Annotated in this window: 102 protein-coding genes and 1 tRNA gene (1 of these 103 only partly in view); 54 read left to right on the top strand and 49 right to left on the bottom strand. The window is 65.4% G+C overall.

Annotated elements, in window-relative coordinates:
• The 9 genes from B5X78_RS03420 to B5X78_RS03380 form a co-directional block, all read left to right on the top strand.
• A protein-coding gene (locus B5X78_RS03420) for a phage tail tube protein (RefSeq protein WP_079723063.1) crosses the window boundary here: on the top strand, window positions 1-452 show its 3' portion. It extends 19 nt beyond the left edge of the window; 452 of the gene's 471 nt are visible here — the last part of the coding sequence; its start codon lies beyond the left edge, outside the window; it ends in the stop codon at window positions 450-452.
• Between the two features lie 99 nt (window positions 453-551).
• Window positions 552-881, top strand: a complete 330-nt coding sequence (locus tag B5X78_RS03415) for a hypothetical protein (protein WP_079723062.1) — start codon at window positions 552-554, stop codon at window positions 879-881.
• Between the two features lie 14 nt (window positions 882-895).
• Window positions 896-1,174 carry a hypothetical protein gene (locus B5X78_RS03410; protein WP_139381371.1) on the top strand — a complete coding sequence of 93 codons (279 nt, stop codon included), beginning with the start codon at window positions 896-898 and terminating at the stop codon, window positions 1,172-1,174.
• Window positions 1,175-1,255: 81 nt separating this feature from the next.
• Window positions 1,256-5,083 (top strand): phage tail protein, encoded by a 3,828-nt coding sequence (locus B5X78_RS03405; RefSeq protein ID WP_139381370.1) that lies wholly within the window; start codon window positions 1,256-1,258, stop codon window positions 5,081-5,083.
• A gap of 11 nt (window positions 5,084-5,094) precedes the next feature.
• Window positions 5,095-7,938, top strand: coding sequence for a hypothetical protein (locus B5X78_RS03400; RefSeq protein ID WP_139381369.1), 2,844 nt, complete (start codon window positions 5,095-5,097; stop codon window positions 7,936-7,938).
• Window positions 7,935-8,390 carry a hypothetical protein gene (locus B5X78_RS03395; protein ID WP_079723058.1) on the top strand — a complete coding sequence of 152 codons (456 nt, stop codon included), beginning with the start codon at window positions 7,935-7,937 and terminating at the stop codon, window positions 8,388-8,390. Before B5X78_RS03400 ends, B5X78_RS03395 begins: the two co-directional genes overlap by 4 nt.
• The gene (locus tag B5X78_RS03390) at window positions 8,390-10,354 is read left to right on the top strand and encodes a hypothetical protein (protein ID WP_079723057.1); all 1,965 of its coding nucleotides are present in this window, start codon (window positions 8,390-8,392) and stop codon (window positions 10,352-10,354) included. The genes B5X78_RS03395 and B5X78_RS03390 overlap by 1 nt, the downstream gene beginning before the upstream one ends.
• 93 nt (window positions 10,355-10,447) lie before the next feature.
• Window positions 10,448-11,230: a hypothetical protein gene (locus B5X78_RS03385; RefSeq protein WP_188444713.1), complete on the top strand. Its 783-nt coding sequence runs from the start codon at window positions 10,448-10,450 to the stop codon at window positions 11,228-11,230.
• Between the two features lie 77 nt (window positions 11,231-11,307).
• A complete protein-coding gene (locus tag B5X78_RS03380) occupies window positions 11,308-12,420 on the top strand; it encodes a sensor histidine kinase (protein WP_079723055.1) in 1,113 nt (370 codons plus the stop codon).
• Window positions 12,421-13,078: 658 nt separating this feature from the next.
• On the opposite strand, the gene B5X78_RS03370 is transcribed toward B5X78_RS03380, so the two are convergent.
• On the bottom strand, window positions 13,079-13,738 hold the full coding sequence (locus B5X78_RS03370; protein ID WP_079723053.1) for a DUF6766 family protein: 660 nt from the start codon (window positions 13,736-13,738) through the stop codon (window positions 13,079-13,081).
• 93 nt (window positions 13,739-13,831) lie between these two features.
• Window positions 13,832-14,380 carry a hemerythrin domain-containing protein gene (locus tag B5X78_RS03365; protein ID WP_079723052.1) on the bottom strand — a complete coding sequence of 183 codons (549 nt, stop codon included), beginning with the start codon at window positions 14,378-14,380 and terminating at the stop codon, window positions 13,832-13,834.
• Between the two features lie 397 nt (window positions 14,381-14,777).
• Here B5X78_RS03365 and B5X78_RS18840 point away from each other — a divergent pair, with 397 nt between their 5' ends.
• A complete protein-coding gene (locus tag B5X78_RS18840; RefSeq protein ID WP_308933140.1) occupies window positions 14,778-15,077 on the top strand; it encodes a DUF3606 domain-containing protein in 300 nt (99 codons plus the stop codon).
• Between the two features lie 140 nt (window positions 15,078-15,217).
• Window positions 15,218-15,517 carry a hypothetical protein gene (locus tag B5X78_RS03355; RefSeq protein WP_079723050.1) on the top strand — a complete coding sequence of 100 codons (300 nt, stop codon included), beginning with the start codon at window positions 15,218-15,220 and terminating at the stop codon, window positions 15,515-15,517.
• Between the two features lie 486 nt (window positions 15,518-16,003).
• Here the strand turns inward: B5X78_RS03355 and B5X78_RS03345 are convergent.
• Window positions 16,004-16,079: transfer RNA gene (locus tag B5X78_RS03345), tRNA-Phe, on the bottom strand.
• Between the two features lie 177 nt (window positions 16,080-16,256).
• Here B5X78_RS03345 and B5X78_RS03340 point away from each other — a divergent pair.
• Complete coding sequence (locus B5X78_RS03340) at window positions 16,257-16,724, top strand: DUF6491 family protein (protein ID WP_079723048.1); 468 nt, start codon at window positions 16,257-16,259, stop codon at window positions 16,722-16,724.
• 55 nt (window positions 16,725-16,779) lie between these two features.
• Here the strand turns inward: B5X78_RS03340 and B5X78_RS03335 are convergent, their stop codons facing one another.
• From B5X78_RS03335 to ftsY, 3 genes are all read right to left on the bottom strand, one after another.
• A complete protein-coding gene (locus B5X78_RS03335) occupies window positions 16,780-17,049 on the bottom strand; it encodes an oxidative damage protection protein (protein WP_079723047.1) in 270 nt (89 codons plus the stop codon).
• 74 nt (window positions 17,050-17,123) lie between these two features.
• Window positions 17,124-18,188 (bottom strand): A/G-specific adenine glycosylase, encoded by a 1,065-nt coding sequence (gene mutY, locus B5X78_RS03330; RefSeq protein WP_079723046.1) that lies wholly within the window; start codon window positions 18,186-18,188, stop codon window positions 17,124-17,126.
• Window positions 18,173-19,306 carry a signal recognition particle-docking protein FtsY gene (ftsY, locus tag B5X78_RS03325; protein ID WP_079723045.1) on the bottom strand — a complete coding sequence of 378 codons (1,134 nt, stop codon included), beginning with the start codon at window positions 19,304-19,306 and terminating at the stop codon, window positions 18,173-18,175. Before ftsY ends, mutY begins: the two co-directional genes overlap by 16 nt.
• A gap of 57 nt (window positions 19,307-19,363) precedes the next feature.
• Between ftsY and rsmD the strand changes: the two genes are divergently transcribed.
• The 9 genes from rsmD to B5X78_RS03280 all read left to right on the top strand — a co-directional run bounded on the left by rsmD (window position 19,364) and on the right by B5X78_RS03280 (window position 28,984).
• Window positions 19,364-20,011, top strand: a complete 648-nt coding sequence (gene rsmD / locus B5X78_RS03320; protein WP_079723044.1) for a 16S rRNA (guanine(966)-N(2))-methyltransferase RsmD — start codon at window positions 19,364-19,366, stop codon at window positions 20,009-20,011.
• A complete protein-coding gene (coaD, locus tag B5X78_RS03315) occupies window positions 20,008-20,505 on the top strand; it encodes a pantetheine-phosphate adenylyltransferase (protein ID WP_079723043.1) in 498 nt (165 codons plus the stop codon). Before rsmD ends, coaD begins: the two co-directional genes overlap by 4 nt.
• Before the next feature lie 58 nt (window positions 20,506-20,563).
• Window positions 20,564-21,055, top strand: coding sequence for a hypothetical protein (locus B5X78_RS03310; RefSeq protein ID WP_425478710.1), 492 nt, complete (start codon window positions 20,564-20,566; stop codon window positions 21,053-21,055).
• 175 nt (window positions 21,056-21,230) lie between these two features.
• Entirely contained in the window at window positions 21,231-21,482 is a 252-nt protein-coding gene (locus tag B5X78_RS03305) for a YfhL family 4Fe-4S dicluster ferredoxin (protein ID WP_079723041.1), read from the top strand.
• A 445-nt stretch (window positions 21,483-21,927) separates the two neighbouring features.
• Window positions 21,928-25,104 (top strand): autotransporter domain-containing protein, encoded by a 3,177-nt coding sequence (locus B5X78_RS03300; RefSeq protein WP_079723040.1) that lies wholly within the window; start codon window positions 21,928-21,930, stop codon window positions 25,102-25,104.
• A 4-nt stretch (window positions 25,105-25,108) separates the two neighbouring features.
• Window positions 25,109-25,501, top strand: coding sequence for a hypothetical protein (locus B5X78_RS03295; RefSeq protein ID WP_079723039.1), 393 nt, complete (start codon window positions 25,109-25,111; stop codon window positions 25,499-25,501).
• A 183-nt stretch (window positions 25,502-25,684) separates the two neighbouring features.
• Entirely contained in the window at window positions 25,685-27,409 is a 1,725-nt protein-coding gene (ggt, locus tag B5X78_RS03290) for a gamma-glutamyltransferase (RefSeq protein WP_425478709.1), read from the top strand.
• Between the two features lie 34 nt (window positions 27,410-27,443).
• Window positions 27,444-28,328, top strand: a complete 885-nt coding sequence (locus B5X78_RS03285; protein ID WP_079723037.1) for an MBL fold metallo-hydrolase — start codon at window positions 27,444-27,446, stop codon at window positions 28,326-28,328.
• A gap of 197 nt (window positions 28,329-28,525) precedes the next feature.
• The gene (locus B5X78_RS03280; RefSeq protein WP_176140765.1) at window positions 28,526-28,984 is read left to right on the top strand and encodes an REP-associated tyrosine transposase; all 459 of its coding nucleotides are present in this window, start codon (window positions 28,526-28,528) and stop codon (window positions 28,982-28,984) included.
• A 163-nt stretch (window positions 28,985-29,147) separates the two neighbouring features.
• On the opposite strand, the gene upp is transcribed toward B5X78_RS03280, so the two are convergent.
• Both upp and B5X78_RS03270 read right to left on the bottom strand, forming a co-directional pair.
• Complete coding sequence (gene upp / locus B5X78_RS03275) at window positions 29,148-29,780, bottom strand: uracil phosphoribosyltransferase (protein WP_079723035.1); 633 nt, start codon at window positions 29,778-29,780, stop codon at window positions 29,148-29,150.
• Window positions 29,781-29,874: 94 nt separating this feature from the next.
• Window positions 29,875-32,202: a TonB-dependent receptor plug domain-containing protein gene (locus B5X78_RS03270; RefSeq protein ID WP_079723034.1), complete on the bottom strand. Its 2,328-nt coding sequence runs from the start codon at window positions 32,200-32,202 to the stop codon at window positions 29,875-29,877.
• Window positions 32,203-32,433: 231 nt separating this feature from the next.
• On the opposite strand from B5X78_RS03270, the gene B5X78_RS03265 reads away from it, so the two are divergent.
• On the top strand, window positions 32,434-33,060 hold the full coding sequence (locus tag B5X78_RS03265; protein ID WP_079723033.1) for an inorganic diphosphatase: 627 nt from the start codon (window positions 32,434-32,436) through the stop codon (window positions 33,058-33,060).
• A gap of 45 nt (window positions 33,061-33,105) precedes the next feature.
• Here B5X78_RS03265 and B5X78_RS03260 read toward each other — a convergent pair whose 3' ends face one another.
• Window positions 33,106-34,602, bottom strand: coding sequence for an aminotransferase class III-fold pyridoxal phosphate-dependent enzyme (locus tag B5X78_RS03260; protein WP_079723032.1), 1,497 nt, complete (start codon window positions 34,600-34,602; stop codon window positions 33,106-33,108).
• A 117-nt stretch (window positions 34,603-34,719) separates the two neighbouring features.
• On the opposite strand from B5X78_RS03260, the gene B5X78_RS03255 reads away from it, so the two are divergent.
• The 6 genes from B5X78_RS03255 to secF all read left to right on the top strand — a co-directional run bounded on the left by B5X78_RS03255 (window position 34,720) and on the right by secF (window position 40,875).
• The gene (locus tag B5X78_RS03255) at window positions 34,720-35,151 is read left to right on the top strand and encodes an Lrp/AsnC family transcriptional regulator (RefSeq protein ID WP_079723031.1); all 432 of its coding nucleotides are present in this window, start codon (window positions 34,720-34,722) and stop codon (window positions 35,149-35,151) included.
• An 82-nt stretch (window positions 35,152-35,233) separates the two neighbouring features.
• Window positions 35,234-36,265 carry a tRNA preQ1(34) S-adenosylmethionine ribosyltransferase-isomerase QueA gene (gene queA, locus B5X78_RS03250; protein ID WP_229731024.1) on the top strand — a complete coding sequence of 344 codons (1,032 nt, stop codon included), beginning with the start codon at window positions 35,234-35,236 and terminating at the stop codon, window positions 36,263-36,265.
• 13 nt (window positions 36,266-36,278) lie between these two features.
• Window positions 36,279-37,406, top strand: coding sequence for a tRNA guanosine(34) transglycosylase Tgt (gene tgt / locus B5X78_RS03245; RefSeq protein WP_079723029.1), 1,128 nt, complete (start codon window positions 36,279-36,281; stop codon window positions 37,404-37,406).
• Window positions 37,407-37,571: 165 nt separating this feature from the next.
• Window positions 37,572-37,916, top strand: a complete 345-nt coding sequence (gene yajC / locus B5X78_RS03240; protein ID WP_079723028.1) for a preprotein translocase subunit YajC — start codon at window positions 37,572-37,574, stop codon at window positions 37,914-37,916.
• A 53-nt stretch (window positions 37,917-37,969) separates the two neighbouring features.
• Entirely contained in the window at window positions 37,970-39,865 is a 1,896-nt protein-coding gene (gene secD / locus B5X78_RS03235) for a protein translocase subunit SecD (protein ID WP_079723027.1), read from the top strand.
• Between the two features lie 11 nt (window positions 39,866-39,876).
• Entirely contained in the window at window positions 39,877-40,875 is a 999-nt protein-coding gene (gene secF, locus B5X78_RS03230) for a protein translocase subunit SecF (RefSeq protein ID WP_079723026.1), read from the top strand.
• 137 nt (window positions 40,876-41,012) lie between these two features.
• Here secF and B5X78_RS03225 read toward each other — a convergent pair whose 3' ends face one another.
• Window positions 41,013-41,843 (bottom strand): inositol monophosphatase family protein, encoded by an 831-nt coding sequence (locus tag B5X78_RS03225; protein ID WP_079723025.1) that lies wholly within the window; start codon window positions 41,841-41,843, stop codon window positions 41,013-41,015.
• Between the two features lie 94 nt (window positions 41,844-41,937).
• Here B5X78_RS03225 and B5X78_RS03220 point away from each other — a divergent pair, with 94 nt between their 5' ends.
• The 3 genes from B5X78_RS03220 (at window position 41,938) to B5X78_RS03210 (ending at window position 45,839) form a co-directional block, all read left to right on the top strand.
• A complete protein-coding gene (locus B5X78_RS03220; RefSeq protein WP_139381368.1) occupies window positions 41,938-42,720 on the top strand; it encodes an RNA methyltransferase in 783 nt (260 codons plus the stop codon).
• A gap of 186 nt (window positions 42,721-42,906) precedes the next feature.
• Entirely contained in the window at window positions 42,907-43,722 is an 816-nt protein-coding gene (locus tag B5X78_RS03215) for a phosphate/phosphite/phosphonate ABC transporter substrate-binding protein (RefSeq protein ID WP_079724406.1), read from the top strand.
• Window positions 43,719-45,839, top strand: coding sequence for a putative bifunctional diguanylate cyclase/phosphodiesterase (locus tag B5X78_RS03210; RefSeq protein WP_079723023.1), 2,121 nt, complete (start codon window positions 43,719-43,721; stop codon window positions 45,837-45,839). The genes B5X78_RS03215 and B5X78_RS03210 overlap by 4 nt, the downstream gene beginning before the upstream one ends.
• On the opposite strand, the gene B5X78_RS03205 is transcribed toward B5X78_RS03210, so the two are convergent.
• Together B5X78_RS03205 and B5X78_RS03200 are read right to left on the bottom strand one after the other, a co-directional pair.
• Window positions 45,840-46,487 carry an exopolysaccharide biosynthesis protein gene (locus B5X78_RS03205; RefSeq protein WP_079723022.1) on the bottom strand — a complete coding sequence of 216 codons (648 nt, stop codon included), beginning with the start codon at window positions 46,485-46,487 and terminating at the stop codon, window positions 45,840-45,842.
• Window positions 46,474-47,781: a hemolysin family protein gene (locus tag B5X78_RS03200; RefSeq protein WP_079723021.1), complete on the bottom strand. Its 1,308-nt coding sequence runs from the start codon at window positions 47,779-47,781 to the stop codon at window positions 46,474-46,476. Before B5X78_RS03200 ends, B5X78_RS03205 begins: the two co-directional genes overlap by 14 nt.
• Window positions 47,782-48,085: 304 nt before the next feature.
• Between B5X78_RS03200 and B5X78_RS03195 the strand changes: the two genes are divergently transcribed.
• Entirely contained in the window at window positions 48,086-48,712 is a 627-nt protein-coding gene (locus tag B5X78_RS03195; protein ID WP_079723020.1) for a DUF47 domain-containing protein, read from the top strand.
• 10 nt (window positions 48,713-48,722) lie between these two features.
• Window positions 48,723-49,844, top strand: a complete 1,122-nt coding sequence (locus tag B5X78_RS03190; protein WP_079723019.1) for an inorganic phosphate transporter — start codon at window positions 48,723-48,725, stop codon at window positions 49,842-49,844.
• Between the two features lie 125 nt (window positions 49,845-49,969).
• Here B5X78_RS03190 and B5X78_RS03185 read toward each other — a convergent pair whose 3' ends face one another.
• On the bottom strand, window positions 49,970-50,380 hold the full coding sequence (locus tag B5X78_RS03185) for a hypothetical protein (protein WP_079723018.1): 411 nt from the start codon (window positions 50,378-50,380) through the stop codon (window positions 49,970-49,972).
• A gap of 105 nt (window positions 50,381-50,485) precedes the next feature.
• On the opposite strand from B5X78_RS03185, the gene B5X78_RS03180 reads away from it, so the two are divergent.
• Window positions 50,486-50,821, top strand: coding sequence for an MGMT family protein (locus B5X78_RS03180; RefSeq protein ID WP_079723017.1), 336 nt, complete (start codon window positions 50,486-50,488; stop codon window positions 50,819-50,821).
• A 40-nt stretch (window positions 50,822-50,861) separates the two neighbouring features.
• The gene (locus tag B5X78_RS03175; protein WP_079723016.1) at window positions 50,862-51,509 is read left to right on the top strand and encodes a rhomboid family intramembrane serine protease; all 648 of its coding nucleotides are present in this window, start codon (window positions 50,862-50,864) and stop codon (window positions 51,507-51,509) included.
• Window positions 51,510-51,573: 64 nt separating this feature from the next.
• Here B5X78_RS03175 and B5X78_RS03170 read toward each other — a convergent pair whose 3' ends face one another.
• The 3 genes from B5X78_RS03170 to B5X78_RS03160 form a co-directional block, all read right to left on the bottom strand.
• Window positions 51,574-53,568 (bottom strand): M13 family metallopeptidase, encoded by a 1,995-nt coding sequence (locus B5X78_RS03170; protein ID WP_079723015.1) that lies wholly within the window; start codon window positions 53,566-53,568, stop codon window positions 51,574-51,576.
• 148 nt (window positions 53,569-53,716) lie between these two features.
• Window positions 53,717-55,825, bottom strand: coding sequence for a M13 family metallopeptidase (locus B5X78_RS03165; protein ID WP_079723014.1), 2,109 nt, complete (start codon window positions 55,823-55,825; stop codon window positions 53,717-53,719).
• Window positions 55,826-55,969: 144 nt separating this feature from the next.
• Window positions 55,970-57,634 (bottom strand): CHASE2 domain-containing protein, encoded by a 1,665-nt coding sequence (locus B5X78_RS03160; RefSeq protein ID WP_176140764.1) that lies wholly within the window; start codon window positions 57,632-57,634, stop codon window positions 55,970-55,972.
• Window positions 57,635-57,988: 354 nt separating this feature from the next.
• On the opposite strand from B5X78_RS03160, the gene B5X78_RS03155 reads away from it, so the two are divergent.
• Window positions 57,989-59,584, top strand: a complete 1,596-nt coding sequence (locus B5X78_RS03155; protein WP_079724405.1) for a phytoene desaturase family protein — start codon at window positions 57,989-57,991, stop codon at window positions 59,582-59,584.
• A 1-nt stretch (window position 59,585) separates the two neighbouring features.
• Here the strand turns inward: B5X78_RS03155 and B5X78_RS03150 are convergent, their stop codons facing one another.
• From B5X78_RS03150 to trxA, 6 genes are all read right to left on the bottom strand, one after another.
• Window positions 59,586-60,665 carry a serine hydrolase domain-containing protein gene (locus B5X78_RS03150; RefSeq protein WP_079723012.1) on the bottom strand — a complete coding sequence of 360 codons (1,080 nt, stop codon included), beginning with the start codon at window positions 60,663-60,665 and terminating at the stop codon, window positions 59,586-59,588.
• 57 nt (window positions 60,666-60,722) lie between these two features.
• Window positions 60,723-61,499 (bottom strand): queuosine precursor transporter, encoded by a 777-nt coding sequence (locus tag B5X78_RS03145; protein ID WP_079723011.1) that lies wholly within the window; start codon window positions 61,497-61,499, stop codon window positions 60,723-60,725.
• 3 nt (window positions 61,500-61,502) lie between these two features.
• Window positions 61,503-61,916: a hypothetical protein gene (locus B5X78_RS03140; protein WP_139381366.1), complete on the bottom strand. Its 414-nt coding sequence runs from the start codon at window positions 61,914-61,916 to the stop codon at window positions 61,503-61,505.
• A gap of 97 nt (window positions 61,917-62,013) precedes the next feature.
• The gene (locus B5X78_RS03135; RefSeq protein ID WP_079723009.1) at window positions 62,014-62,679 is read right to left on the bottom strand and encodes a DUF502 domain-containing protein; all 666 of its coding nucleotides are present in this window, start codon (window positions 62,677-62,679) and stop codon (window positions 62,014-62,016) included.
• 80 nt (window positions 62,680-62,759) lie between these two features.
• Window positions 62,760-63,227: a DUF4442 domain-containing protein gene (locus tag B5X78_RS03130; RefSeq protein ID WP_079723008.1), complete on the bottom strand. Its 468-nt coding sequence runs from the start codon at window positions 63,225-63,227 to the stop codon at window positions 62,760-62,762.
• 64 nt (window positions 63,228-63,291) lie between these two features.
• Window positions 63,292-64,149: a thioredoxin gene (gene trxA / locus B5X78_RS03125; protein ID WP_079723007.1), complete on the bottom strand. Its 858-nt coding sequence runs from the start codon at window positions 64,147-64,149 to the stop codon at window positions 63,292-63,294.
• Window positions 64,150-64,284: 135 nt separating this feature from the next.
• Here trxA and B5X78_RS03120 point away from each other — a divergent pair, with 135 nt between their 5' ends.
• From B5X78_RS03120 to rsfS, 8 genes are all read left to right on the top strand, one after another.
• A complete protein-coding gene (locus tag B5X78_RS03120; RefSeq protein ID WP_079723006.1) occupies window positions 64,285-64,902 on the top strand; it encodes a hypothetical protein in 618 nt (205 codons plus the stop codon).
• The gene (locus B5X78_RS03115; RefSeq protein WP_079723005.1) at window positions 64,899-65,111 is read left to right on the top strand and encodes a helix-turn-helix transcriptional regulator; all 213 of its coding nucleotides are present in this window, start codon (window positions 64,899-64,901) and stop codon (window positions 65,109-65,111) included. The genes B5X78_RS03120 and B5X78_RS03115 overlap by 4 nt, the downstream gene beginning before the upstream one ends.
• Entirely contained in the window at window positions 65,108-65,728 is a 621-nt protein-coding gene (locus tag B5X78_RS03110) for a DUF998 domain-containing protein (protein ID WP_079723004.1), read from the top strand. Before B5X78_RS03115 ends, B5X78_RS03110 begins: the two co-directional genes overlap by 4 nt.
• A gap of 120 nt (window positions 65,729-65,848) precedes the next feature.
• A complete protein-coding gene (gene leuS, locus B5X78_RS03105) occupies window positions 65,849-68,479 on the top strand; it encodes a leucine--tRNA ligase (protein ID WP_079723003.1) in 2,631 nt (876 codons plus the stop codon).
• Between the two features lie 80 nt (window positions 68,480-68,559).
• Window positions 68,560-69,228 carry an LPS-assembly lipoprotein LptE gene (locus B5X78_RS03100; RefSeq protein ID WP_079723002.1) on the top strand — a complete coding sequence of 223 codons (669 nt, stop codon included), beginning with the start codon at window positions 68,560-68,562 and terminating at the stop codon, window positions 69,226-69,228.
• On the top strand, window positions 69,218-70,249 hold the full coding sequence (holA, locus tag B5X78_RS03095; protein WP_079723001.1) for a DNA polymerase III subunit delta: 1,032 nt from the start codon (window positions 69,218-69,220) through the stop codon (window positions 70,247-70,249). Before B5X78_RS03100 ends, holA begins: the two co-directional genes overlap by 11 nt.
• 4 nt (window positions 70,250-70,253) lie before the next feature.
• A complete protein-coding gene (gene nadD, locus B5X78_RS03090) occupies window positions 70,254-70,931 on the top strand; it encodes a nicotinate-nucleotide adenylyltransferase (RefSeq protein ID WP_229731021.1) in 678 nt (225 codons plus the stop codon).
• A gap of 33 nt (window positions 70,932-70,964) precedes the next feature.
• Window positions 70,965-71,387: a ribosome silencing factor gene (gene rsfS / locus B5X78_RS03085; protein ID WP_079722999.1), complete on the top strand. Its 423-nt coding sequence runs from the start codon at window positions 70,965-70,967 to the stop codon at window positions 71,385-71,387.
• A gap of 68 nt (window positions 71,388-71,455) precedes the next feature.
• On the opposite strand, the gene B5X78_RS03080 is transcribed toward rsfS, so the two are convergent.
• Window positions 71,456-72,991, bottom strand: a complete 1,536-nt coding sequence (locus B5X78_RS03080) for an alkaline phosphatase PhoX (protein WP_079722998.1) — start codon at window positions 72,989-72,991, stop codon at window positions 71,456-71,458.
• A gap of 120 nt (window positions 72,992-73,111) precedes the next feature.
• On the opposite strand from B5X78_RS03080, the gene rlmH reads away from it, so the two are divergent.
• Window positions 73,112-73,582, top strand: a complete 471-nt coding sequence (gene rlmH / locus B5X78_RS03075; RefSeq protein WP_079722997.1) for a 23S rRNA (pseudouridine(1915)-N(3))-methyltransferase RlmH — start codon at window positions 73,112-73,114, stop codon at window positions 73,580-73,582.
• A 100-nt stretch (window positions 73,583-73,682) separates the two neighbouring features.
• Here rlmH and B5X78_RS03070 read toward each other — a convergent pair whose 3' ends face one another.
• A complete protein-coding gene (locus B5X78_RS03070) occupies window positions 73,683-74,342 on the bottom strand; it encodes an energy transducer TonB (RefSeq protein ID WP_079722996.1) in 660 nt (219 codons plus the stop codon).
• 229 nt (window positions 74,343-74,571) lie between these two features.
• Window positions 74,572-75,315, bottom strand: coding sequence for an SIMPL domain-containing protein (locus B5X78_RS03065; protein ID WP_079722995.1), 744 nt, complete (start codon window positions 75,313-75,315; stop codon window positions 74,572-74,574).
• 148 nt (window positions 75,316-75,463) lie between these two features.
• On the opposite strand from B5X78_RS03065, the gene B5X78_RS03060 reads away from it, so the two are divergent.
• The 4 genes from B5X78_RS03060 to tldD all read left to right on the top strand — a co-directional run bounded on the left by B5X78_RS03060 (window position 75,464) and on the right by tldD (window position 83,013).
• Complete coding sequence (locus B5X78_RS03060) at window positions 75,464-76,057, top strand: Maf family protein (protein ID WP_079722994.1); 594 nt, start codon at window positions 75,464-75,466, stop codon at window positions 76,055-76,057.
• Between the two features lie 3 nt (window positions 76,058-76,060).
• Window positions 76,061-77,548, top strand: a complete 1,488-nt coding sequence (gene rng, locus B5X78_RS03055) for a ribonuclease G (protein ID WP_079722993.1) — start codon at window positions 76,061-76,063, stop codon at window positions 77,546-77,548.
• Between the two features lie 50 nt (window positions 77,549-77,598).
• On the top strand, window positions 77,599-81,465 hold the full coding sequence (locus B5X78_RS03050) for a YhdP family protein (RefSeq protein WP_079722992.1): 3,867 nt from the start codon (window positions 77,599-77,601) through the stop codon (window positions 81,463-81,465).
• 102 nt (window positions 81,466-81,567) lie between these two features.
• Window positions 81,568-83,013 carry a metalloprotease TldD gene (tldD, locus tag B5X78_RS03045; protein WP_079722991.1) on the top strand — a complete coding sequence of 482 codons (1,446 nt, stop codon included), beginning with the start codon at window positions 81,568-81,570 and terminating at the stop codon, window positions 83,011-83,013.
• 121 nt (window positions 83,014-83,134) lie between these two features.
• Here the strand turns inward: tldD and yjgA are convergent, their stop codons facing one another.
• Complete coding sequence (gene yjgA / locus B5X78_RS03040) at window positions 83,135-83,689, bottom strand: ribosome biogenesis factor YjgA (RefSeq protein WP_079722990.1); 555 nt, start codon at window positions 83,687-83,689, stop codon at window positions 83,135-83,137.
• A 68-nt stretch (window positions 83,690-83,757) separates the two neighbouring features.
• On the opposite strand from yjgA, the gene pmbA reads away from it, so the two are divergent.
• On the top strand, window positions 83,758-85,119 hold the full coding sequence (gene pmbA, locus B5X78_RS03035) for a metalloprotease PmbA (protein WP_079722989.1): 1,362 nt from the start codon (window positions 83,758-83,760) through the stop codon (window positions 85,117-85,119).
• A 98-nt stretch (window positions 85,120-85,217) separates the two neighbouring features.
• Window positions 85,218-85,598, top strand: coding sequence for a DUF4870 domain-containing protein (locus B5X78_RS03030; RefSeq protein WP_079722988.1), 381 nt, complete (start codon window positions 85,218-85,220; stop codon window positions 85,596-85,598).
• Between the two features lie 136 nt (window positions 85,599-85,734).
• Here B5X78_RS03030 and B5X78_RS03025 read toward each other — a convergent pair whose 3' ends face one another.
• From B5X78_RS03025 to pyrH, 20 genes are all read right to left on the bottom strand, one after another.
• Window positions 85,735-86,658, bottom strand: coding sequence for a polyprenyl synthetase family protein (locus tag B5X78_RS03025; RefSeq protein WP_079722987.1), 924 nt, complete (start codon window positions 86,656-86,658; stop codon window positions 85,735-85,737).
• Window positions 86,648-86,908: an exodeoxyribonuclease VII small subunit gene (locus B5X78_RS03020; protein WP_079722986.1), complete on the bottom strand. Its 261-nt coding sequence runs from the start codon at window positions 86,906-86,908 to the stop codon at window positions 86,648-86,650. The genes B5X78_RS03025 and B5X78_RS03020 overlap by 11 nt, the downstream gene beginning before the upstream one ends.
• Before the next feature lie 31 nt (window positions 86,909-86,939).
• Complete coding sequence (gene tilS / locus B5X78_RS03015) at window positions 86,940-88,241, bottom strand: tRNA lysidine(34) synthetase TilS (protein WP_079722985.1); 1,302 nt, start codon at window positions 88,239-88,241, stop codon at window positions 86,940-86,942.
• Between the two features lie 34 nt (window positions 88,242-88,275).
• Entirely contained in the window at window positions 88,276-88,461 is a 186-nt protein-coding gene (locus tag B5X78_RS03010) for a hypothetical protein (protein WP_079722984.1), read from the bottom strand.
• A gap of 142 nt (window positions 88,462-88,603) precedes the next feature.
• Window positions 88,604-89,563, bottom strand: coding sequence for an acetyl-CoA carboxylase carboxyltransferase subunit alpha (locus tag B5X78_RS03005; RefSeq protein ID WP_079722983.1), 960 nt, complete (start codon window positions 89,561-89,563; stop codon window positions 88,604-88,606).
• A gap of 80 nt (window positions 89,564-89,643) precedes the next feature.
• Complete coding sequence (dnaE, locus tag B5X78_RS03000) at window positions 89,644-93,207, bottom strand: DNA polymerase III subunit alpha (protein WP_079722982.1); 3,564 nt, start codon at window positions 93,205-93,207, stop codon at window positions 89,644-89,646.
• Between the two features lie 108 nt (window positions 93,208-93,315).
• Entirely contained in the window at window positions 93,316-93,519 is a 204-nt protein-coding gene (locus tag B5X78_RS02995; protein ID WP_079722981.1) for a hypothetical protein, read from the bottom strand.
• 260 nt (window positions 93,520-93,779) lie between these two features.
• Window positions 93,780-94,430, bottom strand: coding sequence for a ribonuclease HII (rnhB, locus tag B5X78_RS02990; protein ID WP_079724404.1), 651 nt, complete (start codon window positions 94,428-94,430; stop codon window positions 93,780-93,782).
• A 53-nt stretch (window positions 94,431-94,483) separates the two neighbouring features.
• Window positions 94,484-95,665, bottom strand: a complete 1,182-nt coding sequence (lpxB, locus tag B5X78_RS02985) for a lipid-A-disaccharide synthase (RefSeq protein ID WP_079722980.1) — start codon at window positions 95,663-95,665, stop codon at window positions 94,484-94,486.
• The gene (gene lpxA, locus B5X78_RS02980; protein WP_079722979.1) at window positions 95,665-96,447 is read right to left on the bottom strand and encodes an acyl-ACP--UDP-N-acetylglucosamine O-acyltransferase; all 783 of its coding nucleotides are present in this window, start codon (window positions 96,445-96,447) and stop codon (window positions 95,665-95,667) included. The genes lpxB and lpxA overlap by 1 nt, the downstream gene beginning before the upstream one ends.
• Window positions 96,444-96,908: a 3-hydroxyacyl-ACP dehydratase FabZ gene (fabZ, locus tag B5X78_RS02975; RefSeq protein ID WP_079722978.1), complete on the bottom strand. Its 465-nt coding sequence runs from the start codon at window positions 96,906-96,908 to the stop codon at window positions 96,444-96,446. Before fabZ ends, lpxA begins: the two co-directional genes overlap by 4 nt.
• A 2-nt stretch (window positions 96,909-96,910) precedes the next feature.
• Window positions 96,911-97,927, bottom strand: coding sequence for a UDP-3-O-(3-hydroxymyristoyl)glucosamine N-acyltransferase (gene lpxD, locus B5X78_RS02970; RefSeq protein WP_079722977.1), 1,017 nt, complete (start codon window positions 97,925-97,927; stop codon window positions 96,911-96,913).
• A 236-nt stretch (window positions 97,928-98,163) separates the two neighbouring features.
• Window positions 98,164-100,641: an outer membrane protein assembly factor BamA gene (gene bamA, locus B5X78_RS02965; RefSeq protein ID WP_079724403.1), complete on the bottom strand. Its 2,478-nt coding sequence runs from the start codon at window positions 100,639-100,641 to the stop codon at window positions 98,164-98,166.
• 107 nt (window positions 100,642-100,748) lie between these two features.
• Complete coding sequence (rseP, locus tag B5X78_RS02960) at window positions 100,749-102,107, bottom strand: RIP metalloprotease RseP (RefSeq protein ID WP_079722976.1); 1,359 nt, start codon at window positions 102,105-102,107, stop codon at window positions 100,749-100,751.
• A gap of 30 nt (window positions 102,108-102,137) precedes the next feature.
• The gene (locus B5X78_RS02955; RefSeq protein ID WP_176140763.1) at window positions 102,138-103,325 is read right to left on the bottom strand and encodes a 1-deoxy-D-xylulose-5-phosphate reductoisomerase; all 1,188 of its coding nucleotides are present in this window, start codon (window positions 103,323-103,325) and stop codon (window positions 102,138-102,140) included.
• Between the two features lie 2 nt (window positions 103,326-103,327).
• Complete coding sequence (locus B5X78_RS02950; RefSeq protein ID WP_079722974.1) at window positions 103,328-104,173, bottom strand: phosphatidate cytidylyltransferase; 846 nt, start codon at window positions 104,171-104,173, stop codon at window positions 103,328-103,330.
• Window positions 104,170-104,925, bottom strand: a complete 756-nt coding sequence (gene uppS / locus B5X78_RS02945; protein ID WP_079722973.1) for a polyprenyl diphosphate synthase — start codon at window positions 104,923-104,925, stop codon at window positions 104,170-104,172. Before uppS ends, B5X78_RS02950 begins: the two co-directional genes overlap by 4 nt.
• An 8-nt stretch (window positions 104,926-104,933) precedes the next feature.
• Complete coding sequence (gene frr, locus B5X78_RS02940) at window positions 104,934-105,491, bottom strand: ribosome recycling factor (RefSeq protein WP_079722972.1); 558 nt, start codon at window positions 105,489-105,491, stop codon at window positions 104,934-104,936.
• Between the two features lie 84 nt (window positions 105,492-105,575).
• The gene (locus B5X78_RS02935) at window positions 105,576-106,493 is read right to left on the bottom strand and encodes a cation diffusion facilitator family transporter (RefSeq protein ID WP_079722971.1); all 918 of its coding nucleotides are present in this window, start codon (window positions 106,491-106,493) and stop codon (window positions 105,576-105,578) included.
• A 49-nt stretch (window positions 106,494-106,542) separates the two neighbouring features.
• Window positions 106,543-107,271: a UMP kinase gene (pyrH, locus tag B5X78_RS02930; RefSeq protein WP_079722970.1), complete on the bottom strand. Its 729-nt coding sequence runs from the start codon at window positions 107,269-107,271 to the stop codon at window positions 106,543-106,545.
• Between the two features lie 140 nt (window positions 107,272-107,411).
• Here pyrH and B5X78_RS02925 point away from each other — a divergent pair, with 140 nt between their 5' ends.
• Together B5X78_RS02925 and bla are read left to right on the top strand one after the other, a co-directional pair.
• Window positions 107,412-108,104 (top strand): AIM24 family protein, encoded by a 693-nt coding sequence (locus B5X78_RS02925; RefSeq protein WP_079722969.1) that lies wholly within the window; start codon window positions 107,412-107,414, stop codon window positions 108,102-108,104.
• Between the two features lie 73 nt (window positions 108,105-108,177).
• Complete coding sequence (gene bla, locus B5X78_RS02920; RefSeq protein ID WP_079722968.1) at window positions 108,178-109,095, top strand: subclass B3 metallo-beta-lactamase; 918 nt, start codon at window positions 108,178-108,180, stop codon at window positions 109,093-109,095.
• Window positions 109,096-109,107: 12 nt separating this feature from the next.
• Here bla and B5X78_RS02915 read toward each other — a convergent pair whose 3' ends face one another.
• The 3 genes from B5X78_RS02915 to rpsB all read right to left on the bottom strand — a co-directional run bounded on the left by B5X78_RS02915 (window position 109,108) and on the right by rpsB (window position 112,546).
• Window positions 109,108-110,598: a sensor domain-containing diguanylate cyclase gene (locus B5X78_RS02915; protein ID WP_079722967.1), complete on the bottom strand. Its 1,491-nt coding sequence runs from the start codon at window positions 110,596-110,598 to the stop codon at window positions 109,108-109,110.
• 172 nt (window positions 110,599-110,770) lie between these two features.
• Window positions 110,771-111,649, bottom strand: coding sequence for a translation elongation factor Ts (tsf, locus tag B5X78_RS02910; protein WP_079722966.1), 879 nt, complete (start codon window positions 111,647-111,649; stop codon window positions 110,771-110,773).
• A gap of 93 nt (window positions 111,650-111,742) precedes the next feature.
• A complete protein-coding gene (rpsB, locus tag B5X78_RS02905) occupies window positions 111,743-112,546 on the bottom strand; it encodes a 30S ribosomal protein S2 (protein ID WP_079722965.1) in 804 nt (267 codons plus the stop codon).
• 305 nt (window positions 112,547-112,851) lie between these two features.
• Here rpsB and map point away from each other — a divergent pair, with 305 nt between their 5' ends.
• A complete protein-coding gene (gene map / locus B5X78_RS02900) occupies window positions 112,852-113,646 on the top strand; it encodes a type I methionyl aminopeptidase (RefSeq protein WP_079722964.1) in 795 nt (264 codons plus the stop codon).
• Window positions 113,647-113,651 lie beyond the last annotated feature (5 nt).

The raw sequence follows: 113,651 nt of genomic DNA, 5'->3' as shown, positions 1-113,651 counted from the left end.
AACACACCACCATTTACGTCGCCACCGCGGCGGCCGTTGCGACGAAGATCGTCGGCGTCCGCCAGGCCGGCGTCCCCGACGGCCAAGCCTCGCAGATCGACATTTCCAGCTGGGATGATGACTTCGATCAGTTCGTGTCGGGCCGCAAGAGCACCGGCAGCACCACGATCGAGGTGATCTTCGACGCTGCCGCCCACGAAACGCTGGAAGCGAAGTACCAGTCCGGCGAGGTCATGGAATTCCTGGTGCTGGCGCCGGCCAGTGACTCCGCCGCTGCTGTGGCGCCGACCGTCACCGCCAGCGCATTCGCCGCGGTCACCGCTGTCGACAACATCAAGTTCAAGGGCTACATCTCGAACTTTGCCGTTGCCATGGCTGACAACGATGTGTGGCGCGGGACCATCACCATCCAGGGCACTGGCCCGCGCACCATCACCAAGAAATCTCCGTAAGGGGCGCAACGGCGACCAAACCACATGCTCGGGCGCGCGGGGTCACCCGCGTGTTCGCCGTGCGCGTCTCGTGCGCCCGGGCACCTATGGAAAACGGCGATGAACCTGATTGAAACCCTCCAGAGCGGTGGCGCATTCGCGTCGACCGAAGCCCAGAAGCGCCAGATCAAGCTGGCAAAGAACAAGACCGCTGACGTGCTCGTGCGTGAGCTCCCCGATGCGGAATTTCGCAAGAAGGTCGGTGCGCCTTATGACCGCTCCAACCTGATCGCTGCCTGTGTGGTCGGCGAAGACGGCAAGCCGCTGATGTCCGCGGAACAGGCCGCGCAACTGAAGGTCAGCGTCGCTCGCGACTTGGAACGCATCTGTTTTGAGGTCAACGGCGCCGGCGATCAGACCGAATCGGACGAGCAGGCGGGAAAGTCCTAAGCCGAAAGGGCGAGGTGTGGTTCTGGCATGTGCTGGCGCTGCACCTTGGCTGCACTGTCGCGGAACTCCGCAAGCGGATGACCCGGGCGGAGTTCCGCCGCTGGTGGCAATTCCACCAGCGCAACCCGATCGACCCAATCGGCATGCACATACGGCCGGCCGCGCTCGGGTCGTACTACACCGCTAAGTATGGGTTCGCGAAGACGAGCGAATCCTTTGACGACGTTTTCCAGCTTCTGGTGCCAACGCACCCAGACGACGAAGCCTGGGACGTGTTCAACGCATTTCTCTGATCCATCCCCCGCTTCGGCGGGGGATTTTCCTTTTCTGGTGCCCCTATGTCCGTGCGCTCGCTAGGCCAGCTGACTATCGACATGCTGCTCAAGATGGGCGCGTTCGAGACCGACATGGCGCGAGCCGCTCGCGCTGCGGAAAAGAACGCGAAGCAGATCCAGCGGTCGATGCAGAACGCCGCGATCGGCGTCGCCAAAGAACTTGCAACCGTCGCGGGCCTTTCCTACAGCATCGCCCAAGCCTGGCAGGGGTTCCAAGGCGCGATCGACGCGGCCGACAAAGTAGATGAACTGAACGCGCGCCTGGGAATTAGCACCGAGAAGCTCTCGGAGTACCGCTATGCCGCGCGGCTGACCGGATCGGATATTGACTCTCTGGCTGGCTCGCTCGGCAAGTTCTCGAAGAACCTGGCTGAAGCACAGGACCCGAACAGCAAGCAGGCCAAGCTGTTCAAGACGCTCGGAATCCAGGTGCAGGATGCGACCGGGCGTCTGCGCCAAGCTCAGGACGTGCTGCCGGAGGTGATGGATCGCTTCAAGGCGCTCACCAATGACACGCTCGAATCCGCGACGGCGATGGAGCTGTTCGGCAAGAGCGGAGCCGAGCTGCTGGAGTTCCTCAACCTGGGCTCAGGCGGCCTGCAGAAGATGGGCGACCGCGCCCGCGAGCTGGGCGGAATCATTGACGGGGACACCGCCGCGGCCGCTGCCAAGTTCCGGGACCGCACGGACGACATGACCCTGGCGATGGAGGGGCTCTATCTCCAGGTGGCGGCCCACCTGCTTCCCCAGATGACCCAGCTTACCGAGACGTTCACCGACTACGTGACCGACGGCGAGCGCGTGGCGGAGGTGTCGAACGACGTCGCGAACCTCTTCCAGATCATGGGGGCAGCGCTGGACTTCGTAGTCCCGTTCTTCAAGGCGATCGACGACGTCATCCAAGGCACGGCCATGAGCATGGTCGGCCTGGCGGAAGCAGCGAAGGGCGTGATCAATCTGGACTGGGACCAGGTGAAGCGCGGCTGGGAGGTCGCTGATCAGGGCGGATACCTGGCCTACTACGGCGAAGAGATTGCCGCCCAGAAGTTGCCAGGTGCATTCGGCAGCACCAGCACTCCCAAGCCTGATGGCCGCCCCGTCAACCAGCCACGTCGGTCGGGCAGTTCCCGCCGCGGTGGCGCGCCCATGAACATGACCGCCGGGCCTGAGCAGAGCGACTACGAGCGCGCGCTGCAGAAGTACTACGCGGATGAAGAGGCACGCAACGAGAAGGCGCGCAAAGCTGCCTCCGACCGGGCGAAGGAGGCCGCAAAGGAGGCCAAGCAACGGGCCGAAGCTCTGGAGCGGAATTCCAACCTGGCGCGGCAGGCGGCCGCCGACCTCGAGGGGCCGTACGCCAGCGCGGTCGAGAAAGCGCGCCAGCAGGACGAGGCGTGGCGCAAAGAGCTCGACGCTGGGAACATGACTCAGGCCAACTACGCCGCTCTGGTGAAGCAGCAGACCGCACAGCTGGCCGAGCGTCGCGTCGAGATGGAGAAGCAGCAGGCGGCCCCGCAGGCTCTTCTGGACACGATGACGGGCGAGATCCAACTGCTCGGCATGGTTGGCCCTGCGCGCGAGCGTTACCAGCGCCAACTGCAGAACGAAAACGACATGCGCCGCGCGATTGCCGATGCCATCGAGGCCGGTAACACCGCCTTGCGCGACTCGCCTGACATGCAGGCAAAGCTGATCGCAGAGGCGCGCGCCTACGCCGATTGGTCGATGCAGGTCGAAGAAGCCGCAGCAATGGCTGAGCAGTGGGCCGGCATTGTGGTTGGCGGAGTCGGTGATGCCTCCAGCGCGTTCGCCGACTTTGTCGCTAACGGCGCCGACGATTTTGGCGACTTCTGGGATGACCTGAAGAACATCGCCAAGCGCGGAATCGCCGACTTGATCCGTCAGCTGCTCCAGCAGAAGATCGTTATTCCGATCCAGACCCAGATCCAGAACGGAATGAACGGCCAGGCCGGCGGCGGGATCTGGAACACGCTTGCTGGCCTGTTCAATGGGAACGGCTTCAGCGGAGCAGGCCAAGGGGCCGGCAATTGGGCGAGCATGCTCGGCAGCGGCAACGGCGGAGCCTTCTCCTCGCTCGCCGGCCTGTTCGGCGGTGGTTCCACCACCGCAAGCGCGGGGAGCCTCTGGGCGGCCCAGGCATCAAGCGGCGCTGGTAGCTTGGCCAACTTCGGCAACAACGTGTCCAGCCTGTGGGGTGCCGGCGCAAGCGGTGGTGCGAGCGCAGGCGCCGGCGCGGGAGCCAGCAGCATGGCATCCGCCGTGCCGATCATCGGCTGGATCATCGCCGGCATGATGAAGAATGCCGAGTTGTTCGACCAGGGCTGGGATATCGCCAACGGGGAAAGCTGGGCAGGCAAGGCGGCGACGTTGGGTGCGGTCTCGCATGCGGACAAGGTGTTTCGCTCGCTGGGCTTCAGCGACAAGATCTCGTCGATCCTCTCCGGCTCCTCCATCCACGCCAAGCTGTTCGGTCGCAAGAAGCCACAGATCATGGGCCAAGGCATCACCGGCAACTACGGCTTTGAAGGCTTCAGCGGCTCAAGCTACGCCGACGTTTACCAGAAGGGCGGACTGTTCCGCAGCTCGAAGCGGTGGACGCAGTACGGTTCTCTGGATAGTGACGTCGACAAGTACATCGATCAGGCCATTCAGTCGGTTCGCACAGGAACCGAGCAACTGGCTACGCAACTTGGCGTCGATATCAGCAAGCAGCTGTCCGGCGTGCGCGTCAATCTAGGGAAGGTGCAGCTTGACGCAGATCCAGCAAAGGCACAGCAGCAGATCGAGGCGCTGATCGCCAAAATGGTTGGGGACCTTTCCACTCAGAGCATTCGCATCCTCGGCTTCGGCGATCTGCTGAACAAAGGATTTGAGTCCGGCGATGTCATGAGTGCGCTGGCCGCAAGCATTTCGCTGGTCACGGGATCTGCGGAGGGGCTGGGACGCGCGCTGCAAAATTGGGAGCTAAGCAACATCACCAAGGGCGTCGAGTTCTTCATGGACCTCGCCCAGAAGAACGGAACGACCCTCGAGGAAGAGGTCAGCCGGGTCTCAGGGGTGCTGAGCAACTACGGCGCCCTGATGACCGACGTGCAGGGCCAGCTGATGACGGCAGGCCTCAGTGACTACCAGCGTGCTGCCCTCGGTATCGAGACCACGTATCGCCAACAAGTGCAGGCCGCCAACGACTATGCGAAGGCTCTAGGCCTGAGCGGCGCCCGCGCGGAAGACCTCGCGAAGATCGAAGAGTTGCGCGCAGTGAACATGGCAGCCCTGCAGCGCCAGATCGAGCAGGAACGCGAAAGCATCCTGGGCGGCCTGGCCCTGTCAGACCTTTCGCCCCTGTCTGACCAGGAGAAGCTTGCAGAGGGCATGGCCCAGCTGCGCGAAGCCGTTGCCGCCGGAGATTTGTCGTCCGCATCTGCCCTGTCTCAATCCGTGCTCGGGCTTGGCCGCAACCTGTTCGCTTCAGGCAAGGATTACAACGCCCTCTACGACCAGGTAATCGGCATGATCGGCAGCATCGGTCTTCCCGACCTTGAAATGGATGACGGGACGACGATGGGCGATCTGGCTGGAATCCTGACGGACCTCCCCCAGAACATCGCCCGCGCATTGTTCGCCGTCGCAAGCGGCGCGCAGGCCCCGCTTCCCTCGGGCGGCACCGCGGGCACGCCTACCGGCGGCAATGGCCAAGTGAACGGCGGCATGGGGAGCAATGGCAATGCGCAGTCGGACACTGGTTTGCTGACGCAGATTCGGGATCTGCTTTCCGACATCGCGGGCGCCAGTGGGAAGGTGAACGTTGACCGTGCTATGGAGCGGCTCGAGGCGATGAACCGATGAGCCGGCCAATCTTGCTTGTCGACATCGGCGCTGGCGAACTCCCGGCGGCCACGCCTGTGACGCCGCCGCTGGGCTCCTGGTTCCCGCAGCCCTACGCAGCGCCGCCACCCCCGACCCCGACGGGCCTGGTCAATACGCCGCGCGTTGGCGGTGTGCGCCTTGCTTGGAATGCACTGGCGCTCGCCATTGCTCGATATGAGCTCGAGCGTGCTCCCGATGCCGGCGGAGCGCCAGGGACGAGTCAAAGCGTCTACACCGGCACCGATCGCACCTTCAACAGCAATGAGTCGGGGCCAACGTGGTGGCGTGTCCGCTCGATCGTTCGGGGTTCCGTCTCGGCCTGGTCGAGCTGGGTGGAAGGGATTCCGATCTATCCGAACTACAACCTGCTGGTGAACCCAACGGGCGCCAACGGATACGCCGGGTGGGATCCCGGCTGGGTCAGTGGCACGCAGGGCACGATGTCCACGGCGCTGAAGGATGACGGGCCGGCGTTCGTGTATACGCCGAGCCTATCCGCAACCGATCGCGGCAAGGGGCAGCACGTAATCATTGCTGCGGGCGGCGGCGACTACACGTTGAGCGCAGGCATGCTCTCCGACGTGATGCTTACCGGGTCGCATTTCATTCAAATGCGGTTTCGCGATATCAGCGATGCGGAGATTGACACCTCGAACCGGCCTACGGCCTACAGCGTCACCTCACGCACGAAGGTCACCCGGTACAGCTGCACAGGGACCGCGCCGTCGAACACCTACGCAATCGAAGTGATCATCCGCAACACGGGCACGGGCAATCCCGGTGAAGTGGTGTGGGAGAAGCTGAAGCTCGAGCGCGGAAGCACGGCGACCCCGTTTACCGATGACGCCAGCGTCAAGCAATCCGTCGATGCGTCTACTTCGGCTGCGGCGCTGGCGTCTGCTGCTGCGGCCGATGCCGCGAGTTCTTTGGCTCAACTTGGCGAGATTGCGAACGATGGCAAGCTGACCGCCAACGAAAAGACCCAGGCTAAGCGCGAGTACAACGAGATCACTGCCGAGCAATCCGGCATCGACGCGTTGGCCGACGGCTATGGCCTCGCGACTGACAAGGCCACCTACGACAGCGCGATGACCGCGCTCAAGACCTACCTTCGCACCACTGTTGGCGTGCTGGACGCGAGCTTCGTCTGGACTAACGTGACGGGCACGACCGACATCAACCGGACTGTCTGGAACAACACCTGGACGACGCTCTACAACGGTCGCCAGGCGCTGCTTAATGCCATTTCGGGCAAGGCGCGTGCACTGGCGGCCGTGATGGCGGCGGGTGCCAACCTAGTGCCCAATCCGACCTTCGTTTCCAATGTGATCGGCACGCCGCTCAACTCCGCGTTGGCGACCAACGCAAGCTGCAGCGACAACTGGACCGTCTGGCGCGGCGAGCCAAGCTACAGTCAAGCCTACGTGATCCTGTTCCCGGGGGCGGGCGTAGGCGTTCGCTGCCATGTCGGCAACAACCCAATTGCGAACGGACAGCTGGTAGCGCCGCAGTTTCGTACGATTCAGCCGATTGCTGTGGAAGCCGGGCAGGCTTACGTGCTGTCGCCAGAATGGGTGCTCAACTTCAACGGCACGCTGGGCGGCGGAATCACGGCGAAGTCGCGATGCTTCGTCCAGTGGCTGGACTCGGCCGGCGCGCAAATCGGTGGCCTGGATGTTCTCGAGCGACTCCGAGGGGCTGCAGATCCCGGCCCGAAGCGAATCACCGCGCCCGCAGGCGCCCGCAGCTGTCACGTGTTCGGTGACACTTACGTCGAGAACACGTCTGGCGCCTCTTACACTCACGGCGCTAGCGTCATCCTACTGACAGAATTCCGCTCCATCTCCCTGATCCGTGCGTACTCGCTGGACACGGATTTGACCGATGGTGCGCAGTACGTCCGCTACGCCACTGAAGATGCGTACTTCACGGGCGGGAAGTATCGCAATGGACTCCGCTTCAATGCTTCGGGGCACCAGGTTTCGGGCGCCTACAACTTCCCGCCCGGCGGCTTTGCCAACATGGGCGCAATCTGGCTTTCGGGCGCGACGCTGACCTACACAGCTACTGCGGGCTCGCCTGCTTCTGCCACGATCTCCTGCAGTGCAATGACTCTGCGATCGATGGGGAGCGACAAGGCTTATAGCGCCAGCAGCGGTAGCGTGACAGGGACCAACGGCTCGACCGTAACCTACCACCTGTACTACGACGACGACACATGGGCCGGTGGCAGCCGCACGCTGGGAATTACAACCGACATCAACGTGACCCAGAACTCGCGCTCTCGCTTGTACATCGGTTCGCTGAAGGTGACCTATCCGACCAGTGGAAGCGGCGGCGGTGGTGGCCTTCCGAATTGCGTGGTTGAAACCTCTTTTGTCTCCGGCGGTCGCCGCGCCGGTAGCTTGCGGGCGGGCGTGCCACTGCTTCTGGCTAACGCCAGCACGTTTACCGAGCGTGATGGGGTGGTGAGCGCTCATCAGCGCGCCCTGGTGAATTGTGTCCGACTGCGCATGACCAACGGCGTGGAGTTGGATTGTTCGTTCACCGCACCTATTCCCACCGTCGAGCGGGGCCTAGTGGCGGCCAGCGACGTGGCCGGTCTGCGCGTGGCCACCAAGCGCCTCCGTCTCTGGATGCGTTGGTGCCCGGTTCGACTGGTGGAGCGCCGGCACTGGGCGTGGATTCGCGAGCACAGCGCGGTGGCAAGCGTCGAGGTGCTTGGCATGCGTTGGGTGTCGCACATCACCGTTGAGAACGATTGCTTCTGGGCAGGCCGCTCTCGACACGCATTCGTTTTGCACCACAACATCAAGATGGATCCTCTGTCATGAGCTACACAAAACGCCCTGAACTTGTGATTGAAGGGGGGCTCGTCGTCGAGCTGGACTCCGGTGAACTTGTATTCGTTCAGCAGCAGGTGAAGACGCTTACGGAGTCGCTGTGTCCTAGCATCTTCGTTTCGGCCACTTGGATTGACGAGCAGCTGCAGTCAGTGGTCGACAATCAGGGGCGGCACCGGGCGCGCGTGGAGTTCAGGCACGCAGCCAGCCAGTACGAACAAGACGTGCTGGGCTTGCCTGCGCTCGTACGTGAGTGCCTTTGGCTCGTCCTCGGAGAGCCGCTTTCGCTGGCAGCACTGCCAGATCCTCCGTCTGAGAATCCCCAGCTCAATGCAACCACGCTGATTCCCTGGGCGAGCGAGCTAGTGCGGTCCGTGGACATTCGCCGTGCCATCGCTATCGCCAAGCAGGGCGTGGAATTCGATTTGGATCAGGTGCTCTGATGGCGCGCAATTTCGGTCGGTTTGCATCTGTTCCCATTGGCCCGCAGCTGGCGGTGCAAGGCGCGGGCTTGGTGCTGACCACAAATGCAGTCGCGGTAGGTCAGGCGCGGCAGGGGCGCAGTGATATCGCAATTTCGACCGGCACCAGAGGGGCAGAGTTCGCCTTCTGGGGAGATGACGCGGTGTCTGCGATCGTGGGCGTGGTGCCAGGTGTCTCGGCGGTCAACCAGAGCCCCACTGCGGCGGGTGTGGGTTGGCGTTTGGCGACGGGAGAGGTCGGGTCACCCTCTGGCAATCTCGCCACCGGCCTCCCCGCTGTGGTCGCAGGGGACATCGTTGGTGTTCGGGTGGCGGTTGGCAGTCCAAGCACGATCACGTTCTATCGAAATGGCATCCAGGTGTGGAGCGGTACTTATGCCCTTGGAGTCGGCCTGGTGTTCGCTGTGTCCCTTACCGCGACGAAAGCCGGTGGTTTGAACTGTGCGGTGAATTCCGGCCAGTGGCAGGCCCAGTCACCCGCTGCACAAGCCGGGTGGTATAGCGACGCCGCCGGCCTAGCGCCGGTACGCGTGGCAGACTATGACTTTCTGAGCGCCTCCAGCGATTCGCCTGCACACGCTCGTTATGAGGGCCTGATTGCTGACGGTCTGCTCGTAGCGGCAGAAATTGGCTTCTGGCCGTGGGGCGGCGAGATGCCGGCGAATAGCGCCAGCGCCTCCTGCAGCATCGTCGATGGCGACGGGATGCTTGATGCAATTGCGGCGCAGGATTTCGGCGGTGTCGCAGTGGCGGTTCGTAGCGGCACCGTCGATGGCACTGTGGCAGCTGCGGCCACAGTTGCCCGCTTCGTTCTGGATCGGATCGATATCACTGGAGAGGGTGCGAAATCGATCGTGCTCCGTGACGCGCACGATGACCTCGATCAGACGCTCGCGCGCGGTGTCTTCCTGCCAAACATCCCGACGCTCGCCTGGAGCCCGCTGCCCGTGGTGATCGGCGCCGTCGCAAGCGTGCCCGGCCTGCCAGTGAATACAGATGGCACGGCCATCTATTTGAGCAGTCGAGCACTCGCGAGCGTCGACGTCGTCATGGACCGGGGCGACATCATGGAGGGAGGCACCTTCGCCGTCTCGCCGGATCAGCAGCAGCTTGAAATGTATAGCCCGCCCGTTGGACCGGTGGTGGCCGATGTTTCGACTATCGGCGCCGGCCCTGCGCCGGCGACCCTGCTGCAGGCGCTGACCGCGATCTTCTCGGCGATCGGCAAAGCTTCATGGTCGAGCGCCGATGCTGCGGCAATCGACGCAGCCACGGGTTATGCCGGTGTGGGCTACTACAACTCGGACGGCGCGACGGTGCGTGAAGCCTTGGCGGCCATTCTCCCGAGCTATGGGGCATGGTGGTGGCAGGATGCAGACGGCACGCTGCGGTTCGCTCGCGTGGTTCCGCCCGAGGCCTACAGCGGAACCCTGGCGTTTGACCTGGATCGCTCGGACGCGGTTGATGATGTTGTTTCGACACCCGATCGCGCACCGAACCTCACCCGGCGAATGGCATACAGGCCGAATGCCCAGGCGCTTGGGGCATCCGACTTAGTCACTGACCTGGTCGACGTACCTCAAAGCCGGCGCGATCAGCTGACGGCCCTGTGGCGCGGCCAGGCCTACGCCGCGGGGCCGCTCGCTGCGCAGTACACCCACGCTGATAGCGCGGACCCATTCGTTTCCTGTTTCTGGCGCGAGCAAGACGCGCAGGCTGAGATAGATCGGGTGGTCGACTTGTACAAGGTGCCGCGCGCGCTGTACGTCTGGCGTATTGCCGATCCGGCCTTGGCCCCAAAGCCCGGGCAGATCGGCCGGATCACCCACCCGCGGTTCGGCTTGGCCGCCGGCAAGAAGGTGCTGGTTCGCGCGGTGACCCGTAACCCTGCCACCGGCGATTGCACGCTGACTTTCTGGGGATAGACGATGTTGATTGGATACGGCATGCCGCAAGTGTCTACGCCGACCCTCACCGGCACCGGCGCGGATTGGCTCTCTGCTGACGGTGGGACGGCCATGTTTGACGGCAAGCCGGCGCGGCGCACGCGCATCCGCTGGCTGTCATCCGGCTCGCCCGCGATCGGGCAAGCGTTGATGATCGCCGCGCCTCTTGCGGCTGCCACGCGCCCGCGGGTGATCGGTTTGCTGGGCCTGAAGAATGTTCCGGAGGGTGTCTCGGTGATGGTCGCCGGCAAGCGGACCGGTGACAGCTCCCACGTTTACACGCTTGGCGGCGGCAACACAGGTGTCACTCGCCGCATGGCGGACGGTTCGATCGGGTGCTGGTTGGTGGTGGGCGAGGGTATCGATCCGATCGTCAGTCTGGCGGTGAGCATCTACAACAACCTGGGCGGCGCCACCTGGGCCACAGCAGCGACGGAGTTCGAAATCGGCGAGATCTTGCTCATGCCGGCGGTGACCGTCCGACTGGCCGAAGGATGGGGAATAGCTAGGCTTGACCCCAGCGTTCACACGCGGACGCGCGGCAGCCAGGTTTCGACGGTGCAGGCGACGAGCTTCCGGCGCTTCACGGGCTCGCTGGCCGGCGCACCGACGGCAGATGCGCGCGGCGGCGGCCTTGCCAACGGGGACGACTGGGAGACGATCGCGGCAATGCTTACGGGCGGTCGCAGGTGTGTGGTGATCCCTCAGTACCGCACGCTGCCCGGCAGCGTGTTCGACGCCGCGCTGTGCAACCGCACGGCGGTGTACGGCATCGCCATCGAGTTCCCCGGTCCGCAGAACATCCAGCGGCAGTACTTCAGCGGCACCATCACCGTAGAGGAGATCCCTCCTTAGGCGCTGGGTGCTAGCGCTAGCCCATCCCGAGAACCATCACATGGAGTATTGTCTGCGGGCCCCGGAGGAGAAATCTTATGCGCCTAGCCGACTTCATAGAGCAGCGTCGCGCCCAGATCCTCGACGGTGCGGAAGAGTTTGCCAGAACGCAGGCACCTCTCGGGCTAGAACTCGATGCAGCCGCGCTACGAAACCACCTTCCACAGGTCTTGGACGCGATCGTAATTGATCTTCGTTCTCGACAATCTTCGGTAGAGCAGAAGGCGAAATCCGAAGGACTTGCACCCAAGTCGTCCGGTCCTGAAAGTGCCGCTACCAGTCATGGGAGAACGCGCGCGCAGGGCGGGTTCGACGTGAACAGCATGGTGGCTGAGTATCGGGCCTTGCGTGCTGCTGTAATTCGCTTGTGGTCGGCAGACGCAGCTCTGGTCGCGGCTTCGTTGGACGATATGATTCGCTTCAATGAAGCAATGGATCAGGCGGTGGCCGAGTCGCTTGCAGAGTTCTCGCGCGAAGTGGAGATGTGGCGGCATGTGTTCTTAGGAGCACTGGGCCACGACTTGCGTGGTCCCCTAAGCGTAGTGATGTTCACCGCCGACCAGCTTGCCCTATCAACACAGGGAACGCAGAGCGCCAAGAAAGTATCACGCCTGGTGAGTGGCGCTGCGCATATGCGAAAGCTGCTCGACGAGTTGCTGGACTACAGCAAGTCGGAACTAGGAATAGCGATGACCCTGCATCGCTCTCCATGCGACCTTGCGACCGAAATCAGGGAAGAGGTGAGTTCACTCAGCACAATAATCCCTAACATGGCAGTTCGATTCACGGACAACGGTCCTTGTGAAGGACACTTCGACTGCGTAAGGATGAGGGAAGCTATCCACAACTTGGTCGCCAATGCAGCAAAGTATGGTGACGAAGCATCGACGATCCTTGTCTCCGTGACGAGTGACGTCGAGGAAGTACAGGTTGCCGTAACGAACTCGGGCGAATCAATCCCAGAATCCGTTCTCGGTTCTATGTTTGATCCGCTGCGAAGGGGAGTGAAGAAAGCGAGCAACGGTGAGAATTCAAGTTTGGGCTTGGGCCTTTTCATTGTGCGGGAGATCGTGCAGGCACATGGAGGGGAGGTAAGCGCTACCTCGATTGAACGCCAGACGCAGTTCGTAATTACCCTGCCGCGCAGTTAGATCCCGTGGCGGCTGGGTAATCTTGCGCGTCGCAAGCGATGAGAGCGAGTCGCATAAGATCGAACCGAGGTGATTACGGTGGGTGATCTGCAATTTCGCTGGACATGGCTCGGCGCCGACGTTGGGGGCGCGAAGTGGTCTATCTGCTGGGTATCACGCATGTCGCGCGGCTAATTGATCGGGTTGACGGCACGTGGTTCGCGCGGCTCGATGCTCATCTCCCCAATACGCAAGCAACTCGAAGCTGCACGAGCTACCAGACCGGCCGGCGCGGTGTTGAACTTTGGGCTGAGCGACACGCAACCCGCTTGCGCGCAGAGGTGACCGCGAAGCACGAAGCGTGGCTAAGCAAGCAAGCGTGGCGGCCAAGAGTTGCGAATGTCGGCGCAACCGGTGAGATTTGCTCTATTCAGAATGCCCGCCATGTCGAGCCGGCGACCCCGATACAGCACGAAGGCGGAATGGGCCGCAGCCCAAGCAAACGATATGCGCGCGCGCGCCGCCGAACTTCGCTTTGAGCCATCCGGCGGGTCGGTGTCGCGGGCACGGAGGAAGTTCGATCAGATCGAAGGCTTGCACAGGGCGGCTATCCATTTCGACAGCATGGCGCGGCGATTTAAGGTTATAGGTGTCTAACAATAACCTGACTCAATGCCGCTCAAGTCCCTGTCTGAGAGTGGGGCGCCTTCAAGGGCTTTGATTCTGGAGAACCGTCCTGGCGAAGAAATATAGAAAGGAGCACTATTGCCAAGACGGCGAGAAATTCGCTTTGCCAGTTTTGGAATGACTCAAACCAAAACTGAGAGCCGCTCAGATGGCTGAGAAAAGACAGTGTCGGCTCATGCGCTGCAACCCGCTCATCGTTCTCATGCAGCCAACTACCGTAGCCATGTAGGGCGAACGACGCTAAGAAGAGCAAGAAGAACGCCAGCGCAAGTGAATGCGAGTACAGAACTCGCACCATTCCACCGGCCCGAACTGGCCACGGCGTAGGGCCGGGTCGAATCGTTTCCTCCTCTTCTGCGGGGTCCAGAGGCCTTGACTCAGCCGATCCGCGCTGTCGCAACCAGACGGTTAGCAGGACGTACATACCCATCTGCAAGAACTCGCTTTCCCAGTTCTCGAAGGTTGCGGAGATGAAGTGTCCGCTGGAAAGATACAGGGCGAAAGTCGCTGGCGGACGATGCTCGCGAACTCTATCTTCGTTCCAAGCTGCGTGGCCCGAGATCACTTGAGCCAGCAGGAATAGCACGAACAGGAAAGCTAGCGTCAAGGACAGGCCATTCCGGCGCCATAGAGAGTACCGTGGTTCACTCATTCCCGTCCGCCTACTTCATCTGCAATCGAAAGTTCGCCAGGTCCAAGTCGCAGTCCCCCTGTAGCTCTCAACAACGTAGCAGGGCCAGTGTGGTCACTGGCCCTGCTCGTTCACCGTCGTTTGGCTTCCTTTGGATGCTGCAGCTGCTTTTCGTTGCGCATTAGTCTTTTCTTGCGCAACTTGTTGTTGAGCGTCGTCCGATGCCTTCCACACCTCGTAGTCTTCGTCCAGCTGGGCGCGCTCCTCGGCTGAGAAGAGCTCACGTGCCATTTTGAACATTGTGTTCTCTTCTTCCTTGGCATGGTGATCAATAAGCTCGCCGAAGACCTTCGTGCGTCCAGCGAACTCGGGCGTACCCGGATCTGCGGAATGAACCTCGGGGATGACAGAGTTTTCAACCGCATGGTGTTCCGCTAGCGCTTCTGCGTGAGTTTGGAGGCCATCCCGATCCGCACGTTCCTTGAAAGCCGGGTAGAAGACCTGTTCCTCCCACTTAGCGTGGGGAATTAAGGAGTTCTCGATTGTTTCAAGCAAGCTCTGGCGTGTCTTGACACCTCGGTCAGTCGTTTCCTTGAGTTGGTCAAATAGCGACCGCAGCTCATCGTGCTCGTCCTTTAGCGTTTTCAGAATATCTCGTTTCATTTTTCCGCCTGCCTACTTGTTGGGTGGGTTGGGTCAGGTACAAAGACTGGCACCACCGCGGTGTAGGCAACGTGCAAATAGGGGATTTCGATAGCGCGTTAGCGCACTGAACAACAGGTTGCAATTCACGCTATGACCGCGCGACCTGTTGTAAAAGTTGTCTGTCGGATGCGAGCGAGAAGCGAATGCCTACCTACGTGCCCACCACCCTTCCCGACGCCTTTCAGTGGATTGAGTGTGAGGAAGAGAGAGTTCTTCATTACAAAGGCATTGAAGTAGTGCGCGTGGCCCCCCAAAAGCAGGGTTGGTTCGTTGAGGTACTTGTGCCCGACCTAGGGAAGCCTCGTCCGCGACTACTTACGCGCTCGCGCCAAGTTGGAATGTGCTGGGGTTCCAAATGGGCGAAGGAGAGAGTTATCCACTTCGAGCAGCTTGCTTTCCCAACCAACTCCACATCAGAGCTCGCAGCTGGCTAGTAGAAGTCCACAGGTGTCTCTATTTGAAGGAGCATAGGATGTCAGATGATCTAAACAACCGGGGTGAACCGGATCGCAGCCGAATCGCGTTAGGAGAGGAGCATGAGGTCCGGTACTGGACGGGGAGGTTTGGAATCAGTGAAGAGAAGCTTCGCAGCGCCGTCAAAGAAGCGGGCAACTCTGCCGAAGCTGTCGAACGCTGGATAGCTAAGCACCAGTGACCGCCATAGGTCGTCTCTAGGAAACCTACGCACAAGGTCTGGAGAAGGCGTGCTGCGTTCAATCGGCAGCTCCTCGTCTTTCTCTTGCTTCAAATGTGGATAGGGAGGATGCTTTCGCCGTTCGCCTGTGAGGACTGCAAATGGCAAGCTCTCCCAATAGGCCTGACGGTCAGAAGCTTGAGCACGTAAAGAGCCTTGAGGCGCGTGTAGAGGCGCTCGAGTTCATCGTGCTGGGTCTATTGAGGGGTAGTCGGGATAATCCGACCTGCAAGCGTTCAGTCATCGCGACTTTCGAACTTTTAGACAAGGTGCTTGAGGCGCCGGAAATGCGTCAGAAGAAGGCCTATCGCGATGCATGTCGCATGGCGTTCTCGGAAGCAATCATGCTCGCCTGGGGAGGAATTGAGCCCGACTTGGACTCGCAGAGCAGGAAGCATTAGGGGCCACTCTCATCCGGTGATCACTATGACTGCGCAAGCTCGCTTCGTTTTTCGGGCTGGACCCGCCTATCAGGTTCATCCTTGCCATGGTGTTTGGGGCGGACCGAATCCACACGGCTTCCTCGAGGTGAGCTTTTATATGGACTCACCAGTGCTACCGGATGAGATTTGGATGCAGGAGTCCGCAGAGTTGCCCGGCCTATTCCTGCAGCAGGCACGCCGCAGCCAGCTTAAGGGCGATGCGAGCGAGCCAACGTTCATTAGACGGTTTAACACGGCCATTGTGCTGTCGCCGGCAGATGCGCTGGCTGTAGGGGAATGGCTCACCGAGCATGCCACCGCCTTGCTCCGAGATCGGACAGCGAACCGAGCCCACGAATAGCCGAAACCCACGCGCTGGAGGCGCGAAAGGCGAGAGTTTTTAGCAATCGAGGGAATTTTTAGCAGAAGTGGTTTCGCGAAATGCTCGGAAACCGTTGCCACCAATGGTGGCCGGGGAGGGAATCGAACCCCCGACACAGGGATTTTCAATCCCTTGCTCTACCAACTGAGCTACCCGGCCAGGTTTTTCGCGATACGGCCGTGCGGCCAGTGCGAGCCGCGCATGATACGGGAGCCAGGGCCGGGCTGGCAAGCCGGATGACGGCTGAACACGCTGCAGTCGATCCCGGGCCGGAGGCGGCGTCCGCGTGCATCATCGGGAAAACGCGCATGCGCCGTGGCCAAAGGGAGTTCCGACATGAAGGCTTTTTTCCAACTGTGTGCCCTCGCAGGGGTGGCCCTTCTGGCGGCCTGCGCCAGCAGTCCCAAGCTGTCCGATGCGCAAAAGCTCGCGCTCTACCAGGCCAATGCCGGTGCGCCGGTCAAGGATTTCACCTACCTGGGCAATCTCACGGGCTGGCAGCCCATCGGCGATTCCGCTTTGGCTGTCTGGACCAAACCCAAGGAAGCCTATCTGCTTGATCTGGGCGGTCCTTGCCGGGATCTCGACTACGCGCCGGCGATCAACATCACCAACATGATGGGGCGTGTTTCCACGCTCGATCGGGTGCGGGTGTTGGGAGGGTCCGGTGGCGTGGGCCGGGTCTCGTGCCGCATCGTCAGTATCCGGCCACTGGATGTCAGCAAATTGAAGGCCGCCGAAGCCGAGCTGCGCAAGGCCGACGTGGAAGCCCGCCAGGAAGAATCGGCCGCACCGGCCAACTGACTCTCGGCGTCAGGACGCACCTGCCCGGCGGGTGTCTTTGCCTGGCACGTGCGGCTCAGGCTTCGGGGACAAACCCGGCAGGCTTGTCGGCGCCTTCGCCGAACAGGAACTTCTCCAGCTCCGCTTCCAGGAAGGCGCGATGCTTGGGATCGCGTGGCGAAAGCCTGTTTTCGTTGATCAACATGGTCTGGTGCGCCAACCAGCTGACCCAGGCCGGCTTGCCGATGCTGGCGAAGATGCGCTTGCCCAGCTCGCCGGGGTAGGGCACGAAATCCAGGCCTTCAACTTCGCGCTTTTCGTACAGGCAGAAGACGGTGCGGGACATGCGGGGGACTCAGTGGCGGACAACCGCGCAAGGATAGCGCCCCCGACCGTCGCACGACATCCGACAGACGCCGCTCAAAGCGATTGCAGCATGCGACGAATGGGCGCGGGCAGACCCAACTGCGGCAGTTCGGCTGCGCTGACCCAACGCAGATCCGCATTGTCGTTCACCGCCGCGCGAGCCTGCAGGTCGCGCCAGCGCAGCGGATGCATGCGCAGTTTGTAGTGGCTGAAAACATGGGGGACCTCCACCAGCGCCTCTGCCCGGTCGTACTCGCCGGCCAGGTGGCGTTCGAACCATGCGCGCGCGCTGTCGTGATCGGCCGCTTCCGGCAGTGACCACAGCGAGGCCCAGATACTGCTGGGCGGACGCCGTTGCAGCAACACCTGGCCTGCGGCGTTCGCGGCCAGCAGTACCAGCGCCGTGCGTTCCGGCAACGCCTTGCCCGGCTTGGAGGTGGGCAACTCGTCCACGCGCCCATCGCGCAAGGCAACGCAGCCCGATTGCACGGGACAGAGCATGCAGGCCGGGTCGCTGCGCGTGCACAGGGTCGCGCCCAGATCCATCTGCGCCTGGGTGTAGTCAGCCATGCGTGCTTCGGGCAGGTGCGCTCCCGCCAGCGACCACATCTGTTTTTCCACCGCCGGCAAACCGGGCCAGCCGGCGATGCCGTGATAGCGGGCGAGGACGCGCTTGACGTTGCCGTCGAGGATCGGAAAGCGATCACCCCAAGCTTGCGACAGGATCGCACCGGCGGTGCTGCGGCCAATGCCGGGCAGGGCGATCAATGCATCCAGATCCCGTGGCAGGTCACCGCCGTGCCGTTCGACACACGCCCTGGCGGTGGCGTGCAGATTGCGCGCGCGGGCGTAGTAGCCCAGCCCCGACCACTGCGCCAGTACGTCATCGAGCGATGCCGCCGCCAGGTCCGGCAGCGTTGGAAACGCCTGCAGGAATCGCGCGAAGTAGGGAATGACGGTCTTGACCTGGGTCTGCTGCAGCATGATTTCCGACAGCCACACCCGATAGGGCGTGCGCGGGTGCAGCCAGGGCAGATCGTGGCGACCGGCGTGATCGAACCAGTCCAGCAGCTGTGCGGCGAACGAGTCGACGAGGGTCGTCGTCACTGACCCAGGGATTCCGGCAGCAAGGCATCGACAAAGGCTTCAGCGTCGAACACGCGCAAATCTTCGGGTCGCTCGCCAATCCCTGCAAACCGGATCGGGATGCCGAACTCGCGCGCCAGTGCAAACACCACGCCACCTTTGGCCGTGCCATCCAGCTTGGTCACCACCAGGCCGGTGATGTTCACCGCGGCGTGGAACTGGCGCAGCTGCGAAAGCGCGTTCTGCCCGGTGGTGCCATCGATGACCAGCAACACCTCGTGCGGCGCGCTGGCATCGACTTTCTGCAGCACGCGCTTGATCTTTCCCAACTCGGCCATCAGACCTTGCTGGGTATGCAGGCGACCGGCAGTGTCGGCGATCAGCACTTCGGTGCCACGCGCCTTCGCCGCCTGCAATGCATCGAAAGCCACCGATGCGGCGTCGGCGTTCTGGCCCTGCGCCACCACTTGCACGCCGTTGCGATCGCCCCAGGCCTGCAATTGCGCGACCGCAGCAGCGCGGAAAGTATCGCCCGCGGCCAGCATCAAGCTGTGGCCCTCGTCCTTGAAGCGGCGCGCAAGCTTGCCGATGGTCGTGGTCTTGCCCACGCCATTGACGCCCACCGTCAACAATACGAAGGGCTTGATCCGGGGATCGATCTGCAAAGGCTTGGCGACCGGCGCCAGCAGGGCGATCAGGTCCGCGCGCAGCGCGGCCAGCAGCGCCTGCGCATCGCCAAACTCACGCGCCTTCATGCGCTTGCGCAGGTCTTCGATGAGGGCGGTGGTGGCGGGCACGCCGACATCGGCCGTGAGCAGGGCGGTTTCAAGTTCGTCCAGCAGGTCATCGTCCAGGCGCGGGTGGCGCGAGAACAGGCCACTCAGGCCCAGCGCGGCACTGCTCTTGCGCAGGCGCTCGCGCCAACCCACCTTGCCGGCCGCCGCGGGGGCCGCTTGCGATGCATCAGCAGGCGGATCGGCCTGCAGCGGTGCAATCGGGGCCGGTTCGATGACGGTCGCCGGCACTGCCGACGGACTGACGTCGACGGCTGCGGCCACATCGTTGGAAGTATCGGAGGAGGTCGCCGGGCGCTGCGTCTCGGGCAGGCTCGCGGGCGCGTCAGGCTTCTTGCGTCGGAACCAGCTGACCATGGGACAGGCAATCGCGGAGAATAGGCGCATGGTATCACCCACCCCCACGGCGTCCCGATGAAGCCGCCCCGCGCTCCTCGTTCCGGCGCACCCTCCGCAGCGGTCAGCGGGCATGTGCGCATCATTGGTGGCCGCTGGCGTGGCAGCAAGTTGCCGGTGACGGATCTGGCCGGACTGCGCCCCAGCGCTGATCGCGTGCGCGAAACCCTGTTCAATTGGCTCATGCCGCATCTGCCGGGCGCCGTGGTGCTGGATGCCTTTGCCGGCAGTGGCGCGCTGGGCCTGGAAGCGGTTTCGCGCGGCGCCGCACGCGCCGTGCTGGTGGAGCGCGATTCGCAGGCGGTCCGGGCTTTGCAGGCCAGCGCGGCGCGGCTGGACACTGACGGCCAGGTCCGGGTCATCGCCGATGACGTGCTGCGCTGGCTGGCCACTGCCCACGCCGAGTCGTTCGATCTGGTATTCCTGGACCCGCCGTTTGCCGCTTCTGCCTGGGATCACGCGTTGGCCGCGCTGGCGCCACGCCTGGCTCCCGGCGCCTGGGTCTACCTGGAGTCCCCGGTCACGCTGGAACCGGCCGTGCCGCAGGGCTGGGTCCTGCATCGCGAAGGCCGCACGCGTGATGTCCGTTACGCCCTGTACCGCGCGTCAGCCGGGCAGGGCGCTGATACACTGCGCGACGACTCCAACGAGCCAGCCTCCGCATGAGCGTGTCCCGTCACCGTACCGCGGTCTATCCCGGCACGTTCGACCCGATCACCAACGGCCACATCGATTTGATCGACCGCGCCGCGCCGCTGTTCGAGCGCCTGATCATCGGCGTGGCGGAAAGCCCGGGCAAAGGGCCGGCGTTGCCGCTGGCGCTGCGGGTGGACCTGACCCGCAAGGCCGTGGCCCACCATGCGCATGTGGAAGTGTTGGGCTTCGACGGCCTGCTGGCGCATTTTGTCGAGGAAGTCGGCGGCGGCGTGCTGCTGCGCGGGCTGCGCGCGGTCTCGGATTTCGAGTACGAATTCCAGCTGGCCAGCATGAACCGTCATCTGATTCCGGAAGTGGAAACCCTGTTCCTGACCCCCGCAGAGCAGTACGGATTCATCTCTTCGTCGCTGGTCCGCGAGATTTCGCGGCTGGGCGGAGACGTCTCGGGTTTCGTCACTGCCGATGTGGCGGCTGCCCTGAAGACGCAGTGGCAACGCGCTTAAATTCGTGCTTTGTGGCACGATCATTCTTACTACGACTCACCGGAGGGGGACACCCATGATCAAAATCGCAACCCGACTGCTGTTGATTGCCTGCCTGGTGGTGCCGTTCGCGGCCTGCAAGAAGCAGGAAGCCGCGCCCGCCGACGCCGCCGAGGTGGCCCTGGTCGCTCCGGCCAAGGATGACGACGCCGCATGGCGCACCTATCTGCAGGAAGTGGTGGGCCGCAACATGGGCACCATCACCAACAGCCCCTTCCTGTACTACCTGCCGCCGGAATCGGATCCGGAGTTCCAGGCCAAGTACGAGCGTTCGCTGGAACAGGCCAAGAACGCCATTGCCCGCGGCATCGTCGGCGGCAACATGCTGGCCTTCGGTTCTTCCGCTTCGGCGCGCATGGCCGATCTGGTCGTCGCCTCGTTCGACGGCGTGCAGCCGGACACCATGAAGGGTGTGCGCGTACTGTTCATCGGCGACGCGGCGGATGGCGAGCGCGTCAAGGCCGCCGTGGCTCCGGCTGGCGTGGATTTCGTGTTCGTCGAAGCGAAATGATGTACCGGTGCGTGGCCGCAATGCGGCCACGCACGGCAACACCGCAGGAGCGGCTTCAGCCGCGAGCTTTTGGAGCGCTCCTCATGGGCGCCCAATCGAAAAGCTCGCGGCTGAAGCCGCTCCTGGCTTTTTGTGGTCCCGTCCCTGCCCGCAGGGCGTACCATATGCCCCTGCCATGTCCCTCAAGATCAACGAACTCTGCGTCAATTGCGATGTCTGCGAGCCGGCCTGCCCCAACCAGGCCATCTCGATGGGCGAGGCGATTTACGTCATCGACCCGGCACGTTGCACCGAATGTGTGGGTCATTTCGACGAACCTCAATGCGTGGTCGTCTGCCCGGTCGAATGCATCGACGCGGACCCCGCCTTTCCCGAAAGCCACGACGACCTGCTGGCCAAACTGCGCAGCCTCCAGAGCGCAGGCTGATTTGCGCGCCTGGCTGACGGCCTCGGCGCAAGGTGTGGATTCCGACGCTCCGTATGGCGGCACGGGGCTGCCACGGACGGATTCCACGCGTTGCGCAATAGCGATTCGCGCGGCGCCATATGCGGGTGAAATCTCACGCGCGCATTGCTCACAAATTTGAAAAGAAAAATTACGCAAATCCACTACAGATCTGCGGCATAGGGCCGATGCGCGCGAAGTGCATGACCATCATGCCGTGAGTTCGATGTGGGTGATGCATTGTCGCCGGCCAGAAGCAGCCATTAAGTTCGCATGGGAGCTGCGCCCACATACGGCGCACTTCTGCTTCACCTACCGCATGATCCTCATGCGGCCCCGAGTCTGTTGTGCAGGCATGGATGCCGTGGTCATCGCGCGTGGATGGAGTTGATCAACAACTTCCCAGCCTTTCCTTGCGAGACCTCCCATGTCAAAAGCAACTCCCTCCCGGGGCGCGCAACCGCGTCTCCGCAAGCTCACCCGCGCCATCCTGCTGGCCACGCTGGCTTCCACGCCCGCCCTGGTGCTGGCGCAGGCCAGCTCATACACCGAGACCGGCAAGATAGGTGATGCCAGGAGCTGGCAAACCGAAGAATTCAAGATTGATTGGGGACTGGGAGCAGTCGGCGCCGACGAAGCGTATGCCCGCGGCCTCAGCGGCAAGGGCGTCAAGGTGGGCGTATACGATGACGGCTTCCCTGCCTGGCACCCGGACTTGGAAGGTATCACCCCGCTGAGCTTCGGCGACCCCGGCTGCGAATCCGGCGACGACATCAGTCAAAACGGCTGCTTCCACACGGAGAGCGGCACCACGGTCACTTACACCGCCGCCCCCACGGCTGCGCAGGACGCCATCATCAAGGATGCCATCGCGGCCGGCACGATTACGCAGCGACAGTACGACGCCCTCCAGACGGGCTTTGTCTACGGCACCCATGGTTCGCATGTGGCCGGCATTGCAGGCGGGCGCCGTGACGGCAGCGGCATGCATGGCGTTGCCTTCAATGCCGGTCTGGTCGGCGCCGCGTCCACCTCCAACATCTATATGGATGCGCTGTCCGCGCTGGGCCTGCCGGACGGCAGCAGACTCAACCAGGGGCCCGGGTTGGAAGCCGAGGCCGCGATGCGCGAGTTGATGAACAAGGCTGGCGTGCGCGTGGTCAACAACTCCTGGGGCCTGGGCACCGAACCCAAGACCGCCGCCGAGATGGACGCCAAGGCGGCCAGTGACTACAAGGTCTACCTGGACGCCCTGGCCGCCGACACCCGCAAGTACGGCATGTTGCAGGTCTTCGCGGCCGGCAATGACAGCGGCCAGATCGCTGGCATCTGGGCCACGTTGCCGCGTTACTACGCCGACGTGGCGCCCTACTGGGTGAGTGTGGCCAATGCACAGCAGGACGGTACGCTGCATGCTTCCTCCAGCATCTGCGGCCTGAGCAAGGACTGGTGCATCACCGCGCCGGGCGCCGCGATCATCTCGACCGTCCCGGCGGGCAACATCACCGGCGAGCTGCTGGTTGACGATGCTGACGTCGTGACCGGGGTCAATGTCACCGCCGAGGAGAAGCTTGCGGGCTATGCCGAAATGACCGGCACCTCCATGGCCAGCCCGCATGTCACCGGCGGCCTGGCGCTGCTGATGGAACGCTACCCCTACCTGACCAATCCGCAGGTGCGCGACGTGCTGTTGACCACCGCGCGCGATCTGGGTGAGGCCGGCGTGGACGAAATCTACGGCTGGGGCATGATGGATCTGAAGAAGGCCATCGATGGCCCCGGCATGCTGCGGGTGGATACCGATGTACTGATGGACCAGCACGCCGGTGGCGCCAAGGTGTGGGAAGGCGAAGCCTGGGATGACTGGCGCAACGACATCAGCGGCCCGGGCAAGCTCAGCAAGTCCGGTGAGGGCTGGCTGCGCCTGAGCGGCCGCAATACCTTTGCTGGTGCCACGGTCAAGCAGGGCACGCTGGAACTGGCAGCCGAAAACCAACTGGGCGGCAGCGTGCAAGTGGCTGGCGGCACCTTGCTGTTGAACGGTGCGCTGGTTGATACGCGGCTGGAAGTGGAGTCTGGTGTGGCGCGAGTCAATGGTCTGGTGCGCGGTGGCGAAACCGTCGTGGCCATGGGCGGCCGCCTGGAAGGCACCGGCACTCTGTCCAACACGGTGGTCGGCGGCACGATTTCGCCGGATGGCCGTGGCACCATCGGCACGCTGACCGTCAACGGCAACTACACGCAGCAAGCCGGTTCGGTCTACGAAGTGGACGTCCAGGCACCGACCAGCTCGGACCTGGTGCAGGTCACTGGCAGCGCCGTTCTGGAAGGTGGCACGATTCAGGTGGACGCGGCGGCCGTGGAGTTGGGCCAGTCGTACACGATCCTGCGAGCCGCGGACATCACCGGTTCCTTCGGCGGCGTGGGCTTTGCCAGTGCCACGCCGTTCATGACGATGGCTTGGAGCCAAACCTCCACGGCGCTGGCGTTGAACGCGGTGCGTGGTCAGGCGTTGACCTCCGCCGCGTACACCGACAATCAGATGGCCGTGGCGGGTGCGGCTGACGCAGCGAGCGATTCCGATCCGTTCCTGAGCCGACTGGTACATATGAACGCTGCACAGGCCACTGCCGCCTTTGACCAGCTCAGTGGCGAAGCCTATGCCAGCCAGACCTCGGTGCTGCTGGATCAGGGCCAGCGGATGAACGAGTTGGTGGTGGATCGTACGCGCACCTCGCAGACCCGCTTCGCCCAGCAGGGCGACGATGGCCGCGGCAATAATTTGTGGGTGGATGTGCAGAGCCACGGCGGGGACATCGACAGCAACGACAATGCCGCGCGCACTCGTTACCACGCCAATGGCTTGACCTTGGGCTACGACTACATCTTCGGTGACCAGTGGCAGGTGGGTGCCGTGGCGTCGGCGCAGAAGGGCGACATGAATGTGCGTCAGCGTGGCAGCAAGCACGACTACGACACCAATTTCTACGGTGTGTACGGCGGCAAGGCGTGGGGCAACTTCGGCTTGCGTGCGGGTTACTTGATCTCCCGTTCGAAGATCAGCGCAGAGCGCACCGCCAGCTATGGCAGCTTCAGCGACCTCAATCGCGCCGACTACCACAGTGACGGTCGCCAGGGTTATGTGGAAGGCGGCTACACCTTCCGCATGGGCGAGCGCTTCGAGATGGAGCCCTACGCCCAGTGGGCGCGTGTGGAAGCCAAGACCGATGGCTTTACCGAAACCGGCGGCAGGAGCGCGCTGCAAGTTGCACGCCACAAGGACCAGGTGGACTTCACCACCGGCGGACTTCGCTTCGCGGCTGACCTGAGCCCCGGTGCCGGCCAGACCTGGCTGAGCCTGGGCGGCTCGCTGGGTTACCGGCATGCCACGGGCGACATCGAACCCAGCCTGACAGCAGCCTGGGTGGGCGGTGGCTACTTCAACGCCTGGGGTTCGCCGATTGCCAAGAACGCCACCTTGCTCAATCTGAATCTGGCGGCGCGCCTGAGTCCGAACACCCTGCTGGAACTGGGTTACGACGGCCAGTACGCCAGCGATGCACGTGACCATGCGGTCAACGCACGCGCCACCTGGCGCTTCTGAGTGCTTGAGTGATGGCGATGGCGGCGGCTTTGGCCGCCGCCATCCGCTGCCGCCATCGACCCGTTGGACGACGACTTTGAGTACCGTACTTTTGCTGGCGCTGGCCGTTTCCACGGCCGCGCAACCGGTCGCACAGGCCGCCGCCCATCCCGCACCCGGCAATGAAAAGGCCGTCCGCGTTTCGGCCATGCCAGCCCGCGCAAAAGCCTGCCAATGGCTTCCTGGGCAGGCGCACGCGGGTGCGCGTGTACTGTTCCGGGGCAAGCCGGTCGCGCTGGACAATCATCATGCCTTCCGCATCTTTGTTCCTTGCCACGCCAAGGATTTCATCCAGGTCCATGTGACCCGCTCCAACGGCAGCACCATCGTGCACCGGGTCATGATCGACCCGGTCTGAGAGCCAGGCCAAGCGGCGCGCGACACTGTGTCCGGTCACGGCCATGGGCCGCATCCTGTCAATCCATCGTATGCTGCTGGCAATCCGTTGTAAGGGTGGCCCTGCCGAGGCGCATGCGCTGGGGGCAGGGTCACATCCGCCGCCCCAGGAGACGCCGTGAGCTTGCCCCGATTTGCCGTCGCACTGTCGCTTTTCCTTTTGCTCTCCCCGGCCTTGCGCGCCGCCGAACGCGATGCCGACGCTCCAGCCCCGCATCCTCCCGGCGCTGCCATCGCCAGCGCGCACAAGCTGGCGACCGAGGCCGGATTCGAGATCCTGCATGCCGGTGGCAACGCGTTTGATGCAGCCGTGGCCGTGTCTTCGGTGCTGTCGGTGGTGGAACCGATCAGTTCCGGCCTGGGTGGCGGTGGATTCTTCCTGCTGCACGATCAACGCAGCGGCAAGGACGTCTTCATCGATGCACGCGAAACCGCGCCCGCCGCCGCCACGCCGCAGGCCTACCTGCTGGCCAATGGCGACTTCAACCGCGACCGCGCCGAGAACGGTCCCTGGGCGGCGGGCATTCCCGGCTTGCCCGCCGCGCTCGTCCATCTGGCGAAGAACTACGGCAAGCTGCCGCTGAAAACTTCGTTGGGTCCGGCCATCCGCATCGCGCGCGACGGCTTTCCGGTCTACGGTCGCCTTGTCCGCGGCTATGCCTCACGGCGCGATGTGATGGATCGCTATCCCGGCACCCGCGCGGTGTTCCAGGTCAATGGCCAGGCGCTGAAGGAAGGCGATCTGTTCAAGCAGCCCGACCTGGCGCGCACGCTGCAGCTGCTGGCGGAACGCGGTCATGACGGCTTCTACCAGGGCGAGGTGGCGAAGAAGCTAATCGCCGGGGTCAAGGCCGAAGGCGGGCAGTGGACGGCGAAGGAACTGGCCGGCTACCAGGTGCGTGAGCGCGAGCCGCTCAGGTTCAAGTACCGCGACTGGCAGATCACCACCGCACCGCCGCCGTCCTCCGGTGGTGTGGCGGTGGCGCAGATGCTGCAGATTCTGGAGGCCTGGGATCTGGCCAAGCTCGATGAGGTACATCGCACCCACCTGACCGTGGAAGCCATGCGGCGCGCCTTTCGCGACCGCACGTTCTATCTGGGCGATCCGGACTTCGTCGACATTCCCATGAAGACGCTGATGAGCCGCGACTATGCCGCTGGCCTGCGCGCCACCATCAATCCGGAAAAGGCCACGCCCAGCGACATCTTCTCCGGTCAGCCCACGCCGCTGGAAGACGACGAAACGACCCACTTCAGCATCATCGACGGCGATGGCAATCGCGTGGCCGCCACCCAGACGGTCAACCTGCTGTTCGGCTCGGGCCTGATTCCCCCCGGCACCGGCGTGCTGCTCAACAACGAGATGGATGACTTCGCGCTCAAGCCCGGCACGCCCAACGCGTTCGGCGTGATGGGCTTTGAAGCCAATGCGCCCAAGCCGGGCAAGCGCATGTTGAGCTCGATGACGCCCAGCTTCATGGAGTCGGCGGATGAAGTGGCGGTACTCGGCACGCCCGGCGGCAGCCGCATCATCACCATGGTCCTGCTCGGCATGCTTGGCTATGACCAGGGTCTGGGCGCGCAGGAAGTTGCGGCACTGCCGCGCTTCCACCACCAGTGGTATCCCGACGTCATCTCCGCCGAAAGCGGCGCGTTCAGTCCGCAGGTGGCCGATGCCCTGCGCAAGATGGGCCATACCGTGGACTTGCCGGGCGACACCGCCAGCGGAGGTCGCGGCTCCAGCCATGTCTGGGGCAACCTGCAGACCGTTTCCTGGAATCGCCGCAGCAACACGCTGACCGGCGGCGCCGACCCGCGCAACCCGGTCGGCGAGGCCAAGGTGGAACTGAGCCAGCCCGCAGCCCCGTAAGTGTCGAGCTTCATGGCGGGAGTACAATCCCGCCATGAAACTCTGGTCCATTCTGGGAAATTCGCAGAAGCTCGACGGTGGCGCCATGTTCGGCAACGCGCCGCGGGCGATGTGGTCGCAATGGCTGGCGCCTGACGAGCAGAACCGGGTGCCGTTGGCCTGTCGCGCCCTGCTGGCATCGCCGCTCAACGGCAAGACGGTGTTGTTCGAAACCGGCATCGGCGCATTCTTTGAACCGAAGATGCGCGAGCGCTTCGGGGTGCAGGAAGAGCGCCATGTCCTGCTGGACTCGCTGGCCGAGGCCGGCTACTCGCACGAAGACATCGACGTGGTCGTGCTCAGTCACCTGCACTTCGATCATGCCGGTGGCCTGCTGGCGCCGTGGGAAGACGGCCAGCCGCCGCGCCTGCTGTTCCCCAATGCGGTTTTCGTGGTGGGGCGCGCGCACTGGCAGCGTGCGCTCGAGCCGCATCCGCGCGATCGCGCCAGCTTCATTCCCGAACTGCAAGACCTGCTCGAAGCCAGCGGTCGCCTGGAACTGGTGGAGGGCGAGGTCACGCCTGCGCTCGGTGAGAGCGTGCGCTTCAGTTTCAGTGACGGCCATACACCCGGCCTGATGCTGGCGGAAATCCAGGGACCCGAGCTTGTGCAGGGCCAGGCGCATGGCGGCGTGGTGTTCTGCGCGGATCTGATTCCCGGCCGTTCGTGGGTGCATGTGCCGATCACCATGGGCTACGACCGTAATGCGGAACTGCTGATTGACGAGAAGCGCGTGTTCCTCGACGACAAGCTCGCCCGCAATGTCCATCTGTTCTTCACCCACGATCCCGATTGCGCGCTGGCCAAGCTGACGCGCGATGACAAGGGCCGCTTTGGCGTGACTCACGTCCAGCCGCAGCTGCACGCACGCGCGCTCTGAGCGCGCGGCGCGGGCCAGTACCGGGCCGGCCCGGTAGCAGGGTTTTCCGACCCGGCAGCAGAATTCCCTGAGGCCGGACCAGGTACTTTTCCCAGCACACGACGCGGGGTCCGCCGACAGACTGCGGACGATGCGATGGCGATGATGACGCCATGATCAGTACCTGCCATTGACATACCCTGCTTCAACTCCCCGAGGTGGGGGTACTCATCACCGCCGTCACTACCTACAAGCGCTGCTGCCTGGACGATCCCCGCAGTGCCCATTGCGTGACCAGCGAGATTGCCTATTGCGAAGCGCGCGGCTGGGTCCACTCGCTGGCCTGGGTGGTGATGCCGGATCACGTGCATTGGTTGCTGCAGCTGAAAGAGGGCAGCCTCAATGCCTGCATGGCGGTGTTCAAGGCGCGCAGCGAGCGGGCCATCCAGCATGCGGTGGATCGGGCTGAGCGTGTCTGGCAGGCCGGCTACTACGAGCGCCGTGTGCGCGGCAGCGAGAGCCTGCTGGGCATGGCGCGCACGATCCTCGCCAATCCGCTGCGGCGCGGCCTGGTGGAACGAATCGATCACTACCCGTATCAGTTCAGCGCCTGGAAGGAACCGGTCTCCACCGTCAATTCCGGCGGACGCGCTGCTGCCGGGCGCCATCCGCCGTAGCCGCCACGCAAGTCGCGAACCGGAGCTCGTTGATCCTGGACGCCTTGTCTCGCGCAGCGCGGAAGGCTTCTCCCATTCCTGCCTTTCTGCGTTGCGGAGTTCCCTGATTCCGCGAGCAGGGGTCCAGGCAGGCGAACCGGTTCGCGACTTGCGTGACGGCTGCTCAATCCAGGCGCGTGCCGAAGATGCGATCGCCCGCATCTCCCAGGCCGGGCAGGATGTAGCCCTTTTGGTTGAGCCGCTCGTCGATGGCGGCCGTGTAGATGGCTACGTCTGCATGGGCGGCGCGCACTTTCTCGATGCCTTCCGGCGCGGCAACCAGGAAGATGCCACGAATGCGGCGACAACCGGCGCGCTTGAGCATGTCGATGGTGGCGATCAAGGTGCCGCCCGTGGCCAGCATCGGGTCCAGGATCAGCGCGTCGCGCTCGTCCAGGCGACCGGTCAGGCGTTCGAAGTAGGGCACCGGCTGCAGGGTTTCTTCATCGCGCTGCAAGCCGACCACGCTGACTTTGGCCGCCGGAATCAGCGCCAGCACGCCGGGCAGCATGCCCAGCCCGGCACGCAGGATGGGCACCAGGGTGATCTTGGCGCCGGCAATCCTGCGCACCTGCACCTCACCCGCCCATCCGGCCTGGGTCGCGGCTTCGGTTTCCAGATCGCGCGTGGCCTCGTAGGCGAGCAGGGTGCCCAGCTCGGTGACCAGCTCGCGGAAGCCCTTGGTACTGAGCGAGGCGTCGCGCAGCAGGCCGATCTTGTGCTGGACGAGCGGATGGGACACTTCGACGACGGACATGACGCAACTCCTGGAGGGCTGCGCGAAGTCTGCTACAAAAAAGAACAGCCGGCACAGGGCCGGCTGTTCTGTCACACGGGCGGGGGCGCCTGGATCAGAACGCCCAGCGCATCACCAGCTGGTAGCTGGGGCCGGCTTCTTCGGTCTCCAACTCGTACTCGTCGAAGTCGCGGTCGATCTGGTCGGCTTCGTTGTCGAACTTGTTGAAGAACTCATCCTTCGACGCATCCAGCAGGTTGGCGGCGGTCAGGCGCAGCGAGATGGTCGTGCCGAAGCGCTTTTCCACGAACACTTCCAGATCGTCGCCGTACTTGACCGTCACTTCCTCGCCCAGGATGCGGCTGAACGCATCGCCCTGCTTGCGGTAGGTGGCGCCGAAACTCGCCCCCACCGACGGCAGATCCTGGATGAAGCCGACGTTGTACACGTTCTTGGCCTGGTCGTTGAAACGACGCTCGCCGAGGAAGTCGGTGACCTTGCTGTCGAGGTAGGAGTAGTTGAGGAACACGCCGGTATTGGGCAGGCCGAACGAGGTCAGCGGGGTGGAGAGGTCGAATTCCACGCCATAGACCTTGCCGTCGCCGACGTTGGCCGAGGTGAACAGCCAGCTTTCCGGATTGAACTCGAAGTCGTCGGCGGTCGAGCCGGGATTCTCTTCCAGGAATTCTTCCAGGTCTTCCTCGTACGTATCCTGCGCGTCCTCGCTCCACTCACCGGTATTGGCCAACTCAATGAGGTTCTTGACGTCGCGGTAGAAGAAGTTCACGCCCACCACGCCGTGCTTGCCGAGGCGACGCTCGAAGCCCAGGTCGATGCCATTGGCCGTCTCCGGCTCCAGCAGTGGATTGCCGATGTAGTCGTTGTCGCCGAACTCGCCATCCAGCACCGCCGGAATCAGCTCGTTGAAGTTGGGGCGCTTGATGCTCTTGGCCAGCGACAGGCTGATGCGGGTATCGGCGCTGACGTCCCACTTCAGGTGCACGGACGGCAGCAGTTCGTTGTAGTCCTTGCTCTCCGAACCATCGACTTCGCCATCTTCGCCATAGCGGATGTCGGACTGGGTCATTTCGTAGCGCAAGCCGGCTTCCCACGAGAACTTTCCGCCGCGCCCCGACAGCATCACGTATGGATCCACCCGGGTCTCTTCGATCAGCGACTCGATGGTGCCGTCCAGTTCGTACACCACGGCGTCGCCTTCGTTCTCGGCTTCCCAGACGAAGTTGGTGTAGGCGATGTCGCGCTTCTTGCGGCGGTAGTCCACGCCGAGCTCCAGTTCGGCATTGCCGACCGGCCGCTTGTGCGCAAGCTTGAAGCTGGTCTCGGCGTCATCGGCGCGGACCGCCTGAGCCTCCGCTTCGGATGCGTCCCATTCGCCGTTCACGTACTCATGCTTTTCTTCGCTCTCGGCGCTGTCGTCCTCGAAGCGGGCGTAGTCAAGATCCAGCTCGGTGGTGCCGCCGGCCATGTCGAAGCGATACTCCGCGCCCACGCCCCAGTTTTTCTGGTCAATCGGATTCAGGCCGGGGACGCGCGATTCGATCACGTCCTCGTCGTCGTATTCCACTTCATGCGAGACCTCGGTGACATCGCGATCGGTCTTGACGTAGAAGGCGTCCAGACTGAAGCGGCTGGTGTCGCCGATATCGGCGGTGTACGACACGTTGCCGGAGTAGTCACGGCCGTCCTTCACTTCCTCCTGGTCTTCCCAGCTCACCCGTTCGGCCATCGACGGATCGGTGAATCGATCCGAGCGTTTGGTCTTGGCGCGGTAGCGATCCTGCACGTTGATGCCGGCCAGGAAGCGCCCACCCAATGCCGCGCCGCTGGTCACGGCGCCGAAGGTCGGGTTGATCTCGCCGTCATCCCAGCGGTTGACGCCGATGCGCAGGTAGCTGCCGTCGAACACGTAGGCGTCGCGCAGCACGATGTTGATCGTGCCGGCGATGGCGTCGCCGCTGCGGTTGGCGCTGTTGCTGCGGAGGATTTCAATGTGATCGACCATTTCGGCCGGGATGCGGTCGACCCAGAACGAACGGTCGTCGCCGGCGCCGGGCACCTTCTTGCCGTTGATCAGCACCTGGGTGTAACCGGCGGCCATGCCGCGCATCATCGCGCCGTCGAATTCCATGATGTCCGAGCCGACGAAGGTCACGCCGGGCACGCGCTTGAGCATATCGCCGACGGTGTTGGGCTCGAAGCGCTGGAAGTATTCCAGGTCGTAGGCCAGCACCGGTGCAATGTCATCGGTGCGGTTGCGATAGGTGATCTCGCCCTGGACCACGATCGTTTCCAGTTGCTTGGGTTCGGCGGCGGCGGCGCCATCGGGCGACTGCTCCTGCGCCGTCGCGACAAGACTTGCAGGCAGCACGGTCAGGCAGAACATTGCTTTCGCAAGACTCATCGCCAAGGCGTTGCGTTTCATTTGTTGCTTCCCCGTGAAAAGTGAACGCGCCTTTTTAAGCAGGACTCATGGCGGAAACATGACAAGGGGATGCAGCCTGTGTGACAGCCGCGCCAATACGGGCGTGCGCCGCCACCGCTGACACGAAAGCGTCACCGGGCTGGCGTAGAACGTGGTGGTTTGGAGCAACGTGGGGCTGCGGCCCAAGTGCTACGGTCGCGCGACAGGCGCCGACCCACAACAAGGAGTCTTATGTTCAGACACTATCGGGCAGGGCTGTTCGCCCTGCTGCTGGTCGGCGTGGTGGCCAGCGCCGCCGAGTTGCACATCCGCCATCCTTTCCTCGCCGCGCAGGCGAAGAAGGCGCCGGAAGAAGCCATCCTGGCGGTGGAGATTCCCGCCGGCAGCTTCACCAAGTACGAGATCAACGGGGAAGGTCTGCTGTTCGTCGACCGTTTCCAGTCCATGCCGGTGGCCTATCCGGCCAACTACGGCTCGATGCCGCGTACGCTGGCCGGCGATGGCGATCCGCTGGATGCGCTGGTGCTGACCCGCGAGCCGTTGCATCCGGGCGTGTTGATCACGTTCCGCCCGATTGGCGTGTTGCGCATGCGCGATGCCGGGCAGGGCGATGAGAAGATCATCGGCGTGCCGACCGACAAGGTCGATCCGACCTACAGCGGCATCCGTGATCTGAAGGATCTGCCGGCCGTCGAACGCGATCGCATCGAGGCGTTCTTCCGCGTCTACAAGGATTTGCCGAAGGGCCGCAATCCGGTCGAGTTGAGCGGCTATGGCGACGCGGTCGAGGCGAAGGAACTGATCCGCGCGTCCATGCAACGCTTCGACGCCAAACATCCGGCGGGCCAGCCTGGATGAAGCCAACCCCCTCTCCCGTTGCGGGAGAGGGAGGCATAGCCGCCTTTACGCAGCGGCGGCCTGGCTGGCGCGCGGGCCTTCGCGCAAGGCTTTGCCGACCATCGCCACCAGCAGATCCAGTTCTTCCGAATCCATGGCGAAGTGCGGGGTGAAGCGCAGCGAGTTGGCGCCGCCATGGATCACGTTCAGACCTTGCTGGCGCAGCCATTCTTCGGTGGAACCGGTGCCGTAGCACTTGAACTGCGGCGCCAGTTCGCACGAGAACAGCAAGCCCGTGCCCTGCACCTGGGTGATCAATCCGCCCAATTCGGCCTTCAGTTTTTCCAGCTTCTCCAGCGCCTCGCGGCCGCGCTGGCGGATGTTGTCGCGAATCTGCGGGGTCAGCTGCGACAGCGTGGCGCAGGCCACATCCAGGGCGCGCGGATTGGCGGTCATGGTGTTGCCGTACACGCCCTTGCGATAGAGATTGGCGGCGCGCTCGTTCACGGCCAGCACCGACAGCGGGTACTGGGCGGCATTGAGCGCCTTGGAAAAGGTTTCCATGTCGGGCGCTTCCAGGCCTTCGAAGCCGGGATAATCCACGATCGACAACACGCCATGGGCGCGCAGGCCGGCCTGGATCGAATCGACCAGGAACAGGCTGCCGTGGCCGCGGGTCAACTCGCGTGCGGCCGCGTAGAAGGCCGGCGGCACCGAGCGACCCGGATCGCCTTCGCCCATCACCGGCTCCAGGAACACCGCTTCGATGAACCAGTTCTGGGTCTGCGCGTCGGCAAAGACCTGCTTCAGCGCGTCCACGTCATACGGTTCGATGGCGATGACCGAGTCTTCGCCGCGATAGCTGGCCAGATGCTGCTGGTAGGCCTTGCGCGAGGAGTCCGAATACAGCGCCGGACGTTCGGTGCGGCCGTGGAAGCTGCCCTTGACCACCACGCGCTTGATGGTGCGGCCGGCATGCGGCGCGCCCGGATCGGTTTGCAGCTTGGAATTGATGTCGGCGATGCGCGCGGCCAGGCCCACCGATTCGGAACCGGAGTTCAGACACAGGAAACGGGCATACGGACAACCGCCGCGGCTATGACCGATTTCCTGGCGCAGGGCGCGGTCAAAGCGTAGCTGCGAGAGGCTGGGGGTCATGATGTTAGCCATCACCTGCGGCTTGGACATCGCCGCCAGCACGGCTTCGGGCGTGTGGCCGAAGCCGAGCATGCCGTACCCGCCGGCGTCGTACAGCACCGCGCCCTTGAGGGTAATCACCCAGGGGCCGCGTGCGGCCAGGGCGACATAGGGATTGACCGCATCGTCGGCATAGAAATTCACGTAGCCGGCCTGCACCGCGTGCAGTTGGGCGGCTTCGTCCAGGTTCAGCAGGTCGGCAAACTCGTCCTTGACCCGGTCGTATTCGTGGGCGGCCGCTTCGATGGCGGCGCCCAGATCCGGGTGACCCGCGGCCAGGCGGCGCACGGTGTCATCGTCCAGGCCCGTGGTGACGCGGCGACCGGAATGGGCGCGCAGGTGGGCAAGCAGCTCGATACGGGCCATGGAAGTTCTCCAGATAGACGGCAATTCCGTATTATGTGGATAAATTCGTCTAATGACAGTTATGATTCGAGGAATTGCTGCCCAAAGTTCGTCAAATCGACGAACGGCCGAGTCCGAATGAAGATATCCGCCACTGATGAACTGCTGCTCTCGCTGCTGCGCGAGAACGCCCGAGCCTCCACCGCGCAGATTGCCCGGCGCCTGAACCTGTCCCGCACCACCGTGCAGAGCCGCATCGAGCGGCTGGAACGCGAGGGCGTGATCAGCGGCTACACCGTGCGTGTGCGCGACGAATTCGAACGTGGCCACATCCGCGCGCACATCATGATCACCGTGCATCCCAAGCAGATGACCTCGGTGGTGGCCGCCTTGCGCGCCATGCCGGAGCTGCGCCTGTTGCATTCGGTCAGCGGCGCCTATGACCTGATTGCGGTCGGCGTGGTGCCCTCGGTGGATGCGATGGATCAGCTCACCGACCGCATTGGCGCGATGGAAGGCGTGGAGCGCACCACTTCTTCGATCGTCCTGTCGACCAAGTTCGAACGCTGACGCAGCCGTCCGGCACGATGCCGGCGGCGTGCTCACGTACAATGCGCCTCCCTGCCAGGCGAGTGCGCAGCCGCGTTTTCCCGTGAAAAAATCAGATTTCCACTTCGACCTGCCCGACGAACTGATCGCCCAGGCCCCGTTGGCCGAGCGATCGGCCAGCCGCCTGCTGGTGGTGCCGGCGGGCGAGGGTGAGTTTGTCGATCGCCATGTGCGCGATCTCGACGAATGGCTGCGTCCGGGTGATCTGCTGGTGTTCAACGACACCCGGGTGATTCCGGCCCGCTTGTTCGGCCAGAAGAGTACGGGCGGGCGCGTGGAGATCCTGATCGAGCGCCTGCTGCCGGACAACGTGGCGCGGGCGCAGATCGGCGCCAGCAAGTCGCCCAAACCGGGCGGGCGCATTCAATTGGATGAAGGCGGCGAAGCCGAAGTGCTGGATCGCGAGGGCGAGTTCTACACTCTGCGCTTCCACGTGCCGGGCGCGCTGGAAAGCTGGTTGCTGCAGGCGGGGCGTCTGCCGTTGCCGCCGTACATCCAGCGCGAGGCGGGGCGTGATGACGACGAGCGCTACCAGACGGTGTTCGCACGCGAACTGGGCGCCGTCGCCGCACCCACTGCCGGTCTGCATTTCGATGAGGCGCTGCTGCAGGCCTTGCGCGAACGCGGCATCGAGTTCGGCCACGTCACCCTGCACGTAGGCGCAGGTACCTTCCAGCCCGTGCGCGTGGATGACGTGCGCGAGCATCACATGCACAGCGAATGGCTGAATGTGGGCGCCGCGCTGATCGAACAAATCCATGCCACGCGGGCACGCGGCGGCCGGGTCATCGCCGTGGGCACGACGGTCGTGCGCGCGCTGGAATCGGCCATGCGCGATGGCCAGTTGCAGCCCTTCGCGGGCGAGACGCAGATCTTCATTTTCCCGGGTTATCGCATCCGCAGTGTCGATGCGCTGATCACCAATTTCCATTTGCCGGAAAGCACGCTGTTGATGCTGGTATCGGCGTTCGCCGGCAAGGATCGCGTGTTTGCCGCGTATCGCCATGCGGTGGAGCAGCGCTATCGCTTCTTCTCGTACGGCGATGCGATGTTGTTGTTTCCTTCCCTCTCCTGAGCAGCCACGCCTCATGTCGCGACTCCAGTTCCACCTGCAAACCACGGACGGCCAGGCGCGTCGTGGCCGTCTCGAATTCCCGCGCGGCACGGTGCAGACGCCGGCCTTCATGCCGGTGGGTACCTATGGCTCGGTCAAGGGCATCTTCCCGGATCAGGTCGAGGCGCTGGGTGCGGAAATCATCCTGGGCAACACCTTCCATCTGTATCTGCGACCGGGCCTGGAGGTCATCGAACAACATGGCGGCCTGCATGGCTTTGCGCGCTGGAACAAGCCGATCCTCACCGACTCCGGCGGCTTCCAGGTGTTCTCGCTGGCGCACCGCCGCAAGCTGACCGAGCAGGGCGTCACCTTTGCCTCGCCGGTCGATGGCAGCAAGGTGTTCCTGGGTCCGGAAGAGAGCATGCGCATCCAGAAGGTGCTGGATTCGGACATCGTGATGCAGCTGGACGAATGCACGCCATACCCGGCGAGCGAGGACGTGGCGCGCAAATCGATGGAACTGAGCCTGCGCTGGGCCGAGCGCAGCAAGCGCGCGCATGAAGGCAATGACGCGGCGTTGTTCGGCATTGTCCAGGGCGGCGTGCACGAAGGGCTGCGCGCGCGCTCGGCGCAGGGCCTGCAAGCGCTGGGCTTCGATGGTTACGCCATTGGCGGCCTGGCCGTGGGCGAGCCCGAGGCAGAACGCAACCACACCCTGGACGTAACCGCGCCCCTGCTGCCGGCGGATCGTCCGCGCTACCTGATGGGCGTGGGGCGGCCCGAGGATCTGGTGGAAGCGGTGGCGCGCGGGGTCGACATGTTCGATTGCGTCATGCCCACCCGCAACGCCCGCAACGGCCACTACTTCACCAGTTTCGGCACGGTCCGCATCCGCAACGCGAAGTACGAGAAGGATTTGCAGCCGATCGAGCCGGGCTGCGGCTGTTATGCCTGCCGCAATGAGTTCACCCGCTCCTACCTGCGCCACCTGGATCGCTGCAACGAAATGCTGGCGCCGATGCTGGGGACGATGCACAACCTCTGGTACTACGAAAAGCTGATGGCCGATATCCGCCAGGCCATCGAGCAGGGCGACTTCAAGGATTTCCGCGCCGGCTTCTATGCCGCGCGCGGCGCGGATGCTCCCGCGCTGGCGTGATCCGGCCGATTCGACCGGTGCGGAACCTTTCCGGCCCGGGGCGGTCTTCACACCGCCCCCCGCCCTCACGGTAAGGCGGGAACCCCATCGGGGCGGCGGTCCGCACGGGAACGGGCCGTGCGTGGCATAATTCCCGGCTGTTTTCGTACCAGGACGGATAAATATATGAATCTGCTCGACTTTCTGATTGCCCCGGCGCAGGCGCAAGCCGCCGGTGCTGCTCCCGGTCCGCTGGGTGGCCTGGGTGGCTTTGCGCTGCCGCTGATCCTCATCGGCGTCATGTACTTCCTGATGATCCGCCCGCAGATGAAGCGCGCCAAGGAACACCGCGCCATGCTCGACAAGCTCTCGCGCGGCGACGAAGTCATCACCAACGGCGGCATCGCCGGCACGGTGACCGACATCAGCGACAGCTTCATCACCGTGGAAGTTGCCGACAACGTCCGCGTGCGCGTGCAGAAGACCGCCATCGGCAACGTGCTTCCCAAGGGCACGCTCAAGTCCGCCTGATTTTTCCTCCATGTTGAGCGTGCGCCCGGGGAGGGCGCGCGCGGGTTGCCTCAATGCTCGAATTCCCTCGCTGGAAATACATCGTCATCGTCCTGGTCGTGGCGCTCAGCGTGCTGTACGCGCTGCCCAACCTGTACCCGAAGGATCCCTCCGTCCAGGTCACCGCCAATCGTGGCAGCGTCCTGGATGAGTCCGTGGTCTCGCGGGTCAAGGACAGCCTGAAGTCCGAGGGCATCGCCTGGAAGGCCGTGGATTTGGAGGACAAGAGCGTGCTGGTGCGCCTGCCCAATCCGGATTTGCAGACCCGCGCCGCCGACCACCTGCGCACCGCGCTGGGTGACGGCTATCCGGTCGCGCTCAACCTGGCGCCGACCGTTCCGGCGTGGATGGAAAAGCTCTATGCCCGACCGATGTCGCTGGGCCTGGACTTGCAGGGCGGCGTGCACTTCGTGATGAAGGTCGACCAGAAGGCGGCGCTGGACAAGCGCATCGACAACTACGTCGACAACATCCGCACCAACCTGCGCGAGCAGCATGTGCGCTACACCGCAGTGAACCGCCAGGCCGACAACAGCATCCTGATCAACCTGCCCAAGGCTGACGAGATCGAGAAGGCCCAGGAAGTGCTGGGCAAGACGCTGACCATCACCAACAGCAGCGGCATCACCACCGCCGGCCTGGCGGCCGGTTTCCGCTTCGAGCCCGCGGGCAACACGGTGCGCGTGGTCCTGCCGGAATCGGAACTGCAGAACATCTCCGCCAGCGCCATCCAGCAGAACCGCGACGTCATCGCCAATCGCATCAATTCGCTGGGCGTGGCCGAACCGCTGCTGCAACAGCAGGGCAATGATCGCCTGGTGGTCGAACTGCCCGGCCTGCAGGACACCGCGGAAGCCAAGCGCCTGATCGGCGCCACCGCGACGCTGGAATTCCGCGCCGTGACCGGTGATGAATCCGCCGCCGCCGCGGCCCTGGCCGACGGCAACATCCCGGCTGATTCGCGCATCTACTACAACGACAACAAGGTGCCGCTGCTGCTGTCCAAGCGCGTGCTGGTGTCCGGCGACCAGCTGGTCAACGCCACCCCGCAGATGGATCAGCGCACCGGTTCGCCCAGCGTCAGCATCACCCTCAACAGCGCCGGCGGCCAGCGCATGCTGGACCACACGCTGGAAAACGTCGGCAAGCGCCTGGGCATCGTCTACATCGAGCGCATCCCGACCGTGAGCATCGACGCAAACGGCCAGGAAGTGCGTTCGGCCCGCATCGATGAGCGCTGGATCAGCGCCTCGACCATCCAGGGCGTGTTCGGCAAGGACTTCCAGACCACCGGCTTGTCGCAGGAAGAAGCACAGAGCCTGGCCAAGCAGTTGAAGGCCGGCGCGCTGGCCGCGCCGATGGACTTCATCGAAGAACGCGTGGTCGGCCCCAGCCTGGGCGCCGAGAACGTCGCCCGCGGTACCCAGGCGGTGGTCTACTCGTTCCTGTTCGCGCTGGCGTTCTTCATGATCTACTACCGCGTGTTCGGCCTGATCACCTGCGTGGCGCTGCTGCTCAACCTGGTGATGGTGGTGGCGGTGATGTCGGTGTTCGGCGCCACCATGACCTTGCCCGGCTTCGCCGGCCTGGCCTTGTCGATTGGCATGTCGGTGGACGCCAACGTGCTGATCAACGAGCGCATACGCGAGGAATTGCGAGCGGGGGTGCCGCCGCAAACGGCGATCGCCACCGGTTATGACAAGGCCTCGGGCACCATCTTCGACTCCAACATGACCGCGTTGCTGGCGGGTGTGGCGCTGTACGCGTTCGGCACCGGTCCGCTGAAGGGCTTCGCCATCACCATGGTGGTGGGCATCCTGACGTCGGTGTTCACGGCCGTGACCGTTTCCCGCGCCCTGGCGACCCTGATTTACGGCGGTCGTCGCAAGCTCAAGTCGCTGGCCATCTGAGTGCAATTGCCATGAAAATTTTCCCGTTGCACCTGGTTCCCAACGACACCAACTTCGACTTCATGCGCCTGCGCTGGGTCTCGCTGGCCATCGCGGTACTGCTGGCCATCGTCTCCGTGGCGTCCATGGCCTACAACTCGGCCACCAAGGGCGCCGCATTCAACTACGCGCTGGATTTCACCGGCGGCACCGTGGTCGAACTGCGCTTTGAAAAGCCCATCGACATCGAAGGCGTACGCGAACGCCTGACCAGCGCCGGCTACACCAGCGCCCAGGTGCAGACCTTCGGCACCGGCCAGGATTTGCTGGTGCGCCTGCAGCCGCGCGAAGGCGACGGCGAGAAGGCGGCGGAGGCCTCGACCACCGACAGCAAGACCGTGCAGGAAGTGGTTCGCCTGTCCTCGGCCGAAGGCAATCCGGCCAAGATGGTGCGCAACGAGTTCGTGGGCCCGCAGGTGGGCGCCGAACTGGCCGAGCGCGCGCTGTATGCGCTGATCTTCGTGGTGGTGGGCTTCCTGGGGTACATCGCGCTGCGCTTCGAGAAGAAGTTCGCGGTGGCGGCCATCCTCACGACCCTGCACGACGTGTTGATCTGCGCGGGCTTCTTCGCCCTGACCGGTCGCGAGTTCGACCTGACCGTGCTGGCCGGCCTGCTGTCGGTGATGGGTTTCTCGATCAACGACACCATCGTGGTGTTCGACCGCGTCCGCGAGAATTTCCGCTCGCTGCGTGTGGAGCCGGTGGAGATTCTCAACCGCTCGATCAACCAGACCCTGTCGCGCACCATCATCACCTCGTTCGTGGCCTTCCTGACCGTGCTGGCGCTGTATATCTACGGCGGCGGTTCGCTGGAAAACATGGCCATCTCGCAGATGATCGGCATCGTGATCGGCACCATCTCCTCGATCTTCATCGCCTGTCCGTTGCTGACGATGGGCTTCCTGACGGTCACCAAGCAGGATCTGCTGCCCAAGGCCAAGGACGACGCCATCCTGGCGCGCCGTCCCTGATGACACGTCCCTTCCCCCGCTTGCGGGGGAAGGTGCCCGTAGGGCGGATGGGGGCAAGGCCGCCAGTAGCGTTTCCGCAAGACAAAAAAAAGGCCGCGCAATGCGCGGCCTTTTTTGTTGCCAGCTCGGCCGGCGAATTACGCCGCCGGCGGATTGAAGCTCGCCGCATAACCCGACGACACGATGACCTTCTGCAGCGCGTCGGTCACCTTGAGGTTGGCGGCGATGATCTGGCGGGTCTGCGGACCCCGGCCATCGAGGCGCGCGGTCGGCGCACCCTTGAAGTCGCAGATGCGGCCACCGGCCTCGCGCACCAGCAGCACGCCAGCGGCCACGTCCCAGTCCTTCACACCCGCTTCGAAATAGGCATCCAGACGGCCGCAGGCCACGTAGGCCAGGTCCAGCGCGGCCGAGCCGGTGCGGCGCACGTCCTCGGCCGTGGCCAGCAACTCGTTGACGCATTTGAGCTGGGCGGTAGCGCGGGCGCGTTCGCGCGGCGGGAAGCCGGTGCAGATCATCGTTCCGGACAGATCCTTGCGATCGGCCACGCGGATGCGACGCTCATTGAGCTGGGCGCCGGCGCCCTTGCTGGCGGTGAACAGGTCATTGCGCAGCGGATCGAAGATCACCGCGTCGGTCGGCTCGCCGTTGTCCACCAGCGCAATCGACACGCAGTAGTGCGGGAAGCCGCGCAGGTAGTTGCTGGTGCCGTCGAGCGGGTCGATGACCCAGGTGAAGCGTCCCTTGCCCTGGCTGCCGCCTTCCTCGCCGACCACAGCGTAGTCGGGGTAGGCACGGCGCAGTTCCTTGATGACGACCTTTTCGGCGTCGGCGTCCACCTCGCTGGCATAGTCCATGCGGTCCTTCTCGACCACATTGAGCGCATCCAGCTTGTTGATGCTGCGCAACAGCACATTGCCTGCCAGGCGGGCGGCTTTGACCATGACGGTAACGGCGGGTTTCTGCATGGTTTCGAACCTCGGAACAGGCAAGCGGGGGATGGACGGTGGAAAAGAGCGGCACGGCGCTATGACCGGCGCGCACAGTTTAACATCCGCACCCATGAACACTGCTGATTTTCCACTCTCGAACGTCGTTTCCCGCTTGCGAATCGTCCTGGTGGGCACGCAACACCCCGGCAACATCGGGGCTGCGGCCCGCGCCCTGAAGACCATGGGTCTGTCCCGGCTGGTCCTGGTGGCCCCGGAGCAGTACCCCTCGGACGAGGCGTTCCGTCGCGCCGCCGGCGCCGACGACCTGCTGGCGCAGGCCGTGGTGGTGGCGGATCTGGCCCAGGCGGTATCGGATTGCCACGCCGTGCTGGGCTGTACCGCCCGCAGCCGACGCGTGCAATTGCCCGAATACGAGCCGCGTGAAGCCGCTGCGCGCGCGGTCGCGTTGGCCGGGGAGGGCGAGGTGGCGCTGGTCTTTGGCCGCGAACGCACCGGCCTGACCAACGAGGAACTGCAACTCTGCCATGCCGCCGTGCATATCCCGGCCAACCCGGATTACAGCTCCCTCAACCTGGCCGCCGCCGTGCAGGTCCTGAGCTACGAGTTGCGCCTGGCCTTGCGACAGGGTACTGCGCCGACCGCCAGCATCGCCGCGCCGCACGCCGACGAGCTGGCTGCTGACCACGCCCAGCTGGAAGGCTTCTACGGGCAGCTCGGGCAGACCCTGGACGACATCGATTTCCACAAGGGGCGCAGCCCGGATTCGGCGTTGCGCAAGCTGCGCCGTGTGTTCAATCGCAGCCAGCTGACAACCCAGGAAGTCCGCCTGCTCCGCGGCATCCTGGCCGATGCGCAACGGATGGCCCGCTTGGCGCGTGAAAGCGGCCACTGACAGGGTCGCGCATCTGTCCCGCCAACGTGATTTCAGCTAGTCTCGCACCACCTTTTCGATGGACTCCGCCGTTTGCCTAGGTTCCGGTTCGCAATCGCCCTGGCGCTGATCGGCGCGGCCGTGTGTTTCGGATCCTTGGCCCCGGCCCGGGCCGCCGGCGACGACCACGTGCTGGTCCTGGGACGGATGAGCGACGACCCCCGCGCGCACTACGAGCAGCTCAAACCGCTGCTGGATTACGTGGTGCCGCGGATGAAGGACGTGGGGATCACCGAGGGCCGAATCCTGATGGCTCGGGACGTGCAGCAGATGAACAGCTATCTGCGCCGCGGCCGGGTCGATTGGGTCACTGAAACCGCCGGCACTGCCATGCGCCTGCAGGAGCGCGCAGGGGCCAAGCCGCTGCTGCTGACCGAGCGCGGTGGGGTCAGCCGTTACCACGGCATTTTCTTCGTGCGCCGCGATTCGGGCCTGGAGAAGCTCTCGGATCTGGAAGGCCGCACGGTCGCCTTCCAGAACACCGCCTCGACCAGCGCCTACTTCGCCCCGGCCGTGGAGTTGCTGGATGCCGGCCAGCGCATGGAAGTGCTGCTGTCGCCGATGGATCGCCCCGGTGCCGATTCGGTCGGCTATGTCTTTGCCCGGACCGAACTCAACATTGCCGTCTGGGTGCACAAGCGACTGGTGGATGCCGGCGTGGTCAGCAGCCTGGACTGGGACGATGAGCGTCGCATCCCGCCCGCCTTCCGCAGCGACTTCCGCATCATCCACGAGACACCGGACTACCCGCGTGCGCTGGAAATGGTGCGCGGCGACCTCGACCCCAAGGTCGAAGCGCGCCTGCGCGAAGTGCTGCTGCAGGCCGCCGACGATCCCGAGGCGAGCGAAGCGCTGCGCTTGTTCTTCCGCACGACCCGTTTCATGCCGGTGGATCCGGCATCGCAGCAGGCGCTGGAACATCTGCGCCGGGGTGTGACCCGCGTGCGTGAGCAGATCGAATGAAGAAGATCCGCTTCGGCCTGCAGGCGCGCTTCCTGACCGCGATGGCCATCATGCTCGCGGTGGTGATTGCGCTGCTGGCCACCTTGCTGCACCGGCAGAAGGACATGCAGCAGGAAGTGGCCGACGCCACCCGCGATTCCATGCACAGCATGGTCGAGGACAGCCTGCGCCGGCATGGCGAGGCCTCGGTCAACCAGTTGGCCGATTCGCTCACCAATCCGCTGTACTACTTTGACCTGGACACGATCGGCAAGCTGGTACGTTCGGCGCAGCTGGAACCGGACGTCAGCTACGTGCTGGTGTTCGATCCGCAGGGTCGCATCATCCATGACGGTACCGAAGAGATCGCGGTGTACGGCCAGCAGATGAGCGATCCGCTGGCCTACGAGGCGGTCAGCACGCCCAACCTGCATATCCAATGGTCGCCGCAGATTGTCGATATTTCCGAGCCGATCATGATCGGCAACGAACGCATCGGTGGGGTGCGCGTGGGCTTTTCGCTGGCCTCGGTACGTGCGCACGAAGATCGCGCGGTCACCGCCGCCAAGTCACGGCTGGAAGAACTCGGCCGGCGTCACCTGGTATGGGTGGCCGCCCTGCTGGCGGCGCTGGTGGTGGCCTGTGTGGCCATCATGCTGTACGCACAGCGCACCCTGGTGCGGCCGATCCGCCAACTGGCCGCGGCGGCGCACGCCATCGAAGTGGGCAACTACAACAGCGAACGCCCGGTCAGCCATCGGCGCGATGAAGTGGGCGAGCTGGTGCGCGCCTTCAGCAGCATGAGCGACAGCATCGCCCGCCACGATCGTGACGTGCGGCGCATGGCCTACACCGATTCGCTGACCGGCCTGACCAATCGGCTGGCCTTCCGCGAGAGTCTGGATCACCGTCTGATGATGCTGCGCGGCGCCGGCCGCCAGTTGGCCCTGCTGTTCGCCGACATCGACGACTTCAAGCGGGTCAACGACACGCTCGGCCATGAAGCTGGCGATGAAGTGCTGCAGCAGTTCGCAAATCGCATTCTCGAAGCGGTGGAATTGCTGGGCGGCGACGATGCCTTGCTGGCGCGCTTCGGTGGTGATGAATTCGTGATCCTGATCCAGGACGGCGACGTGCGCGCCGCCGCCACGCGCCTGGCGGAAAAGCTGGTCACCGAGCTGGGGCGGCCAATCGTGATCCAGGATCGCCAGGTTTTCCTGGGCACGTCCATTGGCATCACCTTGTTCCCGGAAGACGCCTCCGGCGCCACCGCGCTGATGAAGAATGGCGACATCGCCATGTACCAGGCCAAGGTGGCCGGCAAGAACTGCTACCGCTTCTACAGCCGCGCCATGGACCAGGCGGTCGAACGGCGCGTGCGCATGGAGCAGGAACTGCGCGGCGCGTGGGAGCGCGGCGAACTGAGCCTGCTGTACCAGCCGGTGTTCCGCCTGTCCGACAGCCGCATTGTCGGCGCCGAAGCGCTGTTGCGCTGGCAGCATCCGGAACTGGGCATGGTGGCGCCTTCGGTGTTCATCGATGTGGCCGAGCAGAGCGGCCTGATCGAAACCATCGGCCCGCGCGTGTTGCGTGCGGCGTGTGCGGCGGCGGCGCGCTGGAGCGCCGATCGCGATCCGATGGATCAACTGTTCGTCTCGGTCAACGTATCGCCGCGCCAGCTGCGCAGCGGCGATCTGCCGGAAGTAGTGGCCGAGTGCCTGCGCGAAACCGGCCTGACCTCCTCGCGCTTGCACCTGGAATTGACCGAAACCGCGGTGATCAGCGATGAGGCGCATGCCAGCGCCTTGCTGGCCACCTTGCATCGCACTGGCGTGAAGGTCTGGCTGGATGACTTCGGTACCGGCTTCTCGGGCCTCAGCCACCTGCGCCGCGTGCCGGTGGATGGCGTCAAGATCGATCGCAGCTTCATTGCCGACATGCTGCGCGATCCGGACGACCTGGCCCTGACCAGCGCGATCATCGCCATGGCCCATTCGCTGGGCATTACCGTGGTCGCCGAAGGCGTGGAGAAGGAAGGCCAGTTCAACATGCTGCGCGAACGCGGCTGCGATCTGGCGCAGGGTTACTGGCTGGGCTACCCGGTCACTGCTGCCGAGTTCAACCAGCTGATCGTCTGATCAGCCGAACCAGTGATGGATCAGCGCATTGGCGGCGCTGACCAGTTCGCCTGACAGTAGGCCGAAGACGATGATGGCGGCGACGCCGGCCGTCCACGCAATCAACATCAGCACGCCGTCGCGTTCCAGCAGCGCGAGCGCGAACAGCAGCAGTAACACGCCGAACACGTAATTGGTGAAGGGAATCGGCAGCGCCAGCAGGATGCCCAGCACCACCAGCAACAGGCCGGTGAAGCAGAGCGCGATGCGGTGATCCAGCACGCCATGCAAGCGCGGCTTGATCAGTTTTTCCAGGCGCTTGAGCCAGGGTGAAACCAGCGTGCGGAAGGTGATGACCGCGCTTCGATGCGGGCCGCGGCGCGCCAGGAAGCCGGGTAGCCACAACTGACTCAGACCCAGCAGCAACTGGCTGCCGACCAGGATCACCAGCGGCCCGCCAATCGCACCGCCCACGCCGGGGATGGGAATGAAGGCCGGCAGCACCGCCAGCAACAGCAGCATGCCGAACGCCGATTGGCCAAAGCCAGACAGCAGATCGCCCAGGCGCAGGATCTGGCTGGGGTCGCCCAGGGCAAAGTCGTCCAGCAGCGCACGCGCGCCGATATGCACGTGATCGGACGCGCCAGCGTCCGCCTCAGGCCGCGGCATCCTCGCCGTTTTCCTCGGGCAGGCGCTGCAACAGCAACTTGTCGACGCGCGCGCCGTCCAGGTCCACCACCTCAATCCGCCAGCCATCGAGCTGGAACGACTCGCCCACATGCGGGATGCGGCCGAAGCGTTCGATGACCAGGCCGGCGATGGTGTTGTACTCGTCATCGTCGGGCAGGCTGACCCCGCCCAGCAACTCGCGCAGATCGTCATTGGGCAGCGAGCCGTCGACCAGCAGCGAGCCGTCGTCGCGCGTCACCACCAGCGCCGAATCCTCGGTGTTCTCGGCCGATTGCAGGCGTCCGACCACGGCGCCCATCAAATCGCTCAAGGTCACCAGGCCCTGGATGTCGCCGTATTCGTCCACCACCAGCGCCAGCGACTGCTGTTCCTCGCGGAAGATTTCCAGCAGCTTCATCGCATGGGTGGATTCGGAGACGAACAGCACCTCACGCAGGTTGCGGAACAGGTTGGGCTCGGGCTGGTCGAAGCGGTCGAGCAGCGATTTGACTTCCAGCACGCCGACCACGTCCTGGTCGCTGCCACGGAACACCGGGAAGCGCGAGAACTGCGATTCGCGCATGGTCGCCAGGTTTTCGGCCACGTCGGCGGCTTCATCCAGCCAGACGATGCGCTTGCGCGGCGTCATCAGGCTGTCGGCGGTGCGATCACCCAGACGCAGCACGCGGTTCATCATGTTGCGTTCGTCGACGTCAATCACGCCCTGCTCGTGGCTCTCGGTCACCAGCATGCGGATTTCCTCTTCGGTCACCGCGCCGCGTGCGTCGTCCTTGATGCCCAGCAGGCGCAGCACGCCGCGGTTGATGGCGCCCAGCACGAACACCACCGGGCGGGCGATGCGCGAGAGCCAGTACAGCGGAATGGCGACCACCGAGGCGATGGCCTCGGCATTGGTCAGGGCCAGCCGCTTGGGAATCAATTCGCCGAAGATCACCGAACCGGCGGTGATCAGGGTCACCGCAGTGGCCGTGCCGATGGTGGCGGCATAGCTTTGCGCGCCCGGCCAGAACTCGCCCAGCCAGCTGGCGATCATGGTGCCGATGGCCTCGCCACCGAACATGCCGGTCAGGATGCCCAGGCCGGTGATGCCCACCTGGACGGTGGAGAGCAGGTTGTCGGGGTGCTCGGCCAGCTGCAGGGCCATGCGCGCGCCGCGGCTTTCCTGCGCCATCTGTTTCAGGCGCAGCTTGTGCGAGGTCATCAGGGCCATCTCCGACAGGGCGAAGAAGGCGTTGATGACGATCAGGGTGGCCACGATCAGCAACTCAAGCATGGCTCACCGTCCATAGGGAGGGAGAGGCCGGCCAGAATCCGTGCTGCAGGCGACAGTGCGCGGGGGAGGTAGTGTCGTCTTCCATAAGAGGTGCACCCTTGGGTGCCGGCGGAGTGTAGCAAACCCGCCATGAGCTGCGCGCGGCCGCCGCCGCCCCGGGTGTCCAGCCCGCCGCTGGCGAGCATGGCGCGTGCGCCGGGCCTGTTGGCGCGCCTTTTGCGGCCCGGGCGTCGCCAGGACGGTCACTGAACCGTCATAATTCGCCCCCTGAGCCGTCCGCCCCGCGACGGTGGGATTGCCCCCGATGTTCTCGCTGCAGACGATTTTCGGCTCCGGCCAGCAGTTCTACACCCTGCTCGACGAGGCCGCCCAAGCCGCCTACGACAGCACCCAGGCCCTGCACACCATGATGAAGGCCACCGACCGCCAGCCGGCGCTGGACGCCTTCAAGCTGGCCCGCCTGCGCGAACGCGCGGCCTCGGACAAGATCAGCCAGGCGCTGGTGGACAGCTTCATCACCCCGATCGAGCGCGAAGACATCGAGGCGCTGGGCTCGGCCCTGTACAAGATTCCCAAGCAGGTCGAGAAGTTCGCCGACCGCTACTCGCTGGCCCTGCAGCACCTGGAAGGCATCGACTTCGCCCCGCGTGCGGCGATGCTGGAACAGGCCGCCACCGTGGTGGTGGAAATGGTCCACGAGCTGAAGAAGATGAACCTGGATCGGATGACCGCGCTCAACGAAAAGCTGCGCGCGATCGAGAACGAAGCCGACCGCCTGATGCTGGAGTTGTACCGCGACATCTACTCCGGCCGCCTGGACAACCTGCAGATGTTCCTGCTCAAGGAGTTCTTCGAGATCCTGGAAAAGGCGATCGACCGCTGCCGCGAAGCCGGCGTGGTGGCCTACCAGATCGTGCTGAAGAACAGCTGAGGCCAGACGCATGCTGACCCTCGTCCTGGTGGTGATCCTGGCTGCGCTCGTCTTCGAGTTCATCAACGGTTTTCACGACACCGCCAACTCGATCGCCACGGTGGTGGCCACCAAGGTGCTGTCGCCGGCCCAGGCGGTGGCGCTGGCGGCGATATTCAACCTGATAGGCGCGCTCACCGGCACCGCGGTGGCGGCCACGATCGCCAAGGGCATCATCAATACCGACGTGGTCGACGCCAGCTCGCAGGTGATCCTGTGCGCGCTGCTCGGCGGCATCATCTGGAACCTGATCACCTGGTGGAAGGGCCTGCCTTCCTCGTCCTCGCATGCTTTGATTGGTGGCCTGTGCGGCGCGGCGCTGGCGGCGGCGCACAACAACTGGGACGCCTTGATCTGGTCGGAAACAGTAGGCAACTGGGCCAAGAACAAGGGCCTGTTGTGGAAGGTGTTCCTGCCGATGGTGACCTCGCCGATCGCCGGCTTCCTGCTCGGCGTGGTGGTCATGATGCTGCTGTGGGCGCTGATTGCGGCGTTGTCGCGGACGAGTGGTTGGCTGCACCGGCTGTCGCGGCCGCACTTCGTCAACAAGTTCTTCGGCAAGGCGCAGATCATTTCCGCGGCCTACATGGGCTATGCGCACGGCCACAACGATGCGCAGAAAACCATGGGCATCATCGCCCTGACCCTGTTTGGCGCCCAGGCCTCCGGCACGCTCGACAACCTGCCGGCCTGGCTGGCGTTCCTGCATCCGGCCAGCGGCAATGAAACCGACATCGCCATGTGGATCGTACTGACCTGCGCCGTGGTGATGGCGCTGGGCACGGCCTCGGGTGGCTGGAAGATCATCAAGACTCTCGGCCACAAGATGGTCAAGCTGCACCCCATCAACGGCTTTGCCGCCGAGACCAGCTCGGCGACGATCCTGACCGTGGCGGCGCATTTCGGTATGCCGGTGTCGACCACGCACAGCATTTCCACCGCGATCATGGGCGTGGGTTTCGCCAAGAATCCGCGCGCGCTGAAACTCAGCGTGGTTGAGCGCATCGTGTGGGCGTGGATCCTGACCATTCCCGCGGCCGGCGGCATTGCTTACGGTCTGCTGCGCCTTCTAGAAATGATGGGCTGGGCGTGACCGAAGCAGCCAGCCCCCTAAGTTAGGGGGCGATTCGCGCCGAAGGCGCGAATGGGGTGTGGAAGCGCGCTGAGGGGCCCGAAGTTTGCGTGCAAACTTTGGGTGTAGTTTGAGCGGCGCTCAAACTACAGTAGATCGCCTTCTGCGGAGAGCGCCCGCTCCATGCGGTCGCCCAGGCCACCGATTTCCAGAATCAGGCGATCCACTTCGGCTTGGGTGAGGCCATCGTAGGGCCGGTTCTCGCACAGCTGCAGGTAGGGAACGCCGTCGAGTTCACCGATGGCCAGGTAGCCGACGCTGCTGTGCCAGTTGAAGCCCAGCGCACGGCGCGCATCGACGCCGGTGATGGGCGCGATGACCGTGCTCACCCGCAGGTAGCCGCGCTCGTCGTCGTTGCCCAGTTCGGACAGGAAGATGGCCTGGTGGCGGTTGCCATTGTCCAGCGAGAGCTCCACGCAGGCCACGAACGGCTCTTGCACGGAAACGCGATAGCCCGAGGTGGTCAGGTGGCTGCGGATTTGTTCGAAGTTCTTCATGGCGATGTCCGGATTCCTTGCCGGTCTATGGTAGCCGGTTGCAGGCCGGGGGTAGTCAGCGGAGGCGGGCAGGGCCCACACTTTGGCCATCCCACGGGGCCATGCATGAGCGAACCCAACGCCGAGACACGCATCCTGCACGCCATCCGCGCGATCCCGCGCGGACAGGTCGCCGGCTATGGCGAAGTCGCGCGCCGTGCCGGCCTGCCCGGCCGCGCCCGCCTGGTGGCGCGCATCCTCGGCCAGAACGAAGACCCCGACCTGCCCTGGCACCGCGTGCTGCGATCGGACGGACGCATCGCCTTCCCGGAAGGTTCACGCGGCTGGCGCGAGCAAAGCCAGCGCCTGCGCGCCGAGGGCGTGCGGGTGGAAAAAGGACGTGTGCGCGGGCTGAAGGCCGCGCGTGATCTCGATGAAGTGTTGTGGGGCCCTTCGCGCTGAGGCCTTATCATGGCCGCGTACGCCGAACCGGAACCGCTGCATGCTGCCTCAAATCCTGCCCATGACCCGCGCGCTCATCATCGCCAACTGCGTGGTGTTCCTGCTGGGAATGGTGATCAGCCCCGTGGCGCAGGCGCCGTTCGCGCTGTGGCCGATTCCGCTCAACATCGCCGAGCCGACTTATTCGTTCCTGCCCTGGCAGCTGCTCACGGCCGGTTTCATGCACGGCTCGTTCCTGCACCTGGCGTTCAACATGCTGGCGCTGTGGATGTTCGGTTCCGCGCTGGAAGCAGTGTGGGGCGAGCGTCGCTTCCTCACCTACTTCCTGGTCTGCGTGGTCGGCGGCAACCTGTGCCAGCTGGCGCTGGTCACCTGGATGGGCCTGGACATTCCCACCGTGGGTGCGTCCGGCGGCGTGTATGGCTTGCTGCTGGGCTTCGGCATGCTGTTCCCCAACCAGCGCATGATCATCTTTCCGATTCCGATGGAAATCCGCGCACGCACGCTGGTGATCATCTACGGCGCGCTAGCGGTGTTCTACGCGGTCACCGGCTCGCAGGCCGGCGTGGCGCATCTGGCGCACTTGGGTGGCATGATCTTCGGCTACCTGTTGATTCGCTATTGGCGTGGACAACCGCCGTTCGGCAAGCGGCGTCCGCCGCCGCCGCGGATGCGCATCGTCAAGTAAGCACGACAGGAAAAAAAACGGCGGGCCAGGCCCGCCGTTTTTCATTTCAGTGCATGGCCGGTGATCAGCGCCAGATGCGCACCTGCTCCGCTTCACTGCGCTGCATCGGCTGGCCCGGCTTGCAGGTGTAGGTGGCGGCGAACGCCGGCAGGTTGGCCAGCGGGGCGTTGGTACGCCACACGCCCGGGGCATGCACGTCGCTGGCGGCGCGCTGCGCGGCGTCGGCTTCGCCGAACTTCTGCGCCCACAGCTGCGCCCAGGCCTGGAAGAACGCCTGCTTCGACGCCGTGCCCGCCTGCGGTTGCGCGTTCTGGTAGGCATCCCACGCCAGTTCGACGCCGGCCAGATCGGCGGTGGATTCGTCGGCCACCAACTTGCCGTTGACCTTGACGTTCTTCAGTTCCGGGTAGTTGTAGCCATCGAATTGTGAGGCGACCTTGCCGGTCAGGCCCGTCCACGCGGCCAGATCGGCCGGCGACCACCAGTCGCGGATCTGGCCCTTGGCATCGACCATGCGGCCGCGGTTGTCGAAGCCGCGGTTGAGTTCGCGACCGACCAGCGCACCATAGGCGCCATACACGCCAGCGGGGTCGCGGCTGGCGTCGTACACCGGCGCCTGCAATACCGCGGCGGTGACGATCAGACGGTTCTGCGCCAGGTCATAGGCCAGCGCCGGTTGCTGCGGCAGCACGTCCCAGCGGCGATCCGCATTGCCCTTGCCGATGCGCTTCATCTCTTCGCGATGGCGCCAGGTGGAAGCAATCAGGATGTTGCCGCCAAAACTGCCACGGCCCATCGGCTGCACGCTGTAGTCGATGTCGCGATGCGGCGTACCGACTTCGATCTTCAGCTTTTCCAGCTTGTCCTTGGCTTCGCTCTTGGCCTGCGCGCTGAGCCAGCTGCTGGCTTCGAGGCGGCGCTCCAGCGCATCGCGCACCTGTGCGGCGATGGCTTCGGCCTGGCTGTCGGTGGCTTGCGGCAGGTAACGGGCGGCGTATTCCTTGCCCAGCATCGGGCCGGCCGCCAGGTTGATGGCGTCCAGCACTTCCTGCCAGCGCGGCGGCGGCGTGCTCTGACCGCGCATCACCCGGCCGCGGAATTCGAACTCGGCATCGCGGAACGACTTGGCCAGATGCGGCGCCATGGCATCACCCACGCGCCAGCGCAGGTAAGCCTTCCACTGGTCCGGCTTGAGGCTGGCGATCAAGGCATCGATCTGGCGGAACAGTTCCGCATCGGCCATCGACACCGTGTCATCGTTCACGCCCTGCGCCTTGAGGAAGGCATCCAGCTGCAGGTTCTTGTACTGCTTGCCCAGCTCCTTGGTGGCGACCGGCGCGTAGTTGGTCAGCGGATTGCGCAGATCCACCAGCGGCTTGGACACGCGCGCCAGGCGGGTTTCCAGATCAATCACCGCCTGTGCATCGGCATCCAGCTTGTCCTTGGCCGAACCGGTCAGGGCCAGGATCTGCTTCACGTAGGCGCGATAGCGGGTCATCACCTGCTGCGTGTCGGCATCGCTGCGGGTGTAGTAGGCGGGGTCGGGCAGGCCCAGGCCGCCCTGCATGAAGTAGCCGATGTGGCGATCCAGCGCGCGCAGATCCACATCCGGGCTGAAATTGAAGGCCACCGGAATACCCACCTGGTGTAGCGCGGCGATTGCCGGTGCGACTTCCTTGGGTTTGCGGATGGCGTTGATGCGATCCAGCAGCGGGGCGATGGGACGCGCGCCGTCGGCTTCCACGGCGGCTTCATCCAGGCCGCTGGCCCAGAAATCGCCGAGCAGTTTCTGCACGTTGCCTTGCGGTGACTGCATCGCGGCCTGCAGCAGGTCGCGCTGCTGTTGCTGGCTGCGCTCGCGCAGCTGGCCCAACGCGCTGCCGGCGGTATTGGCCTTGAGCCAGTCGGCATTGGCCGAGGCATAGAAGTCACTGCACTGCGCGCTCACCGCCGGGGCCTTGGCCTTCTTCTTGGCGGCGTCGGCATGGGTGCTGCCCAGCGCGGCGACCAGGGCAAAGGCGAGCAGGGAGGGTTTGCCAAGCGCGCGGAGTGAGGACATCGGGGCTTCCGGGTATTGAGGTCGGGCGGATTCTAGCAAGCGCGGCATGAAGTCCCTGAACGCGCCGCACAGTTCGGCTGTCGCCACGTGCAAAGCAGGAAGGCCCGGGTTTCCCCGGGCCTTCCTTTGCTTCATTGCGAGCCGTGGATTACCAGATCACGACCTGCTTGTCGCCATCACGCACCATCGCATCGCCCGCCTTGCACTTGAACGCAGCGGCGAAGGCCGGCAGGTTGGACGGCGCGCCAATCGCGCGGAAATCGGCCAGTGCGTGCTCGTCGGTCTGCAGGCGCTTGTCGATTTCCTTGGCCGTCATGTTGCGGCGCCACACCGTGGCCCAGCCGGCGAAGAAGCGCTGGTCGCGGCTCAGGCCGTCAATCATCGGGTCCGGCGTGTTGGCGGTGGCCTTCTTCATGGCGTCATAGGCGGTGGCCAGGCCACCCAGGTCGGCGATGTTCTCGCCCAGCGTGTGGTTGCCGTTGACCGGCTTGCCGTCGGCGGTGCGGTAGCCGTCGAACTGCGCCACCAGCTTGCCGGTGCGCGACTTGAAGCCGTCGGCGTCGGCCTGGGTCCACCAGTTTTCCATGTTGCCGGTCGGTCCGAAGCGCGAACCCTGGTCGTCGTAGCCGTGGGTCATCTCGTGGCCGATGACCGCGCCGATGCCGCCGTAGTTCACCGCATCGTCCGCGTTGGGATCAAAGAACGGCGGCTGCAGGATGGCGGCCGGGAAGGTCAGCTGGTTGGCCAGCGGGTTGTAGGAGGCGTTGACCGTCTGCGGGCGCATGCCCCATTCGGTCTTGTCCACCGGCTGGCCAATCTTGCTGATGTCCCACTTGTAGTTGAACTCGCGCGCGGCCAGCACGTTGCCGATGTAGCTGTCGCGGCTGGTGGTCAGGCCGGTCCATTCACGCCACTTGTCCGGGTAGCCGACGCGCGGCTGGAAGGCGGCCCACTTCTCGATGGCCTTCTTCTTGGTGTCGGCGCTCATCCAGGCCAGGTTTTCGATGCGCAGCTTGAGCGAATCGCTCAGGTTCTTGATCAGCGCTTCCATCTTCTGCTTGGACTCGGCCGGGAAGGCCACCTTGACGTACATCTGGCCCAGCGCTTCGCCGACCTGATCATCGACGGTGTCGAGCACGCGCTTGCCGCGCTCGCGCAGTTCCTTCTTGCCGCTCAGTTCCTTGCCGTAGAAGTTGAAGTTCTCGTCGACGAAGGCATCGGACAGATACGGCGAGGCGTCATCCACCAGGTGGAAACGCAGGTAGGACTTCCACTGCTCCACCGGCACGTCGGCCAGCATCTTGCTGACTTCGGCGTGGTAGGCCGGCACTGACAGCGAGAATTTTTCCGGGGCCTTGACGCCCTGCGATTCGAACAGCTTGGAGAACGGGAAGTTCGGCGACAGCTTGTCGGCATCGGCCACGGTGACCGGGTTGTAGTACAGGCCCACATCGCGCGAGAACTCTTCCGAGGACTTGGAGACCTTGGCCAGGCGGGTTTCGAACGCCAGCACGTCCTTGGCCTGCTTGGCCGCATCGGCGGCCGGCACGCCGGACAGTTCCAGCACCTTGGCGATGTGCGCCACATAGGCTTCGCGAATGGCCTTGTAATCGGGCTTGCTGTAGTACGGCACGTCCGGCAGGCCCAGGCCGCCCTGGCCGGTGGCGGCGATGTTGATGTCGGACTGCTTGAAGTCCGGCATCGAACCGATGCCAATCAGGAAGCCATTACCCTTGGCCGCGGACTTGCGCAGGAACTCGGCCACGGACGGGCCATCGGTCAGCGCATCGATTTCACCCAGGTAAGGCTTGAGCGGCTCGACGCCCTGCTGGTTGATCTTGTCGGTATCCATGCCGGTGGCCCAGAAATCGCCGACCAACTTCTCGACGCCCGTACCGGTGTGCGCGGCGGCCTGCTCGGCCAACTGGCGCTGCACGGCAGTGGAACGCTCGTCGAGCATTTCGAACGCGCCCCAGCTGCTGCGGTCTCCCGGGATCGGGTTGGCCGCCAGCCACTTGCTGTTGATGTAGCCACCGAAATCGGTGCAGGCGCCCTTGCTGTCGTCGAGATCGGCGAGCTGGAAGCGGTTGACCGGCGGCAGCTTGCTTTCGTCCAGCGTGAGCTTCAGCTCGGCCGCGGCGGGCGTGGCCTGGGCGGCGGCGTCAGGCGAGGCGGCATCGTTGGGTTTGGAGCAGCCTGCCAGCGCGGCGGTGACGGCCAATGACAGGAGAAGAAGCTGCGGTTTGCGAAAGGTCACGAAGGTACTCCGGCCCGCAAGGGCGATGGGTTCAAGGGCGTCCGGCGTGGACGTGCGGCGGACTTTACTCCTTGCCCCGACGGGCAGGGGGTGTCGAAGGTCATGTGCCCGGCGGGAACAAGTCTTCTTCACAAGGCCGGCAAATCAGCCGGCGGCGTGGCCTGCGCTGCGATTGCGTCCCGCCTGTTTGGCCTGGAACAGGGCGGCATCGGCGCGTTCGAACAAGTCGGTCGCTGCCAGTTCGTCGCTGGCTGCCGCAGTGTGCATGCCGATGCAGGCGGTGAAGGCCGGTGCTTCGGCATTGCGCTCGCCGCGTGCGGCCAGGTTGGCCAGGTCCACATGGATGGTGGTGGCGATGGTCGCCGCCGCCTGCGCCGAGGTTTCCGGCAGCAGCACGGCGAATTCGTCGGCGTTCAAACGGGCGATGACATCGCGTGGACGTCGCGCACGCCCGCGCAGCACGCGTGCAAGCAGGCGCAACACCGCGTCGCCCGCACCGGCGCCGTGGCTGTCATTGAGTTGGCGGAACTGATCGATGTCCAGCAACAGCAGCGACAGCGGCAGCTGGCTGCGCTGGGCGCTGCGCAGTTCCTGTTCCAGTGCGCTGTTGAACTTGCCGCGATTGGCCAGCCCCGTCAGTGCATCGGTCTGGGCCGCATGGCGGGTGCGGCGGATGTAGCTGTACAGCCAGATGGAGGCGCCCACCGCCAGCACCAGCAGGCTGGCCGACACCGGAAACCACAGGCGACCGAACTGCAGCAGCGCGAACGAAAGCAGCAGAGTCACCGCCATCATCACAAGCGCCGGTCGCCACAGCGGTCGCATGCCCGGCAGGCTGCACAGCAACAGCGGCGCCGCCACCAGGACAATCGACAGCAACAGTTGCGCGCCCAGCGACATCGGCGTGACCGCCTTGTCCTGCAGCAGCATGTTGAGCACGTTGGCCTCGTACTGCACGCCACTGAGTGCATGCACGGCGCTGCGGTTGGGCACGCGAACCGGTTCGCCCATGCCCAGCGCCGTGGTCCCCACCAGGATCCAGCGGTCTCTCAGCTGGTCGGCAGACACCCGGCCATTGATCACATCGGTGTAGGAGACCTGCGAGAAGCCGGTGACAGGTCGCGCGAAGGGAATCAGCACGCGGTAGTCGCGCACCCATTGCTGGGGTGAGCTGGACGGCACCTGCTCGACCCGTTCGCCGGGCAGGGCCACGTTGACGTCCACGGCCTGATCCAGCTGACTGAGCGCCAGCGACAGGCTCGGCCAGCGCGGCGAACCCTGGCCCGCGCGCAGGAACGTGCTGCGCACCGCGCCATCGGCATCGGCGGCCACATCCACATGGCCCAACGAAGCCGCCGAGGCCGAGAACTCCGGAATCGGCAACAGTTCGACCGGCGGGCCGTTCAACTGGGTCGGCTCGGCCAGCACCGGCAGGACGACGCGGCCATTGCGGCTCATCGCGCGCGCGAGCAGAGCATCGCCTTCGGGATCGAACAGCGCCGGTTCGGACAGCAACAAGTCCAGACCAATACCGCGCACGCCGATGCGGCCCAGCTCATCGACCAGGCGTGCATGGGTGCGCCGTGACCACGGCCAGCGGCCCAGTTCGGCCAGGCTCTTGTCATCGATCGCCACCACGACGATGCGCGGATCCGGTTGGTGCGAGGTGGCCGAGCTCAGCCGGTCATACATCCAGGCGTCCGCGCGCCGGGTCAGTCCCAGCAGGATCAGGCACGACACCAGCGCGGCCGCGCCGATGGCGATCAGCAGGCGGTTGCGCGTAGTGGGGACAGCCAGGCTCGACGTCATAGGCTCAGCAGGCGGACGTGGTGATTGAAATGGCATTACCTGGCGGTCCCATCTTCCCCTGGGCACCGACATTGCCCACCCGCCCATAGTACGCGCCGGGGGCGGAAACTCGTGGAACCGTGAATACGGACGGCGGCCACGGCCCGCGCAATCCGACGCCGGCGCCGCGGTCGCCGGTTATGCTCTGGGCAACGTGCATGGTCATGGCCATGCCGACCTGCCTTGCTTTTGCCCGGACTCCTGTCGTGCCCAAACCTGTCGCCCCGCGCTGCCTTTCCTGCCATTCCGCGTTCCAGTATAGCCAGCCCCATGACCGGGCCATGTCCGCGACCGGATCGCGTGCGGATCATCGTCATGGCTGAGGCGACCCGCGACGTGGTGTTGCTCGGTGGTGGCCACAATGGCCTGGTCTGCGCCACCTACCTGGCCAAGGCCGGCCTGAAGGTGACGGTGCTGGAGCGGCGCCCGGTGCTGGGCGGCGCTGCGGTCACCGAAGAATTCCACCCGGGCTTCCGCAACTCGGTGGCGTCTTACACGGTATCGCTGCTGCAACCGAAGGTCATCGCGGATCTGGATCTGCATGCCCATGGCTTGCGCATCGTGCAACGCCGCCGCAACAACTTCCTGCCACTGCCCGATGGCCAGTATCTGCTGACCGGCGAGGGCCAGACCCAGGCCCAGGTGGCCAAGTTCTCCGGGCGTGATGCCGAACGCCTGCCGGCTTACGAGGCGCGCCTGGATGCGATTGCCGACGTGTTGCGCGCGCTGGCGCTGGAACCGCCGCCCAACCTGACTGATGGCGGCTGGTGGAAGGCGTTGCCGGAACTGCTGCGCGCCGGCCGCTTGGGCAAGCGCCTGCATGCGCTGGATGAAACCCTGCGCCAGGAGTTGCTGGATCTGTTCACCATTTCGGCGGCCGAGTATCTGGATCGCTGGTTCGAAAGCGCGCCAATCAAGGCGCTGTTCGGCTTCGACGGCGTGGTCGGCAACTACGCCAGCCCGTACACGCCCGGTTCGGCGTATGTCTTGCTGCATCACGTCTTTGGCGAAGTGAACGGAGTCAAGGGTGCGTGGGGGCATGCAATCGGAGGCATGGGCGCGATCACCCAGGCCATGGCAAGTGCGGCGCGCGCGGCGGGGGTGGAACTGCGCACCGACGCCGCCGTGCGGGAAGTGCTGGTGGAAAAGGGACGCGCGGTCGGGGTGATCACCGAAGCGGGCGAAACCCTACGCGCACGCGCGGTCGTCGCCAACGTCAATCCCAAGCTGCTTTATCAGCGCTTGATGCGCCCGCAGGACGTGCCCGCCGCCACCCGCGAGCGGATGGACAACTGGCGCTGTGGTTCCGGCACGTTCCGCATGAATGTGGCGCTGTCACGGTTGCCGGACTTCAGTGCCTTGCCGGGCGAAGGTGATCACCTGACCGCCGGGATCATCATGGCGCCGAGTCTGGACTACATGGATCAGGCTTACCGCGACGCACTGGCGAACGGCTGGTCGCGCCAGCCGATAGTCGAGATGCTGATTCCGTCCACCCTGGATGATTCGCTGGCGCCGGCGGGCCAGCACGTGGCCAGCCTGTTCTGCCAACACGTCGCGCCCACGCTGCCTGATGGCCGCAGTTGGGACGACCACCGCGAGGAAGTCGCCGATCTGATGATCGCCACGGTGGAGCGCTTCGCACCGGGCTTTGCCGATTCCGTGCTGGGACGGCAGGTGCTGAGTCCGCTGGATCTGGAGCGCATCTTCGGCCTGGTCGGCGGCGACATCTTCCATGGCGCGCTCTCGCTCAACCAGCTTTTCAGTGCGCGCCCGATGCTGGGGCAAGCCGATTATCGCGGCGCCATTCCGGGCCTGTACCTGTGCGGATCCGGCACCCATCCGGGTGGCGGGGTGACCGGCGCGCCCGGTCACAACGCCTCACGCACGATCCTCGCCGACCTGCGCTGATTCAGCGCTGGCGGAATGCCTCGGCGATCGCGCTGGCGGTCGCATACGGCTCGGGATCGTTGCGGTTGCTCAGCAACAGCACGGTCAGCCGTTCCTTCGGAAAGCGCAGGATGACATTGCGGAAGCCGATGCTCTCGCCCGAATGCCACAAGGTGTCGCCGTCGATGCGCCAGCCGAAACCATAAAAGGGCACATGCGGTTCGTCGGTACGGGTGGCCGGGCTGAAAGCCAGCTTGAGCGACTCGGCCTTCAGCAGCCGCTCGTCATACAGCGCGGCATCCCAGCGCGCCAGGTCATCGAGGGACGAATAGATTCCGCCATCACCCAGCACGGCGCTGGTGGAACTCTGATCCGTGCGCTGCCAACGGCCATCGGTTTCGCTGTAGCCATAGGCGCGGTTGACCACGCTGCTGCGGCCTTCCTCCAGCGCAACGGTGTTGTTCATGCCCAACGGCAGGAAGATCCGCTGGCGCAGGAAGCTGGCGAAATCCTGGCCCGAGGCCTTGCCCACGATCAGCGCCAACAACGCATAGCCGCTGTTGCTGTAGCGATACGACGACCCCGGCGCGAAGTAGGTGCGATCCTGGCCTTCCAGCAGATGCAGCACATCGATGTCATGCAACTGCTCGCTTTGATCGGCGGGCATCACCTCTTCGTAGTCGATCAGGCCGGAAGTGTGGCTCAGCAGATGGCGCAGGGTGATGCGGTCAGCCGCCGACGGCAATGACGGCAGCCAGCGTTTGACGGGATCCTCCAGGCGCAGTTTGCCGTCTTCGGCCAGCAACAGGATGCTGGCAGCAGTGAACTGTTTGCTGATCGAGGCCAGGCGGAAATTGCTCTGCGGAGTGACGGCAATCGCATCCTCCAGATTGGCCAGGCCAAAGCCGCGCGATACCACCGGCTGGCCGTCCTGCAGCACCAGCAGCGCAGCGCCCGGCACGCGACCTTCATAGCGCTGCATCTGCTGGGCGATGACGGCCGCTTGCGCGGCGCTGGGTTCGGCGGCCAGGCCAGCGGAGGCGGGCAGGCAAAGACTGATGAAGAAGACGGAAAAAGCGGACCACCTGCGCGACAGCATCATCAAACACCCCCCAGCGTCGTGGAAGCCGGAGCATACCGGCAAAGTGCCGGGCTGGCTTCAGTCCGCCGCCGCTTCCTGCCGCAGCTGGCGCTCGCGGGCTTCGCCCAGGTAGCGACGAATCAGGTGGCGCATGAGGTACAGCAGCGGAATCAGGGCCACGGCCGCCAGCATCTTGTAGGCGTAGTTGACCGAGCTGACTGCCAGGAACAGCGAGGTGGGCCACTTCTGCGGACCCAGTACAAACGCAATCCAGATCACCACGAAACTGTCCACCAGCTGCGAGATGGCGGTGGAACCGGTGGCGCGTAGCCAGACGTGGCGTTCGCCGGTGGCCTGGCGTATCCGGTAGAAGACCGCGACGTCAATCAACTGGCCAATCAGGAAGGCGATGATGGAGCCGACGATGGACCACATGCCCTGGCCAAAGATGGCCGCGAAGGCGGCCTGGTAATCCGGTACGCCCTGGGCCTGCGCCGCCGTGATCCACCATTGCGCCGGCGCCGTGGCGATGGCGAGAAAGGCGAACACAAAACCAAAGACAATCAGCGCGACCGCCAGCCACGAAATGAAACGCACGCCGTGTCGGCCAAAGAACTCATTGACCGTGTCGGTGAGGATGAAGACAAACGGCCAGAGCAGCGTGCCGACGGTGAAGTTGAGCGAGCCATTCTGACCGAAGAGATTCCACTCCCAGGGCGCCAGCCCCAGCGTGTCTTCCAGCGCGAAAATCTTGACCCCGATGAACTCCGCCAGCACCGCGTTGACACAAAAGAATGCGGCCAATCCGATGAAGAGCCGTACCGCGCGATCGTCGAGGGTACGGCCGTTGGTCATGGGCTAGTGCGCCAGTGAGCGTTCGGTGGGAGGGGCGTGGGTCAGTGGCATCGTAACAGGACGTTCCGAGGCGGACGACGGAGCCAGGCGCTGGTCCAGATTGCGGGACAGAAAGGTACCCAAGGTGACCACGCCCAGGAACAAGGCCAGCACGGTGGTGAGCATCCAGGCGCGGTTTTCTTTTTGGCCGCGCTCGAACTCGGTCTTGATATCACCCAGGGAATGGGCCAATGAGGCTCGCAGCGATTCCAGGTCAGCCTTGGTGGCCAACATGGGCAAGACGGCTTCGAGTTTGGTGAGGCGCGTATCCATGTTTCCCTCGTTGGCGGCATCGCCGCCTTTGCTGCTGTTCGTGGCGCTCGCGCGCCGTGCAATGCGGGGCGTCCCAGGGCCCGCATGGTAGTTGGGTGTAGCCATCGTCTACTCCTTGTGACGCGGCTCAACCTACAGAACATTCCAGATGTGAGGGAAGAGGAAACTTGAACGCTTCGGGAATCTTCTCGCGTCGCGTTGCTTACTTGTCTGCCGTGCGCGTAAACGGCATCGACGCGGGTGACACAGCGCCCCCGGAGATGATGAAACTCATCGCCTGATCCACGCTCCAGTCGGTCGGCGTGAGCAGTTCCACCGGCACGATTTCCAGATAACCCGAGGTGGGATTGGGCGTGGTGGGCACATACACCGCGGCCAGTTCGCGGCCGGTGCCTTCTTCCAGGATCACGCGCGTGACCAAGCCCACGGACTTCATGTCGCGGTGGGGGAAATCAATCAACACCACGCGCTGGGTGCTGCCCGGTTTGGTCTGCAGGATATCCAGCAACTGGCGCGCGCTGTTGTAAATGGTGCTGGCGAGCGGAATGCGCTGGATCAGGATCTCGAACCAGCGCAGCAGTTGTTGTCCGATCACGCGGCGCGCCAGCCAGCCTACCGCCAGGATCGCCAGCAGCGTGGCGATCAAGGCAAACGTGTTCTGCACCCACGCGGCATTGAACCAACCCAGCGCCTGCGGAAAGGAAGCGGCGATCTGGTGCGAGGCCGGACCCACGAACGGCTTGCTGATGTCGGACAACAGCACGAAGACGAACTTCACCACCACCCAGGTCAACCAGATGGGCAGCAGGGTCAGCAGACCGGTCAGGAACAGGCGTTGCAGCGAGGGGCGGGGGGCTTCGGGGGGCATGCCACTATTGTAGGGTCGATTACCCTTTTGCGTGCGATTGACTGCAGCAAGCACGGTCGCCGCTCAAGGCCGGTTCGCCCTCACGCCTGCCCGGCGCGGCGCGCGCGCGGCTTGAGCCGAACGTAGATCTGTTTGCGTACGCGCGCCACCACTTCGCCTTGGGCGTCGATCACATCCACCGGTAGCCAATGCAGATGCTTTTCGCCGTTGGCGGTGGCTTGGCGCAACGCATCGAGCAGGTCTTCCTGCACGCGGAATTCCGCGCTGACCCGGCCCTGGCCGGGTTTGACGAACTCGATCTCGCCGGCCTTGTCCCAGACGAAGTAGTCGCCGCCCAGGCTTTCCTTGAGCAGGATCATCCAGAACGGATCGGTCATCGAAAACAGGTTGCCGCCGAAATGCGTGCCCACGTAGTTGCGATTCCACGGGCGCATGCGCAGTTCGACGCGTGCGTGGCGCCAGTCGGCGCTCATGTGGGTGACGTGGATGCCGCTGGCCAGGAAGGGCGGCCAGAGATTGAAGATGTGGCGAAGAACAGAAGCCTTCATGCGGCGACGGCGGACCTTCGGGGGAAGGTCCGCAGGCTACCATACCTGTCGGTATGGAGAAGCTTCAGAACAGCAGGGACGACATCTTGCGGCGATAGTGCCCGACCAGATCTTCGTCCTCGATCACGCGGAAGGCGTCGATCAGCGATTTCTTCGCCAGCCCGTCCTGATAGGCACGGTCGCGGCGCAGGATTTCCAGGAACTGGGCCAGCGCGGCTTCGTCTTCGCCGGCAATCAGGTGATGCACGCCGCGCAGGTGGCGTGCACGCAGATCGCCGGCATCGGCGGCGATGGCGGCTTCCAGCACTTCCTGCGGCGGAGCGTCGGCCAACGCTGCGACAAAGCCCAGGCGCGCGCGGGCGCGCACGGCGCGATCATCGGTGGCCAGGTTGGCGGGCAGGGCGTCGAGCAGGGCTTCGGCTTCCTTGGCGCCGCCCACTTTCAGCAGCGCCAACGCCAGATCCAGCTTCAATTCTTCCTTGTCGGGTTCAAGTTCCACCGCCTTGCGCGCGGCGATGACCGCGGAATGCGGATCGACCACCGCTGCCGGCGCGGCCTCGGCTTCCACGGCTTGCGCGGGCTCGATGCCGTGCTGCTTCAGAAACTCGCGCAACTGGCCTTCCGGCAATGCGCCGGGAAAGCCGTCGACCAGCTGGCCACCCTTGACCAGGAACACGGTCGGCACCGAGCGGATCTGGAACGCCGCCGCGATCTGCTGTTCCTTGTCCACGTCGACCTTGGCCAGTTGGAACGCGCCGTTGTACTCGCCGGCCAGCTTTTCCAGGATGGGACCCAGCGTCTTGCAGGGGCCGCACCACGTGGCCCAGAAATCCACCAGCACCGGCACGTCCAGCGATTTCTGCAGGACGTCGGCTTCAAAGGTCTCGGTGGTGGCATCGAACACGTGGGGCATCTGGCTCATGGGATTCCTGGAAGGTCAGCTGGCTGGAAGATGGTGCCGACGCGGCAGGATACAAGCCAATGTAATGTTTACTTGACATTCCCCGGGGTCGCTGATGTAAGGTAAATGTTACATCGACCCAGTGGACCGCCCATCATGAAACGCGTGCCCGTGCGCCCGATTGCCTTGTTGTTCGCGGCCGCCGCTGCCCTGTGGCTGATGATTGCCGGCAGCGGCCAACTACTGGGTTTCGACCTGGGGCAGGTGGGGGCGGTGGCGTTGATCAGCGTGGCCTGGATTTCGTTGTACCAACTGGGCCATGGCCGCAGTGGCGATCTGGATGAGGCGGTGTCGCCGGGCGAATGGCGGGCCTGGATCGGCCTGTTCTTCATGCTCGCGGCAGTCATCTATTTCTTCGCCAAGTTGCCGTTGTTCGACAGTGACAACATCGATGCGCGGGTGGTGGTGCGCAATCTGGTCACGCTCGGAATCGCCTGGGCGGTAGTGGGGCAGGTACTGGCGTCGCGCTGGCAGGACAAGGTGCAGGAGGACGAACGCGACCGCGAAATCCTGCAGCGTGCCAGTGCGTGGGGCCGCGGCGCGCTGGTGTTCCTGGTCATTGCGCTGGCGCTGACGCTGGGCTTTTCCCCGCAGGATCGCCTGATATGGGCCACGCCGTTCTTCCTGGCCAACCTGCTGATCTTCGGCCTGATGCTGGGCTGGCTGGTGGAATATGCCGCCATCGCCGGGCAGTACTGGCGCGACCGGCAATGACCGGCACGCCCATTGCCAATGACATCCGTCGTTTGCGCCAGCAGCAGGGCGACATGACCCAGCAGGCGCTGGCCGATGCCTGCGGCGTGACCCGACAAACTATCATTGCGCTGGAAGCAGGGCGCTATGCGCCCTCGCTTGAACTGGCGTTCCGCATCGCGCGGGCGTTCAACCTGGGCGTTGAAGAGGTGTTCCGTTGGCCGGAATGAGTACGTGGGTGTTGCGCCATACGGCGTTGTTGGGCGCGCTGATCTTCACCGTGGCGGTGCTCGCGTTTGCCGCGATGTGGCCGGGTTACTCGCATCTGCACTTTCCCTTTGACGCGCTCGGCGCGCGCGAGGTGCCGCAGGCCAACGCCTTCAACCTGCTCGGCTTGATGTGGCCGGGCCTGATGGCGGCGATGGCGATGATGCAATTGCGCCAGCGCCTGCCCGCGCAGGCGGGCTGGCCGCTGCGCATCGGCGCGCAGCTGGTGCTGCTGTCCTGCCTGGGCTTCGTGGCCATGGGCCTGTTGCCGATGGACCCCACCGATCTGCATAACCGCGCCAGCAGCTGGCACGCCACGGCCTGGATGCTGTGGTGGGTGGCGTTCTGCCCGGGTGCCTGGTTGCTGGCCTGGGGCCTGCGCGGTCAGCTGGCATGGCGGGGACTGGCCCGGGTTTCGGTGTGGGCGCCGCTGTTGTTGTTGCTGCTGGTGATGGTGGGCGTGGCGTTGCTGCCGGCGGGCCTGGCGCAGCGGCTGTCGCTGGCCGTGTGGTGGGGCTGGTTGATCCTGGCCGGGCGCAGTGGCTGGAACGCCGTGGCGGGGCGCGTTTCCTCGCAATAACTCTCACGCCGGGCGGGCCACCGAGGTGTGGCGCGCGCGGGCGACAGCCGACGGAAGTGGAGTGGCCTGCTGCGCTGCGGTACCCTTGTGCGCTTTGCCGTCGCCTCATTCTGATTGGTCATGTCCGCCGAAACCGCCGTCTACGATCCCCAGTCCGTCGAATCCGCCGCCCAGGCCTACTGGGAGTCCCGTCGGGCCTTCGAGGTCAACGAGCAATCGGACAAGCCCAAGTTCTACTGCCTGTCGATGCTGCCGTATCCGTCCGGTGCGCTGCACATGGGCCATGTGCGCAACTACACCATCGGCGATGTGATCAGCCGCTACAAGCGCATGACCGGCCACAACGTGCTGCAGCCGATGGGCTGGGATGCCTTCGGCCTGCCGGCCGAGAACGCCGCGATCAAGAACAAGACCGCGCCGGCCAAGTGGACCTACGCCAACATCGATCACATGCGCAGCCAGCTCAAGTCGCTGGGCTATGCGATCGACTGGTCGCGCGAGTTCGCCACCTGCCGGCCGGATTACTACGTGCACGAGCAGCGCATGTTCACCCGCCTGCTGCGCAAGGGCCTGGCCTACCGCAAGAACTCGGTGGTGAACTGGGATCCGGTGGACCAGACCGTGCTGGCCAACGAGCAGGTGATCGACGGCCGTGGCTGGCGCTCCGGCGCGCTGGTGGAAAAGCGCGAGATCCCGCAATGGTTCCTGCGCATTACCGACTATGCGCAGGAACTGCTGGACGGGCTGGACGAACTGCCGGGCTGGCCCGAATCAGTCAAGACCATGCAGCGCAACTGGATTGGCCGTTCCGAAGGCCTGGAAATCCAGTTCGCGGTGGACGCCGGCCATGAGCCGCTGACGGTGTTCACCACCCGTCCGGACACGCTGATGGGCGTGACCTTCCTGTCGATCGCCGGCGAACATCCGCTGGCGCAGAAGGCGGCGGCGATCAATCCGGCGCTGGCCGACTTCCTGGCCCTGCTCAAGCAAGGTGGCGTGTCCGAAGCCGAACTGGAAACCCAGGAAAAGCGCGGCATGGACACCGGCCTGCGCGCCGTGCATCCGATCACCGGCGAGAAGCTGCCGGTGTGGGTCGCCAACTTCGTGCTGATGGGCTACGGCACCGGTGCGGTGATGGCCGTGCCTGGCCATGACCAGCGCGACTTCGAATTCGCCAACAAGTACGCGCTGCCGGTGCGCCAAGTGATTGCGCTGAAGGCGCCGAAGAACGACGAGGAAAAATCCTACGACGCCAGCACCTGGCGCGACTGGTACGGCGACAAGAGCCGCGATGATCTGGAGCTGGTCAACTCCGGCGAATTCGACGGCCTGGATTACCAGGGTGCCTTTGAAGCACTGGCCGAACGATTCGAGCGCCAGGGCCGTGGCCAGCGTCGGGTCAACTATCGCCTGCGCGACTGGGGCGTCTCGCGCCAGCGCTACTGGGGTTGCCCGATTCCAGTGATCTACTGCGACAAGTGTGGCGCGGTGCCGGTGCCGGACGCGCAATTGCCGGTGGTGTTGCCGGAAGACGTGACCCTGGACGGCGTGAAGTCGCCGATCAAGGCCAACCCGGAATGGCGCAAGACCACCTGCCCGGATTGCGGCGGTGCGGCCGAGCGCGAGACTGACACTTTCGACACCTTCATGGAGTCGAGCTGGTACTACGCGCGCTATACCTCGCCGGGTGCGCGCGAGATGGTCGACAAGCGCGGCAACTACTGGCTTCCGGTGGATCAGTACATCGGCGGCATCGAACACGCGATCCTGCACCTGATGTACTTCCGCTTCTATCACAAGCTCCTGCGTGACGCGCGGATGGTGGACAGCGACGAGCCGGCCACCAACCTGCTGACCCAGGGCATGGTGATCGCCGAGACCTTCTATCGCGACAACAGCGATGGCTCCAAGGACTGGATCAATCCGGCCGATGTCGACGTGCAGCGCGATGAGCGTGGTCGCATCACCGGCGCCAGCCTGCGCGCCGATGGCCAGCCGGTGCATATCGGCGCGGTCGAGAAGATGTCCAAGTCCAAGAACAATGGCGTGGATCCGCAGGCGATGGTCGACAAGTTCGGCGCCGACACCGTGCGCCTGTTCTCGATGTTTGCCGCGCCGCCGGAACAGTCGCTGGAGTGGAACGAAGCCGGCGTGGAAGGCATGGCGCGGTTCCTGCGCCGGCTGTGGACGCAGGTGCAGAAGCACGTCGCCGACGGCGCCGCGCCTGCGCTGGACGTGGCCGCGCTGGACGCCAACCAGAAGGCGCTGCGCCGCAAGACCCACGAAACCATCGACAAGGTGGGCAACGACTACGGCAAGCGCCACAGTTTCAACACCGCCATTGCCGCGGTGATGGAGCTGTCCAACGCCTTGGGCAAGTTCGACGACGCCAGCGCGCAGGGCCGTGCGGTGCGGCAGGAAGCGCTGGCCGCGGCGGCGCTGCTGCTCAACCCGATCACCCCGCACAGCAGCCATGCGTTGTGGCAACTGCTGGGCCACGCCGAGACGCTGATTGAGGACGTGCCGTTCCCGCAGGCCGACCCGGCCGCGCTGGTGCGCGACTCGGTGGTGCTGGCGGTGCAGGTCAACGGCAAGCTGCGCGGCACGATCGAAGTGGCCGCCGATGCACCCAAGGATCTGATCGAAGCGCTGGCCAAGGCCGAACCCAACACTGCCAAGTTCATGGAAGGCATGACGATCCGCAAGGTCATCATCGTCCCGGGCAAGATCGTCAACCTGGTCGCCGGCTGAGTGGCGCGTCGCCGCACAGCGTTCACCTGCAGTCGCGTTACGCTATTGCCGGCCCTGTCGGCCTCGTCCAGACTTCGTCCATGACCCGAATCCGCCTGTTTGCCGCCGCCGCGCTGATCCTCTCCCTGGCCGGTTGCGGCTTCCACCTGCGCAACCAGATCGCCCTGCCGGAAGGGCTGGGCCCGGTGCTGGTGGTGTCCAACGTGCGCTACAGCCAGCTGACCCAGCCGGTCGAGCGCGGCCTGCAGAGTTCGGGCGCGCAGATCGCCCCGGAAGGCAGCAAGGACGTGGCCACGCTGCGCATCGTGTCCGAACGCTGGGGCGATCAGCCCATCGCCATCGACGAGCTGGGTCGTGCGCAGGAATACAGCCTGCGCTATGCGGCGATCTTCGTCTTCCAGACGGCCGATGGTACGGTCCTGGTGCCGCAGCAGGTGGTCGAACTGTCGCGCGATTACGTGTCGCCGCCGCAGAACGCCACCGGCACCAGCACCGAGCGCGAAATCCTGGCCGATGAACTGCGCCGCGAAATGGCCGCGTCCATCCTGCGTCGCATCGATGGCGTATTGCGTACTCGTTCGCTGGTGGTGCCGCCCGTGGCCGAGCCAGCCGATGGCGCCGTGCCGCTCGAAGGCAGCGCGCCTGCCGACGTTCCGCCGCCGGCCGATGCCGCAACGCCGGAGCCAGCTGCAACGCCGGTGGAAAGGAGCACGCCGGTCGAACCGACGACGCCTGCTGATGGAACTTAAGCCGGAAGCGCTGGCCTCGCGCAGCGGTGAGCCGCTGCGGCCGGTGTACCTGATCGCCGGACCGGAAACGCTGCGCGTGCTGGAAGCCGCCGACGCGGTGCGCCAGCAGGCGCGCGCGCAGGGCATCGGCGAGCGCGAGGTATTCGACGCCGACGGCCGCGATTTCGACTGGCACCAGCTCGACGCCAGCTTCAATGCGCCCAGCTTGTTCAGCGCACAGCGCCTGATCGAAGTGCGCCTGCCGTCTGGCAAGCCGGGCAAGGACGGCGCCGAGGTCATCAGTCGTTTCTGCGCCAATCCGCCGGCCGATGTCGTGTTGCTGATCACCGCCGGCGAGTGGAGCAAGGCGCACCACGGCAAGTGGGCCGACGCCATTGCGCAGGCCGGGGTGATCGCCGTGGCCTGGGCCGTCAAGCCGCATGAGCTGCCGGGCTGGATTGAGAGCCGGCTGCGCACCCGTGGTGTGCGCGCCGAACGCGATGCCGTGCAGGCGCTGGCCGAACGCGTGGATGGCAACCTGCTGGCGGCGGCGCAGGAAATCGACAAGCTCGCCCTGCTGGCCGAAGGCCAGACGCTCACCGCCGCGCAGATGGAATCGCTGGTGGCCGACGCGGCGCGTTACGACGTGTTTCGCCTGACCGACGCGATGCTGGCCGGGCAGGGGCCGCAGGTCTCGCGCATGCTGGCCGGACTGCGCGCCGAAGGCGACGTGGTGGCCGGGCTGATGCCGATGATCGTCAAGGAACTGCTGCGTACTGCCGCGCTGGCGCGGGTGCAGGCGCAAGGCGGCAACCTGGCCGCTGAAATGAAGGCGCAGGGCATCTGGGATTCCAAGCAGGCGCCCTTCAAGCGCGCGCTGCAGCGGCATGCCTCGGCGCAGCGCTGGGAGCGTTTCGTGGTCGAAGCCTCGCGCATCGACCGCATCGCCAAGGGGCGCGCCGCCGGCGATGCCTGGGTTGCGCTGGAGCGCCTGTTGCTGGCGATTGCCGAAGCGCGTGCGGTACGCCTGCTCGTGGCCTGAGCGCATGCTCAACCTGTATTACGGCGGCACCTTCGACCCGGTCCACAACGGCCATCTGGCCATCGCCCGCGCGGCCCGCGATGAACTGGATGCGCCGGTGCGCCTGATGCCCGCCGCCGATCCCCCGCATCGCCCGCCGCCTGGCGCCAACGCCGGGCAACGCGCGCGGATGCTGGAACTGGCGGTGGCAGGCCAGCCGGGCCTGCAGGTGGACAGGCGTGAACTGGAGCGCGCGCAGCGCCAGCCACACGCGCGTTCCTACAGCGTGGATACGCTTCACGAATTGCGTGGCGAACTCGGCGCCGACGCGCCGATCGCGCTGCTGGTCGGGGCCGACAGCCTGGTGTCGCTGCCCACCTGGAAGGCCTGGCGCAGATTGTTCACGCTGGCCCATTTCGTGGTGGCGGAGCGCCCCGGCAGCCCGCTGGATGGCGCGCTGGCGAGCGAGCTGGGCATCGAGCTGCGGGATCGCTGGGTCGACCACCCCGAGGTGCTGGCCGCAACGCCCGCCGGCCGCGTCTATCGCCTGCACCAGCCGCTGCAGCCCGAATCGGCCAGCGACCTGCGCCAGCGCATCGCCACCGGCCAGCCCTGGCGGGACTTGCTGCCTGCGGCCGTGGCCGCCTACATAGCGGACGAACGGCTGTACTTCACGACGGGTCGCCCGGACGCTTGGGTATAATCCCAGCCCGTCTTCACTCCCGTAACGAAGCCTTTGTCCAGCCAAGCGCACGTCATCAAGACCCGCCTCCCCAGCCCGCCGCCGTCGGTCCCGGAATTGCTCAAGACCGTGCATGCGGCCGTGGAGGAGCTCAAAGCCAAGGAAGTTGTCGAAATCGATGTGCGCGGAAAATCCAGCGTGGCCGATTTCATGGTCATCGCCTCCGGCACTTCCACCCGCCACGTCAAGTCGATTGCCGATGAAGTGGTGAAGTTCGCCAAGAAGCTCGATGTCATGCCGCTGGGTGTGGAAGGCGAGCGCGAGGCCGAATGGGTGCTGGTCGACCTGGGCGACGTCATCGTCCACGTCATGCTGCCGCGCGTACGCGAGTTCTATGCGCTGGAGCGACTGTGGACGGTCGGCGATCAGCCGCCGGAGCACGATGAGCTGCCGGCCGGCGCCAACGATCGGCGTTGAGCTTTCGTCAGTTCGCGACAAGACAACGGCGCCCGCAGGCGCCGTTGTTGTTTTCGCGGGCGCAACGCTCAGAGCGGGCCGCGTTCCCACGGACCGTTGATGGCGACCGTGATGCCCGGCGTCTGGATGTTGACGAACAAGGTGCGTGACAGCGGATCCCAGCAGGCGCCACAGAACTCGCTGTCGCGATAGTCGCCTTCTTCGACCTGCTTGCCGGCGTTGGCTATCTGGGTCGAGGTCAGCTGGATGTTGTTCTTGCATAGATGGAACGATTCGCCGGCGCGGGTGAGCCCAATCAGGCGTGCGCCCGGCCCGTAGTCGTCCGGACTTTCGCCGCCGTCCTCGCACAACACCACGCCGCCGCGCGCGCTGACCGTGATGTTGTCGGGGTTGTGTGCGGCCAGCTGGTGGCCGCTGACGAACAGGGCCTGCAAGGACTGCTGGAACAGATCCAGCACCCACACCGCGCCGTTGCCGCGCCCCTTGCGTCCCTGCGCATCGACGCCCGTGCTGGTGTCGACGATGAACATCTTGCCGTAGCTGTACCAGATGCCTTCACCGCGGCTCATCCGCAGCGCGCCGTCGCTCCAGGCCTGGGCGAACGGACCGCTGAGGGTTTCTCCCGCGCTGATGTCGGGAAAGCCCGTTGGCGCGACGATGCCATCCAGATCCGGATACTCGATGTCCACCCAGTCCAGCCGATAGCGATCGCCGATGGCCGCCACGGTCAGATCCGCATTGCGCCGGCCGCGTACGCGCGCGGCCTGCAGGCGACCACCGTGTTCGAGTGAACCATTGCGGCCGCGTCGATCGTTGGGAACGAAGCGATACAGCCCCGACTTGTTGCGGTCGTCCTCGGTCAGGTAAACGATGCCGCTGCGCGGATCCACGGCCACGGCTTCATGGCTGAAGCGACCGAGCCCGGTCAGCGGTCGCCCGGTGGTGCGCTGGCTTTGCGGATCGACCTCGAACACGTAGCCATGCCGATGGCCCGTGCTGGAGCGCAGATCGGTCTTGATCTCCTCGCAACTGAGCCAGGTGCCCCACGGCGTCGGACCGCCTGCGCAATTGACCAGGGTGCCGCCCAGGCTGGGTTCCAGCGCGCCCCAGTCGCCACCCAGGCGGTAGCTCAGCGTGGTGGTGCCACCGCCGGCCTGGTTGACCCCATCCACCAAGCCGGTGTCGTACATGCCGGGCGCGCGGATGCTCGCGGCGGCGCCGCGTTCGTGATTGCGGATCAGCACGTATTCCAGCCCGAACGGCCGGCCGCGACGGCGCGCCTGGCGCACGCCGACCACCGCCATGCCATCGTGGCGATCCGGACAGGGCTGGCCATCGTCCATGCGATCGCCGCTCCAGCCAAACGAGCGATAGCTGAAGCCCTTCGGCAATTGCAGCAGTGGCAAGCCGGTACTGCGATCCGCCACCGGCGCCAACGGTCCATAGCGACTGGGCACTGGCGCCAGCCGGACCGGTGGGTGCGACGCGTGCGCGGCCAGGGCCTGGCGCGATTGCAGGGCGCCCAGGCTGCCGATGGCGCCTACCGCCATGGCGGCGGCGCTACCTTTCAGGACGTGGCGGCGGGCAGGATCGAAAACCTTCATCAGGCGACTCCATCTGGCGGGGGAGTCTCGACCCTAGGCAAGCCAGGTAACGCCGGGATGACAACCACATGACCCGGATAATCGCGCTACGACAGACGGTCGCGCCGCTATCATGACGCCATGAAAAGCAGGTTGATTGCCACCGGAGAACGCGCGCCTGGCTGGGTCGCGCAGGGTTTTGCCGAATACCAGAAACGACTGTCGCACTGGCTGCCGCTGGAACTGGTCGAGATCGAACCCGGGCTGCGCGGCAAGGGACGCGACCCGCAGCGCGCAATCGATGACGAGGGCAAGCGCGTACTCGCCGCCATTCCCAAGAATGCGCATGTCGTCGCGCTGGAAGTCACCGGCAAGCCCTACAGCTCCGAGCAACTGGCGCAACGCCTGGAGCATTGGCGCGGGCAGGGGCGCGATTTGGCGTTCCTGATTGGCGGTCCGGAAGGGCATGCACCGGATGTACTGGCTGCGGCGCACGAAACCTGGTCGCTCAGTCCGCTGACCTTGCCGCATATGCTGGCCAGGCTGGTGGTGGCCGAGCAGGTCTATCGCGCGGCGGCGATGCTGGCCAACCATCCCTATCATCGTGCGTGACCGGCGCGCCTGACACGAACCATCCGCCGCCATGTGGCCCCTGCAAACAAACAGCCCGCCTTTCGGCGGGCTGTGTATCTGGTGTTGCCGACGCGATCGATCAGCGCAGCGCGAACGAGATCGGCACCAGGCCATAAGCCTGCACCGCAACGCCATCGCGCACCGCCGGCTTGAAGCGCCAATGCTTGAGTACATGCTGGCTGGCCGCGCGATCCAGGTTGCGGTTGCCACTGCTGGCATCCACGCTCACTTCCAGCGGCTTGCCATCCACGTCCACCAGGATGCGCAGCGTCACCGTGCCTTCGATGCCGCGGCGCTGTTCGGCGCCGGGATACGGCGGCGGCGGCGCGGTCACGTATTGCAGCTGCGAGCCGATCATTGGTGAGGTGTCGACGGGGCCGATGTCGTTGCCGGGTACGACCGACTCGATGCCTTCGCTGGCTTGCAGGGTACCGGTGTCAACAATCTGCGAGGTCTGCGGGAGCACCGTCGGCGGAATCACCGTGGGCTGCACGGTGGGCGGTTGGCTGGTGACCGGACGCAGGGGTTCAATCGGTTGCGGTGGCTGTGGCGGAATCACCGGTTTGATCGGTTGGGTCCACGGAATCCGCTCTTCCACCACCCGTTCCAGCGGCGGCGCGGCCATCGGAATCAACAGCAGCAGGAGGGCGAGCAGGTGTAGCGCGATGGCGGCGGCGAGGGCGATGACGCGGCCGAAGTCCAGGCGAGCAGGGGTACGGAAAGGGAGTGCGCGAACCATGATCCACCTCCATGAAGGGCTGTGACTGGTACAACGCGCGGTCACGTCAGGTGGGGTTGCAGACACTCCCCGTTGCGCCGCAGTTCCAGACTGTACTCGGGCGTGTGGTCCGTCAATAGGGGGTGACTAAGACGTTGGTCGGATGAAAAGTGCCGGTCGTCCTGGTCCGCAAAAAGAAACGACGCCTTGCGGCGCCGTTTCGGTCTTGCTCATCGAGCTGCGCGAAGCATCAACGACCCAGTTCGAACACCACGTCCAGGTTGACCGATAGCGTGGTTTCACCCGGCGACACCGGCGTGGACTCCTTCGCATCCATCATGCCGGCGCGCATGGCCATCATCGGCATCGGCGGGCGGAAGCCATTGCCGCCTTCGGAGATGCTGACGATCCGGCGCACCTTCAGGCCCAGCGCCTTGGCGTAGGTTTCGGCGCGGGTCTGCGCCTTCTTCAACGCAGCCAGGCGTGCTTCGTCGTAGACCGGCTCGGGCTGGTCGATTTCAAAGCTGGGACCGTTGATCTGGTTGGCGCCTACGGCGGCGAGTGCGTCCAGCACCTTGCCCAGCTTGGCGATGTCGCGGATCTTCAGATTGACGTTGTTGCTGGCCTGGTAGCCGGTGATCTTCGGTGCTTCGTTCTCGACATAGCGGTACTGCGGGTTGAGGCTGATGCCACTGGTCTGGATGTCCTTGTCGGCCACGCCGGCCGCCTTGATCGCAGCCACCACCTTGGTCATCTGCTCGGCGTTCTGGCGCAGGGCGGTGTTGCCGTCGGCGGCCTGGGTGACCACGCCGGCCGATACGGTCGCCACGTCCGGCGCGCGCGAGGCTTCGGCCTGGGCCGAGACATTGAGCAGGGTGCCGTCGGCGGGAATCGCGTAGCCGGTGGCGGCGGTCTGGGCATGGGCAGACATCGTCATGGTTCCTAGGGCCAGGGACAGGGCGAGCATCAACGGGCGAAGCGGGGAAAGGCGCATGGGTTCTCCTTGTTGCGTCCAGGTGGGTTCCAACGGGAACGAAGGGTGTTCACCTTTCAATGAACGCGTTGTGAGTCGAGTCGGGTTTCCGTGTCAGCGGCGGCGCTAAACCGGCGTTCAGCGACTGACCTCAGGTTATTCTTCCCCGATGCTGCATTTGGCTTCCCAGTCTCCCCGTCGCGCCGAACTGTTGACCCGCCTGGGGCTGGACTTCGGCCGCATCGATCTCGACCTCCCCGAGCACCGTGGTCCCGGCGAAGCGGCCGAGGAGTATGTCCGTCGTGTCGCCCGTGAAAAGGCCGGCGCCGGCCTGCTCAAGGTGATGACCGTGCCCGGCGCGGTGGTGCTGGGCGCCGACACCGAGGTGGTGCTGGATGACGAGGTCTTCGGCAAGCCGGCCGACCTGGCCGATGCCGCCGGCATGCTGCGGCGCCTTTCCGGCCGCACCCACCAGGTGATCTCGGCCGTGTCGGTGGTCAGCGCCAGCCGTGAGGCGCAGGCGGTGTCCGTGTCCGAAGTCAGCTTTGCCGTACTCAGCGAAGCCGACATCGCCGAGTACCTGGCCAGTGGCGAGGCCATGGGCAAGGCCGGCGCCTACGCCATCCAGGGCCGCGCCGAGCAGTACGTGACCCGCCTGTCCGGCAGCTACTCCGGCGTGATGGGCTTGCCCGTGCATGAAACCGCCATCCTGCTGCGCGCCTTCGGCGTGCTGCCGGCCACCTCCCCACCGTCCAGGGACTAGGGCATGTCCGAAGAAATCCTCGTCAACGTCACCCCGCGCGAAACCCGCGTGGCGGTGATCGAAAACGGCATGCTGCAGGAACTGCACATCGAGCGCGGCTGGCGTCGCGGCGTGGTCGGCAATCTTTACAAGGGCAAAGTGCAGCGGGTGATGCCCGGCATGCAGGCCGCGTTCGTGGAAGTGGGCCTGGATCGTGCCGCCTTCCTGCACGCCAATGACATCGTCCGCCCGGCCACTGTCGCCAACGGCGAGGGCGACGAAGCGCCACTGCCGCCCGCACCGTCGGTGCCGATCATGGATCTGCTGCGCGACGGACAGGACGTGGTGGTGCAGGTGGTCAAGGATCCGATTGGCAGCAAGGGCGCCCGGCTGACCACCCAGATCAGCATTCCGTCGCGCTACCTGGTGTTGCTGCCGCAGTCGCGCGTGGTCGGCGTGTCCGCACGCATCGAGGACGAAGCCGAACGCCAGCGCCTGAAGTCGCTGGTCACCGATCTGGCCGCCAGCCACGGCGGCCACGGCTACATCATCCGCACCAACGCCGAAGGCCAGCCGGCCGAGGCCCTGGCTGAAGACATCGCCTATCTGGCACGGGTGTGGACGCTGGTGGAACAGCGCAGCAAGGAATCGCCGGTAGGCGCCTGCATCTACGAAGACCTGACCCTGCCGCTGCGCGCGGTGCGCGACCTGATGCGCCGCGACGTGGAAAAGGTGCGGGTGGATTCGCGCGAGACCAGCGAGCGCCTGCAGGCCTTCGCCGCCAAGTACATGCCGGTGCTGGCCGAGCGCATCGAGCACTACGCCGGTGAGCGTCCCATTTTTGATTTGTACGGCGTGGAAGACGAAATCGGCCGCGCGCTGGACAAGGAAGTGCCGCTCAAGTCCGGCGGCTATCTGGTCATCGACCAGACCGAGGCGATGACCACGATCGACGTCAACACCGGATCGTTCCTGGGCCAGCGCAACCTGGAAGAAACCGTCTACCGCACCAACCTGGAAGCGGCGCAAGCGGTGGCGCGGCAGCTGCGCCTGCGCAACCTGGGCGGGATCATCATCATCGACTTCATCGACATGGATGATCCCGAGCATCGCCGCCAGGTGCTGCGCACCCTGGAAAAATCGCTGGCGCGCGATCACGCCAAGACCACGGTCTACGAATTCTCGCCGCTGGGCCTGGTCGAAATGACCCGCAAGCGCACGGTGGAAAGCCTGGAACGCCAGCTGTCCGAACCCTGCCCGGAGTGCAGCGGCCGCGGCAGCATCAAGACCGCCGAAACCGTCACCTACGAAATCTTCCGCGAGATCACCCGCGCCGTGCGCCAGTTCGAGGCAGCGCGGCTGCTGGTGATCGCTTCGCCCAAGGTGGTGACCCGCATCACCGACGAGGAATCGCAGGCGGTGGCCGAACTGGAAGAGTTCCTCGGCAAGTCGATCCGCTTCCAGGCCGACGAGCAGTACCTGCAGGAACAGTTCGACGTGGTACTGCTTTGAAGCGCGAGGCATTCCCCCTTTTCCGCCACCGATCCACGGCCGACTGATTCATGCCCACTCCTCTCCGCCGCCGCCTGCGTCTGGCCCGCCGGGGTGCCGTTTACGGCATCGCGATCGTGCTGGTGTGCATGGCCGTGGTGCTGGGCATCGCCAGCCAGGTCTTGCCGCTGGTGGAGCGCCACCCGGACAAGGTGGCGGCCTGGTTGAGTGAACGTGCGGGTCGTCCGATCGCCTTCGACGCCGTTGAAACCCAGTGGACGCGGCGCGGACCGCTGCTGCAGCTGGATGGCCTGCGCATCGGCGAAGGCGAGGGCGTGCGGATTGGCCAGGCCGAGGTGCTGGTGTCGATGTACGGTGGGCTGCTGCCGGGGCATTCCTTCACCGAGCTGCGCCTGCGTGGCCTGTCGCTGACCTTGCAGCGCGCCGACGATGGCGTGTGGTCGGTGCGCGGCCTGCCGGGCCAGCAGACCGGCGGGGATCCGCTGGCCAGCCTGGAAGGCTTGGGCGAGTTGCAGATCATCGATGGCCGGGTGGCGCTGGAAGCGCCGTCGCTGGGCCTGCAATTCAACGTCCCCGATGTGGATCTGCGCTTGCGCGTGGATGGCGATCGCGTGCGTGCCGGCGCACGCGCGCGCATGCGCCGTGATGCGGCGCCGCTGCAATTGAGCGTGGACTTCGACCGCAAGCATGGCGATGGCCACGCCTACGCCAACGTGGAAGCCGCGGATTTCTCGGCCTGGTCGCCATTGCTTCGCTATGCTGGCGTCGTGCTGGAAGGCGGCAATGGGCGCCTGCAGAGTTGGGCATCGCTGCATCGGCACCGCGTGGTGATGATGACCACCGAAGCGCAGCTGCGGGCGCTGACCCTGCGCGGCGCGCCCTTGCTCGACGGCGGCGCCGTGCCCAAGGTCGCGTTCGGACAGGTCGATGGTCGCGTGCGTTGGCGGCTGGTGCGCGATGGCTGGCGCTTCGACGCGCCGCAACTGCGCGTGGGCCATGGCACGAAACAGCAGAGCCTGGACGGCCTGATGATTGCCGGCGGTCGCCGCTACGGCATGTTGGCCCGACAAGTCGATGCCGCGCCGTTGTTTGCCGTGCTCGGCTTGAGTGATCGCCTGCAGCCGGGCATGCGCAGTTGGTTGGCGAAGGCGCGTCCGCAGGCGCGCCTGGCGGAACTGGAAGTGGTCGGCAGCCAGAATGGCGGCATGAGCGGCCAGGGTCGTGTACTGGAAGTCGGTTTTGCCGCGGTGGGCCATGCCCCGGGCATGAGCGGCCTGGCCGGTCGTTTTCTGGGCGACAGCGAAGGCGTGCGCCTGCAGCTGGATGCGGCTTCCAAGCTGCGCTTCGACTGGCCGAGTGGCTTCGGCGTGGTCCACGACGTGACTCTGGACGGGCAGATTGTCGGTTGGCGCGAAGGCGCGGGCTGGCGCGTGGGCACCACCGCACTGCGCGTACGCGGCAAGGATTACGGCGCGCACGTGCGCGGCGGCATGTGGTTCCAGAACGACGGCACGCGGCCGTGGATCAACCTGGCGGCCGAACTCGATGAAGCACCGGTACCGGTTGCCAAGGGCTTCTGGATTCACCAGAGCATGCCCAAGGCCGCAGTGGACTGGTTGAACACGGCGCTGGTGTCCGGGTTTGTACGCAATGGCCGCGCCATCGTGTCCGGCGATCTGGATGACTGGCCGTTCGAGCAGCACGACGGTCGCTTCGAAGCGGTGGCCGACATTGTCGATGGCCAGATCAAGTTCCAGCCCGAATGGCCGGCCATGGATCACGTCGACGCCCACGTGGCGTTCATCGCCAACGGCTTCGAACTGCGCGGACGCGGCGCGTTGGCGGGCGTGCCCATCGAGCATTTCGAAGCCGGCATTGCCGACTTCGGTGATTCCAACCTGCGGGTGGATGCGCGCAGCCAGACCGATGCCGGCAAGCTGCTGGCGATGCTGCGGCAAAGTCCGTTGCACAAGAGCTACGGCGAGACCCTGGACAACCTGCAGGCCAGCGGCGCCACCCGCGCACGTTTCCATCTGTTGCAGCCATTGAAGCGCGATTCGCCGACCCCGCGCGAACTCGATGGCGAGATTGAACTGACCGCGACCAAGCTCGCTGACAAGCGCTGGAACCTGGCGTTCTCCGATGTCGGCGGCGCCGTGCGCTACAACGGCGAGGGCTTTGTCGCCGATGGCCTGAAGGTGATCCACCAGACCCAGCCGGGCACGCTGTCGCTGCGTGCCGGTGGCGGTACGCGCGATCGTGCGCAAGCCTTCGAGGCCGAACTGAGTGCACGCCTGGATGCAAAGGAATTGCTGGATCGCGCGCCGGAGATGGCCTGGCTCAAGCCCTACATCGACGGGCGATCCGACTGGAACATCGGCGTGACCATTCCGCGCGGCGCGACCGGCAACAGCGTGACCCAGCTGCAACTACGCTCGCAGCTGGTCGGCACCACGCTCACCTTGCCCGCGCCGCTGGACAAGCCGGCCTTCGCCGCCTTGCCGACCACGGTCAAGACCGCGCTGCCATTGGGCGGTGGTCAGATTGAAGTGGCTTTCGGCCAGCGCCTGGCCCTGCGCGCGCGCGCCAGCGGCGATGTCACCGGCGTGCGCGTGGTGCTGGGCAGTGACAGCGTGACCGAAGCGCCGCCAGCGTCCGGGCTGATCGCCACCGGCCGCGCGCGCAGCCTGGACGCGATGGACTGGATTGCGCTGGCACGCGGCGGCAGTGGCGACAGCAAGTTGCCGCTGCGGCATGTCGATGTCAGCGCGGATCGTCTGTTGCTGCTGGGCGGTGTGTTCCCGGCCACCCGCGTGCAACTCGCGCCCGCGTCCAACGCCCTGGCCATTACCCTGGAAGGCCAGAGTCTGGCCGGTGGCCTGCTGGTGCCGGACGCGCGGGGTGCGGCGATTGCCGGACGCCTGTCGCGCCTGCACTGGCGCAGTGCGACAGCGGCAGCAAACAGCGCGAAACCTGCCACGCCGCCGCTGGCGCCGGCTGGCGCGGCGCGTGCCGGCGCGGTGGCCGATGCACGCGCCGATGCCGACGCCATCAATCCCGCCGACATCCCGCCGCTGCAACTGGACGTGGATGATCTGCGCTTTGGCGAGGCCAGCCTGGGCAGTGCGCGGCTGCGCACGCGCAACCTGCCGACCGGCATGCAGATTGAACAATTGCAGCTGCGTTCGCCGGAGCAGACCATCGATATCGCCGGCACCTGGCTGGGGCAGGGCGCGCGTGCGCGCACCCAGTTGGACCTGCGGGTGGAGAGCCAGGACTTCGGCAAGCTGATGGACAACGTGGGCTATGCCGGACGGATGCGCGGCGGCCACGGTCACCTGCAGGCCAATGCCGGTTGGGCGGGCAGCCCGGCGGCGTTCTCGCTGAGTGCACTGGAAGGCCAGGCCAGCGTGGACGCCCGCGATGGCCATCTGCTCGAAGTCGAGCCTGGCGCGGGTCGCGTGCTGGGCCTGCTCAGCGTGGCCGAACTGCGGCGGCGGTTGATGCTGGATTTCAGCGACTTCTTCTCCAAGGGCTTCGCCTTCAACCAGATGGAAGGTTCGATGCGGCTGGGCAATGGCCTGGCGCATACCGACAACCTGGTGATCGACGGACCCGCCGCGGAAATCCGCATCCGCGGCGACACCGACCTGCGCGCGCAGCAGTTCGACCAGACCGTGGACGTGCTGCCGAAATCGGCCAATGTGCTGACCGCGGTCGGCGCGGTGGCCGGTGGCCCGATTGGCGCCGCCGTCGGCGCGGTGGCCAATGCGGTGCTCAAGAAGCCGCTCAGCGCGATGGGCGCCAAGACCTACCGGGTGACCGGCCCCTGGAAGGATCCCAAAGTGGAAGTGCTCAGCCGCGAGCAGTCCCGCCTGGCCACGCCTGCGTCCCGCCACCAGGCCGGATTGCCCTGAGCCCACGCCTGTCGGCGCGCCTCGTGTGCGTCATGCCCGTGGCAACGCCGTTGCGCCCGCTCCGGCTTGCTTTGTCCCCCTCCAGACCCCAGTTTGTAGCCCATGACGACCTCTCTCTCGCTTGCCGAACACCGCCTCCTCCTGCCGGCCGGCCTCGATCCGCACAGCCTGGACCGCACCTTCGGTACCTTGCTCGGCCCCGGCATCGACTTTGGCGACCTGTATTTCCAGCACACCCGCCGCGAGAGCTGGACGGTGGAGGACGGCATCGTCAAGGACGGTGCGCATTCCATCGAACAGGGCGTGGGCGTGCGGGCGATTGCCGGCGAGAAGACCGGCTTTGCCTATTCCGATGACATCCACGCGCAGGCGCTGATGGAAGCCGCGCGTTCGGCGCGCGCCATCGCCCGCGACGGCGCCGCGCACAAGCCGCTCGCGCTCAACCGCAGCAGCGGCCGCGCGCTGTATGCCTCGGCGGATCCGATCGATGCGATGGACAACACCGCCAAGGTCGAAGCACTGCGCGCGCTGGATCGCTATGTGCGTGCGGCCGACCCGCGCGTGCAACAGGTGACGGTCAGCCTCACCGGTGGCCTGGACACCGTGCTGGTGGCGCGCAGTGACGGCGTGCTGGCCAGCGACGTGCGCCCGCTGGTGCGCTTGAATGTGCAGGTGATTGTCGAACAGGGCGGTCGCCGCGAATCCGGTTATGCCGGCATGGGCGGCCGCTACGACTACGCCGAACTGTTTGCCGGCGGCAAACCCGAAGACCTGGCGCGCGAAGCGCTGCGCCAGGCGCTGGTCAACCTGGACGCCATCGATGCGCCGGCCGGGGTGATGCCGGTGGTGCTGGGCAGTGGCTGGCCGGGCGTTTTGCTGCACGAAGCGGTGGGCCACGGCCTTGAAGGCGACTTCAACCGCAAGGGCACCAGCGTTTACGCCGGTCGCATGGGCGAGCGTGTCGCTTCCCCGGGCGTGACCATCGTCGATGACGGCACGCTGCCGGGCCGTCGCGGCTCACTCAACATCGATGACGAAGGCACGCCGACCCACTGCACCACCTTGATCGAAGACGGCGTGCTGGTGGGCTACATGCAGGACACGCTCAACGCGCGCCTGATGGGCATGGCCCCCACCGGCAATGGTCGCCGCGAGTCGTTCGCGCACCTGCCGATGCCGCGCATGACCAATACCTACATGCTGGCCGGCCAGCATGATCCCGAAGAAATGATCCGCTCGGTCAAGAAGGGCCTGTACGCGGTCAATTTCGGCGGTGGCCAGGTCGACATCACCAGCGGCAAATACGTGTTCTCGGCCACCGAGGCGTATCTGATCGAAGACGGCCGCATCACCGCGCCGGTCAAGGGCGCCACGTTGATCGGCAACGGACCGGAGACCATGCAGAAGGTCAAGATGATCGGCCACGACCTGGCGCTGGACGCCGGCGTGGGCGTGTGTGGCAAGGATGGCCAGAGCGTGCCGGTGGGCGTGGGCCAGCCGTCGCTGTTGATTGAAGGGCTGACGGTGGGTGGTACCAAGGCGGCGTGACGCGCCGGCTGTCCCTATGTCTGCGACCCACCGGATGTCGGGACTGAAGTCCCTCCTACAGCGGATGCAAGTGTGGGAGGCGAGGCTGTTGTGGGAGGCACTTCAGTGCCGACGAAGCGGCTCAGGCCTCGTCGTCCTGATCATCCCCGGCCTCGGCCGGATCAACCAACAGTTCGCGCAGCTCGCGGAAGATTTCGCGATATGCATGCGGCGGTTTGTTCTTCGCTTTCTCGTCAGCGGCGTTGCGCACCAGCTGGCGCAGCTTCTGCCGGTCCGCCTGCGGATATTCTTCCAGCAGCGCGGTCAGCGCCGTATCACCTTCATCGAGCAGGCGATCACGCCAGTGCTCGGCACGGTGGAGCAGGGCGGTTTCGCGGCGGGCGGCATCGCCACCCGCGGACATCGCGTCGCGGATCGCTTCCAGCGTTTCGTCGCTTTCGCGCCGCATCTGCTTGGCCAGGAACTGCAGCTGGCGCTTGTGCGCGATGTGCGAGGTGATCCGCTGGGTTTCCACGATGTGCGGCATCAGGTCTTCCGGGATCGGCAACTTGGCCAGCTTGGCCGCGCTCAGCGCCACCAGTTGTTCGGCCAGGCTGCGCACTTCCAGCGCGTCTTCGCGCTGCTGGCTGCGGCTGGGGCTATAAAATTCACCGGTTTCGGGATCGCGTCCGCGCATCTTCGTTCTCGTCGTTCATTTTGGAAGCCGGATGATCCGCGCTTCCCGCACAGCACAAGGATAAGCCATTGAACAGCATCTCCACGTCCACGGCCGATGACAGCCTGGTCCGCCTGGAAAACCTGGCCGGCATTTCGCAGCGCCTGCTGGAACTGGCCCGCGCGCGTGGCGCCAGCTCGGCCGAGGTCAGCTGCAGCGAGGAGCGCGGCCTGAACGTCAATGTGCGCATGGGTGAAGTCGAGACCGTTGAATCCAACCGTGATCGCGGCATCGGCGTGACGGTGTACTTCGGCCAGCGCAAGGGCAGCGCCAGCACCGCGGACCTGCGCGAGGAGAGCCTGGAATCCACGGTCGAGCAGGCCTGCGCCATCGCCCGCTACACCGAGGACGACGAAGCCGCCGGCCTGGCCGATGCCGATCGCATGGCCACCGACACGCGCGAATTTGATCAATGGCATCCGTGGACGCTGGATGCCGATGCGTTCGTGGATCTGGCGCTGGCGTGCGAAACCGCGGGCCGCGATGCCGACGCGCGCATCGAGAATTCCGACGGCGCCTCGGTCGGCAGCGCGGAAAGCCTGTCGGTGTATGCCAATTCGCATGGTTTCATCGGCCGCGAGCGCAGCACCCAGCACACGCTGGGGTGCGCGTTGATCGCCGGTCGTGGCGATGGCATGCAGCGCGACGGCTGGTACACCACCGCCCTGATGGCCAATGCGCTGCAGGCGCCGGATGCGGTCGGCCGTGAAGCCGCCGAGCGCACGGTGGCGCGCCTGCAACCGCGCAGCCTGCCCACCGGCGAGTACCCGGTGATGTACAGCGCCGAGATGGCGCGCTCGCTGATCGGTCACCTGTTGGGCGCGGTGTCCGGCTCGGCGTTGTATCGCAAGGCGAGCTTCCTGCTGGATTCGGTGGGCCAGCCGCTGTTCCCGGACTGGTTCTCCATCGAGGAGCAGCCGTTCCTGCAGCGCGGCTGGCGATCGGCGGCCTTCGATGCAGAAGGCGTGGCCACGCGTGAGTCGCCGCTGGTGAGCCAGGGCGTGCTGCAGCGTTACTTGTTGGGCAGTTACTCGGCACGCAAGCTGGGCCTGCAGAGCACCGGCAATGCCGGCGGCGTGCACAACCTGCAGGTATCCTCCAACGCGGGTGGATTCCGGGAGTTGCTGGCGAGCATGGGGCGTGGCCTGCTGATCACCGAGTTGATGGGGCAGGGAGTCAATGCGGTCACCGGCGACTACTCGCGCGGTGCGGCGGGTTTCTGGATCGAGGATGGCGCAGTGGCCTATCCGGTAGACGGGATTACGGTCGCCGGCAACCTGCGGCAGATGTTCAGCGCCATCGAGGCGGTGGGCAGCGACATCGACCCCCGCTCGCACGTGGCCTGCGGCTCGATCCTGATTGGCCGGATGACCGTTGCCGGCGCCGAATGACGTTCAGTATTGACAGTTGTCTGGTGCGGCACTGAAAGTGTGCCGTCAGACGTACCCGCACCCCTCACCGTCAACCACGCAGGAATGGAACCCCAAGCATGAGCGAGTTCGAGAACGCCACCACCCCGCCGCCGCCGCCGACCACGGGCGGATCGACCCAGGAAGATCGCACCATGGCCTTGGTTGCGCATCTGCTTGGCATCCTCACCAGCTTCATTGGTCCGCTGGTCATCTGGCTGATCAACAAGGACAAGAACCCGAACTCGTTCGTGGTGGATCAGTCCAAGGAAGCGCTGAACTTCCAGATCACGCTGGTGATTGTGTACATCATCGGCATCATCCTGTCGGTCATCCTGATTGGCGCGCTGATCAACCTGCTGGCCTGGCTGGCCTGCATCATTTTCAGCATTGTTGGCGCAGTCAAGGCCAACAGCGGCGAAGCCTACCGCTACCCGTTCGCGCTGCGCCTGATCAAATAAAAAGCGGGCTCCCCGGAGCCCGCTGTCGTAGGAGGGCCTTGACCAGACATACGTCTGTTGAAAGCAAGCCCGAAAAAAAGGGCCCGCAAAGCGGGCCCTTTTTTCTGTCTCCGACTCCGCGCCATCCCGCGCACGCTCAATGCGATCGCAACACCGCCAACTCCCCCAGCGCGCGCAACGCATCGGCATCGGCGCCGAACGGCGACAGCGCCTGCGCCATCACCTGACGTTGTTCGGCCAGGCGGGCCTTGGCCCCTTCCATGCCCAGCAAGGCCGGATACGTCGACTTGGCCTGCGCCACGTCCTTGCCGGCGGTCTTGCCCAACTGTTCCGAGCTGGCTTCCACGTCCAGGATGTCGTCGCGAATCTGGAAGGCCAGGCCCAGCGCGGCGGCAAACCGGTCCAGGCGTTCCAGCGTGGCGCCTTCGGCGCCGCCGGCCAGGGCACCCAGGCGCACCGAGGCGCGAATCAGCGCGCCGGTCTTCCAGGCATGCATGCGCGCCAGCTCGTCCAGGCTTTGTTCGCGGCCGGTGGCGTCGATGTCCAGCGCCTGGCCGCCGCACATGCCGGCCACGCCCGACGCGTGCGCCAGCGTCTGCACCCAGGCCAGCCGCACCTGGGCGCTCGCCCCATCCTGCGCCAGCACCTCGAAGGCGCGCGTCTGCAGGGCATCGCCGGCCAGGATGGCCGTGGCCTCGTCAAAGGCCACATGCACGGTGGGGCGACCACGACGCAGATCGTCATCGTCCATCGCCGGCAGATCATCGTGGACCAGCGAGTAGGCATGGATCAGTTCGACCGCCGCCGCCGGTGCATCCAGTTCTTCGGCTTCCACGCCCAGCACGGCGCCACCGGCATAGACCAGCAAGGGGCGGATGCGCTTGCCGCCGCCGAGCACCGCATGGCGCATGGCGGCATGCAGGCGTTGCGGCGCCTGCCCGGCGCCGGGCAGGCTGCGCTCCAGCATGGCTTCGACCCGGCCGACCCATGCGGCAAACACCGGGGCCTGCGCGTGGGTGGGCGAGTCGGCCGACACCTGCGCCGGCGACTCAGTGGCCATCGTTCAATGGGGCAAACGGTTCGGCACTGTCGGGCTGGGCGGGATCACTGAGCAGGCGCACGCGCAGCTCGGCCTGTTCCAGCGCGCTCTGGCACTGGCGATACAGGCCCACGCCGCGCTCGTAGGCGGCCAGCGATTCTTCCAGGCTCAGGTCGCCGTGTTCCATGCGATCGACCAGCTTTTCCAGCTCGTCCAGCGACTGTTCGAAGTTCGCCACCGGAGTGGCTTCGGTTGTGGATTTCTTGGCCATGGGGAAAGTGTGCGGAGCCGTGCCGGCCAGGTCAAACGGATTCCTGTCGGGGCCGGCGCCAGCGCAGTTCGGCGGCGTGCTCGCGCAGCCAGTTGTCCAGCCGCGCCGACAGCAGCAGATCGCCGGCCGCCAGCAACTCGCCATCGGCATCCCAGAGCAGCGGCAAGCGGCGACGTTCCCAGGGCGGGATGGCGAATTCCTGCAGCAGCTTCTTCAGTGCGTGCGTATGCCCACGGCCGGGCAGGCGCAGGCGCTCGCCGCCCTGGCGCGCGGTGATGCGGATGGGGTGGCGCCAAGGTTCGGTCGAGACCAGCGCCAATTCATCGCCCGTCGGCAGCGTGGCGATCTCGTGGCTGTCCCAGCTCACCTGCCAGTCACCGGGCAAGGCCGCGGCCTCCCGTTCGACATGCAACAGGTCGCGCCAGCGGCGCAACACGGTTCCCTGCCAGCGGAACTCGGCTTCGCCATCGGATGCGCCGATCAGCAGGTCGGCCTCGACATGCCGGACGCCCTGCGCGGGCAATGCCGGCAGATCCAGCGACGCCAACCAGGCGCGCAACACGCGGGCGCGGCGCTCCCGTGGCAGGTCCAGCAGCGCCGGCACCGACAGCGCCTGCGGATCCAGTGTGCCGACCAGCGCGAGCGCAAGCGCGTCTTCCTGCGCCAGCAGGCGCGTGCTTTCCGCAGACAGCGCGGCACTGCGTGCAAAGGCGGTGTCGGCCTGCGGCCAGCGTTCGCGCAGCAAGGGCATGACCCGATGACGCAGGAAATTGCGATCCAGATCGGTGTCCGCGTTGCTCGCGTCTTCGATCCACTGCAGACCATGCGCGCGGGCATACGCCAGCAACTCCGGGCGCGGGGTGGCGAGCAGGGGGCGCCAATGCCAACCGCCCTGGAAGCGACGCCAGGGCGACATCGCCGCCAGTCCCTCGCTGCCGGAGGCGCGCAGGGCGCGCAGCAGGAAGGTTTCGGCCTGATCGTCCTGGTGGTGCGCGGTGATCAGTACGCCATCGGTGGGCAGCTGCGTAGCCAGCGCGGCGTAACGGGCCTGGCGTGCAGCCGCTTCCACGCCCATGCCGCTGTCGCGGGCCACCTGCACCTGGAGGACCTGCAGCGGCACATCCCAGTCGCCGCACTGGCGCTGGCAATGCGCCGTCCATTCGTCCGCCGCCATCTGCAAGCCGTGATGCACATGCACGGCGGACAGGCCGCGCGCGCGCCAGCGCGGATCGTGCGCCAGGGCATGTAACAACGCGCTCGAATCCAGGCCACCGCTGTAGGCCACCAGCAGCGGTCCGGCGCCGGCATCGGGCAGGGGCGGCAGGGTCAGCATGGCGAGCAGTCTAGGGCCTGCGCGCCCCCGCTGCTCAGCGCACGGCGTTGAGGATGACGATGAAGCCCGAGATCCAGCAGACGCTGACGAACAAGGCCAGTACCCAGTTCTGGTTGACCCCGCGCTTGTGCCAGCGCAGGCGGTTGTAGATCAGCGCCACGATCAGCGGCACGACAAACAGCAGCAGCGGCAACCACCACCACGGGTGCATGAGATCCATGAGCCTTCCCCGGCATGCCGGCAGTGGCCGGCAAGTGCATCGTAGTCCCGTGCCGCCATGGAGGTACGCGACCTGCGGTCGCAGGGGCAGCTGCGGTCAGCAGGAATCGGGTTCGTGCTGACCGGGATGTGCTGTTTGCGACTCAGGCGGCTTCGTACGCGCCGTAGCCGCGCAGGCGCTCGTAGCGACGCTCCAGCAGCTCGTCGACCGGCAGCTGTTCCAGCGCATCCAGCTCGTTGAGCAGCACGGCCTTCAGGCGCGTGGCCATCTGCCGCGGGTTGCGGTGCGCGCCGCCAATCGGTTCGCGGATGACCTTGTCGACCAGGCCCAGCGAATGCAGGCGCTTGGCGGTCAAGCCCAGTTGTTCGGCGGCGTCCTTGGCCTTGTCGGCCGACTTCCACAGGATCGAAGCGCAGCCCTCCGGCGAGATCACCGAGTAGGTGCTGTACTCCAGCATGATCGTGCGATCACCCACGCCCACCGCCAGCGCGCCGCCGGAACCGCCTTCGCCGATCACCGTGCAGATGATCGGAATCTTCAACTCGGCCATTTCCAGCAGGTTGCGGGCGATGGCCTCGGACTGGCCGCGTTCTTCCGCGCCCACGCCGGGATAGGCGCCGGGGGTGTCGATGAAGGTGAGCAGCGGCAGCTTGAAGCGCTCGGCCAGCTTCATCAGGCGCAGCGCCTTGCGATAGCCCTCGGGGCGGGGCATGCCGAAGTTGCGGGCAATCTTGCTCTTGGTGTCGCGGCCCTTCTGGTGACCGATGATCACCACGGCGCGGCCATCGATGCGGCCCAGGCCGCCGACAATCGCCTTGTCGTCGGCAAAGGCACGGTCGCCGGCCAGTTCCTGGAATTCGTCGCAGAACACCCGGATGTAGTCCAGCGTGTACGGGCGGGCCGGGTGGCGCGCCAGCTGCGAGACCTGCCAGGGGCTGAGGTCGCGGAAGATCTGGGCGGTGCGGATGCGCAGCTTGTCCTGCAGCGCATGGACTTCGGCGTCCACGTTCACCGCCGGACCGGTGCTGGCATTGCGCAGCTCCTGGATCTTGGATTCCAGGTCGGCGATGGGTTGTTCGAAATCCAGGTAGTTCGGGTTCATCAGCGGGCCGTGGGCCGGAAAGCGGGGAGTTTACCCCGGTCGGCCGTTCCATACCGAGAGGGATGGCACCAGGCTGGTGCTTAGCCGCCCGTGGCCCAGGGGCGACCCAGGGCCAGCTTGACCGCGCGCACGCCCGGCGTGGCGCGCAATGTGTCCAGCAGCTCGGCATCCACCCGGACCGACATGGCGCCGTTGAGGTCGAGCATGCCGGCCGTGGCGCGCTCGCCAGAGGGCAGCACCAGGTCCAGCCGCAGCGGCGTACCGCCCGGGCGATGGCGCTGCAGCAGGGCGTCCACGCGCGACCAGGCGCCGCGCTCGCGCAGGTCGATGCGCAGCGACAGCCGCTGCGCCTGCTGCGCGCACAGCTGCGCATAGTCCCAGCACTGGCGGATGCGCAGGCTGTAGCCGCCATTGAATTCGTCTTCGCGCAGGCCGCCCTTGACGATCAGGATGCGATCGCGGGTCAGCAGCGGGCCAATCTCGGCGGCGGCATCGGAGAACACGCTGCACTCGATGCGACCGCGGCCGTCTTCCAGTTGCACGAACATCTGGCTGTCGCCTTTGCGGCGCACGCCCACCACCTGGCCGGCCACCACCGCGCTGACTTCCGGGCGCCAGCCCTTCTTTTCGCCGGCCGGCTGCTGGCTCCAGATCTTGTCCAGGTCGCCGAGATCGCTGCCCACCACCGAACGCAGATCCTCGCGATAGGGATCCATCGGGTGGCCGCTGAGGTAATGGCCCAGGGTTTCGCGCTCGCCGGTGAGGACCTGCGACAGCGGCCACTCGTCCACCTCCGGCAGCACCACTTCCAGCGCCGGCGCGGCCGCACCCCCGCCGAACAGCGAGTTCTGTCCGGCGGCGCGTTCCTTGGCCAGCTGGTCGGTCGCCTTCATCACTTCCGGCAACTGCAGCATCAGCGAGGCGCGATTGCGGCCCAGCGCATCCAGCGCGCCGGCATTGACCATCGCTTCCAGCGCGCGCCGGTTGAGCTTGGTCGAATCGACGCGCTTGCAGAAGTCGAGCAGGTTGGCGTATTCGCCGCCCTGCAGGCGCTCGGCGACGATGCCTTCGCACAGGCCCTGGCCGACGCCCTTGATCGCGCCGAGACCGTAGCGGATCGTGCGCGGATCAGTAGCCTCGAACATGTAGGCCGAATGGTTGATTTCCGGCGGCAGCACGGTCAGGCCCAGGCCGCGCGCTTCATCCAGGAAACCCACGACCTTTTCGGTGTTGTCCATGTCCGAGGACATCACCGCGGCCATGAACTCGGCCGGATAGTGGCACTTGAGCCACGCCGTCTGGTAGCTGACCAGCGCGTAGGCGGCGGCGTGCGACTTGTTGAAGCCGTAGCCGGCGAACTTTTCCATCAGGTCGAAGATGGAGTCGGCCTTGGCTTCGCTGACCCCGTCCTTGCCCGCACCCTCGCGGAAAATCTCGCGGTGCTTGGCCATTTCCGCCGGCACCTTCTTGCCCATCGCACGGCGCAACAGATCCGCGCCGCCCAGCGAGTAGCCGCCGACGATCTGCGCCATCTGCATGACCTGCTCCTGGTACACCATGATGCCGTAGGTGTCTTTCAGGATGCGTTCGACGCGGGGATCCGGGTACTCCACTTCCTCGCGGCCGTGCTTGCGGTCGACGAAGGAAGGAATCAGATCCATCGGGCCGGGGCGGTACAGCGAAACCAGCGCGATCAGATCTTCGAAGCGGTCAGGCTTGGCGTCCTTCAACAGCCGGCGCATGCCCGAGGATTCGAACTGGAACACCGCGCCTGTATTGCCCGAAGCGAAGATGGTCTTGTAGGTCTTGGCGTCGTCCAGCGGCAGCGTGGCGATATCCACCGGCGGCACGCCCGCGCGCGCATGGCGCACGTTGATGGCCTTGACCGCCCAGTCGATGATGGTCAGCGTGCGCAGGCCGAGGAAGTCGAACTTGACCAGGCCGATCGCTTCCACGTCGTCCTTGTCGAACTGGGTGACCGGCGATTTGCCGCGGCCGCCTTCGTCATGTTCGGCGTACAGCGGGCAGAAGTCCGACAGCGGCGAGGGCGAGATGACCACGCCGCCGGCATGCTTGCCGGCATTGCGGGTCAGGTCTTCGAGCTGGCGCGCCAGATCGATCAGATCGCGTACGTCGTCTTCGCTGTTGTAGCGTTCAATCAGTTCCTGCGAGGCCATCTCGCTGTTGCCTTCGCCCATCGCGTCCTTGAGGCTCACGCCCAGGATGTTGGGAATCAGCTTGGCGACGCTGTCGACCAGGCCGTAGGGAAAGCCCAGCACGCGGCCGGAGTCGCGCACCACCGCCTTGGCCGCCATGGTGCCGTAGGTGATGATCTGGCTGACCCGATCACGGCCGTACTTGCGCGCCACGTATTCGATGACTTCATCGCGGCGATCCATGCAGAAGTCGATGTCGAAGTCGGGCATCGACACGCGTTCGGGGTTGAGGAAGCGCTCGAACAGCAGGCCGTACGGCAGCGGATCCAGATCGGTGATCTGCAACGCCCAGGCGACCAGCGAGCCGGCGCCGGAACCACGGCCCGGACCGATCGGAATGCCGTGGTTCTTTCCCCACTGGATGAAGTCGGCCACGATCAGGAAGTAGCCGGGGAAGCCCATCTTGATGATGGTGTCCAGCTCGAAATCCAGGCGGCTGATGTAGTCCTGGCGCGTATGGTTGGGCGCGAGCGGCAGCTTCTCCAGGCGCTGTTCCAGGCCGGCATGGGCCTGGCTGCGGATCCAGCTGTCCAGCGTTTCGTCGGCCGGCACCGGATAGGCCGGCAACGCGTACTCGCCCAGCTTCAATTCGATGTTGCAGCGCTGCGCCAGTGCGAGGGTATTGTCGATCGCATCGGGCACGTCGGCGAACAACTCGGCCATCTGATCGGCCGACTTGAGGTATTGCTCGGCGCTGTACTCGCGCGGACGCTTGGGATCGTCGAGCACGCGCCCGGAGGCGATGCATACGCGTGCCTCGTGCGCGTCGAAGTCGTCCGGCGCCAGGAAGCGCACGTCATTGCTGGCGATCACCGGCAGGCCGCGCGCACTGGCCGCGTGCAGGGCGAAAGCATTGAACGCTTCTTCGCCATCGCGCTGGGTGCGGGTCAGTTCCAGGTGCAGGTCCTGGCCAAAGCTGCGCTGCCAGTCGGCCAGATGCTGTTCGGCCAGATCATGACGACCAGTCTGCGCCAGACGGCCGGCCAGGCTCTGCCGCCCCATCAAGGCGAACAGACCGTGGTGGCCTTGGCGCAACCACTGCGGATCAATGGCCACGCCGTCGGTGCGGTGGCCCTCCATCCAGGCGCGCGTGAGCAGGCGCGACAACGACAGATAGCCGTCGCGATCGCGGCACAACAGGGTGACCGGCCAGGGCGCTTCGCCGCCTTCGGCGACCAGCACATCGGCGCCGGCGATGGGTTTGACGCCCACGCCTTCGGCGGCCTTGTAGAACTTGACCAGGGCAAACAGGTTGTTGCGGTCAGTGACCGCCAGCGCCGGCATCCGCAGCTCGACCGCGCGACTCAGCAGATTGGCCTGCTTGGCCTTTTTCGGGTCGGCCTGATCCGGTTTCTCGGGCACGCGGATGATGGAATCCGCCAACGAGAACTCGGTGTGCAGGTGGAGATGAACGAAGCGCGAGGACATGCCGGCTCGGAAGACTGTCGGAGCAGGTTACCGGCGGGGTCCGGATGGGGCAAGGCTTGACAGTCTGGCCCACCCGGCAGAGCCAGGCAGGCCAGGCCTCGGGCGCGATCAATGCACGCGGAAGAAGTCGACAGGCGGCGGGGCGTAACTGGCGTCACGCACGTGGCGCTGGTGTTCGCGCAGGGCCAGTTCGTTGGCGTCCAGGTGCTGCTCGATGGCAGCCGGGTCGGGCTTGGGCGCCGGGGCAGGGGGCAGGTCGGGACCTGCCGCTTCATCGCGGTAGGTGGCTGTGTTGTGCAGGGGCAGGTTCATGTCGTTTCTCGCAGACCGTCGGGGGCCGGTGGGCGTGGCGGGAGCATCCATGCAGGAATGCAAACCTCCATTGCCTTGGATGCATGTGCAGCTTGCACGGTTGCACGCGATCACCGCGAATGGCGGAAGTCGCCATGACCAAGGACAGGGGAACCTGTTCATCGGATGAAAGGAGATGCAGCGCTGCAACGATCGCAACAAAGCGGGCCGCACGTGACCGACTGTCAGCGCGTGCGCGGCGTGTTTGCCTTGCGTTTAGTTCAGACGAGCGAGCTTGCTTCGTCGTGTTCGACGTCGCTGCCGCCCTGCAGCCCCAGCGCCACGCGCACGGGGGCAAAACTGCGGCGGTGATGTTCGCAGGGACCGTGTTGCATCAGCGCGGACAAATGCTCCGGCGTGGAGTAACCCTTGTGTCGCGCAAAGCCGTACTCGGGAAAATGCGCGTGCATCTCCACCATCGCGCGATCGCGCGCCACCTTGGCCAGGATGGAGGCAGCCATGATGGCGCGATCCAGGCGATCACCACCGACCAGCGCCTCGGCGGCGCAGGACATGCGCGCTGGAATGCGATTGCCGTCGATGCGCGCCAGCTCGGCAGCCGGCGTGAGCGCCGCCACCGCGCGACGCATGCCTTCCATGGTGGCGTGGAAGATGTTGAGTCGATCGATTTCCTCGCGGTCCACGAACTCAATCCGCCAGGCGATGGCGCGCTCGATGATCCGCGGATACAGCTTCTCGCGATCGGCTTCGCTCAGTTGCTTGGAGTCGTTGAGGCCGTTGATTCGCCGCTTGGGATCCAGGATCACCGCCGCCACCGTGACCGGCCCGGCCAGCGGACCCCGCCCGGCCTCATCCACGCCCGCAACGAGGCGGAACACGGGGGCGGGGAACAGGGAGTCGGACGGCGGCATGACGGGGCGATTGTAAGGCAGCGGCGCGGCGGGCAAGGCGCGCCGCGCGGGATTCATTGCGCGGGGGCAATCAATTCGGCCACCGCGTCGGCCGCGCGCGCGGACGCATCCTGGCGCAATTGCTCATGCAGATGCTGGTATTTGGGCATCAGCGCGGCCACGTCTTCCGGCGAACGGAACCAGTGCAGCAGTGCGCGCGCCAGGTTGTCGGCCGTGCACTGGTCCTGCATCAGTTCTGGCGCCAGATCCTCGCCGGCCAGCACGTTGGGCAGCGCGTAGCGATCCACCTTGAGCAGGCCCAGCGCCTTGACGATGCGATAGGTCAGCGGCGCCACCTTGTAGCCCACCACCATCGGTTGCTTGGCCAGCATCGCCTCCAGCGTGGCGGTGCCCGAAGCCAGCAGCACGCTGTCGGCTGCGTAGAGCGCAGTACGCGCCTGACCATCGAGCAGGTGCAGGCCCGGCACGTCCAGGCCCGGCTGCTGCAACCACTGCTGCAAGGCCTGCCGGCAGGCGGCGTTGGCGGCCGGCACCAGCACCTGCAGGCCCGGGATCTGTTCGCTCACCAGCCGCGCGGCGCGCAGGAAATCGGGGGCCAGGCGCTGGATCTCGCCCAGGCGACTGCCAGGCAGCACCGCCAGCACCGGCGCCACGTGATCCAGGCCCAGCGCGGTGCGAGCGGCCAGGCGATTCGGGTGCAGTGGCATGTCGTCGGCCATCGGATGACCGACGAAACGCGCGTCGACGCCGTGGCGCGCATAAATCGCCGGTTCCATCGGGAACAGGCAGAGCACGCGATCCGCGCTGTGGCCGATCTTCTCGGCGCGCTTTTCGCGCCAGGCCCAGACCGAGGGGCTGACGTAGTGCACCGTGCGTATGCCGCGCTGCTTGAACCAGCGCTCCACGCCCAGATTGAAATCCGGCGCGTCGATGCCGACAAACACGTCCGGTTGCCAGGCCAGCACACGCTGGCGGAAATCGCGGCGCAGCCGCAGCAGGCGCGGCAGGTGGCGCAGGACTTCGGCCAGGCCCATCACCGCCAGTTCGCTGGCATCGAACCAGGTCTGGCAGCCGGCGGCGCGCATGCCGTCACCTCCGATGCCGGCAAACTCCGCGTGCGGAAACCGCTCGCGCAGCGCCGTGATCAGCCCGGCGCCCAGGCCATCGCCGGACGCCTCGCCGGCCACCAGGGCAATGCGCAGCCGGGTCGGGGCGGGCACGGCGTCGCGGGTCATCAGCGCAGCAGCGGCCGTTCGCCACCCTCGATGAAATCGAGCAGTGCGCGCACATCGTCGCTGGTCCTGGCCTGTTCGGCCAACTGCAGCTTGGCCTCGGCCAGCGGCAGGCCGGCCACGTACAGGGTGCGGTAGGCGCGCTTGATCGCGGTGATGCGCTCGCTGTCGAAACCGCGCCGCTTCAGGCCTTCGCTGTTGATGCCGCGCGGCCGGCCGTGGGCTTCGGTGCCGACCATGGTGTAGGGCGGCACGTCGCCATTGACCAGCGCGCCCATGCCGATGAAGGCGTGCGCGCCGATGCGGCAGAACTGATGGGCGCCGGAAAAGCCGCTCATGATCACGTAGTCGCCGACGGTGACGTGGCCGGCCAGCGTGGAGTTGTTGGAGAACACGCACTGGTTGCCGATGTCGCAGTCATGCGCGACATGGGTGTACGCCAGCAGCAGGTTGTCATTGCCGATGCGGGTGACGCTGGTGCCGGTGACGGTACCGCGATTGATGGTGACGAACTCGCGGATGGTATTGCGGTCGCCGATGATCAGTTCGGTGCGCTCACCGGCGAACTTCTTGTCCTGCGGGTCACCGCCCGCCGCCACGTGGCCGACGAAATGGTTGTCGCGGCCGATGCGCGTGGGGCCGGTGATGGAGCAGTGCGGGCCGATGATGCTGCCCTCGCCGATTTCCACCTCGGCGCCGATCACGCAGAACGGACCGACGCGGACGTTGTCGCCCAGGCGGGCGCCCGGATCGATGACGGCGCTGGGGTGGATGAGCGGATTCATTGCACGGTCTCGGCGCACAGCACTTCACAGCTGGCCACTTCATTGCCGGCCACCTTGGCCACGCAGTTGTACAGGGTCATGTTGCGGATCACGCGCTTGATGTCCACGTGCAGTTCCAGCACGTCGCCGGGCACGACCATGCGCGAGAAGCGCACATTGTCGACCTTGACCAGGTAGAACAGGCGATCGCTGCCGGACAGCCCGCGCGAGAGCTGGGTCAGCACGCCGCCGGCCTGGGCCAGCGCTTCCACCACCAGCACGCCGGGCATCACCGGATGGCCGGGGAAGTGGCCCTGGAAGAACGGCTCGTTGATGGTGACGTTCTTGATGCCGACCACGCGCTTGTGCGGTTCCAGCTCGACGATGCGATCGACCAGCAGGAAGGGATAGCGGTGCGGCAGCAGTTTCTGGATGGTGACGACGTCGATCGGCAGCTTCACTTCAGTTTCTGTTTCGGTCATTTTCATTCCTTGTCCGCGGCCAGCACACGGCGTGCCAGTGCGTCGAGTTGCTTGAAGCGCGCGGCGTTCTTGCGCCACGTGCGGTTGTCGGTGAGCGGCGTGCCGGAGGAGTACTCGCCCGGCTCGCGGATGGAACTGGTGACCAGCGACATGGCGGTCACCACCACGCGGTCGCAGATTTCCAGGTGGCCGAGCACGCCGGCGGCGCCGCCAATCAGGCAGTAGCGGCCAATGCGCGCGCTGCCCGCGGCGGCGCTGCAGCCGGCCATGGCGGTGTGGGCGCCGATGTGGACGTTGTGGCCAATCTGGATCTGGTTGTCCAGGCGGACGTCGTCTTCGAGCACGGTGTCGTCGAGGGCGCCTCGATCGATGGTGGTGTTGGCGCCGATTTCGCAATCGTTGCCGACCACCACGCCGCCCAGTTGCGGCACCTTGATCCAGTGGCCGGCGTCCATGGCCAGGCCGAAGCCGTCCGCACCCAATACCGCGCCCGCATGGATCAGCACGCGCTGGCCGAGCCGCACGCGTACCACCAGCGTCACCCGCGCGACCAGTTCGCAACCGGCACCCACCACGCAGTGGTCGCCAATCACGCAATGCGGGCCAATGATGGCGCCATCGCCAATGACGGTGTCAGCGCCGATGCTGACAAACGGGCCGATATGCGCCGACGGCGCAATCCGCGCGCTGGGATCGATCACCGCGCTGGCATGGATGCCGGGCGGGCGCGCCGGCTGGTGTTCAAACAGCGCGGCAATCTTGGCGAACGCCGCATAGGGATCCTTGGCCACCAGGGTGGTGCCCTGCGCGTCGTCGGCATCCTCGGCTCGCAGGACCACCACACTGGCGGCCGAATCGGCCAATTGTGAGCGGTAGCGCGAGTTGGCTAGGAAGGCCAGCTGGCCGGCGCTGGCCCGGGCCAGGGTGCCCACGCCTTCCACGCGCACCTGGCCGTCACCGCGCAACTCGAGCGCATAGCGCCCGGCCAGGTCGGCGGCTGTGAAGGAAGTGACTGTCATGGCGCAATTGTAGCGCCATGGCCCGTGGGGCCTGCATCACAAGGCAGCGCGAGGGGGCGACTTCGGCCCTTCCACACGGAGGGTCGTGGCCCCGATCAGGTCCGTATGGAGGTTCTGCCGGAGCCCGAGCTGCGAAAGCCGCGTTACCCGAGGGCGCAAAAGAAAACGGCCATGGCGCAGACAACGCCATGGCCGTTCCGGTTTGCCTGCGATCGACCTGAGTCGATCCGAACCTCTTAGAAGCCGCCGCCGAAGGTGAACTGCAGGCGTTCGATTTCGTCGCCTTCCTTTTTCTTGAGCGGGAACGCGTAGCTGATCGAAATCGGACCCACCGGCGCGCGCCACAACAGCGCGACACCGGCCGAGGCACGCAGTTCGCCGGCATCGAAGTTGTCGTAGCCGTCAAACACGTTGCCGAAGTCCAGGAACGCCGAGATGCGCGCGGCGTTGCTGTCGAACAGGCGCGGGAAATACAGCTCGAACGAACCGACCGTCTTCAGCGAACCACCCAGCGGCTGACCGCGATAGTAGTAGTAGCTGGGTTCCGAGCGCGGGCCCAGGGTGTTGTCGCTGAAGCCACGGACCGAGCGCACGCCGCCGGCATAGAAGTTCTCGAAGAACGGCAGGCCGGTGGCGACCAGCGTGCGCGAGAGCACCGCACCGGAGCCGCAGACATTGCCGTCGACCGGGGTGGGCTCGATCGGCGGCTGGCCCGGGATCTGCGGCTGGCCGGGCTGGGCCTGGCAGATGTAGCGGACGCTGTCGCTGCCCCAGCTGTCGCCGTAGCCGATGTCGGCGCGGGTGTTGAGCACCAGCCACGAGGAAATCGGCCAGTACTTGGAAAACTCGTAGTTGAGCTTGTAGTACTCGGCCGTGGAGCCGGGCAGGGTCAGTTCCGCCGACACGCGCTGGTAGGTACCGGCGGTGGGCATGAAGTAGTCATTGCGCGTATCGCGCGCCCAACCCAGCTCGGCGCGCCAGGCGTGGAAGGTGCGCTGGCCGATGGCGTCGATGTAATCGATGATCGACTGCGGGGTGGAGCCCGGATAAGTCAGCACTTCGTTGCTGTCGATGCCGAACAGCAGCGAGACCGTGTCGCTTTCGGTGATCGGCAGGCCGAGCACCGTCTGCGCGGCGGCGCTGGTGGTCGAATACGAGGCCACGTTGAAGTCGGAGTAGTCGTACTCGCGCCACCACAGGTTGTAGCCCAGCGACATGCCCTCATCCGTGAAGAACGGATTGAGGAAAGAGAACGAATAACGCTGCAGGTAGTCACTGCGCTGCGCTTCCACCGACACGCGGTTGCCGCTGCCGAGGAAGTTGTTCTGCGACAGCTGCACCGACGTGGTCATGCCGGAGAGCTGCGAATAGCCCAGGCCGAACACGAAGCTGCCCGAGGTGGTTTCCTTGACCGTGTAGACCACGTCGACCAGGTCGTTGGTACCCGGCACGGCCGGCGTTTCCACTTCCACCGTTTCGAAGTAACCCAGGCGCTGCAGGCGGATCTTGGAGCGGTCGATGGCGGCCTGCGAATACCAGGCGCCTTCGAACTGGCGCATTTCACGACGCATCACTTCATCGGAGGTGCGTGCATTGCCCTTGAACATGATCCGGCGCACGTTGACACGCGGACCCGGCACCACCTGGAAGTTGATCGACACGGTGCGCTTTTCGCGGTCCACCTGCGGGATCGGGTTGACCTGGGCGAAGGCATAGCCGACGTTGCCCAGGGTGGCGGTGATGCTGTCGGAGGTCATTTCCAGCAGGCGGCGCGAGAAGATCTGGCCGGGCTTGACGATGACCATGCGCTCGACGTTTTCCTGCGGCAGCACGGTGTCGCCGGTGACCTTGACCTCGGACACCTTGTACTGCTCGCCCTCGGTGATGCTGGCGGTGACGAACATGTCGCGCTTGTCGGGGCTGATCGCCACCTGGGTGGAGTCCAGGTTGAAATCGACGTAGCCGCGGTCCAGGTACCAGGAGTTGAGTTTCTCCATGTCGCCGGACAGCTTTTCCTTGGAGTACTGGTCATCGCGGCGATACCACGACATCCAGTTGTGCTCGCGCGATTCCCAGGACTTGGTGATGTCCTCGTTCTGGAACTTCTCGGTGCCAATCAGGTTGACGTGGCGGATCTTGGCAGCCTTGCCTTCCTTGATCGCGATGGTCACGTCGACACGGTTGCGATCCAGCGGGCTGACCGTCGGGTTGATCTCGACGTTGTACTTGCCGCGGTTGTTGTACTGCTTGACCAGCTCCTGGGTGACGCGGTCCAGGCTGAGGCGGTCGAAGGTGTCGCCTTCGGTCAGGCCGATGTCCTTCAGGCCCACCATCAGCTGCTCGGTCTTGATGTCCTTGTTGCCGGTGACGGTCAGCTTGTTGATCGCCGGACGCTCGACCACGGTGACCACCAGGATGTCACCCTGGCGATCCAGCCGCACGTCCTGGAAGAAGCCGGTCTTGTAGAGCGCGCGGATGGCGTCGCCCACGCCGGTCTGGGTGACCGTGTCGCCACGCTCGATCGGCATGTAGGTCAGCACGGTGCCGGCGGAAATGCGCTGCAGCCCGTCGATGCGTATATCGCTGGCGACGAAGCTGTCAGGGCTCAACACCGCCGATGAGGCGGGAAGGTCCGTCGTCTGGGCCCAGGCGGGGCCTGCCAGGGCAGAAGCCAGGGCCAGGGCAAGCAGGCGGCGGGAAGGCTGTCGCGTCATCATCTCATCCGTTAGGGAGCGGGCCTGCAAGGCAGGTGGTTGCCGGAAAGGGTCGTTCGGGGGGCTGGCGGCCTTTGAGCGGACCGGCGAAAAAAAGTTCAAAAGCATCAAGTCACCAGACGGAGGATGTCGTTGTAAAACGCTAGGCCCATCAGACCGGCCAGCAGGGCCAGGCCGATGTACTGACCGGCAACCATGCTGCGTTCGCTCAACGGACTGCCTTTGACCAACTCAATAAGGTAATACAGCAGGTGTCCCCCGTCCAAGACCGGGATGGGGAGCAGGTTGAGAATGGCCAGGCTCAACGAGAGCAGGGCCAGGAAGAAGATGAACGTCGCCGGCCCTTGCTGGGCGGTCGCGTTGGCCACCTGGGCGATGGTGATTGCGCCGGAAATGGACTTGGCCGAGGCCTCGCCGGTGAGCATGCGCCGCATCATGGCCAGGGAATCGCTGGCCATGCGGCCGGTCTGGCGGAATGCGGCCGGGATCGCTTCCAGCGGGCCGTAACGGCGCAGGGCGTCGTGTTCCGGGGCTTTGCGCGGGGCCGGGGTGATGCCGAGGACCCACGCTTGCTGCTTGGTATCGGGGTTCAGTTGCTGGCGTGGCTGCATCAGCAGGGCCAGGCGCTCGCCCTGACGGTCGACCTCGACCATCGCCTCGCCGCCGCGCTCGCCCCATTGCTTCACCAGCGGCGCGATGTCGTTCCAGTAACGAACGGCCTGGCCATCGATGGCGGTGATCTGGTCCCCGCTCTGCAGCAGACCTGCACTGGCGCTATCCGGGGTGACCGTACCGACGGTGGCCGGCGCGACCTGGAAATGCCAGACCAGGCCGATGGCCTTTTCCAGATTCTGCTGGTCGAAGTCCGCCGGCAGGCGCGACAGCGCCAGTTTGCGCTGGACCTCATGGCCGTTGGCGTCGCTGGCCTGGATGGCCACGTCGCGGTGATCGATCGCAGCCAGCATCAATACCTGCAGCGCATCCATGGCGGTCTCGGTGCTGCGGCCGTCGATGCGCTCGAGGCGGTCGCCGTCCCGCAGGCCCGCCTGCGCGGCCAGGCCCTGGGTCGGGCCCAGGGTCGCCGAGTAGTCCGGCTTGCCAATCAGGAACATCACCCACAGCAGCGCCACGCAGAGGATGAGGTTGGCGATGGGACCCGCCGCCACAATCGCGATGCGCTGCCAGATGGGTTTGCGGTTGAAGGCCTGGCCCAGCTGCGCCGCCGGCACTTCGTACTCAGCCTCGTCGAGCATCTTGACGTAGCCACCCAGCGGGATCGCGGCGATCGCGAACTCGGTGCCGTGCCGATCCTTGCGCGACCACAGCGGCTTGCCGAAGCCGACCGAGAAGCGCAGTACCTTGACCCCGCAACGACGCGCGACCCAGAAATGGCCGAACTCGTGGAAGGTCACCAGGATGCCGATGGCCACGATCAGCCACAGCACCGAGCCGAAGGCTTCACTCATGGGAGGCACGCAGGCGGAAGAGTGGGACGGTCACGCACGTTGGGCCTGTCCTGCGATGGCGGATTCGGTGAGTCGGCGCGCCTGGAGATCCGCCGCCAGCAGCGCGTCCAGTGAACTGGCCGGGGTTGCGGGCAGCGCGGCGAGGGCATCCTCGACCAGCGCGGGAATGGATAGGAAACTGATTTGGCCCTGAAGAAACGCTGAAACCGCGACTTCGTTGGCCGCATTGAGCACGGCCGGGGCGGTACCGCCGCTGGCCATGGCCTCGCAGGCCAGGCGCAGGCATGGAAACGCCTCCAGATCCGGGGCCTCGAAATCGAGTCGGCCGTGGCTCAGCAGATCCAGGCCGGCCACGCCGGACTGGATGCGTTCGGGCCAGCCCAGGCCCACCGCCAGCGCCGTGCGCATGTCGGGCAGGCCCAGTTGCGCCAGCGTGGAGCCGTCGATGTACTCGACCAGCGAATGGACCAGGCTCTGCGGATGCACCAGCACGCCCAGGCGATCACTGGACAGACCGAACAGGTGGTGGGCTTCGATCAGCTCCAGGCCCTTGTTCATCAGCGTGGCCGAGTCGACCGAAATCTTCGGTCCCATCGACCACTTCGGATGCGCCACCGCCTGCTGCGGCGTGACATCGGCCAGCGAGGCCCGTGAACGCCCGCGGAAAGGGCCGCCCGAAGCGGTCAGCACGACCCGGCGCACCTCGCCCTGCGCGCGGCAGGAGCGCAGGCATTGGAAGATGGCGTTGTGCTCGCTGTCGACCGGAATGATTTCCGCGCCGCTGGCGTGCGCGGCCGCGATGACCAGCTCACCGGCCAGCACCAGCGATTCCTTGTTGGCCAGCAACAGGCGCTTGCCGGCGTGCGCCGCCGCCAGCGTCGACGACAGGCCGGCCGCCCCCACGATCGCGGCCACGACCACATCGCATGCGTCGCCGGCGACCAGCTGGTCCAGCGCAGTGCTGCCGGCGTGGGCGCGGGTGTCCAGGCCACGTTCGCGCAACCCATCGCGCAAGCGCGCGTAGCCGCTTTCGTCGGCAATGACGGCGTGCTGCGGTCGATGTTGCGCGCACAGGGCGAGCAGGGCGTCGACCTGGCTGCCTGCGGCCAGCACGCTGACGCGCAGGCGATCCGGGTGGCGCGCGATGACGTCCAGCGCCGAGGCGCCGATTGAACCGGTGGCGCCAAGCACGGCGACGCGTTGCGGAAGGCTGCTCATGCTCAGAACCCGAACAGTTCCTTGCCCAGGGCGAAAATCGGCAGTGCGGCGAGCACGCCGTCGACCCGATCCAGCACGCCGCCATGGCCGGGAATGACGTCGCCGGAATCCTTGGCGCCGACATGCCGCTTGATCAGGCTTTCAAACAGATCGCCCACCACCGAGCCGAGCACCGTCGCCACGGCGACAATCAGCACGAAGGGCAATTCGGCCAGGCCGGCGCCGGCGAAGAAGGTGCCGCCCGCGGCAATCAACAGGCCGGCGGCCAGGCCACCCAGCAGGCCTTCGATGGTCTTGTTGGGACTGATCCGCGGCGCCAGCTTGTGCTTGCCGAACCGGCGGCCGGCGAAATAGGCGCCGCTGTCGGCCGCCCACACCATCGCCAGCGCCACGAACAGCCAGCGATGGCCGTTGGGCTGGCTGGCATGGATCAGGCACAGCGCGCACCAGGCGGGCACCACCGCCAGCGTACCGGCGGCGAGCTTGAACCCGCGCGCCCAGGTCTGGTGGTCGGAGGCGAAGTTGAAGTAGCGCAGCCACAGCAGCGCCAGCAACCACCACACCACGCCCAGCAGCGACACCAGCCGCAGTGGGACCAGATCCGGCGATCCCGCCGAGGCCCAGACCAGCAGCACCATCAGCAGCAGGTTGGCCAGCAGCAGCAGCGTGCGCGGCAGCGAATCATCGATTTCGGCCAGCTTGAACCATTCCCACAATCCAATCAGGAACACCAGCGCGGCCAGAGCCGCCAACCAGGGCGTGGACAGCATCAGGATGGCGGCAATGGCGATCGGGGCCATTGCCAGGGCCGCGATCACGCGGACCTTGGTGCCGCTGGGCTTGCTCATGCGGATGGATTCTCCGGGCTGTGCCCGCCCAGTTGCGCACTGGTCAGGCCGAATCGGCGTTCGCGCCGCGCATAGTCTTCCAGCGCGCGCTGCAGGGTGGGGACGTCCAGATCCGGCCACAGTTGCTCGGTGAACCAGAGCTCGGTGTAGGCCAGTTGCCAGAGCAGGAAATTGCTGACGCGATGATCACCGCCGGTGCGGATGAACAGATCCGGCGCCGGCAGATCGGCCAGGGCCATGCGCGAGGCCATCGTGTTTTCGTTGATCTCGTCGCTGCGAAGGCGCCCGGCCAGCACATCCTCGGCCAGGCTGCGCGCGGCCTGGGCGATGTCCTGGCGGCCGCCATAGCTGGCGGCGATCACCAGGTGCAGGCGCTGGTTGCCGGCGGTCAGCGCCTCGGCGGAGGCCATGCGTTCGCGGATGCTGGCGGGAAAGCGCTCGCGTTCGCCGATGAAACGCACGCGCACGCCACGCCGGTCCAGCTCGCTGACTTCGCGATCCAGCGCGCTGAGGAACAACTTCATCAAGGCGCCCACTTCTTCCTGCGGGCGACCCCAGTTCTCGCTGGAAAAGGCGAACAGCGTCAACGCGCCGATGCCGCGTTCCAGGCAGAAGTCGATGCAGACATTGACCGCACGCGCGCCGGCACGATGGCCGATGGCGCGCGGGCGCTTGCGTCGTTCGGCCCAGCGCCCGTTGCCGTCCATGATGACGGCCAGGTGTCGCGGAATGCCGGCAGGGACGGTGGACATGGCAGTCCTCAGACCGCCATCAATTCCTGTTCCTTGGCCTTGACCACGTCATCGACGTCCTTGATCGACTTGTCGGTGAGCTTCTGGATTTCGTCTTCGGTGCGACGCTCTTCGTCCTCGGTGATCTGCTTTTCCTTCAGCAGATCCTTGACTTGCTGGTTGGCGTCGCGGCGGATGTTGCGAATGGCCACCTTGGTGTCCTCGCCTTCGCCATGCACCACCTTGGACAGTTCGCGGCGGCGTTCTTCGGTCAGCGCCGGCAGGTTCAGGCGGATGACGGTGCCGGCGGTGTTCGGGGTCAGGCCCAGGTCGGAACCCAGGATCGCCTTCTCGACCGCGCTGACCATCTGCTTTTCCCACGGCGTGATGGTCAGCGAGCGGGCATCGGAGACGGCCACGGTGGCGACCTGGCTCAACGGCATGTCCGAGCCGTAGTAATTGACCTTGAGGTGCTCGACCAGGGCGGTGGAAGCGCGACCGGTGCGGACCTTGATGAGGGTGTGACGCAAGGCCTCGATGCTCTTGGTCATGCGCGCCTGCGCGTCTTTCTTGATGTCGTTGAGCATCACGGGTCCTGGGGCATCCTTAAACCCCGGATTATAGGCGCTCCAGCTGGTTTTGCGGGTTAGCCGCCCCCGCCGGGGCCGGCATCAGTGCGAATGGTGCGGCGCGGCATCATGCAGATCATGCTGGCATTGCGCACCCCGCTCGATTTGCAGGGTGGCGTGGTTGATCCCGTAGCGATGATCCAGCGCATGCAGGGTCTGGTCGATGAAAGCATCGTGATCGCCCTGCTCGGGACGCACCAGATGCGCGGTGAGCGCCACTTCGCCGGCGCCCAGTGACCAGATATGCAGGTGATGCACCGCCTGCACGCCCGGCCGCGCCAGCAGGAACGCTTCCACTGCCTGCGGGTCGATGCTGCCGGGTACGGCATCCATGGCGGCGTTGAAACTATCGCGCAGCAGGCCGAAGGTGCCCACGGCGATGACCACGCCAATCAGCAGGGCGGTGAGCGGATCCAGCCAGGCCCAGCCGAACGCCAGCATGCCGAAGCCCGCCAGCACCGCGGCCAGCGAGACCGCCGCGTCCGCCATCAGGTGCAGGAAGGCGCCACGTTTGTTCAGGTCATGCGCATGGCCGTCCTTGACCAGCCAGGCTGCGCCCAGGTTGATGACGATGCCGATGGCTGCCACCACGATCACCGGCGTGGCCGGAATCTGCGGCGGCTCGCTGAAGCGGCGCACCACTTCCCAGCCCAGCGCACCGGAAAAAACCATCAGCAGGATCGCGTTGGCCAGCGGCGAGAGCAGGGTCGCGCGCCGCCAACCGTAGGTATGGCGACCGCTCGGCGGACGTCGTGCCAGCGCCGCCGCCGCCCAGGCCAGGCCCAGGCCCAGCACGTCGCCCAGGTTGTGCAGGGCGTCGGACAGCAGCGCAAGCGAGTTGGTATGGAAGCCGTAGCCGGCTTCCAGCGCGGTATACGCCAGGTTGATCAGGGTGACCAGCGCGAAGGTGCGCGTGGCCGAGCCGTGTGCGTGGTGATGCGAGCCGTGAGCGTGTCCCATGCGTTTAGCGTGGCCGCTCCGGGTGGGCGGACACAATCACAGGACAGGATCAGCCGTTGCGGCCCTTGACCAGCGTGCCGATGTTCTCGCCGCGCAGGATGCGCATCAGGTTGCCCGGCACCGACAGGTCGTAGATGCGCAGCGGCAGGTCGCTGTCGCGGCACAGCGCGAAAGCGGCGGTGTCCATCACCTGCAGGTTGCGGGTGATCACTTCGTCGTAGGTCAGCTGCTCGTAGCGCTGTGCGTCCTTGTGCTTGCCCGGGTCCTTGTCGTAGACGCCATCGACCTTGGTGGCCTTGAGCAGCAGGTCCGCGCCGATCTCGATCGCGCGCAGGGCGGCGCCGGAGTCGGTGGTGAAGAAAGGGTTGCCGGTACCGGCGGCGAAGATCGCGATACGGCCCTTTTCCAGGTGGCGCACGGCGCGGCGGCGGATGTAGTCCTCGCAGACGTCGTTGATCTTCAGGGCGCTCATCACCCGCACCTTGGCGCCGAGCTTCTCCAGCGCGTCCTGCATGGCCAGGGCGTTGATGACCGTGGCCAGCATGCCCATCTGGTCGCCGGTGACCCGGTCCATGCCCGAGGCAGCCAGGCCGGCGCCGCGGAAGATGTTGCCGCCGCCGATGACCAGGCCCACCTCGGCGCCGGCATCGCGCGCCTCGATGATCTCGTGGGCGATGCGGCGGATCACGACCGGGTCGATGCCGTAGTCCTCGGACCCCATCAACGCCTCGCCGGAAAGTTTGAGCAGAATTCGGCGATAGGCGAGCGGTGCGGTCATGGCGGTCTCGGGGCTGTGCGGGCGGCGCGGAGTATAGCCCAGGCGGTGTCGACGCCGACGCCGCGCTGACTTATTCCACTGCACCGGCAGGCGGTAACATCGCGCATTCGCCTGCAGCGGCAGGCCTCTTGGAGCACGGGATGGCGATTACCAAAGTCAGCGAGTTTGTTGAATCCTCCGGCCAGAAGGACCTCAGCGCGGAAGCCTTCGAGCTGGAGAGTGCGCACATGCTCGAAGTGAAGTTGAGCGGCCGGGTCTGGGCCAAGGCCGGCTCGATGGTGGCCTACCGCGGCGCGGTCAAGTTCGTCCGCCAGGGCATGCTCGAACAGGGGCTGGGCAACCTGCTCAAGAAGGCCATCAGCGGGGAAGGCAACACCCTGATGAAGATGGAAGGCCAGGGCCGTGTCTACCTGGCCGACAGCGGCAAGAAGATCACCCTGCTGCGGCTGGATGGCGAATCGATCTTCGTCAACGGCAATGACGTGCTCGCCTACGAAGACGGCATCGACTCGCAGATCACCATGATGCGGCGCGTGGCCGGCATGCTTTCGGGTGGCCTCTTCAATATCCGCCTGAGCGGACGTGGCGTGGTCGCGATCACCTCGCACTACCAGCCGTTGACGCTGGCAGTCAGCCGCAACCAGCCGGTGTTCACCGACCCCAATGCGACGGTGGCCTGGTCGGGCGGGCTGAGTCCGGACATCGTCACCGATATTTCCTTCAAGACGCTGCTGGGCCGCGGCTCGGGCGAAAGCATCCAGTTGAAGTTTGCCGGTGAAGGCTGGGTGGTGGTGCAGCCATACGAAGAGGTCTATCTGCAACACAAGCAGTAAAACCTGCGCGTGCGCGAAACTAATCCGCGCACGCGCGGTCTTGTGGGTTCCCCTGGATTGCAAGGAATTGTCGATGCGCTCGATCCGCTGCTGGTTGCCATCCGTCCTGTTGCTGGCTTTTGCCCATCTGGCGCAGGCCGCGCAGCCCGCGCCCGCCAATGACGTCAAGCCGTTCGAATGCGACAGCTGCGCCGAATGGAACCAGCCGCATGCGCCGTTCAAGCTCTACGGCAACAGCTACTACGTGGGCACCGAGGGTCTCAGTTCTATCCTGATCGACACCGGCCAGGGTTTGGTGCTGCTGGACGGCGCGCTGCCGCAGTCGGCGCCGGTGATCGCCGGCAACATCCGTGCGCTGGGCTTCAAGCCGGAGGACATCACGTACATCGGCATGAGCCATGCCCACTTCGATCACGCCGGTGGCATCGCCGCGCTGGTGCGCATGAGTGGCGGCAAGGCGGTGGTGCTGGCCACCGCGCGTGGCGCTGAAGCGCTGCGCGCAGGCGACGCCCCCGACGACGACCCGCAGGCGCACATGGGCGGTGCGTTTCCGCCGGTGAAGAGCGCCATCAAGGTCCTCACCGACGGGCAGACACTGCAGCTGGGCAATACCACACTGCAGATCCACGCCACGCCCGGGCACACGCCTGGCGGCAGCGCCTGGACCTGGCGCAGCTGCGAGCAGCAACGCTGCCTGGATATGGTCTACGCCGACAGCCTGACACCGGTGTCGGCGGATGAGTTCAAGTTCGGACCGGCTGACGGCGCACGCGTCGCCGAGTTCCGCCGCACGATCGCCAAGGTGGGCGCGCTGCCTTGCGACTTCATGGTGTCGGCGCATCCGGGCTTTTCGGAATTGTTCGAGCGCGAGCAGAAGCAGCGCGACAACCCCGGCAGCCGCGCGCTGGAAAATCCGGGTGCCTGCCGCGTCTACGCCGAGCAGGCCACGCAGCGCCTGGACCAGCGCCTGCGCGACGAAGCGGGGCGCTGACGCGGCTGCCGATCAGGAATCGAGCAGTCCGCCCGCGACCCGGTTGCGGCCATTGCGCTTGGCGCCATACAGCGCTTCGTCGGCGGCCTTGAGCAGGTGATCCACGTGGGTGAACTGCTCCAGCGCGCCTTGCGTGGCCAGGCCGGCGGAGAAGGTGATGTGCAGCGGTTGGCCATTGATGCTGGCCATCGGCAGCTTGCCTATCTCGGCCAGGATCCGGCGCATCACGCCCAGCGCGGCGCGTTCGTCGGTGCCGGGCAGCACCACCAGGAATTCCTCGCCGCCGTAGCGGGCGACGATGTCACTGCTGCGCAGGTGCTTGAGCAGGGTGCTGGCGAAGGTGCGCAGCACCTGGTCACCGACCAGATGGCCCCAGCCATCGTTGATCTTCTTGAAATCGTCCAGGTCGACGAAGGCGATCGACAACGGCCAGCCATGCCGGGTCGATGTCTCGAACTCCTTCTCCAGCACGGTTTCCAGCTGGCTGCGGTTGTACACGCCGGTCAGCGGGTCGCGACGCGCTTCTTCAGCGAGGCGGCGGGCGCGATGCTCGAATTCGTCGGCGTCCTTGCGGGCGCGGGCGGCTTCCTGGATCTCGCGCAGGTTGCGCAGCACCAGCAGTTCGCGCGCCTGATCCAGCAGCGCGGCAATGCGCTCGGGCTGGGAAATGCGCACGTCGAACATCTTGGCCACGTCCGGCAGCATCAGCGACATCTGCGCAATCACGCCATCCACATCCGCCGGTTCCAGCTGCAGGTGGGCGTGCGCGGCGACGATGGCGTCCTCGCGCGCGGCTTCGGTGTCCTCGCGCAGCCACAGGTCGGCCAGGCTGCCCGAGACCACCACGCAGGCTTCGAAGGGCGTGTCCGGTTGTTCCGATTCGCTGTGCAGGATCGCTTCCTGCAGCAGCGGCGGCAGGTTCCAGTGGCGCGCCATCCAATGGCCCACCTCGGCATGGTGGCTGCCGTAGCAGTCCACTTCCAGCTCCAGCCGCAGGCGCGCGTCCGGATCGGCGGCCAGCAGGTTGCCGTAGCGTTCGCGGTCCAGTTGCAGCAGGGCCAGGGCGCCGATGTCCTGCAACAGGCCGGCCAGCATCAGTTCTTCCAGCTTGCGCACGCCGGTGCGTTCGCCGAGCAGGCGCGCGCCCAGCGCGGCGATGACGCTGCGTCGCCAGATCCGGTCCTCGCTGGCTTCACCCAGTCCACGCTGGCCGCGCAGGCCGGTCGCCAGCGAGAAACCCAGCGCCAGGGTCAGCGTGGCGTTCAAACCCAGCAGGGTCAGCGCCTGGCTGAGGTTCTCGATGCGGCGACGGCTGGCATAGAGTGGCGAATTGGCGATGCGCAACATGCGTGCGCTCAAGGCCGCGTCCAGGCCGATGGTGTCCGCGGCCGCGGCCATCAGCACATCCGGGTCCTGCGCCAGCGCAAGGATCCGCAATGCCACCCCCGGCGGGGAGGGCAGGTCGCGGCAACAGGACAGCTGGGCTTCGAGTTCGGCTCGCATCGTGCGGCTGACACCGGGTTGTACGGAAAGGAAAGGACGCGGGCTTTGAGACCCCTACGCCAGCGTATCGGCCGGGTCGCGACAAAGTTTAGGGTTTGTTTAGAATTTTTTTCAGGCAAGAAAAAAGCCGCGACCAGGTCGCGGCTTTTTCCGGAGCAGGGGGACGCCAGGCTTACGCCAGGCCGGCCTGCTTCATCACTTCGGCGGCGTAGTCTTCCACCACCTTCTCGATGCCTTCACCCACGGCCAGGCGCTGCATGCTGACCACTTCGGCGCCGGCGGCCTTCAGGACCTGCTCGACCGACTGGTTGGTGTCCAGCACGTACGGCTGACCGTACAGGGTCACTTCGTTGACGATCTTGGCGATCTTGCCGCTGATGATCTTTTCCAGGATGTCGGCAGGCTTGTTCTTGTCCTTGTCGGACATCTTGGCCAGCTCGATTTCCTTTTCTTTGGCCACGAACTCGGCCGGGACGTCGGACGCCTTGATGTGCGGCGGGTTCATGGCGGCCACGTGCATGGCCAGGCCACGGGCCAGCTCGGCGTCGCCGCCCTTGACTTCCACCAGCACGCCGATGCGGCCACCGTGGACGTAAGCGGCCACGTTGTTGGCGCTGTCGGTACGGACCAGGCGACGCACCTGCACGTTCTCGCCGACCTTGGCGATGACGGCGGCGCGGGTTTCCTCGACGGTTTCGCCGGTCGGCAGCTTGGCCGACTTCAGCGCTTCGGCGTCAGCGGCGCCCGAAGCCAGCGCGGCCTGGGCCACGGACTCGGTGAAGCCCAGGAAGTTGCTGTCCTTGGCGACGAAGTCGGTTTCGGAGTTGATTTCGACCAGCACGGCCTTGCCGCCGTCCTGCGCCATGGCGATGCGGCCTTCGGCGGCCACGCGGCCGGCCTTCTTGTCGGCCTTGGCCAGACCCGACTTGCGCAGCCATTCGGCGGCGGTGTCGATGTCGGCGTTGTTCTCAGCGAGTGCCTTCTTGCACTCCATCATGCCGGCGCCAGTGCGCTCGCGCAGTTCCTTTACCAGGGAAGCGGTAATTTCCACGGGAATACCTCAATTGATGATGAGCTTGCCTTCTCGCAGGGAGAAGGAAGGTGCAGCAGCCGCGCACTGTGGCGCGGCTGCATTGCAGGCCGATTACTCGGCAGCGGCTTCGTCAGCCTTCTTGCCGGCCTTCTTGGCCGGGGCGCGGCGGGCAGCCTTGCCGTCTTCGTCGCCTTCGGCGAACTCTTCCTCGCGCACCACGGCAGCGTTCGGCGTGGCGGCCTTGCCTTCCAGCACGGCGTCAGCGGCGGCGCTGGCGTAGAGCTGCACGGCGCGGATGGCGTCGTCGTTGCCGGGGATGGCGTAGTCGACCAGGGCCGGGTCGTAGTTCGAGTCGACCACCGCGATCACCGGGATGCCGAGCTTCTTGGCTTCCTTGATGGCGATGTCTTCGTGGCCGATGTCGATGACGAACAGGGCGTCGGGCAGGCGGTTCATGTCCTTGATGCCGCCCAGCGAGGCTTCCAGCTTGTCGCGCTCGCGGCGCAGGCCCAGCACTTCGTGCTTGACCAGCTTCTCGAAGGTGCCGTCGGTTTCAGCGGCTTCCAGTTCCTTCAGGCGGGCGACCGACTTCTTCACGGTGGCGAAGTTGGTCAGCGTGCCGCCCAGCCAGCGCTGGGTCATGTACGGCTGGCCGCAACGCTCGGCTTCGGCCTTCACCGCTTCGCGCGCGCTGCGCTTGGTGCCGACGAACAGCACGGTGCCGCGCTTCTGGGCGATGCTCGAGAGGAAGTTCATCGCGTCGTTGAACAGCGGAACGGTCTTCTCGAGGTTGATGATGTGGATCTTGCCGCGGGCGCCGAAGATGTACGGAGCCATCTTGGGGTTCCAATAGCGGGTCTGGTGGCCGAAATGGACGCCGGCTTCCAGCATCTGGCGCATGGTGACTTGGGGCATTGCTTGAACTCCTGAGGTGGAACCACGACCGCCAGGGAATAGGGCGGCTTGCCCGTCAGGGCATTGGTTCCGGGGTTGGGCCTCCCTGCGGCTTCCGTGTCCGAACCGTTGGAAATCACGGGGATTTCCGCAGGCACCCCGGCACGGGATGAGGCAGCAGGTGTGGATTCACCGATGTCGCACGGCGTGGGCGGCGGACGGGCGGACCCGGCCAAGCCGCGGAAGTATAGCGGGAACAAAGAGTTGCAGGCAACCAAAGGGCTGCCGGGGGCTCCCCGGCGGGGAAAATCGGCGATAATCGCCGCATGGCCATTACCCTTAAGACCCCCGAAGACATCGAGCACATGCGCGTGGCCGGCCGTCTGGCCGCCGAAGTGCTGCAGATCGTCGCCCCGCACGTGAAGCCGGGCGTCACCACTGCCGAGCTGGACCGTATCTGCCACGATCATATCGTCAACGTGCAGAAGGCCATCCCGGCCAACATCGGTTACGGCGGCGGCCACGGGCGCATCCCGTTCCCGTCGACCGTCTGCACCTCGGTCAACAACGTCATCTGCCACGGCATGCCCAGCGAGGGCAAGGTGCTGAAGGAAGGCGACATCCTCAACATCGACGTCACCGTCATCAAGGACGGCTGGCACGGCGACACCAGCCGCATGTATTTCGTCGGCACGCCGTCGGTGATGGCACGCCGCCTGGTGGACGTGACCCGCGAGGCGATGTTCCGCGGCATCCGCATGGTCAAGCCCGGCGCCACCCTCGGCGACGTTGGCCACGCCATCCAGCAGTACGCCGAAGCCGAGCGCTTCAGCGTGGTGCGCGAGTACTGCGGCCACGGCATCGGCAAGGTCTACCACGACGAACCGCAGGTGCTGCACTACGGTCGCCCCGGCGATGGCGTGGTGCTCAAGCCGGGCATGACCTTCACCATCGAGCCGATGATCAACGAGGGCACCCGCTTCTCGAAAGTGCTGCCCGATGCCTGGACCGTGGTCACCAAGGATCGCAAGCTCTCCGCGCAGTGGGAACACACCGTGGCGGTGACCGAAACGGGCGTGGAAATCCTGACCCGCCTGCCCGGCGACGACAACGACCTGTGAGCTCC

The organism is Pseudoxanthomonas indica (assembly GCF_900167565.1).
Taxonomy (GTDB): Bacteria; Pseudomonadota; Gammaproteobacteria; order Xanthomonadales; family Xanthomonadaceae; genus Pseudoxanthomonas_A; species Pseudoxanthomonas_A indica.
Note: the sequence above shows the minus strand (reverse complement) of the source record. Positions and strands in the feature narration are given on the sequence as shown.

What these genes read in the sequence shown, in the direction of transcription:
- frr (WP_079722972.1), bottom strand. Translation starts at nt 105,491, where the DNA reads ATGCTCAACGACATCAAGAAAGACGCGCAGGCGCGCATGACCAAGAGC.
- B5X78_RS03415 (WP_079723062.1), top strand. Translation starts at nt 552, where the DNA reads ATGAACCTGATTGAAACCCTCCAGAGCGGTGGCGCATTCGCGTCGACC.
- rseP (WP_079722976.1), bottom strand. Translation starts at nt 102,107, where the DNA reads ATGAGTGAAGCCTTCGGCTCGGTGCTGTGGCTGATCGTGGCCATCGGC.
- B5X78_RS03265 (WP_079723033.1), top strand. Translation starts at nt 32,434, where the DNA reads ATGTTCAGACACTATCGGGCAGGGCTGTTCGCCCTGCTGCTGGTCGGC.
- B5X78_RS03005 (WP_079722983.1), bottom strand. Translation starts at nt 89,563, where the DNA reads ATGAACCCGAACTACCTGGATTTCGAACAACCCATCGCCGACCTGGAA.
- B5X78_RS03390 (WP_079723057.1), top strand. Translation starts at nt 8,390, where the DNA reads ATGGCGCGCAATTTCGGTCGGTTTGCATCTGTTCCCATTGGCCCGCAG.
- B5X78_RS02995 (WP_079722981.1), bottom strand. Translation starts at nt 93,519, where the DNA reads ATGAACCTGCCCCTGCACAACACAGCCACCTACCGCGATGAAGCGGCA.
- B5X78_RS03155 (WP_079724405.1), top strand. Translation starts at nt 57,989, where the DNA reads ATGGCTGAGGCGACCCGCGACGTGGTGTTGCTCGGTGGTGGCCACAAT.
- B5X78_RS03115 (WP_079723005.1), top strand. Translation starts at nt 64,899, where the DNA reads ATGACCGGCACGCCCATTGCCAATGACATCCGTCGTTTGCGCCAGCAG.
- B5X78_RS03100 (WP_079723002.1), top strand. Translation starts at nt 68,560, where the DNA reads ATGACCCGAATCCGCCTGTTTGCCGCCGCCGCGCTGATCCTCTCCCTG.
- B5X78_RS03050 (WP_079722992.1), top strand. Translation starts at nt 77,599, where the DNA reads ATGCCCACTCCTCTCCGCCGCCGCCTGCGTCTGGCCCGCCGGGGTGCC.
- B5X78_RS02950 (WP_079722974.1), bottom strand. Translation starts at nt 104,173, where the DNA reads ATGAGCAAGCCCAGCGGCACCAAGGTCCGCGTGATCGCGGCCCTGGCA.
- fabZ (WP_079722978.1), bottom strand. Translation starts at nt 96,908, where the DNA reads ATGACCGAAACAGAAACTGAAGTGAAGCTGCCGATCGACGTCGTCACC.
- B5X78_RS03370 (WP_079723053.1), bottom strand. Translation starts at nt 13,738, where the DNA reads ATGAGTGAACCACGGTACTCTCTATGGCGCCGGAATGGCCTGTCCTTG.
- B5X78_RS03285 (WP_079723037.1), top strand. Translation starts at nt 27,444, where the DNA reads ATGAAACTCTGGTCCATTCTGGGAAATTCGCAGAAGCTCGACGGTGGC.
- B5X78_RS03070 (WP_079722996.1), bottom strand. Translation starts at nt 74,342, where the DNA reads ATGGTTCGCGCACTCCCTTTCCGTACCCCTGCTCGCCTGGACTTCGGC.
- B5X78_RS03030 (WP_079722988.1), top strand. Translation starts at nt 85,218, where the DNA reads ATGAGCGAGTTCGAGAACGCCACCACCCCGCCGCCGCCGCCGACCACG.
- B5X78_RS03140 (WP_139381366.1), bottom strand. Translation starts at nt 61,916, where the DNA reads ATGGCTACACCCAACTACCATGCGGGCCCTGGGACGCCCCGCATTGCA.
- B5X78_RS03120 (WP_079723006.1), top strand. Translation starts at nt 64,285, where the DNA reads ATGAAACGCGTGCCCGTGCGCCCGATTGCCTTGTTGTTCGCGGCCGCC.
- B5X78_RS03225 (WP_079723025.1), bottom strand. Translation starts at nt 41,843, where the DNA reads ATGCAGAAACCCGCCGTTACCGTCATGGTCAAAGCCGCCCGCCTGGCA.
- B5X78_RS03365 (WP_079723052.1), bottom strand. Translation starts at nt 14,380, where the DNA reads ATGAAACGAGATATTCTGAAAACGCTAAAGGACGAGCACGATGAGCTG.
- trxA (WP_079723007.1), bottom strand. Translation starts at nt 64,149, where the DNA reads ATGAGCCAGATGCCCCACGTGTTCGATGCCACCACCGAGACCTTTGAA.
- B5X78_RS03405 (WP_139381370.1), top strand. Translation starts at nt 1,256, where the DNA reads ATGCTGCTCAAGATGGGCGCGTTCGAGACCGACATGGCGCGAGCCGCT.
- B5X78_RS03195 (WP_079723020.1), top strand. Translation starts at nt 48,086, where the DNA reads ATGTTCTCGCTGCAGACGATTTTCGGCTCCGGCCAGCAGTTCTACACC.
- nadD (WP_229731021.1), top strand. Translation starts at nt 70,254, where the DNA reads ATGCTCAACCTGTATTACGGCGGCACCTTCGACCCGGTCCACAACGGC.
- B5X78_RS03080 (WP_079722998.1), bottom strand. Translation starts at nt 72,991, where the DNA reads ATGAAGGTTTTCGATCCTGCCCGCCGCCACGTCCTGAAAGGTAGCGCC.
- B5X78_RS03335 (WP_079723047.1), bottom strand. Translation starts at nt 17,049, where the DNA reads ATGTCCCGCACCGTCTTCTGCCTGTACGAAAAGCGCGAAGTTGAAGGC.
- rng (WP_079722993.1), top strand. Translation starts at nt 76,061, where the DNA reads ATGTCCGAAGAAATCCTCGTCAACGTCACCCCGCGCGAAACCCGCGTG.
- B5X78_RS03270 (WP_079723034.1), bottom strand. Translation starts at nt 32,202, where the DNA reads ATGAAACGCAACGCCTTGGCGATGAGTCTTGCGAAAGCAATGTTCTGC.
- B5X78_RS03215 (WP_079724406.1), top strand. Translation starts at nt 42,907, where the DNA reads ATGAGCGACGACCCCCGCGCGCACTACGAGCAGCTCAAACCGCTGCTG.
- B5X78_RS03260 (WP_079723032.1), bottom strand. Translation starts at nt 34,602, where the DNA reads ATGGCCCGTATCGAGCTGCTTGCCCACCTGCGCGCCCATTCCGGTCGC.
- rpsB (WP_079722965.1), bottom strand. Translation starts at nt 112,546, where the DNA reads ATGCCCCAAGTCACCATGCGCCAGATGCTGGAAGCCGGCGTCCATTTC.
- B5X78_RS03110 (WP_079723004.1), top strand. Translation starts at nt 65,108, where the DNA reads ATGAGTACGTGGGTGTTGCGCCATACGGCGTTGTTGGGCGCGCTGATC.
- B5X78_RS03255 (WP_079723031.1), top strand. Translation starts at nt 34,720, where the DNA reads ATGAAGATATCCGCCACTGATGAACTGCTGCTCTCGCTGCTGCGCGAG.
- yajC (WP_079723028.1), top strand. Translation starts at nt 37,572, where the DNA reads ATGAATCTGCTCGACTTTCTGATTGCCCCGGCGCAGGCGCAAGCCGCC.
- B5X78_RS03175 (WP_079723016.1), top strand. Translation starts at nt 50,862, where the DNA reads ATGCTGCCTCAAATCCTGCCCATGACCCGCGCGCTCATCATCGCCAAC.
- B5X78_RS03010 (WP_079722984.1), bottom strand. Translation starts at nt 88,461, where the DNA reads ATGGATCTCATGCACCCGTGGTGGTGGTTGCCGCTGCTGCTGTTTGTC.
- B5X78_RS02935 (WP_079722971.1), bottom strand. Translation starts at nt 106,493, where the DNA reads ATGGGACACGCTCACGGCTCGCATCACCACGCACACGGCTCGGCCACG.
- B5X78_RS02915 (WP_079722967.1), bottom strand. Translation starts at nt 110,598, where the DNA reads ATGCGAGCCGAACTCGAAGCCCAGCTGTCCTGTTGCCGCGACCTGCCC.
- leuS (WP_079723003.1), top strand. Translation starts at nt 65,849, where the DNA reads ATGTCCGCCGAAACCGCCGTCTACGATCCCCAGTCCGTCGAATCCGCC.
- secF (WP_079723026.1), top strand. Translation starts at nt 39,877, where the DNA reads ATGAAAATTTTCCCGTTGCACCTGGTTCCCAACGACACCAACTTCGAC.
- B5X78_RS03130 (WP_079723008.1), bottom strand. Translation starts at nt 63,227, where the DNA reads ATGAAGGCTTCTGTTCTTCGCCACATCTTCAATCTCTGGCCGCCCTTC.
- tgt (WP_079723029.1), top strand. Translation starts at nt 36,279, where the DNA reads ATGTCGCGACTCCAGTTCCACCTGCAAACCACGGACGGCCAGGCGCGT.
- B5X78_RS03205 (WP_079723022.1), bottom strand. Translation starts at nt 46,487, where the DNA reads ATGCCGCGGCCTGAGGCGGACGCTGGCGCGTCCGATCACGTGCATATC.
- secD (WP_079723027.1), top strand. Translation starts at nt 37,970, where the DNA reads ATGCTCGAATTCCCTCGCTGGAAATACATCGTCATCGTCCTGGTCGTG.
- lpxD (WP_079722977.1), bottom strand. Translation starts at nt 97,927, where the DNA reads ATGACAGTCACTTCCTTCACAGCCGCCGACCTGGCCGGGCGCTATGCG.
- B5X78_RS03025 (WP_079722987.1), bottom strand. Translation starts at nt 86,658, where the DNA reads ATGGCCACTGAGTCGCCGGCGCAGGTGTCGGCCGACTCGCCCACCCAC.
- bla (WP_079722968.1), top strand. Translation starts at nt 108,178, where the DNA reads ATGCGCTCGATCCGCTGCTGGTTGCCATCCGTCCTGTTGCTGGCTTTT.
- B5X78_RS03385 (WP_188444713.1), top strand. Translation starts at nt 10,448, where the DNA reads ATGTTTGACGGCAAGCCGGCGCGGCGCACGCGCATCCGCTGGCTGTCA.
- B5X78_RS03180 (WP_079723017.1), top strand. Translation starts at nt 50,486, where the DNA reads ATGAGCGAACCCAACGCCGAGACACGCATCCTGCACGCCATCCGCGCG.
- pyrH (WP_079722970.1), bottom strand. Translation starts at nt 107,271, where the DNA reads ATGACCGCACCGCTCGCCTATCGCCGAATTCTGCTCAAACTTTCCGGC.
- B5X78_RS03170 (WP_079723015.1), bottom strand. Translation starts at nt 53,568, where the DNA reads ATGTCCTCACTCCGCGCGCTTGGCAAACCCTCCCTGCTCGCCTTTGCC.
- B5X78_RS03160 (WP_176140764.1), bottom strand. Translation starts at nt 57,634, where the DNA reads ATGACGTCGAGCCTGGCTGTCCCCACTACGCGCAACCGCCTGCTGATC.
- tldD (WP_079722991.1), top strand. Translation starts at nt 81,568, where the DNA reads ATGACGACCTCTCTCTCGCTTGCCGAACACCGCCTCCTCCTGCCGGCC.
- B5X78_RS03060 (WP_079722994.1), top strand. Translation starts at nt 75,464, where the DNA reads ATGCTGCATTTGGCTTCCCAGTCTCCCCGTCGCGCCGAACTGTTGACC.
- lpxA (WP_079722979.1), bottom strand. Translation starts at nt 96,447, where the DNA reads ATGAATCCGCTCATCCACCCCAGCGCCGTCATCGATCCGGGCGCCCGC.
- coaD (WP_079723043.1), top strand. Translation starts at nt 20,008, where the DNA reads ATGAGCGTGTCCCGTCACCGTACCGCGGTCTATCCCGGCACGTTCGAC.
- B5X78_RS03135 (WP_079723009.1), bottom strand. Translation starts at nt 62,679, where the DNA reads ATGCCCCCCGAAGCCCCCCGCCCCTCGCTGCAACGCCTGTTCCTGACC.
- B5X78_RS03300 (WP_079723040.1), top strand. Translation starts at nt 21,928, where the DNA reads ATGTCAAAAGCAACTCCCTCCCGGGGCGCGCAACCGCGTCTCCGCAAG.
- B5X78_RS02955 (WP_176140763.1), bottom strand. Translation starts at nt 103,325, where the DNA reads ATGAGCAGCCTTCCGCAACGCGTCGCCGTGCTTGGCGCCACCGGTTCA.
- tilS (WP_079722985.1), bottom strand. Translation starts at nt 88,241, where the DNA reads ATGCTGACCCTGCCGCCCCTGCCCGATGCCGGCGCCGGACCGCTGCTG.
- B5X78_RS03150 (WP_079723012.1), bottom strand. Translation starts at nt 60,665, where the DNA reads ATGATGCTGTCGCGCAGGTGGTCCGCTTTTTCCGTCTTCTTCATCAGT.
- lpxB (WP_079722980.1), bottom strand. Translation starts at nt 95,665, where the DNA reads ATGACCCGCGACGCCGTGCCCGCCCCGACCCGGCTGCGCATTGCCCTG.
- dnaE (WP_079722982.1), bottom strand. Translation starts at nt 93,207, where the DNA reads ATGTCCTCGCGCTTCGTTCATCTCCACCTGCACACCGAGTTCTCGTTG.
- B5X78_RS03220 (WP_139381368.1), top strand. Translation starts at nt 41,938, where the DNA reads ATGAACACTGCTGATTTTCCACTCTCGAACGTCGTTTCCCGCTTGCGA.
- B5X78_RS18840 (WP_308933140.1), top strand. Translation starts at nt 14,778, where the DNA reads ATGGGCGAAGGAGAGAGTTATCCACTTCGAGCAGCTTGCTTTCCCAAC.
- B5X78_RS03020 (WP_079722986.1), bottom strand. Translation starts at nt 86,908, where the DNA reads ATGGCCAAGAAATCCACAACCGAAGCCACTCCGGTGGCGAACTTCGAA.
- B5X78_RS03210 (WP_079723023.1), top strand. Translation starts at nt 43,719, where the DNA reads ATGAAGAAGATCCGCTTCGGCCTGCAGGCGCGCTTCCTGACCGCGATG.
- B5X78_RS03145 (WP_079723011.1), bottom strand. Translation starts at nt 61,499, where the DNA reads ATGACCAACGGCCGTACCCTCGACGATCGCGCGGTACGGCTCTTCATC.
- B5X78_RS03355 (WP_079723050.1), top strand. Translation starts at nt 15,218, where the DNA reads ATGGCAAGCTCTCCCAATAGGCCTGACGGTCAGAAGCTTGAGCACGTA.
- rnhB (WP_079724404.1), bottom strand. Translation starts at nt 94,430, where the DNA reads ATGCCGCCGTCCGACTCCCTGTTCCCCGCCCCCGTGTTCCGCCTCGTT.
- map (WP_079722964.1), top strand. Translation starts at nt 112,852, where the DNA reads ATGGCCATTACCCTTAAGACCCCCGAAGACATCGAGCACATGCGCGTG.
- uppS (WP_079722973.1), bottom strand. Translation starts at nt 104,925, where the DNA reads ATGTCCACCGTCCCTGCCGGCATTCCGCGACACCTGGCCGTCATCATG.
- rsmD (WP_079723044.1), top strand. Translation starts at nt 19,364, where the DNA reads ATGAAGCCGCCCCGCGCTCCTCGTTCCGGCGCACCCTCCGCAGCGGTC.
- B5X78_RS03185 (WP_079723018.1), bottom strand. Translation starts at nt 50,380, where the DNA reads ATGAAGAACTTCGAACAAATCCGCAGCCACCTGACCACCTCGGGCTAT.
- B5X78_RS03380 (WP_079723055.1), top strand. Translation starts at nt 11,308, where the DNA reads ATGCGCCTAGCCGACTTCATAGAGCAGCGTCGCGCCCAGATCCTCGAC.
- B5X78_RS03340 (WP_079723048.1), top strand. Translation starts at nt 16,257, where the DNA reads ATGAAGGCTTTTTTCCAACTGTGTGCCCTCGCAGGGGTGGCCCTTCTG.
- B5X78_RS03395 (WP_079723058.1), top strand. Translation starts at nt 7,935, where the DNA reads ATGAGCTACACAAAACGCCCTGAACTTGTGATTGAAGGGGGGCTCGTC.
- yjgA (WP_079722990.1), bottom strand. Translation starts at nt 83,689, where the DNA reads ATGCGCGGACGCGATCCCGAAACCGGTGAATTTTATAGCCCCAGCCGC.
- B5X78_RS03065 (WP_079722995.1), bottom strand. Translation starts at nt 75,315, where the DNA reads ATGCGCCTTTCCCCGCTTCGCCCGTTGATGCTCGCCCTGTCCCTGGCC.
- B5X78_RS03200 (WP_079723021.1), bottom strand. Translation starts at nt 47,781, where the DNA reads ATGCTTGAGTTGCTGATCGTGGCCACCCTGATCGTCATCAACGCCTTC.
- bamA (WP_079724403.1), bottom strand. Translation starts at nt 100,641, where the DNA reads ATGACGCGACAGCCTTCCCGCCGCCTGCTTGCCCTGGCCCTGGCTTCT.
- B5X78_RS03190 (WP_079723019.1), top strand. Translation starts at nt 48,723, where the DNA reads ATGCTGACCCTCGTCCTGGTGGTGATCCTGGCTGCGCTCGTCTTCGAG.
- upp (WP_079723035.1), bottom strand. Translation starts at nt 29,780, where the DNA reads ATGTCCGTCGTCGAAGTGTCCCATCCGCTCGTCCAGCACAAGATCGGC.
- ftsY (WP_079723045.1), bottom strand. Translation starts at nt 19,306, where the DNA reads ATGGTCAGCTGGTTCCGACGCAAGAAGCCTGACGCGCCCGCGAGCCTG.
- holA (WP_079723001.1), top strand. Translation starts at nt 69,218, where the DNA reads ATGGAACTTAAGCCGGAAGCGCTGGCCTCGCGCAGCGGTGAGCCGCTG.
- B5X78_RS02925 (WP_079722969.1), top strand. Translation starts at nt 107,412, where the DNA reads ATGGCGATTACCAAAGTCAGCGAGTTTGTTGAATCCTCCGGCCAGAAG.
- rlmH (WP_079722997.1), top strand. Translation starts at nt 73,112, where the DNA reads ATGAAAAGCAGGTTGATTGCCACCGGAGAACGCGCGCCTGGCTGGGTC.
- B5X78_RS03305 (WP_079723041.1), top strand. Translation starts at nt 21,231, where the DNA reads ATGTCCCTCAAGATCAACGAACTCTGCGTCAATTGCGATGTCTGCGAG.